This window comes from Anaerosporobacter faecicola, assembly GCF_012070565.1.
Taxonomy (GTDB): Bacteria; Bacillota; Clostridia; order Lachnospirales; family Lachnospiraceae; genus Anaerosporobacter; species Anaerosporobacter faecicola.
The window spans coordinates 173,015-288,357 of record NZ_JAAQRO010000030.1; the positions used below are offsets into that span (position 1 = coordinate 173,015).

Genomic DNA, 115,343 nt, shown 5'->3' on the forward strand with positions numbered 1-115,343 from the left:
GAAATCAGAATACGGTCGTTGTTATTGAGAAGCAGGTGCAAGGAACCAATAAGATTCAAGAAACGATATCAAGTATTGAAGCAATTGCTGATTCGACGAATTTGCTTGCGTTAAACGCGGCGATCGAAGCGGCAAGAGCGGGAGATGCGGGGAAAGGATTTGCAGTTGTTGCAAATGAAATAGGACAATTGTCAAAGAGTACGCAGAACCTATTAAAGGAAATTCAGGATGTACTACAAGAACTAAATAAAGATACACAGGAAACACAAAATCAGGTAGGAAAAAGTAAAGAGCAGATTATGCAGCAAAGTGAGGTACTAACTACTACGGTGCAATCAATCTGGAATATGCTTGAAGTTGTAAAAACATCTACGAATAATATCAACTCAATTCAAGAATTGATTAGTAGACAAGAAGCTCTTTTACATAGAAATACTGAAAACAACAATGAGCTTCTTGAACAGATCCAAACACAAAATGCACAGTTCCATCAAATAGCATTAACGATACTGGATAATACACAGACGATTAATGATATCAACAAACAAATGGAGGGTGTTGGAAATATCACAGTGCAATTAAGTGACTTGTTAAATGAATCTTGATACGGAGATAGGAATTCGCTATGCTTTTGAATGAAGGATACTACATAATCGAAGAACAAAAAGGAGTTTTGCGATAAGATTCCAGTGAATTGCAGAAGAAGTTAAAACCAAAAACAAGCCATTTAATGGCTTGTTTTTTTAGTACTGAAATAAAAAGTAAAGCGAATTATTTTCGTTTTGGTAATAAATTATTGCGAATTAAATGTTAGAAATAGGATATAATTTTGGTAAATAAGGTGAAATTACACCTTGTTTATTATATAATATTAAACATATTAAACAATGCAAACTTCGCACTTGCAGTTTTTAGCAAGCATCTACTCTAGATATAATTTTGAAATTGCGATGTTTGCAAAATAAAAATAAGACTTGGGAGTGAGGATGCTATTATGAATAAATATGTGTTTTCCAAGTTTCAGATTGTAGTGGGGCTACTAATATCCTTTGCTGTTCTGTTAAGTGGATGTGGGAATAGACAAGTTGGCTATGACACTGGTATAGAGGGACCAGGGGATAACAACGAGTTAGTTGTCTATACATCTCACAAGGAAGAAGTTTATGAACCAATTATTAAAGAGTTTGAAGAACGTACAGGAATATGGGTTACTGTCATAGCAGGGGGGACGAATGAGTTGTTGGAGCAAATTGCTCTGGAAGGAGATTCTCCGGTATGTGATATTATGTTTGGTGGTGGTGTTGAGAATCTGGAAGCATACAAAGATTATTTTCTGCCATATACCTGTTCAGAAGGGAAAGATATTGCGAAAGACTATCTATCTGCCGATGGTTGTTGGACACCATTTTCTTCGTTACCCATTGTATTTGTTTATAATAATAAATTGATTTATGAGTCAGCGGAACCAACAGGATGGAAGGATCTGCTTGGAGATAGGTGGAAAGGGAAGATTGCATTTGCTGATCCGAATACATCCGGTTCTAGTTATACAGCGTTAGCAACTTTGCTTCAAATCTTAAATCAAGATCAGGAAAAGACGCTAAGAACGTTTGTGGATGCCTTAGATGGGAATGTATTAAGTGGCTCGGGTGATGTAATCGAGACAGTGGTGAATGGAACAAGGTTAGTTGGAATTACACTAGAAGAAACGGCAATGAAGCAAATTGCGGCTGGAGCGGATATTACTATGGTATATCCTAGGGAAGGAACAAGCGCTGTTCCAGATGGTTGTGCAATTATTAAGAATGCGAGGAATGAAGATAACGCAAAACAATTTATAGAATTTATTATCAGTAAAGACGTGCAACAGTACATAGTGGACAAATTTAACAGAAGGTCCGTAAGGGGTGACATCAAAGATTCCAAGGAGCCATTTAAGAATTTGAATGTAATTGACTTTGATATATCGAAAGCAAGCATTATTCAGAATGAAGTTTTGAAACAGTGGTCTGCGCTTATAGCAAACCGATAAAGAAAAGAGGGTGGTTTCTTTGTTTAAGGGTATTCGAACCTCATTTAAAAGCGAGTTATTGATCTGTTTTTTCGTGGTTTCGTTATTACCATTATTAATATGTAGTGCATTTATGGTTCGTTCTTTTCAAATTAAGCTACGTAAGGATTACAAAGAGGAAGCAACTATAAAATTGAAAAATATGGAAGAAAATCTAACGACGATTTTTAACAAGATTGATACCATTAGTGCAGAGTTAAGCGTGAATGAGAATATTGTTAAAACACTGTATGTAAAGGATATACAAAAGAAAAAGAGTATGTATTTAGAGCTCTATAATAATACAACAGAGATTCGGGAATATGCAGACTTTAGTCTATATTCCATCGGAGGTATTTGTAAGTATACGACCAATAATGCAATTGCCATTGGTAGTGAATTACCTACTTACTGGGGAATATTAAGAGCAGCAAGGAAGGAGCCCACCAAGTTACAGATACAGAGAGTGGAGAAGACTACGAGTACTAGAGAAGGAGTACTATTACAGGCTTCACGTGCGATAACAGACAGCAACGGTAATTGTATTGGTTTTATTGTGATTGACATGGATACCAATGATTTTGCAAAGTTGTTTCAAGGGACGTTCTCCTTTAATACCAATCTTATGCTAGTAGATTCTTATTGGCACAGTATCTATAGTACAGAGAGCGCATCGGAACGTTCCATTGTCCCGACTATTCGCAAATGTATATTGGATAAGAAGAATTTTATGGCTGTGAAAAAAGACTGTCGAATCTATATGAGACAAATCGATAACACAGGATTGTCCATTGTGTTAGAACAAGGAGAAGCATTTACGTCTAGTATTACAAGATCGATGTATGGAATTAGTATACTTATGGCAGCGTTGTGTTTTCTATTGTGTGTTGCTGTTTCCCTTACATTAAGTCGTAATTTAGCGAAACCGATGCATACGTTAACAAAAGCAATGAAAGAGGTGGAGAGTGGAGACTTAAACGTACAGATTGAAGTGGAACGTAGGGACGAAATTGGACATCTGGCGATGCATTTTAATCGAATGATAAAAGAATTGCAGTATTATATGATAAAGCAAATACGTCAACAAAAAGAGTTAAATAATGCAAGTATTGCTATGATGCAGGCACAATTAAACCCCCATTTCCTATATAATACGTTAGATACAATGAAATGGGTCGCTAAGGCGAATCATATTCCGGAGATAGCAGTATTATCTTCAAGTCTGGCAAAGATTTTACGCAATAGTATCTCTTCCGAAGCTTTTGTAACCGTGAAAGAGGAGATGGAATTTGTGAAATGTTATATAGATATTCAACAAATTCGATTTGCAGATCGGTTTGATTATGAAGTTCTTTTACCAGAAGAATTAGAGCACTATAAGATCCCAAAGCTGATTGTGCAACCTATTGTTGAAAATGCAATCATTCATGGACTTGCGGATCGTGATAGTGGTAATATACGGGTAGATATTGCATGTGAGGATGACACGCTATTCATCAATGTATTAGATGATGGTTGCGGGATGGCAAAAGAAGTGATGGAACATCTCAATAGTAGAAACAGAGATAATCTGGAGGGACATCTTGGATTTTATAATGTGGATACGATTATACGATTATATTATGGGCATGAATATGGATTAAATGCCAGTGATATAGAAAGCGGAGGTACAAAAGTAACGATTACATTACCCTTACGAAAGGAGGTATTTGATGCTTAAAGTACTTGTAATTGATGATGAAGCATTACTTAGAAAGGGAATTGTACTAGAGATTGACTGGCTTTCTATTGGCTGTATGGTAGTTGCGCAAGCAGCCAATGGAATGGAAGGCATTGAAGCAACACATAAATATCAACCGGACTTAATTATTACAGATATCCGTATGCCCAAGATGGATGGGATACAGATGGTGAAACAGTTACGTGAAGAGGGCAATGAGGTTAGTGTGATATTCTTAACGGCATATAGTGACTTTTCCTACGCGCAGAGTGCGATAAAATTATATGTAGCAGATTACCTTTTAAAGCCCTTTGAAGATGGGGAATTGGAAGCAGCGGTATTGCAAGTAATTAAAAAGTTGGAAGAGAAACAACAAAAAGAGGCGAGTACGGATAAAGATCTAGGATTATTGTTAAAAAAGGGGGATAAGAGTAAGTATGTGATGGAGGCGATTGATTATATTGCCAAGCATTATAGTGATGAACATCTATGCATAGCTACAGTAGCACAGTCCCTTGGTGTAAGTGAAGGGCATCTCAGTCATATATTTAAGAAGGAAACAGAGTTTACCATAATGTCTTATATCACACAGTATCGAATGCATATTGCTATGAAACTTTTAAGTGATTGTAGATATAAGGTGTATGAAGTTACGGAACTAGTAGGATATCATGATTGTGCTTATTTTAGTAGCACTTTTAAGAAAGTGGTGGGAGTTAGCCCATCCGAGTATCAGGATCGTAGCATAAGGTAGGATAATTAAAGTAAGCAGAGTACAGAAAAGAGTCGGTTGTGCAATATGCATAGCCGACTCTTTCTACTATATGCAAATACATACAATATATATGATAAAATAATTAGGAGATAAAGAAAATAATAATTAATATACAATAAAATATGTACATAATAAATAATTATATGCAATATGTCAGTATTTTAAAAGAAATAACAGTTATGTCATCTATTGTTTTTTGCTTCTCTCTTTTATAATAAAACTATCAACAAGAGTAGATATCCTTAAGGATAATTACATTGATGGGTAAGAAATAATAGGAGGATGATTGTATGAAAAAGATGAAACGTATGGTATCTCTAGTAGTAATTCTTAGTATGTTGGTACTTGCTTTGGGTGGATGTAAATCTAGCTCAGACAAAGGTTCAAAAGATGGCGATGGAAAATCATCTAGTAACAGTGAGATTGACAAGATTATTAAAGAAGCAGAGTCTATGACACTAGAAGAATTGGCAAAGAAAGCAATCGAAGAATCCAACGGAAAGACCTTCTATGGTGTTGGAAATTCCAGCCGTGGAAAGACTGCTTTACCTTTATTTATTGAGTATCTACAAACGATTGATTCATCTTATTCGATGGAATATGAATGGCAACAACCAAAAAACAATAAGATTTTTGATCAATTGACATCCGATGCACTTAAATCAACAGGTACATTCGCAATGACATTAATTCAAGATGGTAATCAGATCGAAAGCAAGATGGTACAGACCAAAACATTAAAGACATTCATTCCTCAAGAATGGGCAAAGGCGAATGGAGTGAAAGCAGATGAATACGATGGATTTCTTCCTCTTCAAACCTTGAACAAAGTTTTCATGTTCAATAACACCGGAAGTGCAACGTATGACAATTGCTGGGACTTTGTAGCGGAGAACACACATGCTCTTTATATGGATATTGATTCTGAGATAGTTGGTAAGAATTTTCTATATATGTTAACAAAGGATGAATATGCAGGTTGGCTAAAAGAAGCTTTTGAAGCACTTGACAGTACAGAACAAGCATATTTGACACCTACAATCAGTGCGATGGAATCAGAGGCAAAAGACCTTGGTCTTGGTGAAAATGGCAAGTATGCCTTAGCATGGATAAAATTATGGGTTGAGAACTATAATGCGCAAACCGATGATGGTCCAATCTGTAATACATTAGTATCCGCTTCCGCTACAGACCAAAGTGGTTTATTAGTATATTCAAAACTTCGTTCTGTTGAAGAATCCGATTCGGTATCGAAGAAGAATGTAACAGTAGCAGCGTATAATGATGGTTACAAAGGCATAGGTGGATTTGGGTATTGCCATTACCTTTTTGTAACAGACAACAGCCCGCTTCCTTGGACTGCATGTGCATTCATTGCATATTTAACTTGTACAGAAGATGGTTTCAGTGCTTGGGGAAAAGATATGGGCGGTTATTCTTCTAACCCAGAAGTTGCAACTGCAATTGAGGCAACCTATAACCATAGTGAGGGTGGTTACGTAGATGGTCAAAACACATTTGAATGTTGTAATGACCGTGGTTATGACTGGTGGACAACAAATGGAAAATTAGTATTAGAAGATCCAGAATATTGTTCTTCTGTAGCATTTACCGTTGGTAGTTGGATCGAGTTATTAACAAAATACAGTGCAGAGTAGTTTTATATAGTGTAGCGATTATTACTATTAGAAGGCGCTTAGATTTTAGTACAACGGTATAAATAGTAGAATCTAAGCGTCCTTATTTTATTATGAGGTGACTAGTATGAATCAAACAAGGAGTCGTAATCCCAATAGACATGTGATTCTTAAGAATAAATTAAAGACATTTTTTTCAAAACCACAGAATTTGATTCTATTGTTATTCGGTATCGTACTTACTTTTACAACCTTCGCCCCTGTGGTAGCTATTATTAAAGATACATTCTCCATTCACCCAGGTACGATTGATGCATATCTTTCGAATAAAGTAGATGGATATACAGTTGCCAATTATGTTGATTTATTCACAGGAAAATTAGCAAGAACGAATTTATGGATTCCATTGTGGAACACAGTTTTGTTAGCAGTATTTGCATGTTTCATTTCCATATTGTATGGTGGTACATTTGCCTTTTTAGTAACGAGAACAAATCTACGATGTAAGAAATATTTAAGTGCGATATTCATATTTCCATACATTATGCCACAGTGGACATTGGCTGTTGTATGGCAGAATTTATTCAACAGTAATGCAGTTACAGGAACTGCGAACGGCTTGTTAGCCTCCCTATTCGGAATTGAGATGCCGATGTGGTGGTGCCAAGGGTTATTCCCAAGTGCGATTGTTTTAGGACTGCATTATGCGCCATTTGCTTATATTCTTATTGGTGGAATCTTCCGTAATATGGATGCGAACCTTGAGGAAGCAGCTACGATATTGGATACACCTAAGATCAAGACGATGTTTAAAGTTACATTACCTATGGTAAAACCAGCCATACTATCGACAATTCTTTTGGTATTTGGTAGTTCCATGGGAAGTTATCCAGTACCACACTATCTAGGTTTGACTACATTATCCACAAAATACATTTCTCTGAATTCAAAGTATACAGGAGAAGCGAGTATTCTGGCAATTATTATGATGGTCTTTGGTGTGGCAATTCTGATGATGAATCAAGTAAGTCTTAAGAGCCGTAAGTCTTACACGACGGTTACAGGAAAGTCAGGACAGATTTCGAAGATTAACCTTGGTAAAGTGGGAAGAAACGTGATTGCAGGGGTATTTGTTGTACTTACATTCTTTACGAGTATATTCCCAATTATTTCATTTGCATTTGAAACCTTCTTACCAAACCCAGGGGATTATAGTTTCTTATATACAGGTAATATTCATAATTTGACGACAAAGTGGTGGTTGACGAAAGAGAATATTACAGAGAATGGATTGTATGGGCAGCAAGGAATTCTGTTTAATTCTACGATTTGGAACGCATTTAAAGGAACCTTATTCGTTTCCGTTTGCTGTGCATTAATTGCTGGTACAATCGGTACATTAATTGGTTATGCAGTAGCCAAAAACAGAAGAAGCAAATGGGCAAATTATGTTAATTCCGTTGCCTTCTTACCGTATCTAATGCCTTCCATAGCAGTAGGTGTTGCGTATTTTATCTTGTTTTCTAATGAAAAGATTAACCTGTTTAATACGTATGCATTGTTAATTATAGCTGGTACCGTGAAGTATATTCCGTTTGCGAGTCGAAGTTCTTTAAACTCAATGTTACAACTAAGTGGTGAGATTGAGGAGGCAGCCATTATACAGAATCTACCATGGCATAAGAGAATGTTTCGGATCATTATACCAATCCAGAAATCCTCTATAATCAGCGGCTATTTGTTACCATTTATGACATGTTTAAGAGAATTATCTCTATTCATGCTATTATGTGTACAAGGCTTTATCGTCGCTACTACATTGGATTATTTTGATGAAATGGGATTATATGCATTCTCAAGTGCAATTAATTTAATCTTGGTTGTCACGATTTTAATCTGTAATGCCTTAGTAAATAAATTGACCGGTGCAAGTCTCGATAAAGGAATTGGCGGAAACTAGTAGAAGGGAGTTGTTGCGATTATGCCAGAAATTAAGTTAACGAATGTAACGAAAAGATGGGGAAAGTTTTATGCAGTAGATCATTTGGATCTTGCTATAGAGGACAATTCCTTTATCACACTATTAGGACCTTCTGGTTGTGGTAAGACTACAACCCTCAGAATGATAGCGGGTCTAGAGACTCCAACTAGTGGAAGAATAACAATTGGAGATCGTGTAGTGTTTGATAGTGAACTTGGTATTAATGTACCTGCTAATAAGAGAAAGGTTGGTTTCCTGTTTCAAAACTATGCATTATGGCCTAATATGACCGTATATCAAAACATTGCATTTGGTCTTAGCAACGTAAAAGAGGAAATGCCTACATATGACTTTGATGCTAAGAATATATCCGTATTGCTACATATACTTAAAAACCCCAACGATATAATAAAATTAACGAGAGAGTGTAAAGATAAGAATGGAAAGATTGATGAGAGTAAAGTCTATCTAATCTTTATTGATACGTATAAAATCTCTCTATATACAGCCAAGAAGTTATATGGATATAAATTACATGAAGCCACGAATGTAGCTTCACAAGTGGAGTCCATAGTAACGAATCTTAATAAAAAATACAAACAGATTCTTGATGCACATAAAGCAAAGGGAATAGAGCTTAATGCAGAATTTGCACTTGTGAAGAATGGTCAGGTTGTTACTACAGAGAGAAAACTTACGAAAGAAGAAGTAGATTTGGCTGTAAGAAGAGTTTCTCGTATTGTCAAGATTGGAATGTTTATGGATCGCTATCCAGCTGAATTATCCGGAGGACAACAACAACGTGTAGCTATTGCGAGAACATTAGCGCCAGAACCAACAGTACTCTTTATGGATGAGCCATTATCAAATCTTGATGCAAAACTTCGATTAGAGATGCGTTATGAGTTACAGCGTCTACATGTGGAAACAGGAAGTACATTTGTCTATGTAACACACGACCAAATGGAAGCCATGACATTAGCAACGAAGATCTGTCTAATTAACAATGGTGTTTTACAACAATATGCTGCACCACTAGAAGTATACAATTATCCAAATAATACATTTGTAGCGGATTTTGTTGGAAACCCATCGATTAATTTCATTGAAGCAAAAGGAAAGCAAACGGCTGACGGTGACATTACAGTATCCCTATTCGATGGAATAGAGGCAAGTTTCCAGCCGAATAGAGTGCAAGCGGAAGGAAAGACACTATCACTAAAAGATTGGTTTGCGAATCGAGATAAAGAAGCAAGAGACGTAGAACAAGTAAAGCAGAATAATCTGAAAGATAAGAAATATGTAGAGAAAGGAAACAAGGATGAAGTATTCCAATATCATATTGCTAAGGTACATGAGGAAGAATTCATCGAGAAAGAAGAACCAGTAATTACAGAGGAAGACTTTGTAATCGGTGTACGACCTGAATTCGTAAGAATGAGCGATTCCGGAAAAGTAGAAGGCGTAATCTATGGTGCGATGCCAACGGGTATGGAATCTACGGTTAAGATACGAGTCGGAGATTTCTTATTAACCGGCGTAATCTTTGGTGGAGTAAGTTATGTAATAGGCGCAAAGGTGACGTTCGATTTTAGTGGTGAAAACATTATGCTGTTTGATCGGAAATCTGGAAGATACATAACTTCTGGTACGTTAGCAATTACAAAGTAAGGGAGACTTACTAGATCTGTTGTGCATTACGTATTCTATTGTGTTATCAATTATAACAAAATACAGGAATACAACGAGTATCGAATTACACCGTTGTATGTCATCTAGGGGAAGAGAACTTCAACTATGGCATACAGCGGTGTAATTTTTTGGTTATAAGATTTTAGCATGTTGTTTCTTGTGGTGTTTCAAAACAGAGAAACATGCCATCAGTTTTCCTGGTTAGGTGACACAGATTGCATGAGAGCGAAGAACTGTTTTGGGTCACCAGTACGAAAGTATTCATACCAAGATTCCAGTGCATCTGGATGAAAGACACCTAAATGCGCAATAATTTGTTTCGTCCATAATAAAGCGCCGGTACAAGCAGCAGTTATTAGATTGCCATCAGCTACCGATGGTTCGTCTATATAGTAATTTTGTCCTTTATAGCTTGGGGAAATCATTTCAAGAAATCCAGGTCCATTGCTGGTATGAGGACGATGATCCAATAGTCCAAAGTTGGCAAGTGCAGCAGTAGCCCCACAGATTGCGCATACGGTAGCACCTATAGCGAGAAATTCACTTGCTTTTTCTAGGATAGCGCCATGCTTTGGGTCGTTCCATGTATCTGCGCCCGGTAAGAGCAACATGCTTGTTTCATTCACAACAATGTCATCAATTAAACAATTGGGCACGATTGTCATTCCACCCATTGTATGAATGGGGTCTTTCGAATAACTAACTGTTTTAAACGATACACGCTCTGCGCCCTTTTTGAAGAATCGACCAGAATTCAATTCTGCAGTAACATGCCCTATTTCCCAGTCAGCTAACGTATCAAGAACATAAATATAGATTGTAAACATATACATTTCCTCCTTTTATCATAGCTAGTAATTTGCTTTGTTTCTTTTTGTATTCATTATACCCTCTAATTGTTGACAACACTATGGCAACAATCTATAATAATAAAAAGAAATTATTTGAGGTGACAATTAGTGAAAGTAGACAGGCTTGTTAGTATTATTATGATACTTCTTGATAAAAAGCGTATAGGTGCGCAGGAATTAGCGGATATGTTTGAAGTCTCACCACGCACAATCTACCGTGACATAGACGCAATCAATATGGCGGGGATTCCTGTATGCTCGATACCGGGAGTTGGTGGTGGCTTTGAAATCATGCAGAATTATAAGATTGATAAAAAGGTTTTTTCGACTGCTGAGCTTTCTACGATCTTGATGGGAATCTCTAGCCTTTCTAACATGATACGAGGGGATGAACTTGTGAATGCTCTTGCGAAAGTCAAAAGTTTTATCCCTGCAGATCGAGCGAAAGATATTGAATTAAAAGCTAATCAAATCTATATCGATTTAACTCCCTGGTTGGGTAACAGGAACATTCAACCATATTTAGATAGGATCAAAACAGCGATACAGGAAAGTAAGCTGCTTTCTTATGAATATATAAATCGACACGGGAATAAAACCACAAGAACCGCCGAGCCGTATCAGCTTGTATTGAAAAATAGCCATTGGTACATGCAAGGGTATTGCTATAAAAGAAATGATTTTCGTTTATTCAAACTATCTCGCATGTCAAACCTACAGATAGTAGAGAAATCTTTTACGCCTCGAGATTATCAAAAACCGCAGTTAGAATTTACTGATATTTTATCAACAATGCAAACAAGAATCAAAATTCGTATTCATAAATCTGTCATGGATAGGGTACTTGATTATTGCAATTATGAACAATTTATCCCAGACGGTGAGGAACATTACATTGTAAGTTTTCCTTTCATAGAGAATGAATACTACTACAATATGCTTTTCAGTTTTGGGGATAAATGTGAGTGTTTGGAGCCGTTACATATCCGCACAGAAGTGAAGCGTAGAATACATGATATTGCTATCCTATACGAAAACTAGAAGAAAATTTCCTGATTTTTCTACAGAAATCGGATTTGTGAGGAGTATGAAACTTGAAGAAGCAGTTATTCATATAGGCTTAGGTTTTGATATGATAAAAAGAAAGAAGGAGAAATCAACATGAATACAGAAAGTAGTCAGAAAAAGAATTATGGTGATATTATTTATCTGAGTGGTCTTACAAGTACAGGTAAATCATCAATGATTAAGGAGTTAACTTCACGTAAAAAGCAGATGTTTTTTGTCCTAGGTTTTGATATGTTTGAAGAAACCATACCAGAGTGGGCTTATACACAGGAGTATTATTCGAATGCTATTATTGCAATGTATCATGCTGCACGTAGTCTGTCAGAACAGGGGCATGATGTCATAATTGATGGTTTAATTATGAAGATGAAAGGATTAGAACATCATTATGAGGAACTGACAAAGATATTTGAAGGGTATCCATTAAAGATAATTAATGTACACTGCTCTTTTGAGGTATTACGCCAGAGAAATATTGCTCGTGGGGATCGGAGAGAGAACCAATCAATGGAACAAAGCAAATTCGTAGAAGAGAATATTCCGTACTACTATAGTATTGATTCAGAAAGAAATACGATTGCTCAATGTGTCGATTTGTTGCTAAGTAAGATTACGAAATCTTAGTATTTCACATAACCATGCTTCTGTACATATAGTATTACTAGTAATGATTAGGAGGCGACCAATGCGCGATTATGTAGCTACCTCATTAGAATTGCATCTGTTCTTTGCAAGAATAATGAAAGAACATGCTTTTTTTATGGAGATTGGGTTTACCAAAGCAGATGTGTTTTGTACGGAAGATGCAAGAAAATTCAAGGAAGCGTTTGAAAGCTTGTTGCTGAAGGTTGTAGAAAGTAGCGAAGGTATTGTAGATCGTGATGTGTTGAAGTCGGGAGAAATCCTTACAGAGTATACATTTGATTCTGAGAAAAAAACGGAGGAATTAACGGGTGCTTGTATTAACCAGAAGATTACCAAATTAGAAAATGATTTAGTACAAAACTGTTTAAAGGAAAGAAGGACTGTTGATCAATGTACTCTAAACAATGTAAGAGATCTGAATCAGTGGGCACTAGAGTTAGTATCGGAATTTATAGACTTTAAAAAATGGGTGTTAAAGCAAGTGCTTAGCTGTAATATGTATACAGCGAACTATCCGTTATTATTAGAGCATATCATACGAGAGGCAGAATTATATGAGCAATACATAAAAGATTTGGAATCTGGATGTGTGAAAGAGCAGGAAAGTATACAAAAGGTTGAGTTGTTCTGGAACCAGATTATGATGGAACATGCACTTTTTATTCGAGGATTACTAGACCCAACCGAGAATGAACTGATTGGTACCGCAGATGATTTTGCTAGTGAGTATGCTAGATTAATAATGGATGCTAGGAATATGAATCAAAGAACAATTGATTCCGTAACGAATGCAATTAAAGAAGAGACCGTAAAATACCGTGATTTTAAAGAAGCTGGTACGAAAGGAATTAATGAATGTAAGATTCGCTCCCTAATTGTGCCATTGTTGGCGGATCACGTGCTTAGAGAAGCAAACCATTATTTAAGATTGTTATCACATGAATAATAGGAAGATATATGAGAATAGAATGATTAGTTGGAAAAGGAATGAATTAGGTATAACAAGAAACGAAGGGGCTGTAAAAAACAGTCCCTTTTCCTTTGCTCAGCCATGAATAAACAGTAGTAATCTTATCGCATGATAACAATCTTTCCAGTCCAACATTTAACAACCTTTACCGGATCCTTTACTTTCAGATGTTTATAGTGGTGCCCTGGAACAATCGTGCTTATTCTCACATGCATCAGACTTTTGTGTATATCCTCAAAATAAACGTTATAGTTGTAACCTCTATATTGTCCTGCACGTTCTGCGTTCTTAGCCGAGATACGCCCATATCGGATCCCTTTCGGTTTACCTGCATAATAGATCCACCATGGAGCAGATGCTAGAGATACATACAGAATCACCGTCGCTATCACGCATTTGAAAAATGATAGTTGATACGTTGTTGCTATTTCATTTGCTAACATGAAGGATAAAGGAGAACATATTCCACCAAATAACAAACAGAATCGCATACGTCTTTTACTATACAATGAAAATTGCATTCGATCTTCTTTGCTGATTTGATTAAAATCAATATCTGACACTTTTGCTTTTATATTAATCGCACCTCGATTCATTAAGTACTTCTGTAAAACACCTGCAATCATTCATATAATTAGGGCAGATGTTCCATCTTAAATTTCCCTATTTATTATAGCACAGTTTCTTACAATAGTGATACTTTCTGGCAGAAGAGCACTTTAATAATTGTGATATGGGCCTCAAATAGCAGAGCATATTAGGAGGCGCGCAGATGGATTGCGTATTAAAGAAGGAAAATCTTAGAATTGTACGAGATATAATTTTGTGATAGGATATGACAAAAGAGAAACAATTTCAGAAATTAGATGAGATTGTAGTATTAACAAAAAAGAGAGATTGTAACGTTGAGTAACATCTTAGAATATAAGCATTATACAAGCTAGGAGGAGGTACATATGGATTACTATCATTTAGTTACGAGAATTCCAATGGAAAAGGGGCAGATTATTGACTTTGAAAATGGGAATACAAACCGATTATATGATTTTTGGATGAAACGGGAAGCAAGGACAGAAGATGGCAAAGATATCTTTGATGTGCTCACTGCCAATAAACTACAGGAGGAAATCGGAATTGCATATGATTACGTATTTAATCAGGCGAGAGCAGTTCGAGAAACAATTATGGAACTGGTACGTGTTCAGTTATATCCAGAACGACCTTCTAGATTTTCCTGTCTGTATGTTAGTGAATCCTTAGAGAATATAGGAAAATGGAAAGAGAACTTTGAAAGTTATAATCGTGAAGTATTGCAGTTGGTAAAGCTTCGATCGAATATTGAGGCATTTACAGGAGACGCCAGTTTATTACCAGAGATCAATGGGGATAGTTTTGATAAAAAGATACAGCAGGCAAAACGTTATTGGTCGGGTGAACGACATGGAGAATTGGAAGAAACGCTTCTTGGAGGCAGGATCGAAGTTGTAGAGATTGTTAAGGAGTATAGCAAATAATTTCACCTCCCCTCAAATTGATGTGACCCTAAAAGATAGACTAAATCGAACTACTTTGGGGTTCCGTACAATAGGAGGGGGGGCTGATATAGTATTGCTATTTATATATTCAACAGATTTTATGTTTCATCATCAAATCTACTTAACGCCTGTGTTAATTGATGTGCAGTACGCAGTTCGATACGCCATAGAATTACTTCTAGAATGCCGTCAATCACAACAATACCAAAAAATATGGCAACGGCTTCCCTCCAATTTTTGATGACTCCCATTGCATAGGAAAAGCCAAGAATCAACGCGATCAATACACATAAGTGAATGAGTTTTTTCACAATGGTCTGACGCATCGTATATTCCTTCTTCGAATAGCCAAAGATGTCAGGTAGTATTCCAATGACGGCATAGATCAGCGGAGACAGTAATATATCATAGCCGTATTTTGCATCGGGTTCTAGTATGTTTCCTGCCAACCAGATAAACAGTACAAGAAAGGTTACTAGCATAAAATAGGTAGGAATTACTTTTTGTAACAAATATTCTTTATACTTCATTTTTCTGTCCTCCTAAGAGAGTTTTTTTTAGCTGTTTTACATACTGCCTAGATACGATTAGCTGTTCTCCATTCTTCAGGTGTGCCGTAAATCTGGCATTTAAGGCAGGAGTTATAGTTTGTATTTTACGAAGATTCACTACAATCGACTTGGATATTCGAAGAAAGTATATGTCCTGGTAGCGTTCTTCCACTTCGTATAGTCTACTTCTGATCTCATACACTTGATCTTTGGTATATGCAAAGACATGCTCATCGAGTGCTTCAAAATAAAATATATCAGAGAGCAGCAGTTGTGTATACGTTCCATCAAGCATTCCCGTAATCTCGTGACCCTTCGATTGTATAAATACAAGAATTTCGCGTACATCCTCGGTAAGTTCAACACATTCTATGGTCACTTTCTCATCTTTTTTTTCTTTTACTCTATGTACTTCTGTCTTCATTTCCTACCAGCCTCCCGGATTTTCGTACTTTATGCAGGTTATATCCAGTAGTCTGGTAGTATGAAAACTTTACGAAAATATCTACGCAAAGTGCGAAGTGAAAGACATTTATTTTAAGTCATACACATCTTGAATCTCCAGTACCGTATCACCCTTGATATAATAATTAAACCACTGGAGAGCAATGCTGTCAATTTGCTTGATACATTCCTTGGCATCACAGGTTCCATTCCCTAACATGTTTGCTAAGAATGGGGAGAACATTGGTAAATCAGTAAAATTCATATGTCCAGTTCCAAGGATCGTTACTGCTTGCCCAACGGATGCAATGGAAAGGGTATGGTTATTGACATACTCATTAGCGGAATGCTGAATGGATTCGTTGTGATCCTCTGCTCGCATATCAAGAACTGGTACAGTAAGAGGTTCATTATTATAAACCCACTCACCATTTTCATCAAGAGTTCGTTCTCCAAGATGCGTTCCATCGAGGACAACGACAGCACCAATGTTGTCTCTTTCTCTAGCGATTTCTACAGCTGTAGCCCCACCAAGAGAATGTCCAATCAGCCCTATGCTGTCAATATTCATATGTGCAAATGCTGCATCGGTTGTATTTTCATTTACCATCTGTTCAATGGTATCCAATACAAAGTTCATATCACCAGTACGGATGGCCATCCATTTATCTTCCAATTTCTTTTCTTCTTCATTTTCATATAACTCATTTGTTGCATCAACTGCTTCCTGCATAAAGTTCATATTAACTAATTTTATACTTCCGTTGGTTTCTTTTGTGAAAAATGCGTGGTACGTATGGCTAATGCTACAGACAATATACCCATTGGAGGCAAGTTCTTGATACAAAGAATAATTGCTTTCAATAAAACCAAATGCTCCATGCGAGAATACGATCAATGGAAATGTTTCTTCGGTTCCAAGTTCCGTACCATCTTTGTATTGCGATGGATAATAAAATTTTACGGTTACATTTCTTCCTTCCTGTTTTTTTGAAAGTGTTTCCGTTCTACTTTCATCCGTCCAGGTATAGGTAGCTGTTTTACTTTCATATTGTCCGGTTGTTTCTAGTTGTTTATATTGTGGAAAGATAAGTAGGGGTACTACTGAAAATCCGATTAATCCAATCATTTGAATCGTATGATGAATCGTTCTACCTTTCTTATAATCTTTTCCTTTCAAGATTCCTTTTGTGTGTTTCATTAATACGACTACCGAGTATACAGTTAGTAGTAATAACGTGAGATACAGACCTTTAACACGGAAGGTCCACTCAATAATTCCTGTTATTACTGCCAGCACTGCCACTCCGAAAGCCCCAATTCTTATTGCGGCACGTTCTATTTTGATATTCTTCTTTTGTAATATGGAATATACCATCATCCCAACCTCAACTACTACAATTAATGCGAATATAATCCAACCCATCATATACATGTTCCTTTCTTATTCTTGTCCTATGAAGCCAGGTTTTTCTTTTTCCCTGGGCTCTTGTTTTTTGTTGAATTCAGCGTACCATCTTTTTTCTTTTCGAACAATACATGGCTGGATGAGTTGCAACTTGTAGTGGATGAGATGCATTTAGATTGCTTGTTTCATTTATTTTCTTACAATAGGATACCACAATTCAATGTATCCACTTTCTGGTGTACCACCATAGATTTCAAAGTTCGGTCCATCTGCTCGATTGTAATCTGCGGTAGGTAGCCATTCTGTATAGAATCTTTTTTGCAATGTAGTAAGAACAGTATGAAAATCTTCATCCCAGTGAAATGTTTCAGAAGGGAAGATCGCATATGTTTGAGCAGGTATATGAGCAATCTGATATCCCTTTGTCTTACTATCTTTGGAACAGAAGGCACAGAGCATATAAGCAAATGTATTGTCGTCAGTAGTCCGATAATTCTCAACACCATGAATCTTACATAAATTCTTCGCTACATAGTCAGGTAATTTACCAGAATTCGCGTATAACCGTTCATATTCCCCGTTTTGTTGACACTGTTTCCATAATTGAGCGGGGGTCAATCGACCTTCTTCATTGGTTAGGGAACAAATCGTTTCGATTCCAAAAACATCAAATGCCTCTTTTGTTTCAATTCTGTAGTTCATTTCTTGATCTCCTTTAATTGATATTTGAAAAGAAATCTTAGGATAGGCCTTTAATATTACTCCTTCTTGCCTTGCTTCTGTAGGAGTTAACCCGTGAAGTGTTTTAAAAGCTCTTGTAAATGAAGTTGCAGAATCATATCCGTATTTGATTGCAACATCAATAACTTTTTGATCCGTATTTTGTAATTCTAATGCTGCTTGCGTTAATCGTCTTCGTCGTATGTATTCAGCAAGTGGTATATCGGTTATGAATGAAAACATTCGCTGAAAATTATAGGAAGAGCACCCAGCATTCATTGCAACGATATCAAAATGAATATCCTCGGTAAGATGGGTTTCGATATAATCAATTGCAGCATTCATTTTTGTTAGCCATTCCATTCTAATCCTTCCTTTCAATAAAAGAATAACAAATGATGAATTGTCAAACGCAACTTTCTGTGCACAATATGATCGTATTGAAGGAGGTTATAGATTAAGACCATTATAAAGCACATACTCGTTCAAATCATGCAAGTGGGAATTTTATGTAACTAATACAAACTTTGCAGTTCAATTGCTGCCAAAAACCTATCATATAGAGGCGTTTTCAGCAATTAATATACCGAAACGCCTATGGAAATGTGCATATTTTTTTTATGTCGAGTTTTCTGGCTTTCATCAAAAAAGTGCAACTGTTTGACGAGCTTGCGAGGAGTTTTGCACTTTTTTGATGGCTTTTTGCTAGAAAAGTCGATATTAGAAAAATAGCACATTGGAATCGAAGTGGAGATATATTAATTGCTGAAAATGCCTTAGGATAACAGGGCAGCAATTAAACTGCGAAGTTTGAGTAACTAAGTTTAGTTTATATGACTATTGGTTAGAAAGCAATGAAACCCGAAACAAAATGCTTCTTTATTTACATTAAAGCATGTAAATACTATAATGAAAGAATATATGACGAATAGCGTGAAACACATTGCACAAGCAGTATGCCAGTTTTATTGAGAAGGATGGAGCGTGAGTATATGGAAACAATGTTAATGTTACATGGAATGGGTGGTCCGAATCCATTGAATCTGCTTGAAGAAGATGTGAAGCAGTATATGGAAGTTATAAAACCAGTTATGCCTGGATTTCGTGAGGAAGACCCGATCATCGAGTATTGTGATGAGGATTATGTGGAATATATTGAAGAAATCAGAAAGAGTAAGGGGATTGAGCAGATGGTTGTTCTCGGTTATTCCATGGGTGGAAGAACGGCACTGAATTATACGCTTACCTATCCCAATCGGGTAAAACAGCTGATTCTAGTGGATAGTGCAGGCGTTGAATATCTGTTACCCCCACTTCGTTTTTCTTGGGGAAAACCAGTACTAAAATGGATCTTGCCAAGCCTACTGAGATTTGGTTGCATACAAGAGATGCTAGGAAAACCGGATTTTGTTAATACCAAATCTGCCATCTATCAGTTGGGGAAACAGTGGGTTGCCGATATGATGAAGTCGAAGACGATGCGAAAGAATTTCGTAGAAATATTAACATCAATAGGAAAACCGATACCGAATTTAAAAGAGCAATTGAATCAATTGCATGTCCCTGTTCTTATTCTGTGGGCGGGTGATGACAAGACCGCAAAAGTCAGTGCTGCATATTGGCTAGAGAAAGAAAGCAAGGAGAAGGAATTGTACATACTTCCAGGATATCGCCATATGGCACCGCTAGAGAAACCGGATTTCTATACCCAACATATTCGAGAATTCGTTACGCATCGTAGGGAGGGTGTATGAAGAAGATTATAATTTTTTTCCCAGGCATAGGTTATGGAGTCAACTGTCCATTATTTTATTATGCAGATTTTATAGCAGAAACGAAGGGATATGAACGTTTTTCTGTTGATTATGGGAACTTACTATCCGATCAATCCAAACCATTGGAACATAGACTAGATGAATTAAGAAATTATGAATTGAAACAGCTACGTGAGATCCCATTTAATGAATATGAAAAGATCATATTCCTATCCAAAAGTATTGGAACAGTAGAAGCTGGTTGGATTTCAAATCGTTTAAATCTTCCTGTCACTCAGGTATTTCTGACACCAATTAAGGAAACATTGCCTTATTGTACGTCAGATTGTAAAATCGTAATTGGAACAAAAGACAAGTGCTATCCAATGTATAAAGAGCATAGTGAATATAATAATGTGAATATATTGTGTGTGAACGGTGCAAACCATTTGCTTGAAATTGAAAAGGAACCCTATAAGAGTATGAATATAGTAAAACAGGTTATGGAATTTATAATGAAAAATGTTTAAACCAACAAATGTTTGCCTTTTGTATTCAGACAACATCCTTTGAGCCTAAAAAAGTGGCTGGCGCAAGAAGTAAAGCGCCAGCCACTTTTTTACATATATTCAATATTAGCAACCAAAACAAGCTTTAATCATTGCTAATAAATCAGAACAGTTGAAATTAAAACACATAATATTATCCTCCTTAACGTTACATTGTGAATCGGGTTACTTGATGTTTTCTAATAATTAGCAACCAAAGCAAGCTTTAATCATTGCTAATAAATCAGAACAATTTAAAAAATTAAAACACATAGTATATCCTCCTTAACAACTTTTGTTTTCTTGGAACATTTTAAATTGTAACACTTTTGTAACAATTACGCAATATGTAGTTAATAATTAATGACTGGAAAACATGGTATATATTGCAAGAGGTGAATTGTGTTGTTGTAAAGAAGGCAAAGCAAAAAGGAATACTCCGTCATGAAGCTTGACGGAGTATTCCTTTTTGCGAGTTCGTATGTTTCCTTTTAAATCAAATTCATAATCATGTTAGAAGCTTGCTACATGATGCATTAAGTTTCAGGAAGTGACTGTATTAATTTCGTAAATAAAGCAAGAAACGCACTTTGTTCTGAATCAGAAAGTGGCTGTAGCATCTGCTCAAACAGTAATTCCTCTTGTTTGAAATGCTCCTGTATGGAGCACTTTCCATGTGCTGTTAACTCCAATCCAAAAGATCGAAGATCTGTTTTATCTATGGTTCGTATTAGAAATTCCTTTTTTTCTAGTCGGTTGATCATGTTTGTTAATGTGCTGTTTGGAATTGCTAAGCATTTCAGATAGTCTTTGAGTTTATATTCTGGATGAAGATAACAGAGTTTTAATAGTTTCATATCGGGAATACCTAGTCCCTTCAATTCTTCAGTACAGATCTCTATGGATTGATTGAGTAGAAGAGTATTCCAAATATTGCATAGTGTTTGTGCATGTTGGTTCATTCCAATTCTTCCTTCATCGCTATTCCAAGGGACGTTATGCCCGATGAATGCGTTTTTTATTTGATAGAAGAATTTTAGCACCAAAACAGATGCATGGCAATAGAAAGATAACAGGTGTCATGACACATTTTATAGATGTAAGTAGACTTGTACTATGGGCAAGGTTGATATGCTTATGCCCATAATCCAAAATCAAGATTGCTGTTAGAAGAATTTCAATGAACTGGATGAAGGAGAGCAAGAGAGGCAGGAATGTTAGTAGGGTTATTGTATGGCAGTTTTGCGTGATTTTAGAGGATATCCGGTACTGTAATCCAACTAGGAATGCAGAATACAGTATAATCATGGCAAAGTCAGCAATTAGAATAAGTAGATGGGATTGTCTTCCAGAGGATCCGATTGATTCCAACAGTGAGAATGCATGGGTGGATGAATATCCAAATGTCTGTGTTAGATATGTAAACTCACACTGAAAAAAAGTATTACACAGACAGCAAAGGAGGAGAAACATACCAAATGTGAGACAGAGTGATTTGGTAGAGGATAAACGGGTTACGAAAGCTTTCATAAAACATTACTCCTTTCAATTAATTGTTTATATTACCATATAGGGATATTACCATATGTGAAATAAAATGTAAAGTAGGAATGTAATGTTTGGGCAAATTAACGAAAGAAAGTTTTACTGTCTTGCTAACCCAATATATATTTCATATAATAAATATGTCGAATTGTAGAGAATAAAAACGATTCCCCATCCATTTGGAGAGGGATAATGACAAGGAGAGGGACATATGTATTGTAAGAATTGTGGAACACAGAACATGGAAGGCAATAATTTTTGCCGCAACTGTGGTACGAGATTAACAGAACCTACAGTAGATACGCAAACGCAACCGATGAACGAGGGGGTATACAACTATACCCAACCAGAGGCTGAGATAGTAGAACAAGCTGTCCAACCAGAGACTGAGATAGTAGATCAAGCGATCCAACAAGAAACAGAGGTAGTAGATCAAACACTCCAACCAGATACGGAGCGGCTGGATAACACTACCCAATCAACGACTGAGGGGTATTATAGCAATTCCCAACCGAATGAAGGAATAGCTCCTAGCTACCAACAGAATTACAATATGGCACCTGAGAACATTGCTCAGGGAGCAAATAATCCGAATTTACAAATGAATATGGGAAAAAGTAAGCGTGTACCAAAGAAACTTTGGTTTGGACTTGGAGCTGTAGCAATCGCATTGGCTGCTTTCCTTATCTTTTGGGTAAACAAAAAACCTACCATTGACCTAAACAAATACATCATCATTACTTGCGAAGGATATGATGGGTATGGGAAAGCCGATATCAGCATAGATTGGGATGCAATTGAAGAGAAATATGGTGATAAAGTCAAGTTTACAAAAAAGGCTAAGACAGAATATGGCGAGTTCGTTCGATTAGTAAGACCTTTAGAAATATTACATGATTATGTTGATATCGATCTAGAAAACACGTCAAATCTATCCAATGGAGATCGTATTGCTTACACTTGGGATATTGATGCCAATGATATTAGTAAATATATAGGTTGTAAGGTTAAATTCTCCAATGGAAAATACAAAGTTTCAGGATTAACTGCAATTGGGGAATTTGATCCATTTGAAGGAGTTGAGATTACATTTAGAGGTGTTGCTCCAGACGGTCAAGCAGAGATTCTTTATAATGGTGAAATTATGAGTGCCTATGACTTCTATTGTGATAATACAACAGGATTAAGCAATGGGGATACAATAACGGTATATATCGACAGCTATGATATGGAGTATTATGCGGAGACATATGGGAAAGTACCTACTGTAACGGAGAAAAAGTATACGGTTAGTGGACTGAGTGGCTATGTAAGTAGTATTTCTGATCTGAATGAAGATATTAAAAAGAATCTTCAGAGTCAATCAGAAGATATCATAGCGGATTATACATCAGCTTGGTCATCAGAAGCATTTGTAGATTCCGTTACCTATATGGGAGATTACATGCAAACGCCAAAAACAAACTATTCAGGTGCCTATAACTTGTATAGCCTTGTATATAAGATTAGTTCACACGTACGGGCTTCTTCCTCGTATCCAGCGGTGAAAGTGGTGCAATACTATGAAGTAAAATTCCCAAATATCATTGCAAATGCAGATGGATCTTATGATGTAGACTTCGAGTATTACTATACGCCATTGGATACATTTACGAAGGACGCCTATTATGGAGAGGAATCCTATAGTTATGATCGTTACTATTACTATGGTTATGAGACTTTAGCAGATCTTAAGCAGGCATGCGAATACTATTATGGGGACGAATATAATTTTGAGTGGAATGTAGAAGATGTGAAAGAAGCAAGCAATTCAGATGATTTTGATGACGCAATTGCGTATACAGAAGGAATCCATACATACGACGTATTCATGGGTGATATGACATGGGAAGAGGCAAATCAAGCCTGTATGGATGCAGGTGGACATTTGGTAACATTTGAAACGAATGAAGAATACGAATATGTATTATCTTCCTTAGAACTCAATCAGTCCAATTATTATTATGTCGGTGGAAAATGTGTAGATGACCAATACTATTGGCTATCTCCAGGGGAGTGGCATACAGAGGAAGCCCTTGAAGGACGAGAAGAATGGATGAAGGGGGAACCAAGTTATAACGATGGAGATACAGTAGAAGATCGTATGGGTATCTTCTATTACAAAAAAGAAAAAAGATGGGTATGGAATGATGTTGCAAATGATTTATTAGATAAGGCAAGTAATTTTTCTGGAAAATTGGGGTATATATGTGAATATGAATAAAAAATATTTAAAAATATGTCTAGGTATGTTCCTTATGTTAAGCCTTGTGGGGTGTAATTTTTCTAAGAAGCCTGCAAATGTGAATGTTGACAAGAATACGAATGGATCTAGTGAACAGCGAGAAAATGCAGGAAATGATTTTGTAGAAGAGGATACCGATCTACAAGGTGATAAAGAAGGAGATACAGAGGGCGATGCGTTGAATTCAGGTGCAGAGGCTGATGGAAAGAAGGCTGAGAATCCTACTTCACAAGAAAAGGATACCGCACAATTAGGTGACGGGAAAATAGAGCAGCAGATCGAGGAGTGGATTGCAACTCATTCCATTCAGGAAAAGGTTGCACAAATGTTTATGATTACGCCAGAGGCATTGACAGGATATGCACAAGTTACGACAGCGGAAACGGCCACGAAAGATAATATTGATAAGTATCCTGTTGGAGGAATTATTTATTTCAAACAGAATTTAATAGATCCTGAGCAGACAACAACGATGCTGAACCAAACAAAGAAGTATTATCAAGCAGCTGGTTATGCAACGCCATTCCTTATGGTAGATGAAGAAGGTGGCTTAGTAGCAAGAATCGCCAGTAATCCGAATTTTGGAGTGAATAATTTTCCACCAATGAGTGAAATCGGAGCAACAAAGGATGCCAGTAAGGCAAGTGAAGTGGGGTCTACAATCGGAGCGTATCTGTCTGCATTAGGTTTCAATATGAACAGTGCTCCTGATGCGGATGTTCTAAGCAATGCTTCGAATACCGTTATTGGTAACCGCTCTTTTGGAAGTGATGAAACGTTGGTATCAGAAATGATACTTGCAGAGTCCAATGCTTTACAAAAGGAAGGTGTGATCTCTATTATTAAGCATTTCCCTGGTCATGGAGCAACCGTAGGAGATTCCCATGAGGGATATGCCTACACGGATAAAACAATAGACGAATTACTTGATTGTGAGCTAATACCATTCATAGATGCGATTGAAGATGGAATTCAAGTGATTATGGTGGGACATATATCAGTACCGAATGTAACGGGAGATGATCTACCAAGCAGCTTATCAAAACATATGATTACAGAGGTGTTAAGAGGGCAGTTGCAGTATGATGGGCTTATTATGACCGATGCTATGAACATGGGGGCAATAACAGAAAAGTACAGTGCATCCACAGCAGCAGTGATGGCAATTGATGCAGGAAATGATATTGTACTTATGCCTTCTAATTTTCAAACAGCTTATGCCGGTGTTCTTGATGCGGTAGCTTCTGGAAATTTATCAGAAGAGCGTATTAATGAATCGGTTCGAAGAATATTACGTGTAAAGTTTGGTATGGACGAAGGTCTATAATAAGCGAAATATCGTTTATTGATATTTACTCAAACAATTAATCGAGGAATTATAGAGGGGGAGAACGAATGAGAAAATATTATATCGATAACTTACGAATTTTATGTATCTTTTTATTGATACCATTCCATACTACTATGATCTACAATACATTAGGTGAAACATTTTATGTGAATGGTACACCAAAAGAAAGTTTGACGTTTGTTAATCTAGGAGTATATCCGTGGTGGATGACGGGGTTATTTGTCTTGGCGGGAATGTCAACGATGTATGCTTTTGAACGTCGAACAGGAAAACAGTATCTACAAGAACGAATTCGAAAACTTTTGGTTCCCTTGTTATCCTGTCTTGTCTTCGTAGTACCAATGCAGACGTACATAGCAGATCGGTTTCACAATGGATACCAAGGAAATTACTTTGAACATTTGAAGATCTTTTTAACAATTACTGATTGGAGCGGATATGATGGACATTTTACACCAGCACACACATGGTTTATCTTATATCTGTTTCTGATCTCCTCTGTTACTTTGCCACTTTTACTATGGTATCGAAACAAAAAGAAGAAACTAGATGGTACAAAAATTAATATGGCCATACTAATCTGTCTGGGGATTCCTGTTGTTGTGTTAGAGGATGTCCTTAACGTTGGAGGAAAAAGTTTTGCACAGTTTGGAGCTTGCTTCTTAATCGGTTATTTTGTCCTAAGTGATGAGCATGTTTTGGAACGTTTACAGAAATACAGCACACCATTAGGTATTACATGGGTAGCATTAATAGGAACAAGATGTTTCCTTCATGCAAAGGGCTATGAAGATAGTATATATTTCATTATTTTGTATTCTTTGTTGGAATGGATTGGTATTCTTGCAATGCTTGGACTTGGCAGAAGGTTTTTGAATCATAATTGGAAATTCACGAGGCATTTTGTTAAGGCTGAGTTTTCCCTATATCTTTTCCACCAAACGATTGTCATTATGGTAGGATATTGGCTCATACCATATATTAAGGGCGTTTATGCACAATATGTGCTGATTATTATTCTATCCTTTATCATATCGTATCTGTTATATCAAATCTGTAGAAGATTTAATGTGACAAGATTTCTTTTTGCAATTAAAAAATGATTTAAAATCTTACAATGGCTCTGTAACAGAATAATATCTTCCATTTGGTTAATGCTAACATATAAAATTAGATTATGGAGGAAACCATTTTGTGTACAGCATTAACACTTAAAACAAAGGATGGGTATCACTTATTTGGAAGAAATATGGATTTATCCTATTCCTTTAATCAAGCAGTTACCGTAGTGCCTAGAAATTATGAATTTAAGGATCGGTTTACAGGAGAAAAGAGAAAAAGCAAATATGCAATAATTGGTATGGCTTCGCTGATTGATGAATATCCAGCATTTGCTGATGCAATGAATGAAAAAGGATTAGGTTGTGCAGGCCTGAATTTCCCTGGATATTGTTATACGGAAGAGAAATCGGTACCTAGTAAATATAATTTACCACCATATGAGTTGATCATATGGATTTTGTCAAACTTTGAAACCGTAGAAGAGGTTGCAAAAGAGATTAAAAATGTGGAATTAGTTGCAGTTCCAATTAACGAGAATACACCACTGCCAACGCTTCATTGGATTGTTGCAGATAAGAAGGGAAAATCCATTGTAATCGAAAAGACAAAAGAAAGATTTGCTGTGTATGAGAATCCACTGGGGGTATTAACCAATTCACCGACATTTGATTGGCATTTGACAAATCTAAATGAATATATGAAAACGACGCCGATTCAACCGGAATCGGTTACTTGGGTAGAGAAAGAATTAAAACCCTTAGGGGTAGGTGTTGGAACCAATGGATTACCTGGTGGATTTGCAGGAGTGGATCGTTTTGTCCGAATTGCATATCTAAAATCCAACTGTATGGAAACGGAAGATTGGAAGCAGGGAATAAGCCAGTTCTTCCATATGTTGAATAATGTAGCAATGCCAGCTGGGTCAGTTACAGCCGATCGTCTTCAGGATATCACCTTATATACCTCCTGTATGTGTCAGGAAACAGGGATCTACTATTATTCTACGTACAAAGGATATGGTATTCATGCAATTGACATGAACAACGTGAATCTAGATGGAAATGAGATTATACGATTTGCTTATATGGAAGAGTTACAGTATGATAAACAGAATTAGCTAAGGAAGGCTTTTTTATGTTTTGACTGGATTACAGAGTCGAAAAATAACACTTATGATATAAAATTATGGTTTGGCTCTTGACATCTTTTCAGGAAAAGGGTAATGTAGAATCAAATATAAATGCAAACTTCGTACATGAAATAATGTCTACTCGCTAGAATATTGTAAGTGCGAAGTTTGCGTAAGTAAAAGTAATGAGTAGAAGTAGTAGAAGTCGTTTTCAGTCACAGAGAGTTATCGGTTGGTGGAAGATAATCTGGAAAGCTTTGAACTCGTCTATGAACTCCGAAGTTGAACATGAAGTAGGCTTTGGCGGGCATTCCCGTTATAGAATTCAAGTGCAGGAGTAAGTCCTGAATTAGAGTGGTACCGCGGTAGGTAGTGATCCTTTCGTCTCTTTTGTATATAGAGATGGAAGGATTTTTTTATATAATAGGAAAGTCCTCCGACTTTCCTATTATATAAACCCTCCGGGGGATGCGCACTCGCACATAAGGTAGATGTCAGCTAAAGCATCAGGCTTTTGATAGCCAAACCAAAATTTTATTAAGAAATGGAGTAAAACAATGACACAATTATATAATCCAGCAGTGATTGAGAAAAAGTGGCAAAAATACTGGGAAGAACATCAAACATTCAAGACGGATGTTTGGGATTTCTCGAAACCAAAATACTACGTACTTGATATGTTCCCTTATCCATCAGGAGTAGGTCTTCATGCAGGACATCCAGAAGGGTATACAGCAACCGATATCGTTTCTCGTATGAAACGTATGCAAGGATATAACGTATTGCATCCAATGGGATATGATTCCTTTGGTTTACCTGCAGAACAATATGCAGTTAGTACAGGAAATCATCCAAATGGTTTCACACAAGAAAACATTAAAACATTCTCCAATCAGTTAAGAGAACTTGGTTTCGATTATGACTGGTCAAAAATGATTGCAACAAGCGATCCAAAATTCTATAAATGGACACAATGGATCTTCAAACAATTATATCTTGATGGATATGCAAAATACGTGGATATGCCAGTTAACTGGTGTGAAGAACTTGGTACAGTTTTATCCAACGATGAAGTGATCGATGGTAAATCCGAACGTGGTGGATATCCAGTTATTCGTAAGAATATGAAACAATGGGTAATCAACCAACCAGCATTTGCAGAAAAATTATTAGAAGGTTTGGACGAGATTGATTGGCCAGAATCAACGAAAGATATGCAACGTCACTGGATAGGAAAATCCGAGGGTGTTGAAGTTGATTTTGATATTGTAGGCGGTGGAAAATTCTCCATCTACACTACTTGTATTGAGACAATCTATGGTATTACGTTCATGGTACTTGCACCAGAAAGTGATCTTGTTAAGGAATTAATGCCAAGAGTTGAAAATCCAGAGGAAGTACAAGCTTATATTAATGAAACTCTTAAGAAAAATGATATGGACCGTACACAACTTAACAAAACAAAATCTGGTTGTATGTTAAAAGGATTATATGCGATCAACCCAGTAAACGGCAAAGAAGTACCTTTATTCATCGGTGATTTCGTTTTAGCTAGTTATGGTACGGGAGCAGTTATGGCAGTTCCAACACATGACCAAAGAGACTTTGAATATGCACAAGTTCATAAGATTGATATGATTCAAGTAATCGATGGTGCAGACGTGAGCGAACATGCATTTGAAAAGCAAGATTACCTTGGAAAAGGCTGTAAACTGATCAATTCGGAAGAGTTTACAGGACTTACTGTTGAAGAAGCAAAAGAAGCAATTACAGATAAATTAGTAAAGAAAGGCGTTGCACGTAAAACGGTTAATTACCATTTCCGTGAATGGATCTTCGCTAGACAAAGATACTGGGGAGAACCAGTTCCTGTAGTCTATACAGAAGGGGATAACATTCATGTAATAGATGATGAAGAATTACCATTGATCTTACCAGTCCTTGAGGATTACAAAGGCAAGAATGGGAAAGCTCCTCTTGAGAATGCAACAGAGTGGAAACAATACGATCATAATGGAATCAAAGGAAGACGTGAAACATCAACTATGCCAGGTAGTGCTGGTTCTAGCTGGTATTATATGCGCTATATTGATCCAGATAATGAAAAGGAATTCGCAAACCAGGAATTATTAAAACACTGGTTACCAGTTGACTTATATATTGGTGGACCAGAGCATGCAGTAGGTCACTTAATGTATGCAAGAATCTGGAATCGCTATCTATATGATAAGGGCTTATCTCCAGTAAGAGAACCATTTAAGAAATTAGTACATCAAGGTATGATTCTTGGTTCTAATGGTATTAAGATGGGAAAACGTTTCCCTGAATTCGTTGTTAACCCAAGTGATATCGTAAGAGACTTTGGTGCCGACACATTAAGACTTTATGAAATGTTCATGGGACCTCTTGAAGTATCGAAACCTTGGAGTGATTCCGGAGTAGAAGGCGCAAGAAAGTTCATTAACCGTGTATGGAACTTCTTCACCAATCCAGAGAATATCACAGAAGAAAATGATGATACATTAACAAAGGTATATCATCAAACAGTGAAAAAGGTTACTAGTGACTTTGAACAGTTAGGATTCAACACGGCAATTAGCCAGATGATGATCTTCGTAAATGCAGCGTATAAAGCAGGTACTTGTCCAAAAGTTTATGCAGAAGGATTCATTAAGATGCTTTCTTGTATCTGTCCACACGTTGGAGAAGAGATGTGGAGTATGTTCGGTCATGACACAACCATTGCTTATGAAAACTGGCCAACATACGATGAAGCAGCGATCAAAGAAGATACCGTTACCATTGGTGTTCAGATTAATGGTAAAGTAAAAGGTACAGTTGAAGTTGCAGTAGATGAAGATAATGTATCAGCAATCGCGAAAGCGAAGGAAGTACCTTCTGTTATGAAGGCGTTGGAAGGCTTGAACATTGTGAAAGAAATCTATGTAAAAGGTAAGATCATTAATATCGTTGCGAAATAATGGTAAGATACCAGGTTGTTCTACGATGGCTTATTATTATCATGCATGAAAACTTGCAGATTGCTAATATTGACATTTGTTAGGTAACCCATATATTGAATAAAGAAAAGAGAGTCCCTATAGATTGCTATACTCCATGTCCTGTAGACAGGGGGATATCAAGACATATGGGACCCTCTTTTTTTTCGGTATTCTCCAGGGGTAAGGCCGGTTGCCCGTTTGAAGGTTTTGATCATATGACTGGAATCAGAGAAACCTAATTCTTGGCTTATATATGTAATATCAAAGTTAGTAAAGGTTAGATAATCTTTAACCTTGTGAATTCGTATTTTTTCTATATACGATTTACAACTTTCTTGATATAGAAGATAAAAGTTTTTTGCAAAATACGAATAACTCATCTTGCATTTGGCAGCAATGTCGGTAACCAATAGATTAGAAGTCATATTTTCATCAATATATTCTGTAATTGTGTATATATCGTATTTTTGATCTTCCTCGTACATCTCATTTTCAATTACAAATCCTTCCTTTTGCCAGAGACGTATAATTTCGATTAATAGCTTATAAAGTTCGGTTTGGATGAGTACATCATAACTATATTTCTGTTTTTGGCTTTCTTCTATACAATATAGAAAAATATCCTTTGCTTTAATCGTATTCGTTTGCGTTGTATTAAATATTGTGTGAAGTTTTCTTTTCTCCGCAAAACGAAAGATGCTTCTTAACTTTGGGGAATAGGCGGAGGTCATAGTCATTCTACTAATATCTAGTTTTATTCCAATTAAATCTAGCGGTTTTCCGTCTGCAGAAAATATAGAATGGATCACCTTTGGATGGAATAATATCTACAAAAATGCTATACTTTGATGTAAAGATCTGAGTTATTATGTAATCCATACGAATAGATGAATTGGTTTGTTACATATTTTTTTACAAAAGGCTTTTGTCATATGATTATAAAAATCTATAAGAAAGATGAGGAAATAAGAGATGATTGATGTAAAAGGAAAATGGGCACTTATTACAGGTGCAAGTAGAGGAATTGGTTATCTTACAGCTAAATATATGGGGGAACAGGGGTGTAATCTTATCCTGCATAGTAGAAGTTTGGAGAATACGAAAAAAGTTCTAGAAGAGGTTCAGGCAATGGGCGTTCAGGCCTATGCTGTTTGTGCGGAATTATCAGATTTGGAAGCAGTTGAAAGAATGTTGAAAGAGATTGATTCGTTACAAGTGGATGTTAGTATTGTTATGAATAATGCCGGAGTACAGATTGCGTATAGAGAAGAATATTATGAAACGCCAGTGGCTGATTATATGGAGAGTTTTAAGATTAATACAATTGCACCTGCAATGATTTGCTATCATTTCATGCCAAAGATGATAGCGAATGGATTTGGAAGAATACTGAATACAACAAGTGGTATTGCACTCGAACCACAACAAGCAGGATATTCTGCCAGCAAAGCAGCTTTGGATAAAATAACGATTGACTTAGGTTCCACAGTGGAAGGTACAGATGTGTGCATTAATCTAACCGATCCAGGATGGTGCAGAACGGATCTGGGTGGGGGACAAGCACCTAATGCACCAGAAAGTGCAATTCCTGGAATTGTCGTTGGTGTGTTTGTTAATGATAAAAAATCAGGACGTTATCTGGGTGCACAGAATTTTACAGGAATGTCCCTTGAGGAAGCAGTGGTTAAAGCAGAGAAAGAGTTTGATAGTCCATATAGAAAATAGATAAGGGAATTACCAGGAGGTGCAGTATGAAACAAAACCAAGCAGGCGATGCAAATCGTATAACAAGAGAATATTTTGATTCTTTATTATTGGAGTCACGATATATAGATTCCGATCTACCATCGACGCAGCTACAATTATATGGTGAAACATTTCAGACACCAATTATGACGGCTGCATTATCACATTTGCATGGAATTTGCGATAATGCAATGGTAGAGATCGCAAAAGGAGCATTAGAAGCGAAAGCAGTTCATTGGGTTGGAATGGGAGAAGAAGATGAATTTGAGCAGATTACAGAAACGGGTGCTAGAACAATTAAGATTATCAAGCCCCATAAGGATAGCAATGTGATCTATAAGAAAATGGATCATGCCATAGAGCATAATGCATTCGCTGTTGGAATGGATATTGACCATGCATTTTCTGGAAATGGTAAGTATGATGTTGTATGTGGTCTTCCAATGCATGCGAAGTCATTTGAAGAAATTAAGGAATATGTAGAGCGGTCTTCTGTTCCGTTTATTATTAAAGGTGTATTAAGTGTCCAGGATGCGGAGAAAAGTGTGAAAGCTGGAGCAAAAGGAATTGTTGTTTCTCATCATCATGGAATTATGCAATATGCAATACCACCGTTGATGATTCTACCAGAAATCGTAAAAGCAGTAGATGGACAGATACCAATATTTGTAGATTGTGGTATAGAAAGTGGAATGGACGTATTTAAGGCGCTAGCGTTAGGAGCAACTGCAGTTTGCGTGGGTAGAGAATTAATGGAGCCACTAAAGGATGGAAAAGATGCAGTAGCGAAACGAATAAATGAGATGAATCTTGAATTGATGAGCATCATGGCAAGGACCGGTGCAAAGACTTTAGCAGAGATTGATCCTTCGGTTATTCATTTTAAGACATTTTAGGGGGGATTGAATATGATACTTGGAGTAGCAACTTCGTTCACACATAAATCGCCAAAAGAATGGGCAAAAAAACATAAGGAACTTGGATGTAAAGCAGTAGTATTTCCAGTGAATTGTGAGGCATCGCCTGCTCTGATTGATGACTACTGTAACGCAGCAAAAGAAGAGAATCTACTGATAGCGGAAGTAGGTGTTTGGAAGAATACGTTGGCAGCAGATGTGCAGGAACGAAAGAAAAATATAACGTATGCTGTGGAACAATTACGACTTGCTGATCGAATTGGCGCAAATTGTTGTGTGAATATTGTTGGAACACCTCATGGTCCTATTTGGGATGGTGCGTATGCTGGGAATTATTCGAAAGAAACTTGGCAGATGATTGTCCAATCAATTCAAACAATCATTGATGAAGCAGCACCAACACATACTAAATATACGATAGAACCTATGCCTTGGATGATTCCATCAGGTCCAGATGAGTATCTACGTTTAATTGAGGATGTTCAACGAGATAATTTTGGCGTGCATCTAGATTTCGTTAATATGATTCAATCGCCCAAAAGATATCTTTTCGCAGAAGAATTCATGGAGGAATGTTTCGAAAAACTGCATGGACAGATCTGTAGTTGCCATCTGAAAGATGTATTGTTATTAAAGGAATTTACATTCCAACTACGGGAATGTGCTTGTGGAAAAGGAACTTTGAATCTAGAAAGGTATGCAGAGTTAGCAACAAAGGAAAGAAAAGATATGCCAATGATTATTGAACATTTAGATTCAGAGGCGGAATACATAGAAAGCCTACAGTATGTGAAAGAAAGATTAAAAGAGGTTAACCATTAACTGGTTAACCTCTTCTCTATAACACATGAGACTGTCTTCGGTAGTCAGAGGGAGAAATCCCAACTTGCTCTTTGAATGCTTTTGTGAATTTCCCTTGGCTTTCATAGCCTATGCTGGAGGCAATAACAGCAATAGAAGCATCACTTTCCCTTAACATAGTGGCAGCAGCATCAATCCGGTATTTCTTCATATAGGTTGCAATTGGAAGACCGTAGATATTCTTAAATGTAGTTTTTAGCGTTGTAGCATTTATTAGATATTCTGAAGATAATTCCTCAATGGTATATCTTTGATTTAAATTACAAATTAATTTATTGTGTATCTGTTTGATGATCTCCACCTGGTCTGATTGATAGGGACTTAAGGATTGCTCATCCTTTGGCTCAAGAAGACATAAGAATAAAATTAATTCTAATACCTTCAATTTCATATAGGGAATTTTGAATTCCGTTGGTACTTGATATAACTCGCAAAAGATATGTTCGATTCGGTGGTTGGCTGGAAGTGCAAAAGGTTTTCCTTCTTCACAGAATTTTACTTGTAGTATGGTTCCAGCATTGAATTCACTTGGGAAAAAAGAAGGAGGATTGTGAATTAATCGTTCCAGATCAATGGTGATCATGATACCTTCATAAAATCCCAAGGGAAGGGTAATCTCTGCATCCGCACAACAGTCCATTGGTTGCAAAGCCATATCCCCTTCTCCTAGGAATACTTTCTGATTTTTATTCATGTGCATTCCAATCCGGCCTTGATGGCAATGATTGATCTCTAGAGAGGAGTGTAGGGAATCATGATGAAAATCAATTACATTTCCTAAAAAGTATTGATAGAACAAGGTTATTCCAGGAAAAATCAGATACTCATCGATTAATCCCTTTCCCAAATTGGGGTGTTTGGTGGTATAGGATTCTGTGCGACCAATCGTTTCTGTTGTATCTGTTTTATGAATGGTATAGGTGCCATTGATCACATCGTTTAGTCGATTTTCTAAATCCATAAGAGAGGCATCTTTCATAATAGGCTCCCTTCTATTCAATCGGACAATGAATGGACATCATGATTTCAATCATATGATGTAATTCTTTGCTTGTTTCTGAGTCTGATGCTCTATAGTACACTTCTTTCCCTTCTCGTCGGCTTACAATAAGACCATTGCTTTTTAAGATACGAAGGTGATGTGAAACGGCAGGACTACTCATCGAAACCATTGCTGAGATATTGATCACACATTCTTCGCAGTGACATAATAGCCAATAGATCTGTAAACGACTGCTGTCACTCAATTGCTTAAAGATATCTGAAACCGTCTGAAAATCCGTATGTTTCAAAATCTGATCATATTCCTCTTGAGAATAATTTCCGTGATCATGTGGTAAATGGGTATGTTCCATAAAATTCCTCCTTTGGTCCAATTAGACGTAGTTTTTGCCCATTTAGAAGCATTCGGGCAAAACCTATTGCAATAATAGTTGTATGTGGTAAAGTATAGACATAAACAATTAAACAATCTTTTAATTGATAAATATTGTACCACTTGAAAGGAGTAATAGCAATGAAGAAAAATTATAAAATTGAAGTAGACTGTGCAAATTGTGCAAACCTAATGGAGGATGCAGCAAAGAAAACGGCGGGAGTGAAGGATGCATCTGTAAACTTTATGACACAAAAGATGTCCGTCGAATTTGAAGAAGGTCAAGACGTAAAAACAGTTATGCAAGCGGTTTTGAAGAATTGTAAGAAAGTTGAAGAAGACTGTGAGATTTTTATCTAGCTTGATTTATACAAGAAGAGATACACCAAGACCAGGATTGGAGGTTTGGGAAGATGAATAAAAAACAGAAAAAGTTACTAACAAGAATACTGATTGCTACAGCACTCATGATTCTCCTAGCATTTATCCCAGTAGAGGGTATAGTGAGATTTGCATGTTATTTGGTTCCATATGTTGTTATTGGACATGACATTATTAAGAAAGCTTTACATGGAATCAAGAATGGTAAGATGTTTGATGAGAATTTCCTAATGACGGTTGCAACGGTAGGGGCGATTATCATCGCATTACTGGGAAAAGGTGATTACGTAGACGCAGTCGCTGTTATGCTCTTTTATCAGGTAGGAGAACTGTTTCAGAGTTATGCAGTTGGAAAGAGTCGTAAAAACATTAGTGAGTTGATGGATATCAGACCAGATTATGCAAATATTGAAGTGGATGGAAAACTTGAAAAAGTAGATCCTGATGAAATTGAAGTAGGAAGTATCATTGTTGTTCAGCCAGGTGAAAAAATCCCTATTGATGGAACAATCATAGAAGGGGTATCCAGCTTGAATACCAGTGCATTAACAGGTGAGAGTATTCCAAAGGATGTGAAAGCTGGAGAAGAAGTAATCAGTGGCTGTATTAACTTAACAGGGGTAATAAAGATTGAGACAACAAAAGAATTTGGAGAGTCTACCGTATCAAAGGTACTGGAGTTGGTGGAGAATGCAAGTTCAAGAAAATCAAAGTCAGAGGATTTTATATCAAAATTTGCGAAAGTGTATACACCATTAGTATGTTATGCAGCATTAGCATTAGCGATACTTCCACCACTTGTAAAGATGATCTTTCTTGGACAGTCAGCAGATTGGATGACATGGATCTACCGAGCACTTACGTTCCTTGTAATCAGTTGTCCATGTGCGCTTGTGGTAAGTATCCCACTTAGTTTCTTTGCAGGTATTGGTGGAGCAAGTCGGGAAGGAATTTTGATCAAAGGTTCGAATTACTTAGAGACACTTTCCAAAACAAAGTATGTTGTATTCGATAAGACGGGAACTTTGACACAAGGGGTATTCGAGGTAAATGACGTACATCATAATGAAATGGAAAAGGAAAAACTGCTTGAGTATGCAGCTCTTGCAGAAAGTGCATCTTCTCATCCAATAAGTAAAAGCCTTCAGAGAGCTTACGGAAAAGAATTAGACCGGAGCAGAGTTCATGATATTCAGGAGATCAGTGGCAACGGAATTATTGCAAAAGTAGATAATGATACGGTAGCAGCAGGTAATGATAAATTAATGAAACGCTTAAATATAGAATACAATAATTGCCACAGTGTAGGAACGATTATTCATATGGCCATTAACGGAATATATGCAGGTCATATCGTAATTGCAGATGTGGTAAAACCTCAATCGAAAGATGCAATCCGACGATTAAAACGTACAGGTGTTGTTAAAACAGTTATGCTTACAGGAGATGCAAAGAAAGTAGCCGAACAAGTAGGAAGGGATTTGGGTTTGGATGAGGTGTACAGTGAGTTACTACCAGCCGATAAAGTAACCCAGGTGGAACGTCTCTTAGAACAAAAACCTGCCAAAGGTAAGCTTGCATTCGTTGGAGATGGAATTAATGATGCACCGGTACTTTCTAGAGCAGATATTGGTATCGCAATGGGTACAATGGGATCCGATGCCGCTATTGAAGCAGCAGATATTGTTCTTATGGATGATGATCCAAGCAAGATTGCAAAGGCAATTGCAATCTCAAGAAAATGTCTTCGTATTGTCTATGAGAACATAACATTTGCAATAGCAATTAAATTAATTTGCTTGTTGCTTGGAGCAGTAGGAATTGCAAACATGTGGTATGCAATCTTTGCAGATGTTGGTGTAACGGTTCTTGCAGTATTGAATGCCATTCGTGCACTATTCGTTAAGAAAATCTAATTTATGTTCCTTTTTTGACAGAAAAGAGAAAGCTACTATAAAACATGAAATTGCATATTACCATTCTTGCAGAGGTGTTCGTAAAAATTACGTTGATAAAAGGAATCGTTCAAGTTCCGTATGAGGCTTTGTTTGATTACTATGATAGATTCCAATGGACTGGTCATCACAGCTTCGATCACGAAACATTGGATAGAGGAAACCAAAGGTAGGAGTACCTGGCTCATATTCTCCGATAAGTGGGCAGATGGCACAGATTAGATACTCATATACTTCCTCTGATTCCCCAAGTCGTACTTTATCGGCAGCTTTTACGGGAACATCATACCGGTCATGGAATACAAAGATGCAATAATCCCCGTCATTCTGGTAATGTTCTGCAACTAATTCATAGAAGGTTTCCATGAGTGCATCGTTCTTCAATCCACAGGATTTCATAGCTTTTAATAATTGAACAATATTTTGATTCCCTTTGGTTACCATAGTAAATGGATGATCTTTTAGATTTTCATTGGTATCACTAAAGGGAATTGTTTTTGCTATTTCAAGGTTTTTCTGCTTATCTTTTACGGATAGATTTAGAAAGTTGGTATTAAAGGTACCATCAATAAATCCATCAGAATCCATATAGCTTCCAGCTATTCGTGTAAAGGATGTACGACTAACGGTCATCCTTCTTGTAAGTTCTAACATATCTTCTCGATTGATCATATATCCATCCTCCATTATTTGTTTCTGATTATAACAGAATTATGTTTGGATTCCTAGTATACTTTACAAATAAGAGGTATTGTTCTGTTAATATGTGGAATGCTATGAATGTTAATGGTTTCGTTGAGACCACGCAATTATAGTAGGAGAAATGGAGAACAGAATGAATAAAAAGATAATAAAGGTAGGAGCTGTTTCGATTGTCGCAGCCGGAGCTGGTCTTGTATTTGCGAAAAAGAAAAAGGGAAAATTACAGGCAGAAAAGAAATGGAGAAGTAAAGAGCATTCCACCTATCGAAATACTGAACGTGGAAAACAGGAAAAGAACAGCAAAGGAATCTATTATACCAGTGGAAACTATGAAGCATTTGCTCGTCCAGAGAAACCGGCTGGAGTTGACGAGAAATCTGCTTATATCGTTGGAAGTGGTTTAGGTGCATTAGCAGCAGCTTGTTTTCTTGTAAGAGATGGGAAGATGAAAGGAGAGAAGATACACATACTAGAGGCGATGGAGGTTGCAGGTGGAGCCTGTGATGGAATCAACGATCCCACAAGAGGCTACGTGATGCGTGGTGGTAGAGAGATGGAGAACCATTTTGAATGTTTATGGGATTTGTTTCATAGCATTCCTTCTTTGGAAAAACCAGGTGCTTCTGTATTAGATGAATTCTACCAATTAAATAAGAAAGACCCGAACTATTCGTTGTGCCGTGCAACGAAGAATAGAGGAGAAGATGCCCATACAAATGGTAAATTTGGATTAAGCCAGAAGGGGTGTATGGAGATTCTTAAATTATTCTTGACAAATGACGAAGATCTATATGACAAGACCATTGAAGATGTATTTGATCGAGAAGTATTTGACTCCACATTCTGGCTCTATTGGAGAACAATGTTTGCTTTTGAAAATTGGCACAGTGCATTAGAGATGAAATTATATTTCCAGCGGTTTATACATCATATTGCTGGGTTGCCAGATTTTTCAGCATTAAAGTTCACCAAATATAATCAGTATGAATCCCTCATCTTACCAATGCAAAAATACCTAGAAGCAGCGGGGGTACATTTTTATTTTGGTACAGAGGTTACGAATGTTATATTTGAGTTTTCAGGTGAAAAGAAGATCGCAAGAACAATACAATGTACGGTTCATGGAGAAAAGCAAGAAATCGTTCTTACCGAAAATGATCTTGTATTTGTTACAAATGGTAGCTGCACCGAAGGAACCATATACGGAGATCAAGACCATGCACCTGTAGGAGAAGCAGAAATTCGTACAAGTGGATGTTGGAGTTTATGGAAGAATATCGCAGCACAAGATAAGTCATTTGGTCATCCAGAAAAATTCTGTTCCGATACGGAGAAGACAAATTGGGAGTCAGCAACAATAACCACGTCGGATGATACCATTCTTTCCTATGTTGAAAAAATCTGTAAGAGAGATCCAAGAAGTGGACGGGTTGTAACAGGTGGTATCGTAAGTTGTCAGGATTCCAGTTGGTTATTAAGTTGGACGATCAATCGGCAAGGACAATTTAAAAAACAGAAAAAGGAAGAAGTCTGTATCTGGGTATATAGTTTATTTACCGATGTAACTGGAGATTATATTGATAAACCAATGCGAGAATGTACGGGAAAAGAGATTACTGCAGAATGGTTGTATCATATAGGTGTGCCTCTGGAAGATATTGATGAATTGGCGGAGAACCATGCGGTTTGTGTACCAACGATGATGCCTTATATTACTGCATTTTTCATGCCTCGAACAAAAGGGGATAGACCAGATGTAATTCCTGATGGGTGTGTCAACTTTGCCTTCTTGGGACAATTTGCCGAAACACCAAGAGATACAGTATTCACAACGGAATATTCTGTACGTACTGCTATGGAAGCAGTGTATGGTTTATTGGGAGTTGACCGTGGCGTTCCAGAGGTATGGGGCAGTGTATATGATATTAGAGAGTTGCTAGATAGTAGTGTAAAATTAATGGATGGTAAGTCTCCGTTAGAGATGGAACTTCCTGGTCCACTTAATCTTTTGAAGAAACCATTACTAAAGAAGATCAAAGGAACGGTGATCGAGAAAATCTTACGTGATCACCAGATCATACGGGACGGAATGCTTTAGTTTGACTTTCCTCTCGATTCTATTTCACCAATGGTGAGCATAAAGTAGAGTAGGACATCTTATAAGGAGGGAAGAATATGGGAGATAAGAATCCTGCGGCAAGGAAAAAGAAAGCCGCTCAAAAGTTAGCTACACTGGAACGAGCTAAGAAATTAGCCCAAGGGAATGAAAAAAATGCGGCAAAGAAAAAGGCGAATCGTGCAAAGTGAATGTAACCTTTGATTTATTAAGAAAGGGAAGTAAAACATGTAGGAGTAAGGCATAACTGCCTTCTTCCATGATTTACTTCCCTTTTTGTTTTGGGGTGGAAATTTTGATATGTGTTTCCAACACTATGTATTTTGAAGTTTTATACTATAGATATTGCTCCAATTCACCAGAGGTTTCAACAAGTTCCTTTATTAACTCTTGTGTACGTTCTGTACGTTCTCCATTTTCATTGGTAATGGATTTGGTTTCTGTTACGGTAGCCATGGTATCTGTTGCAACGGTATAGATATTTTTTATATTTTGTACAATTGCGTCATTGCTATATAAGATAGTACTAATCCGTTGCGAAATCTCTGTAATATTGTGGTGTAATATACCCAATTGATCAATGGACTGATGGAAGATTGTTTCCATCTGATGAATCAGAGAGTTTTGCTGTCCGTTGACCTCACTAAGAGTAGTAACTTCATGTATACAGGAGGTTACGGTTTGGTGTAAGTCTGCAATAATCGTGTGAATCGTACTAGCAGATTCTGCACTTTGAGAAGCAAGGTTACGAATTTCATTGGCAACAACAGCAAAACCACGTCCTGCCTCGCCTGCACGAGCACTTTCTATGGAGGCATTCAGCGATAGAAGATTGGTTTGGTTGGTGATCGAACTGATGGCATCGGTAATTGCTTCAATTCGCTGCATGTGTTCCCGAAGCTGATTCATAGAGTGGGAGACACTTTGATTGCTATTGTCGACGATGGAAGTATAGTTACTTAAGTCTTGCACAATGGAAACACCTTCATTCATGGCACGTAGTGTATCCTGAGAAATTTGGTCCACCACATTAGCGGATTCTTTGGTATCGGAGATCATCGTATGTATTTCATCGGTTAAGGTATTTTCATTTTCTATGTTGTCTACAGCAAGCTTCATATGGTCAGCGATATTCATAACATTGTCTGTAACGGTTTCGGTGGAGGTATTTAGTATGTCAATAATGTTATTCACTTCGGTACAGTTATTTTTTAATATGCTTGCTGTTTTCAAAACTGATTCTAAGATTTGTGATTGCTTATGTTCTCTCTCTGCAATGGCATCAATCTTTTGTTGATTCATTCGATTCGAGATTCTACTAGAGAGGTAGATTAAGATATAGATTAAAGCTACGGAAGAGACTTCAACCATATAATCGATGATTGTATACATATCACGTTTTCCACGAAAAGTTACCATTAGAAAGACACGTATGATATTGATGGAAAGATTGATAATATTGCAGTAATGGATCAAACGAAGATCAAAGTAGAGAAAACTAATCAGTAATAAAGGAATCGTAACAACATAGATTCCAATTCTAGTATCTACAAACATGGCTGCTATGTATGGAATAAAGAAAAATGAAATTGCAAAATACATGTATTTGTTACTGTAAGGGTCATGACGATAAACTAGGATGGATGCGATAAATGACATTCCACATAAAGCGAATAATGTAAAAAGAAAAGCCGGTGGTAGCGATTTGTCGATGAAATGATAACAGTATCCAATGCATAGAGAGCTATATAGAATCCCTGCAGTAAATAAAGTGATCTTGTTAATTTGTTTTTGGTTCGAATTCAATCGTGTTCACTCCTTTGTGTATAAGTATTTAGTATCAATTAGTTGACAAACATTTTTTATTTTACTACTCATTTGGATATTTGTCTATGTTCCGTTTTGAATTTATTATATTTATTTCCTTTTGGAGCGAGGCAGGTGGAGATATAGAATGCCAAGGAAAAAGAAATAAGGAAGGAGAGCGAACGCAGTATAGTAATATAGAAAAATATGGTATAATGGTACAAGGGGATTGTAATATAAGACAAGTAAGGAATAAATTAAGAAAGAAATAAATTAAGAAAGAAATAAATTAAGAAGGGAATAATCTAAGAAAGGAAGTTGGTATATGGAGCAAGGTAACATAGAGGTAATTCAGCTACAACAAGAAATTACGGTTGTAGGCTTAAACCTACAGAATTCAGGATTGCCAATATCATTTGACAGTTTAGGAATTCTGTGGGAACGGTTTGGAAAAGAAGGAAAGGATATCATCAAGAATCGCAAAGAAGATGGAGCAGAGTTTGGCATCAGTATGAACAAAAAACCCGATTATCTAGTGGGTGTGGAAGTAACCAACGCAGAGCTTTTGGAGGGACAGGCATGTTATGTCATTCCAAAGGGTACCTATGTCAAAGCAATGATCTGTGCCAAAGATCATGAGACTCTTGTTGGAGAAAAATTGCAAGTAATGATGAAGAAAGCTGTGAATTGGGCTAAGAAGAATACGTCGGATTTTAAGAATGAGTATGTAATCGAGGGATACCCAGGAACTATTGACAAAGATGGTAATTTAGAGATGTTCCTGTTAATACCGGTTAAACAATAGCGTTACCATGCACAAATTGACAAGCAAAGTCGTGAAAATTAGTTTGTGATCCAGTAAACTTATTATGTTTCGCGTGTCAAGAAGTTATGTATGTTCATGCAAGCAGGAAACACATGGCTTCTTGATCATTGTATGGTTCATGTATATAAGTTGGATAGGAGAGAGCAGACGATGGAAAAGAAAGAAGTTTTATATCGAAAGATCGTAATGGAAGGTAGTGCATATGAGGTAGGAAAACAATTAGCAGAGCATCTGAAGACAGATGAGGGGTTAATTCATTTTATGACATCACCATTTATGGGAGGCGATCCCATACCCAAAGAACGGTTGAACAAAGTAAAATTGTTACTTGATCAGTATTGCCCAGGTGCAAATGAAGAGATACAAGGATTTGCGGATGCTTTAGGTGTAGAACAAGATTGTGTCATCTATTATTATGCATATCTATTCCCACAAGCATGTAACTGTAGCCAGTTAGCGGTAACACCAGAGACGAGCGAAGAGAATCATACATTTCTCGTAAGAAATTATGAGTTCAGCTGGAATGATACGCCAATCATAATGGAAACTGCTATAGAAGGACAGTATCGTCAGATCGGTTTTGCATGCCAGTTGTTTGGGCGTTTTGATGGTATGAATGAACATGGTCTATGCGTAGCAACTTCAGCTGGGGTAATTCAAGCACCTTATTGGGAAGAAGGTTTTGTATTCCCAATAGCAGTACGAGCTATCCTGAACCAATGTAAAACAGTACAAGAGGCAATTGAATTGTTCAAGAAACTTCCTTTTGCCGACTATCGGAACATCTGTTTAGCCGATCGGTTTGGAAATATTGCTAGAATTCAGGCAGCAGCTTCAATGCACACAGTAGATCGATCAGACAATGAAGAAAATTACAAGTATCTAATCGCGACCAACCATTATGTAGCCGATCAACTAAAAGCAAAGAGATTCTATACACCAAGTCATTCCATCACCCGGCAAGAAACGATGGAGCATTGTCTAGCTGCCTATGAAAAAGCAGGGAAAAAGATTAGCGAAGAAGCAATGAAAAAGTTATTGGAACAACCGATGCCAGAGGGGGTATGCTGTCACTACTATGGAGATGGCATGGGAACCATGTGGTCGGAGGTGTTTGATGCAACAGAAAAAAGTATCCAGGTATGCTTTGGATCACCAGATGATCACCAATGGAGGAAAATAGACTTTCATAGTGAGCCGGGGATGAAAGAATATAGAGAAACATTGAAATCTGTGACACCACCAGAAGGCTTTTGGGAAGATACCAATAAATAAATAGCCCAGAGGAAAGAGAGGAAGTTGTATATGGAATGGTTGAAGGCGATGCAGGAGGCAATCAATTATATGGAGGAACACCTTTTAGAAAACATCAATTATGTGGATGCAGCGAAAAGTGTATTTATGTCCAGTTACAATTTTCATAAGATCTTTACCTTGATGGCAGGTATGACGGCGAATGAGTACATTCGAAACAGGCGCTTATCATTGGCAGGACAGGAATTACAGATAGGCGATTCTTCGGTGCTTGATGTGGCGCTGAAATACGGGTATGAATCGCCGGATAGTTTTACTAGGGCGTTTTCCAAATTCCATGGGGTAACACCAAAGCAAGCGAAGAACAGAGGGGTATCCCTTCGATTATTTAATCCATTGGTCATTAAAGTCTCCTTAGAAGGGGGAGCAACGATGGAATATCGCTTGGAAAGAAAAGAAAGCCAGCGTTTTCTTGTATTGGCACGTTCCTTTTCCAGTGAGATGCTTCAAGCAGCAGGTCAGGATTCGGTACCAGATTTTTGGAAGGAATGTCATGACAAGAATCTTGTGGAACCAATCCGGAATTTGAGACCAAGTGGGAAGCGTGATCTGTATGGAATAAATTGTCCTTCTAAGCAGGAAACCAATTCCTATCTGTATGGAATTGGGATTGTGGTTGATGAGAACACCAAACCATTTAGCCAAGAGGAATTGCTCAAACAGGGCTTTTCTCTATGGGAAACGAAACCGATGGACTATATTGTGTTAAAAAGTTATGGAGATAATGGGGCTTCTATTCGAGATATGTGGAGCCGCTTCTTTAAAGAGTTCGTACCACAAACAAATTTTGAGTACATAGAAGAAATTGATTATGAAGTATACTTTGAACATAGGGAAGATGGATTGTTCTGTGAAATCTGGATACCAGTAATAAAAAAGAAAAATTAATTGAAAAAAGTATTGACCTTGCCCTTGGGGCAAGGTTTATTTTATATATATAGAAAAGTTCTAGACTTTCCTATAAATCTTCCGGGGGGAGGCGCACTCGCGCGTAAGGGAGATATCAGCTGAAGCTGACAGTACTCGGCGCAGAGAACAAAGTGTACGAAGTACACTTTGTTCTAATAGAAAGAGAAATAGAAAAAGAAATAGAAGAGAAATAGAGGAAGAAATAGAGGAAGAAATAGAAGAGAAATATAGGAGAAATAGAGGAAGAAATAGAAGAAATGGAAGGAGAAATGCAGATGAAACAGGAATTCTATACAATGGGGGAACTAGCCAAATTAACATCAGTTTCGTATAAGACAATTCGACATTACTATGAAAAGGGTCTTTTACAACCAGAGAAACAGACGGATAGTGGTTACAAATTATTTGCACAGAAATCAGTCGAAGAATTGCAACGAATCTTAATGCTCAAATATCTGGATTTTTCATTGGATGAAATAAAGGATATGTTACATAACCAAGAAGCAAAAGATAATTTTAAGAAACAGGAGAAGTTACTTCGGGCTCAAAAAGAACACTTAGAACAAGTGCTTCAGGCAGTAGAGAAGATTCAAAAAGTTAAGGAGGACGAACGTTGGGAACAGTTACTGAATATTATCCAGATGACCCAGCACAAAGAGGAACTGGTGAAACAATACAAGGAAGAAAGTAACCTCCAAAAACGTATCAATATACATGCTTATAGCACATCAAAAACCAATTGGTATCAATGGATCTTAGATGGATTACAGTTGCAGGAAGGAATGAAGATTCTCGAAGTTGGATGCGGCAATGGAGCACTATGGATCTGTATGCGTGACAGATTACCAAATAATCTTCATATCATCATGACAGACAATTCGGAAGAAATGTTACAGAAAGCAAAAGAAGAAACGGAGAAATACGCTTCGGAATTTCAAGAAAAGAAGATTACATTTACTTTTTACCAAAGAAATGCAGAGCAGTTTCAGATAGAGGAAACGCAATTTGATCGCATCATAGCCAATCATATGCTCTATCACGTATCCAATGATCATAGACCACAATTGCTGCAGACCTGCAACAATCTATTGAAGGACGATGGACTGTTCTTTGCCTCTACCATTGGAAAAGATCACATGGGGGAATTGTTCCGCTTGATTAAGGAGTTTGACAGTACAATTGTGATACCAACTTGGATGTCAGCGGACTTTGAATTAGAGAATGGAGAGGAGCAATTACGCAAGGTATTTGCGAATGTAACAAAAAAAGTACAGCGTAATGATTTGTTAGTACCAGATCCACTTGCAATCTACGATTATGTGGAATCCTTACCAGGCAATGCAAAAGAGATTTTATCCCAAAAGAAAGAGGCTTGTGTGGCATTTTTGAAAGAAAGAGTATCGGAAAAGAAGCCATTCTTTATACACAAAGCAACAGGAGCATTTTTGTGTAGGAAGTAGGTACAAAACAATTTCTTATTTTAAGAAATCTTTAAGATTCCATTATGCGTTATTTTAGGTTCAGCCCTTATAGTAAGACTATCACAAGAAGGAGGAACCGAAGATGGAAGGAAAACCGATCAATAAGAAAAAGAGGAAGAGCGGATTACAGAATAAATCATTGTGGAAGAAGCCATTGCGAAAGAATGCTATATTAAAGAAAGCGTTGCTTTTAGGACTTAGTATGGTTACGGTAATGATGAACACAAAAGTCTACGCCACAGAAGAAAACGAGATGTCGACGCAAAACCTGGAAGAACAGGTGGAGGCATTTTTTGATGAGAAAATGCAGGAATACAAGATTCCAGGTGCAGCAGTGGTTGTGGTAGATCATGGAGAAGTGGTGCTTGAAAAAGTGTATCCAACAATGTATGAACCAAAGGGTCAAAATATCATACAAAAAAAACCGTAGGGCAATTGAAAAATCAATTGCACCTACGGTTTTTTCAAAGAACTAAGCTACACAAACGTTAACAGCCTGTTCTCCTCTATTTCCTTGGATCGTGTCAAATGTAACTTTTTGACCTTCTTCTAATGTTTTAAAACCATCTGTAGTGATTCCTGAGAAATGAACGAAAACGTCTTCGTTTGTAGTTTCATTTGTAATAAATCCAAATCCTTTTGTTGAGTTAAACCATTTTACTGTACCTTTATTCATGATAAGATACCTCCATAATAATATTATTTGTATGTTATGATACTACGTATTACTTTGCACAATGTGCTCACATAATACGAAACCATTGGAAGCTGTCCCTTTGGGGCTACTTTCACTAGTTTGCAGGTTCGAACGTTATGTTTATTCATGTGAGTATGAAACGAATAACGCTGGTTCCCTTGTATCACATAATGATAAAAAAAATCACATATTTTTGTAAGTTATCATATGGATAATGACTTACAAAAATATGTGAATCAAATTAAACATTATAAATACAGTTATTATAATAACATGATATATTTCATATGTCAAGTAAAATTTTGAATTATTTGTAAATGGAGTTGCGGTTGTTCTGATTCCATTGTTGAATTACTGCTTCATACCCTTTTCTTTTTACAAATGGTTTTATTCCAAGCTCAAATATGAATTTGTGTAATATATGCTGTAGAGGGTGTTTTCGCCTCTTTACAATATCATGATATAACTTGTTGCTTTTCTTTAATAGTTGCTTTCTAAAAGCTTTTCGAGTTGTTGGATTTGCATTGAATTCGGATTTTGAGATAATGGTTCCACTTATTTTGGCGCCAGAAAACAGCAATAGGTTATTTATTATTTTGGAGGTGGACTTACCACCATAATTTTCGTATGTTGCAACACTCATGGCATATTTGTTATCTAGCAATTGTTCCATTATAAAGTGCCCTCGGTCAAACAAGAGCTTCAACTGTGCAGAGACGTTACTTGCGTAGGTAGGTGAACCAATAATAAGTCCATCTGCATGAGCTATTCGTTGTGATAAGGATTCGATTTCATCAGAATAGATACACGTTCCCGTCTTGTAGCATGCGCAGCATCCCATACAAAAATGTAGAGATAGATCGGAGATATGTATGATTTCAGCATCAACATTGGGCTGGTTGATTAGATTTTTGTATAGTTCATTTAAAATGGTAGCTGTAGCACCTTTTTTTCGAGGACTTCCATTTATAAGTAGTATTTTCATTGCATAAGTTCTCCTTCCAACTATCGATTTTCTTAGGTCTGTGCTTCACAAACCTAGACTGGACGTTCAGCACGAAACATTCATATTTACACAATGAATATAACTTGTTAATATTAAAAAGTACAGTATGCACTTTTTTGTAAGATACGAACCAAAAGGAGAGTGTTGAGTTGAAATCAGAAACATGCTATCTAAAGGAGTTTGGTTATGAGAAATTTGAAGTAGTAGTTGGAATGATTGGTGGGAAGTGGAAACTGCGCATAATATATATGTTGGCGTTTCATGGTGTTTTGCGATATGGGGAGTTAAAGCGTTTACTTTCTCCTATAACGCATAAAATGTTAACGGCGCAGTTAAAAGAATTGGAAAAGGATGGACTTGTAGAGCGGAAGGAATACCATCAAGTTCCACCGAAAGTTGAATATTCGATGACGGATATGGGGGAAAGCTTACAACCCGTTGTCAGAGAGATGTACAACTGGATTCAAAAATATGACATATAGACAATAAGGTGGGACAATGAACTATCGAAAAGAATTTGAAATATGTTTTGCATATGTGGAACAGCATTTAAAAGAGCCATTTACAGTGAATGACCTTGCAGCTTCTATGGGATATTCTCTATTCCATTTTTGTCGGATCTTCTATGCATATCAGGGAATGACCCCAAAGGAATATGTGTTGGAACGAAGATTGCAGGCAGCGCTTGTTGATTTAAAACAAGGGGATAAGATTATTGATGTAGCATGTACATATTGTTTTGAAACTGCCAGTGGATTTGCAAAATCCTTTCGGAAACGATATGGGATTAGTCCGAAAGAGATGAAAAAGAAGATTGATCTAGAATGGAGTACGTTACAGGAAAGAAAGAGTCCAAGTCATATTCGGTACCAAGAGATTGATGCATTTATAATCAGTGGTTATTGTCATACCTTTGATTATAACGATCATACCTTTGAGAAAGATATGGTGGCGTATTGGGAGCAATTTGAAGAGGAGAATGTGGAAGAACGATTATATCATACATTAAATCCGTCCAAACATGGGGAGATTGGAATTGTTATACGAAAAGGAGAGAATACAACCTGCCATGAGTATTTGCTAGGAGTAGTAGCAGAGAATAGGGAAAAATCTCAGCCATGGCATAATTACCAAATTGCAGGGGGGCAGTATGCGGTGTTTACAACATTTCCAATTGATATGACAAAGGAGGAGAGTTCCTTTGCAAGACAGATCAGAGAAACTTGGCGCTATATCTTTATGGATTGGTTTGAAACTGTTGCATATACATACGATGATTCGAGAGAGGCGTTTGAGTATTATGATGAACGCTGCCATTATGGGGAAGACGCGGTAATGGATATCTACATACCAATTAAGGAAGAAAAATAGCAATTCAGGAACAGATTTGTGAATCCTACTATCGTATGATAGGGTAGAAAGGTTTGAGAGAGAAACCTTGCCGTACAAGTAAATCTACGAATTAGAGAGGAGTATAAATCATGGATATTATTTCATATGATACAATGGATCAAGAGAAAGTAATTGCAATTGCATATACAAAATATTTGGAGGAGTATACATATGCCAAATGGCTTCCACTGTGTTCAGAAGAAGAATTTATGATGCAAATGAAGGAGAACATGGGTGACGTAAAAGGGTATGTGTGTATAGAAAAGGGAGAGATTTTAGGATATCTACTCTACTCCCGATTTCAAGGAGATTCTGGAGTAACGTGGTGTATGTCACCTGTTTGGGGATATGGTGCGATAGGAGAACGTAAAGAGCAGATTCTGAGCAGACTATTTGAGCAGATTGCTGGAGAGGAATGTACAAAGAATAAAGTGCACTTCGAAATCAAACTTTATGCGCATGATGAGAAGGCAATTCGTCTTTTTTCCTATCTGCAGTTTGGTATGCAATGTGAAGAAGGAATTCGTTCCACCAATCAGACGATACCAGTAGAAGGTAAAGTTACTGTCTGTGAATTAACAAAACAGGAGATAAAAAGCCGTTGGCAGGAAATCTGGGAGCTGGTTGACGTATTGATTAACCATTTACGCAAAAGCCCCGTATTCTATCCTGGCGAGGAATTCACAGAAGAGTTGTATAAAGACTTTTTCTTGAATAATACGACCCATGTATATGCGGCGAAGAATAAAGAAAGCCTGCTTGGCTTAATCGAAGTGAATGAAGAAGAAAGCAGACTATTCGGAGTTGGTAAGAAGGGGGTTAATGTGGGAGATATCATCGTAAAAGAAGAATATAGGGGAACAAGTGTTGCGAAACAGCTATTAGAAACTGTGAATGTACAATTGAGAGAGCAGAAGATTGCCTATATGTGGGTAGAACATGGGACAGCGAATCCAAACGCCAGAGGATTTTGGGACAAGTACTTCCATACCTATTGTTATGCAATGATTCGAGACATTGACCCGGTATAAGCCAAACAGATATGGTGGCAGATCGCTGGAGGATGGATAAAGGATAGGAGAAAATATAGCAATAATGGTCATTACGAAAGTTAGGATAAGAAACCATACAAGGAGGAGTTTGAGATGTGTAAACGACCAATAACAACCTTATATATGTTAAGTTCCGTTGATGGAAAAATCAGTACGGGTAACACAAGTGAATTAGATGTTGATCAGGATTTTCCTAATATAGATGGCGTGAAAGAAGGTTTGCATCAATATTATGATATAGAGAAGACCACCGATCTTTGGTCTTTGAATTCTGGCTTTGTACAAGCTAAAATAGGAGTAAACGAAGACGAATACCCAGAGAAAACACCCGTATCGTTTGTTGTGATTGATAATAAGAATTTAACAGAACATGGTGTGATGTATTTTAGTAAACTGGCGAAAACATTTGTCCTCGTTACAACGAACAAGAATCACCCAGCATTTTCAATACAGGAAGACAATGTACATATTCTATACCAGGAGAAATTAGATCTAAAAGCAATGTTAGAAGAGCTATATGAGCAGTTTCACTGTGAACGGATTACGATTCAAACAGGTGGAACATTAAATGGATTATTCCTTCGGGAGAAGTTATTTGATTTTGTTGATCTGGTTTATGCACCAATCCTGATTGGTGGGAAAGATACACCTACGTTAGTCGATGGCGAAGCAATCAGCAAGAAGGAAGCGTTAAAGCAGTTAGGGGTGTTGCATTTAGAACATTGTGATATCCTGAAGGATTCTTATATACGACTAAGATATCGTGTAATTAGTTAATGATATTGCCAGATGTGATAGTTGATACATAAAAGTAAGGTGACACGAAGCATAAAAAGCATTCCAAATACACGACAATAGAAAAAACAAACAATGATTGACAAATAATAGAATACGTCTTATAATGAATAAAACTCTTTGCACTGCATTACATTTCTTTAAAAAGAGATGCGAGATCAACAGTACGAACTGAGCAGGCGATGCTATAAGCATAAGGCCGGGCCACGAGGTAAGTGGCAACAGAATGTCTAATAAGCATATCTGTGGGACAGTAGTATGTTCCATAGGTATGCTATTTTTATACCCATTTATGGAACAACCGATTATATGTGGAGTGCCTTAAGAGAGCAAACGTTACGATTATTGAAAACGGGAGGTTCTTTTATGACAAACAAAATCAATATGGCAGGATTAACGACTGCCCAAGTGGAAGAATTGCAGAAGAAGTATGGGAAAAACGAATTAACCCCACAGAAGAAGGAGAGTTTTGTAAAGAAACTTTTTCATATTATCTGTGAACCAATGTTTTTGCTATTACTGGTAGCTGCAATTATTTATTTTATTCTTGGAGAACCAAGGGATGGTGCCATTATGCTAATCTTTGTGGTAGGGATCATTAGCATTGATGTGATCCAAGAATGGAAAACGGATAAGACATTACATGCGTTGAAAGATCTATCAGCACCTAGTATTACGGTTATTCGAGAAGGAAAAGAACAAAGAATCGCCAGTGTAGAATTAGTTCCTGGCGATCTGATGATGGTTTGTGAGGGCGTTAAGATTCCAGCAGATGGAGTGGTTCTTCGCTGTGCTGACTTATGTGTAGATGAATCGACATTGACCGGAGAAGCAGAGGGCGTGTGGAAAGTTACACAGGACGATGTGGAAGAGACGCAGGATTACTGGAGAAAAGATTACTGCTATGCAGGAACATTAGTAACGCAAGGGACGGCTACTATTCAGGTAGATCGAATTGGACCAGAAACGGAATATGGGAAGATTGGTACCAAAGTTGCAGTGGCACCCAATGATTCAGCTCCGTTACAAAAACAGACGAATCGATTAGTACGGACTTGTGCAACAATTGCGGGGATTCTGTTTGTACTAGTGGCAATCATAACATGGATCAATATAGCGGATCATAAATTTGGAGCACGTTTGATTGAAAGTATTCTTTCTGGTGTTACCTTAGCGATGGCGATGATACCAGAAGAATTCCCTGTTATTTTAACCGTATTTCTTTCTATGGGCGCTTGGAGATTAGCTAAGAAACATTCGTTGGTACATAAGTTATCCAGTGTGGAGACCTTGGGCGCTGTTTCAGTTCTATGTGTCGACAAAACAGGTACGATTACGATGAATCAGATGACGGTACAGAAAACCTGGTTAGCAGTAGAATCAAGTGAAGCAGAATATACGTTAATCGAGACAATGGGTCTTGGCTGTGAATCAGAAGTATATGATCCGATGGAAAAAGCAATGTTAGCGTATTGTGAACAGAATAATGTGAAGAAGGAAGATTTGTTTAGCAATGAATTCTTGACGGAATATGCGTTTACCAATGAACTAAAGATGATGGGGCATGTTTGGCAGAAGCAAGATGATATCATTATTGCGGTAAAAGGAAGTCCAGAACGTGTTCTTTCCATCTGTGAACTTACCGAAGCGGAATTGGTGCTAGCGCAGCAGCAGGTGGAAGCATTTTCGAAAGAAGGCTTGCGTGTGATTGCTATTGCAAGGCAATGCCCAGAAAGAAAAGAAGAAATCCCAACAAAGATTACAGACTGTAAGTTGATGTTACTTGGTTTGGTCGGTCTGGCAGACCCACCGAGAGAAAGTGTGATGAATGATATTGCAATCTGTAACAAAGCAGGTATTCGTGTTGTTATGATTACAGGAGATAATGGAATTACAGCATCTGCCATAGCGAGTAAGATTGGTATAAAAGGAAATTTGAAAAGCATTACGGGAGAGATGCTAGAACATATGACAGACGAAGAATTACAAGAAGCGGTTAAGAAGGTTTGTATATTCTCAAGAGTAATACCAGAGCATAAGATGCGAATTGTAAAGGCATTTCGTGACAATGGTGAGATCGTTGCAATGACAGGGGATGGAGTGAATGATGCACCAGCGCTGAAATATGCGGATATTGGTATTGCTATGGGAAAACGAGGAAGTGAAGTATCCCGGGAAGCAGCCGATCTAATTTTGATGGATGATAATTTTACCACAATCGTTGAGACAGTTCGTGACGGGCGTCGAATCTACGACAATATTCGGAAAGCTGTGGGATATGTATTCACCATTCACATACCAATTGCCTTTGCTTCCTTATTGGCACCATTTTTAGGAATTAACCCAGCTTCCTTATTGTTACTCCCACTTCATGTCGTATTGTTAGAAGTTATGATCGATCCTACCTGTTCCATCGTATTGGAACGACAGCCAGCAGAGAATGATATAATGGAACGTTCCCCAAGAAATCCAAAAGAGAAGCTCCTGACAGGAAAATTGCTGTGTAAAAGTGTATTACAAGGAATAGTGATTTTTGCAGCTTCTTTTGGTACATATTACTGGAATTTGACTAAGAATGCAGAACAAGCACCAGTCGCACGTACTATGGGATTGGCAATCATTATGTTGGCAAATCTATTCCTTGTTCAGGTCAATAGCTCGGATCATGAATTTGTTTTTCAATCAGCAAAACGTTTGATTAAGGATAAAGTAATGTGGCTGATTAATATCGGTACAATAGTTTTCCTTGGATTGATTATGTATACTTCACTTGCAGATGTACTAAAACTTGCTCCATTATCCAGCTTGCAACTCATACAAGTAATTTTCTATGCGGGAATTTCTGTGTTTTGGTATGAACTGGTGAAGGTTTTTAAGAAATGTCGGAAAGATAATGTTTAAAAATGACAATATGCTTCATTTTCAAAATTTCATCTTGGCAGTCTGATTTTAAAGGAATATAATGGATAATGTTGAATATTGATGAATCAAGATGAAAGAGGTAATGATAATGGAAGAGCAACAAAAAACTGCACAATATATAAAAATGGTGGAAACACCAGTACCGAAATTGATCATAACGCTAGGCATTCCTACCATTATCAGTATGTTAGTTACGAATATATATAATATGGCGGATACCTTTTATGTTGGAAAACTTGGAACGAGTGCCAGTGGAGCAGTGGGAATCGTATTTGGGTTAATGGCTGTTTTACAGGCATTTGGGTTTATGTTTGGACACGGAGCGGGAAGTATTATTTCGCGTAAACTAGGGCAGCAGGATACGAAAAGTGCCAGTCGTTTTGCATCGACGTCCTTCTTCTTGTCATTAACAGTAGGGTTGCTCATTGAAGTTATGGGGTTGCTGTTTTTAGAACCATTTATGCTTCTATTAGGTAGTACAGAAACCATCCTACCATATGCGAAGCAATATGGAATGTTTATCCTGCTTGCAGCCCCATTTTTAACGAGTAGTTGTGTACTGAACAATATTTTACGATACGAGGGAAGAGCAGCTTATGCCATGGTTGGTCTTACGCTTGGAGCGATATTGAATATCGTTTTAGATCCCATCTTTATGTTTGTTTTACATATGGGCGCTTTAGGTGCGGGCTTATCTACAGCGGTGTCCCAATTGATCAGTTTTATTGTTTTGTTAGGGATGTTCTTATCGGGAAAAACGGAGAGTAAATTATCCATTCATCTTATTACAAAGGATTTACATGAAGTGATCATGATCTTATGTGTTGGCTTTCCGAGTATGGTACGACAAGGACTCAGTAGTATATCAACCATGGTTCTCAATGCACAGGCAGCCGTTTATGGAGATGCAGCAGTAGCGGCTATGAGTATTGTTAACAGAATAAGTATGTTTATCTTTTCGGTTGGTTTGGGAATGGGACAAGGATTTCAACCTGTAGCGGCCTTTAATTATGGCGCTGGTAAGTACGAGCGAGTAAAAAAAGGATTTTGGTTTACCGCTTGTTTTGGAGAAATTCTTTTAGGAACATTTGCAATGGTGGGATTTGTGTTATCTGGTACGGTTATTGGTTGGTTTCGTGATGACCCAGCAGTTATCAAAATAGGGATAACTGCGCTTCGTTTTCAATGTATTGCATGTTTCTTCCAACCATTAACGGTATGTACGAATATGATGTTTCAAAGTGTTGGAAAGAGTGGAAGAGCTAGTCTTTTATCTTCTCTTAGGGGCGGTGTATGTTTTTTGCCTTGCATACTGATTCTTCCACATTTCTTTGGCATTACAGGAGTGCAAATCGCACAAACAATAGCAGATGTTGTGACATTCTTGATTACTTTGCCCCTTCTTTTGCAATTCCTTAAGACATTATCAAAAGATAAATTACATAGCGAGGTGTGAAATTCTTTTTTACGCTAAGATAGAAAAAAGTCTGCTTAAACATATATTGCTATATGCCATAAGCAGACTTTTCATTATAAAACCTTACAGGCTGATAAGACGAGGCGATTTATTCGATCTTTTGATCGTCCTATCAGCCTAACCTGTCAATTGGCTCATCTCCAGCATCAATGCCTTCTGCAGCCTCCGAAGATTGAATGTCTGGGTAACTAAGATTATTCATCATTGCTTCCTCCTACATTCAGTTTGGTTTTACCTTTATAGTATGTCTCCGATATTTTTTATTATTCATTGAAATGATAAAATTTTAAATAATCTTAATCTACTTTTACCTTTCATTGGAACGAATCTTATTAAATGCTAAGACCATGAGTACGCTGCATAAGAAAACAATGATTCCAATTATGAAGCGAATCGGTGTAATAATTGTTATTATAAGTAAGACAGTTGGTAATAGAAATGCTATTCGATACTGCCGAATATAACAAAGGATAAACTCAGGTATCAGCAAAACAAAACAAACGATTAAAATTGGTATCATGAAAATCCTCCCCATCATATGTAGTTTGGTTTATTATAATTTTGTGTTAAAATACAAACCAATGAAATAAGTATAGCATAATTTTCCTTATTACAAAACAAAATAATTATTTGTTTGAAAGGAGGATGTATTCGTGCTATGCTTGTGTTATATATACTACATGTAAAAGGTAAGGAAAATAGAGAATGAATGGAGAATGGGATGAAGATTACAGATAATATGATTTCACAAGATTTACGGTTAATGGGAATCCTGTATCGCTTTTTTGTACCTAAAATCACGAAGAAGAAAAATGATAAAAGTTTTAAGGGAAATAAAAATTATTTTTTAGGAAATAAAAAAAAGCATGTTCCATTCTACTCAAAACGAATGACCTACCATTTTGTTAAGCGATCAGATGGGACAAGGATGCGAGTACTTGTCTTCAAACCATTTAAGAAAAAGGAAAAAGTTCCAGGTGTGCTGTGGCTTCATGGTGGGGGATACGCAGTAGGTACACCCGAGATGGCATTCCTGTCGATGGCACATATCCTGAATAAACAAGGCAATGCGGTGATTGTTTCGCCTGCCTATACCTTATCATCAACGAAGCCATATCCGGCTGCTTTGATGGATTCTTATCAAACAATATTGTGGATGAAGAAACATGCCGAAGAATTAAGTATACGTGATGACCAGATCTTCGTTGGTGGAGAAAGTGCAGGAGGCGGTTTGGCTGTTGCCTTATGTCTCTATGCCAGGGATAAAGGAGAAGTAAAGATTGCATTTCAGATGCCCCTATATCCGATGCTAGATGACAGAATGAAAACAGAATCTATGCGCGAAAATGATGCCCCTGTTTGGAATGAAGTACAGAATGCATCTGCTTGGAAACGCTATCTTCATGGTATGAATCCAGACCGAATTCCCAAGTATGCATCACCTGCACGTGAAACAGATTATAGGAATTTACCACCTGCTGTAACATTTGTTGGAAGTATCGAACCATTTCGTGATGAAACGGTGGAATATGTGAAACAGCTTAAGCAAGCCAATGTACATGCGGTATGTAAAGTATTTCCTGGAGCGTACCATGCATTTGATATGCTTGTTCCTTGGTCAAAATCAGCCAAGGAAGCAAGAAAATATATCATGAAACAGTATAGGTATGCAAGCAAACATTATACTGCACCTCAAAAGGAACGAGAGTAGTGTTTTCAAGTGATTTTGTATTGAAAGTTCTGGGGGAGGAAGGTATAGTAAAAGTAAAATCATTTATATTAATAGATATTGGAGAAGTTGCATGTACGAATTAATTGGACCAAATTCATATTGCGTATATTATGAAGAATTAGAGTATATATTTATTGCGTTAAGGAATTTAACATCATTTCCTAAGAAAAAATATCTGAATAAGATTTACAAAAATATGGAGCAACAAAAAATAGAAGGAAAATATCGGCCACTATATGAAATTATGCAAAGTATTTGTGAAGATTTTTGTTTGGGCTTTTTAGAATTCCTTATCGAATTTGATATGGAAAAATTCTCACTTGATCGATATGAAGCGTATCTTATCTCCTTACCAAAAGAAGAGTTCTTAACGACGTATTTTTGTGGAATCCCCAAAGAAGAAATAGTGGAAGCAATTGAAGGAGAAGAAGGAAAGCAGAAGTTTTTTGAAAAATATGCAGATACCTTTTCACAATATCTTTCATTTGAAATGTTTTTTGATCATACACAAACGTGGATTGCCCAATTTTTCTCTTATGTGAAATCATTAATGAACGAACAAACGAAGCAGTGTTTGGAACGGAAACAGGCGGACGTGTTGCAACAAAAAGAAATGTTAAGAGAAAAGTTGAAAGAAAAAGAGCCATTTGCATATTCGGAAGAACTCATGGGAAAGAACTGTTATTATCGTGGTCCCTATCAAACATTTTATTTTATGCCATCGGTTTATTTTCCGGGGTTATATGTACGTATCTTTAGAAAAGACCAATTTCTAATATTCGACTACAATGGAATCGAAGAAAAGAGGGCAAATGTACCGGAACAATTGAAAGCATTAGCGGATCAAACGAGATATGGAATCTTGTTATTACTGAAAAAGGAAGAACATTTAACAGGAGTAGAGGTTGCGAAGAAAATGAAATTAGCTACATCTACCGTATCTCATCATATGAATATATTAAGAGATAGCGGCTTAGTACATGAGGAACCAGTTGGAAGTACAAAGTATTATAGTATATCATTACGTTCTTTGCAAAATTGTATCAAAGTTTTGCAAGATACATTTCTATAGATTTTATAGGTAAGAAAAGGGAATTTGCGGGGCATTAGGGTACTACTTTTGCCCTTGTATCTTAGTATGCGTAAACAGAATAGGGTAGTGAGCATAGAACTTTTAGTTAAGAGCTGTTGAAAACAACAGGTTTTAGCTAAAAGTTTTTTTTATACTAGGGTTTGGGTGTCAATTTGAGAAACAAATCGATTGACAATTTAATGATGTTCGATTATCATAGTATTCGATATGCATCGAATACTATGAGCATGGCAAAGGAGGTCACTATGATGAAAGTAGTGGAGGTAAAGGAATTACAACGAGATTTTGATAAAAAGACAGGTATTCTACGTAAGAAAAAAGAACGGATTACTGCTGTAAAGGGTTTATCCTTTTCTGTGAACAAGGGAGAGATTTTCGGTTTATTAGGTCAAAATGGTGCAGGCAAAACAACAACAATAAAAATGCTTATAACATTATTGGCTCCCACATCTGGAACCTGTAAGGTACTAGGAAAAGATGTTTACAAAGATGCGAATGATATCCGTAAGAAGATTAATTTTATCTTTGGTGGTGAGCTAGGTGTTTATCGTCGATTATCCGCAAGAGATAATTTGCTTTACTTTGCAGGTTTGTATAAACTGCCTGATTCTGTTGCGGAGACAAAAGTGCAGGAACTATTAGAATTAGTTAATCTATCAAAAGATGCGGATCGTTTAGTTGAGACGTACTCAAAAGGAATGATTCAACGATTGCAGATTGCAAGGGGACTAATCAATGATCCAGAAATCATTTTCATGGATGAACCAACGATTGGACTTGATCCAATTGGAGCCCAGATGCTACATAACATTATCTTAGGGTTGAAAGAAAAAGGGTGTACCGTATTGCTTACGACACATTATATGTATGAAGCCGATGAGTTGTGTGACCGAGTTGCGATCATGAATCACGGAGAGTTGATTGCCTTAGATACACCTGCGAATATGAAAAGTAAATATTCTCTTAACAAAGACCAATCACTAGAAGAGGTGTACATTCAGCTAATCCAATATAACGAATCCAATCGAGAAGGAAAAGGAGGAGAAGGGGTATGAAGATTTTATTGAAAACAATCCAATTACAAATAAAAAATTCCTGGATACGACCAATGTTTCGTTTCTGTTTAATTGTAAATCCAATCATGAATGCATTCTTTTTATACCATATGTTTTTGCAGTCGGGACAACCAAATTTCTTATCATACGTAGTGTTGAATGCAGGATTAATGGCACTTTGGGGTTGTATCTGTTTTTCATCAATTGGTGACATTGAAAGAGAACGCTATATGGGGACGTTACCATTAATTTATGCCACACCAACAAGTTTTGGATTAGTGATCCTTGGCAAGATCATTGGGAATACCTTTCTTTCGATGTCAAGTATTCTTATATCCTATCTTACCGTCAAGTTAATTTGTTTTGAGCGTATTCATATAGGGAGTCCAATCTATCTTTTCCTTTCCTTCCTATTGTTGATCATAAGTTTTTCGTCTGTTGCGCTTTGCATTGCGTATTTGCTTATGTTATCTAGAAAGACCTCCCTTTATATGAATCTTTTGGAACTACCGATCATCCTCTTTTGCGGGTTTGCATTTCCAATTGAAGAGTTACCCGTATGGGCACAAACAATTTCAAAATGCATTCCAATTACCTGGGTGGTCAAGTTATTAAGAATGAGTATTGATGGTGTAAGTAATACAGAAGCTTTCAATAGAAGTTTCGGAATTTGTATGCTTACAACAGGAATATGTATGGTATTCATTTGGGTCATTTACAAAGTGATTGACATGCAAATTCGAGTGAACGCAACATTGGAGGTGAGCTAATTATGAAACAATTTATTAAAATGAGTTTTGTTGATTTTAAAGGACATTTAGGCCCTTTTCGTTTGGAGGAATTTTTAACACTTAATATACTAAATCCCTTTTTAACGTTAGTGTTTTATTGTTTGCTGGCTGGTTATACATACAAAACAAGTGATTTGACGAGTTGGGTAATTGGAAATTCATTTTTACTTTGTACTTCGGTGTGTATCTTTTCTTTAGGTATTGTATTTACGAGAGAAAAGCAGTGTGGTCGAATTCGTTCGATAATCTGTTCACCTTTATCCAAGTTACAGATCATGCTCCAAAAAGGCTTCTTCCCATGTTTGGTATGTATTCTCACTACGTTAGTCGGCTTTTTGTTAGGAGGCGTTTTCTTTCATGTGCCGCTAGGAAAAATTCATTGGGGATTATATGGTTGTATCTTAGGTGTTGCAATGGTAGGTGCTTGTAGTTTTGGATTGGCAATAGGAGCAATTGGGCTATTAACAGATCAGATGCATCTGATTCTAAATACGGTAAGTGCTGTTATGTTGATCTTTACGGGGACGAACTTTCCAGTAGCACAACTCCCTTTCTGGGGGAGAGGTATCGCAAAAGTTTTACCACTTACACGAAGTGTGGAAGCTGCGAAGCTACTGTGTGATGATTTTACGATGGAACAGATTATGAGATTACTTTTGGGGGAAGTACTACTCAGTGTTTGTTATCTAATCATAGCAAGATTGATCCTAGTCTATGCAGAACATAAGGCAATCAAGGAAGGAACATTGGAATTATTCTAGAGGGGGAGACACAAGAATCTGGCATAGGGTATTGAAAATTCACGGAGAGGAAGGTATAGTTAAAGAAAAATCAGAAAGTCGTTAGACGAGCATCAGGGGAGGGCATTTCTATGGGATTCATGGATCGGTTCAAGAAAAAGAACGTAACGGAAGAGAGAGTAGCAGAGGAGAGAGCAACAGAAGAGAGAATAACCAAAGAGAGAGTAGCCGAAGAGAGGATAGCAGAGGAGGGAACAACAGAAGATCGAACGAATAAAACGAAGAGTATTCATACTGCTGAGAAAGAACAAGAGGGTAGGACAGGAAATCGTACGCTTGATGAATCAGAAGAGCAACAGATCACCTGTTACGATGCGTATGGAAGGAAAATGTTGATTACCAAGTCTCAATGGGTAGAGAAGGTTTTACCAGATCAATTACAGAAACATTGGGAGATGCCTACCAATTTGTATAATGATATCTTGTATGCCGTTAATGATGGTTTGACGGAGTATGTTGTAGAAGCTGCACAACACTTGCAGAAGATTGATACGATAAAAGAACGTGGATATGTAATCCTGGCAATTGTGTATATGAAGGTAAAACGAAACGCAGAGGCCCAGGAGATTTTAGAAGAGTACATAGAGAAGTATGGAAAGACAGGTACCGTACTGACGAATTTGGCAAAGACGTTAGAAGAACAGGGGAGACATGAAGAGTGCCTTGCTACCCTTTGGGAGGGATTACAACTTGATCCAAACCAAGATAATGGGTTAGCTTGGTTTTTGGCAATAAAAAAAGAAGAAGGCGGAATGGCAGCTTATGTGCAGGCATTGCAAGAGATCAGTAAAATTCCAGGAAGTTATCGTGCAAGTTTATACATTGCAAGGAATTATGGGAACAATAAGGATCATAAGACGGCTCTAATGATTTATCAGCAATTAGTGAAAGAATATGGGGATAAAGAGGATGTGCTCTTCCAAATATCTGGTGACATGGGGCAGGCAGGACTTGTAAAAGAGATGATCGATCTTATTGAACCGTTGTATGACTATACGAAGAATGATGAACGGATTGGTATGAATCTGTTGCAAGCATATCTTATGACACATAATGTACAGAAGGGGAAAGAATTGCTTTCTTCATTAATGAAAACGAATAGAGTAGATTTACGACAGTATCTAATGCAGCTATCCAGTAAGTTTGAAGCTTTGGAAGAACAATTACAGGACCAAAAAGAAGACAATATGCAGACAATGCCGAAGATGGAGACCTGTGGATTGGAGAAACCAATCTGGCAATACAATCTGGGAGATCTACGCATGCTAGGAAGCGTTGACCAAGAGCATGCCACAGAACGAATCGGAGTCATTGTATATTCCAATGCGGAGGAAGGAAAAGAAAAAGTCGCACATTCCGAAAAGGAGACCAATCTCGGAAGATTGACGAGAAGCTTACCACTTTTCTTAAATGAATTATTCTACTATTATACAGAATATAAGACAATCACCTTAGTACCAGTATTCCCTGGAATTGGTCCGGTATTAAGTGGTGGGGAATGGAGTAAGGAAGTCTTACTTTCTATGGCAAAGTCCAATGGATTGATCTGGTTGCTTACAGGTAATATATCTGCTGATGAGGAGTATCTCTACATAAAAACAGCGATTGTGAATGCCGCGAAAGAGGAAGTGGAGAAGATAACAAAACAGATCCATCTCAAGGAAATGGGAAATTCCCTTATGGAACATGTAGAAGAAGTATTTGCCTATATCACCAAACAAAGATTATGTGACCAATCCGATTCACGGTATGAAGTACCAAAGAACGAGAATCTGATGGAATACTTAAGTAGTCTTGGTCAATCTTTGATGCAGACTCTTATTGTGAATGAAATTGTACCATTTAATAAGATGTATGGGGAACGCAACATATTAAATGATTATATAATGGATTGTCTTCATATGCCTTCCCTTCCACAAGTCCCTTTGTTACTCGCATCCGGATTATCCAAATCAAAACTATATGGTTCAACGGTTTATATGGAGTTTAAACAACAAGCAATAACTGCAATTAGGGAGTTTGCAAAAGAAAAACCACAATATGAGGAAGTACTTACATTCATAGAGCGATTATAAGTGATTACCAAAAAGTGTTTGACAAACCTAAAAATGGGTTCTATAATGAGCCCTAGAGAACGAAAGGTAGGTGAACAATATATGAGAAAATTAGAAAACAGAATGCTTGAAATCAGAAATACTCGGTATTGTTCACATACACGTGCGGTTAGTTATTCATAGATCGATTAATTGAGCCCATGAACAGAAAGAAATGGTGATAACGCTGTTAGACTAACGGGAGCTATGACGTTTTTTTTGATGCGGGTGCAATCTTTATATGTGAATATGAATATTGAATTTGTGAAGGTACTTCTGATGACATGCAGAGGTACCTTTTTTATATACTAGGAAAGTCCTCCGACTTTCCTAGTAAATAAACCCTCCGGGGAATACGTACTCGCATGTTGCGATTTCCTATATAGGAATATCTTTGCTAAGAATAGCATTCTAGGAGATTGGAAAATGTCACAAAGAGGTGTGACATTACAGACATTTGAAAGGATATGGTGGTTCTTATTTTAAAACTAAAGAATTTGATTGAAAATGATAACGTAGCACAACAGTTAATCGAGCATTATGCATTTGAAAAAGTGGAGTTTGGTTTCCTACGATCTTCCTCGAATGTGATCTATTGGGTAAAAGCAGATGGCAAAGTGTATTTCCTTCGCTATACCACGGAAGATGAGAGAAACATCGAGAGCATACAGGGGGAAATTGCTTACATTCTGTATCTAAGGGAACAAGGAATACAAGCGAATCAGCCAGTAATGACGAAAGAAGGAAACTATGTGATACAAGAGAACGGCTTCCTCGGCGTATTGTTTGCTTGTGTAGATGGAGAACCTTTGGAAGAACTGGATATTACCCCTAAGGTTGCAAGGGAATGGGGAAGCCAGTTAGGAAAATTACATAAACTGTCTAGTACGAAACGATTAGAGAAAAAGGGAGTTGCTTGTCAACGAGCGGATTTCAAGGAAGCATTTGCTTGGATTCATACGATTCTTACCAATGCGAAAGAGCAGGAGCTTCAAGAGATAGCCACACAGTTGGAGCAGTCTTTTCAAACAATCGAAAAGACAGAGAGTAATTATGGTTTATGCCATTATGATCTTGAGTTAGACAATGTTTTTTGGGATGAGGAAAAGGAAGAGATGAGTATCATTGATTTTGATGACTCCATGTATCATTTTTATGCCATCGATCTTGTTCAGATTTTTATGAACATTGAAGAAGACATACCAGAGGATAGACAGTCCCTGGTAAAAGAAGAAGTTATGAAGGGCTATATGGAAGATATGCCTGCACCAACTGAACAAGAATTGAATCTGGCAAAACAGTTTGTTATTCTATTGGGATATTGTAAGTTAGCCTATTGCTTGGCATATCCACCAGAGCTCAGTCCTGATTGGATGAAACCGTTGGTGGATAAATTACAGAATGCCAAGAAGATGAAATATCAGATTTTAACGGGCAAGGCTCTCGCGGATGCGGGTAGCCATTTCTAAGGATTGGATAGCTTCTTTGATATCAATGATTGGAGTCTCCTGTGCGTGAATTGCATGTAATACATATTGAAGGCTCTTTTCATAACAATTGATTGCAGGTAGGGGCAGATTTTCCTGCTTCTTATCTGTAAACAATTGAAAACGGGTATCTACCTGTGTTTCATAACCATCTTCATGATAACGAACAACAGCATTTTCAAAAATGGCTTCAAAGGACACAACAAATGGAAAACCATACTGCATCATGGAGGAGGCATTAATCTCAGCATAAGCATGTTCATACGTGCAAAGAGCGGATACGGCACATTGTCCTTCCTTTCCAGGTACAAGAGTAGTTTGTATATTCGTTGTTGGTCCTAACAAAGAAGTAACATAGTCAATGTCATGTGACATCAGATCCATTACAATCTTGTCTGGCCCTAAATCACCCCATATAGGTGCGGTATTTCGTTGAATCTGTATCTTACGAAGAGCACCATAACGATGATCTTTGACATAGGAAGCCAGGAGTTCATATGCATATTCAAAGCGAATGAAAAGATCAACCATCAGATGCTTGCCATAAGTCTGTTTTGCTTCTAACATCGCATAAGCATCATCAAGTGTATAGGCGACTGGGGTTTCGCAAAAGACGTGTTTTCCTTGTTTCAGTGCTCGAATGGAATATTCTTTATGTAGTGCGGTTGGTAGGCAAAGATCAATAAGAGTAATTCCATCATTTTGTAAAATCTCTTCTGGATCTGTAACGGTATGAACACCAAATTTCTCCTGTAATTTCTGTAGTTTTTCTGGCTTTCTGCCAAACACATAAATCTCGTCAACCTCTGTCATATGAGAGTAGAGTTCTGCATGATATGCACCAAATCCCGTTCCTAGTATTCCTATGTTCATAATGTTTACACTCCTTTTTTGTAATAGAAAGTGTTGGTTCAACATGTTATTTTGCTAACAATGATTCGTTCATTGAGCCTGTACACGTTTGTTTCGGTATTAAGAACCAAGCACTTATAAGAGGAGTATACATACTAATCACTGACAATAGTATGTCAGTGATACAATTTTTTTGTATCTGTTTTGATTCTTGTATTTATTATGATACCCGTATATAATGAGTAGCATTAAAAGGAATGTTTACATAAAAAATCATTCAGATATACATGAGGGTAATAAGTAGGAGGATAATGATGAATAAAGTTTTGATTATAGATGATGACAAAGAATTATGTGCACTTATGAAAAAATGTATAGAACATGAAGGAATGATAGCTTTGCTTGCTAATGGTGGTATAGAGGGATTGCAGTTGGTAGATAGAAATAAGGAAAAACTTACTCTTGTTATTTTAGATGTAATGATGCCCGATCTGAGTGGATTTCATGTATTGAAAAAAATCAGGGAAGGAAGTAATATTCCTGTACTTATGCTTACTGCAAAAAGTGACGAGGAGGATAAGGTTTCTGGGTTGCAATTAGGTGCAGATGATTATTTGACAAAACCATTTAGTATTAATGAATTAATGGCTCGTGTCAATTCACTTATTCGTCGCTATACTACACTGAATCCTATGGCTGAGACGGATAACGAGAGTGTTGTATTACAAGATATGCTAATTGATAAAGCCAATCGTACAGTGACTGTACATGATAGATTGATAGAGCTGACTGGTAAGGAATTTGATCTACTTTTGTTTTTGGCAAGAAACAAAGGGCGTGTATATACAAAAAAGCAGATCTATACACAAGTATGGGATGATGAATATGCATTTGATGATAGCAATATTATGTCCTTTATTAGTAAGTTGCGTAAGAAAATTGAACCAGATCCTGAACATCCAGTTTATATACAGACGGTGCGAGGTGTAGGCTATCGTTTTAATAAGGAGGTATGAAAATGGAAGTGAATCCCTTTCTTTTATTACTGCTCCTTCTTTCGATCCTCATTATTCTTTGGCTTGTGTTAAAACTTCATCGTGTTCATGAACAGCTTGTAGTGATAAAAGCTGCACTAGAAGATATTAATACTGGAAACCTTAACCGCCGTGTTCTTGCAAGAAAAGGCGATATGACGAAACAAATCTGCTATGATATCAATGAGATTGCGATGAATAGTCAGGCTAGACTTATTCAGCATAGGCAAGCAGAGCAGGCATACAAACGTCTCATGACAAGTCTTTCACATGATGTTAAGACTCCGCTTGCTTCTCTTGTTGGTTATCTAGATGCAATAGAACATGGTTTGGTAGATGGGAAGGAAAGAGATGAATATATCCATGTTGCTTCTGAGAAAGCGTATCGACTGAAAGACTTTGTCACAGCCCTGTTTGAATGGGTAAAACTAGATGCAGGAGAACAGATTTTTCATTATGAATTAATTGATCTTAACGAATTATCCAGAAACATTATGGCAGATTGGATTCCAATCTTAGAAAATGCTGGTTTGAATTATGATATTGAAATACCTGAAATGGAATGCATCATACGAGTTGATCCCAATGCATATACACGTATTCTGAATAATCTGTTGCAGAATGTCATAATTCACAGCAATGCCACCCATGTAAAGTTGTGTATTACTGTGGAGGAGCAACAGGTAGGTATATCAATAACAGACGATGGCAACGGAATATCCACAGAGGAGCTTCCTCATATCTTTGAACGAATGTATCAGTGTGATCATTCTCGATCTGCGAAAGGGAATGGTCTTGGTCTTTCCATTGTCAAAGAGCTTGTTAGCGCCCATAAGGGAACCGTTTCCGTAGAAAGCGCCCTTGGTTTTAAAACTACATTTACAATTTTATTGCCAAAAGCCCTGCCATAGCGCAGGGTTTTTGTGTTCTACTTGAAAAACAAGATAAAAGCAAGGTCTTGACAAGGTTTTGGCAAGGTTCAAGTATTATACTTCTAATTGTAATCGATGTTGTTGGTATATTCGCAAGCGTATTACAAAAGAAAATCGATAGAAGGTGAGGAAACGTTATATGAGTAATTTTCTGATAGAGACCAAACAATTGACTAAAATCTATGGTGACCAAACAACGGTTAATGCAGTTAGTATCCATGTTGGAAAAGGCCGTATATATGGACTTCTTGGACGCAATGGAGCTGGAAAAACAACAATCATGAAGATGATCTTAGGACTGACGCCAATTACCTCTGGCGAAGTGAAGGTATTTGGACAGAATATGAAAGGAGGAGAAAAACGAATATATCCCCGTATTGGAGCAATCATTGAAACACCAGGTTTTTATCCCAATCTGACAGGGACAGAGAACTTGGAGATTTTCGCGAAGCTGCGTGGTACGGCCGCTCCCAATGCAGTTAAGAATTCATTAGAAGTTGTTGGTCTTCCCTATAAAGATAAAAAGTTATTCAGTAAATATTCACTTGGTATGAAACAGCGACTTGGTATTGCAAACGCAATTCTTCATGATCCTGAGCTGTTAATATTAGATGAACCAACCAATGGACTTGACCCTATTGGCATAGCAGAAATGAGAAAATTTATTAAAAAATTAAGCGTTGAATATGGAAAGACCATTCTTATATCCAGTCATATTCTTTCAGAAATTGCCTTATTGGCGGATGATATTGGTATCATTGACCAAGGGATTTTGTTGGAAGAGAGTAGTATGGAGGAGTTAAGACAGAAAAATGGAAGATATATTCAAGTGCAAGTTTCGGATTTACCTAAAGCTACACTCATACTGGAGCGGCAATTTGGAGTAAAAGAGTATTCGGTACAGGACGATCATACGCTACGACTTTATAATACCACATTGGATATGGCAGCAATCAATAAAGCTCTTGTGATGCAAGATGTGGCAGTGATTAGTTCGGCTTTTTGTAATGATACCTTAGAGGATTATTTCAAAAAGATAACAGGAGGTGAGGGGATTGCTTAACCTAATTCAGACAGAATTCTTAAAATTACGTCGTAGGAAATTTGTTTGGTTCATGCTGTCAACTTCTCTTATTATGCCATTTCTGGCGCTTTTATACTTTAATTATTTTGGAAAAAAAGATATTGAACCAATGCAATTTTATAAAATGTCTGCGTATGGATTTACTCTTTTTATTATTCTACCGATCGTATTGGGGATGCTTTGTACAATGCTTATGCGTGAAGAAAATCAATATGATATGTTGAAGCAACTTTGGATTGTGCCTGTTAGCAAAATGGGATATTTATTAAGTAAATTTTTTGTTGTATTCGTTTACTCCATTTGTTTTATGTTGATTACAGCTGTAGCTTCGGTGATATTCAGTGTAATTCCCGGATATGTTGCATTGGAATGGGGAAGCATTCTCAATTTGTTGGAAAAATGTATTATAATAGGTGTTCTCTCTGCTTTTGTAATGTTACCCATATTAGCAATCGCCGCATCACAAAAAGGATACATTCTTCCTGCTTGTGTTACATTGGTATATGCTTTTTCTGGATTCATCTTAATGTCAATAAATGCATATTTACATCCAATATCAAGTATGGCACTTATTGTTATTTGCAATAATGACATTCCAGGGGTTGTATTGAAACAGGAGATGAATATACCATTCGCATTTCTTTGTATTGGAATTTGGGATATTGTAGCTTTATTACTTTCGAATATTGCATTGAAAAGAAGAAAGTGAGGTGTGGAGCATGCGTATATTACTTTGGGCGGAATGCCAAAAGATTCGCCGTTCAAAGATTGTTTGGATCACGATTTTTGCAACCCTTATGTTAGCTTCCATTGTTTTTATAGGCGGGTTAGACCAGTATAAAGGACCTGAGGTGCATTATGGGTTAAAGACAGTTTGTGATGGAGCGCGGTATATAGACAATGCGGGGTGGTATATGGATGAAGCCCAACCATGGGCAACATTCTTTGTCCTTCCATCGGTTATTGCACTTTTGGGGAGCTATATGATCTGCCGTGAAGAAGAGGAAGACACACTTAAATCCTTACGTCTCATTCCTATCAATGAGGGAAAGCTAACCTTAGCAAAAATGATTATTACGTTCGTGTTCAGTATCTTACTGTACTTATTGCTTTTTAGTATAACATTTTTAACAGAAGTAATTTTACATAGTACGAATTTATCGGCAGAATTGGTTATAAGCGCATTGAAGGAATATTTACTAGACGGTGTAGGTGTATTCCTTGCAATCTCACCCATTATTGCATTCACATCCCGACTAAAAAAATATTGGCTTGCATTAGTAGTGACGGAGATCTATTGTGTTGCCGGAATGTTTGCGGCTATGTCAAATGTCTTAAAAAAACTATATCCCATTACAGCCGTATTCAATCTATCTGGCTATCATATAACAACGATTAGAAACAGAATGGGAAGTATCCTAATCCTGTTATTGTGCAGTTGTCTAGCTGCCCTAATATTAAACGGACTTAATCATAACAAAAAGAAGAAAAATAGAGTACGATAATTAGAGAGGTGTTACGAGTGAAAAAAAGATTATATCGAATCAATCAAGGGAAAAAACTTACTGGGGTTTGTGGAGGTATTGCTAAATACTGTGGAATTGATCCTAAGATTATACGCTTAATCTGGGTAATATGTTTTTTCACATATGGAAGTGGACTTGTAGCTTATATACTATGCTCCATCATTATACCGAAAGAAAGAGAATAAAATAGCAGTGACTTAACCGTTTCATTCGTGTACACTAGTATTAGAAAGCTAGGCATGAAAGAAGGTTGATATGTATGAGAATGCATCGTCTGATTAATATATTATTGACATTAGAAGATAAGAAGAAGATTACGGCAAAAGAGATGGCAGAGCGCTTGGAAGTTTCCATTCGGACAGTCTATCGGGATATTGATACCTTATGCGAAGCAGGAATTCCGATCTGTACGGAGGCAGGACCAGGAGGCGGAATATCTTTTATGGAAGGATACCATACGCAGGTGAAACATCTTGATCAGGAAGATTTAATATACTTGTATCTGAATAATCTGGGTATAAAGGTCGAACGAAGTAGTTATTTGGCAAGAAAATCTGACACCACATTACGGAAATTAGAGAGGGATTTGCCTGAATCAGAAATGAAGAATCTACATAGTTTGCAGGAACGATTCATTGTAGACAATGAGCCTTGGTGGGGGGAAAAACATCGTTTGCCTCAGATGGATCAGATTGTTCAAGCAATTTGGCAGCTCCACAAATTGCGTGTGGTTTATGAGAAGGTGGACCAAACAAGAACGGATCGGATCATTCGCCCATATGGAATTGTGGTGAAAGATAATGTCTGGTATTTGGTTGGATATTGTGAACGTTCCAATGCAATTCGAATCTTTCGTTGTGAGAGGATTACTAGTTGTACTCTTTTGAATGAAAGTTTTCTATATCCAGAAGACTTTCATTTGAAAACGTATTTTGCAGTGTCCTTAAAAGAATTCAAGGGAAATTGCAACTTGCAGGAACAATATGCTGTAAGCTTAGTTGCTACAGAGAACATCTTCCCACAGCTGAAAGATCTGGAGTATACGGTAAAGAAAGCAATAAAAAGTGCTTCTTATGAGATTTGTGTGAATCTGTTTGGCTTTGAAAATGCCCTTCGCGATTACTGGAACATACTGATTCAAGCCGAAATCCTAGAGCCAGTGGAATTACGAAATGCAGTACAGCAAATGTTAGTAGAAGCAGAAAGAAGATATAACAACCATGACATAAATGGTTAGTACAGAGTAATTTGTGATTTTCGATATTTGGCAGGAGTATATCCTGTCATTTTTTTAAATTGTCGGTAGAAATGTACTTCGTTTGTATATCCACAGAGTTCTGCAATCTGCTCCTGTGTTAAATCCGTGGTAGTAAGAATGTATTTGGCATGTTCAATTCGTAATTGAATCAAATCTTGCTGAAAGGATATACCAAAAAAATCACGGTAGATATGTTGAAAGTAGGAAGAACTGATGCCTAAACGCTTCGCATACTTTTCAATGGTGGGCAGCTCGGAAAAATCATTTTGCATATCTAATCGAAGTGCCTGTAGCTGCTCATGAAAAAGATTGCCTAACTTCTTGTGTTCTCTTGAACGATAGGATGAAATTAGATGATTGAAGAGAACATGCGTCAATGCATGGATATTCTCCTTGCCTAATTCGGAAGTTTCATAGGATTTTTCCCATAAGATCTGTTTGATCAAAAGAGTAAAGATATCCATATTCGTAATGGGAAAGGGACGATTCATAGGAAGGGTCGGATATTGGTACAAGAGGGAATCTTCTGCTTGAAAATGAAGCCAGTCATCCATATAGATTCCATCAGGATTATTGTAGGAATATGGTGTGTGAGGGGTCAGAATGATGGCATGACCTGGAGTAACGCAGTAGTGCTGGTTATTAATGCAGAATGCACCAGCTGTACGTACGATTAATATCACATAGTTTGGTAATCCTTCTGGGCGAACCATACGGAAGGAACTCGGATGTTTTGTGGCGCAACCACCATTTAATACAGTAATCATATACACCTCGATTTAGCAGGATATGTTAGTTTTTTTACATTATAGGATATTAAAAAAATCTTGTCAATGTTGTAACATGATAAAAAGAGCAAAATGTCATACGTACGGTTTTTAGAAGGGAGGAGAAAGAATGCAGGAAAAGGATTGGGCAAGACAGGTTTCTAATCAGATCAAAGAGAAGATGGAAAAGGTGGCGAACCGAACACAGCATAAGATACCATATACCACACAAAATGGAGTATATGATGACTGGTCAGACCGGATCTGTTGGTGGACGAATGGATTCTTTGGTGGTATGATGTGGCAACTTTATCATGCGACCAAACTTCCTTTATACAAGCAGATTGCATTGGAAAATGAAGTAAAATTGGATCAGAATTTAATGGATTCTCAGGGAATGGATCATGACAGCGGGTTCAAATGGCTTCCTACAGCAGTTGCAAATTATCGCTTATCAGGAAAGAAGGAAGCCAGAAATCGAGGAATCTTGGCAGCAGACAATCTTGCAGGTCGCTATAATCTGGTCGGAAGATTCATACGGGCATGGAATGATGATGGAGATGGGAGCAAGGCTGGCTGGGCAATCATTGACTGTATGATGAACCTTCCTTTACTATACTGGGCATATGAAGAGACCAACGATCCACGCTATCTTCATGTGGCAGTAAATCATGCAAGAACAGTGGAACAGCATTTCTTCCGAGAAGATGGTTCGGTCAATCACATTGTAGAGTTTGATCCGAAAACCGGTGATTTTGTCCGCGCCTATGGAGGACAGGGGTATAAGGAAGGTTCTTCATGGACACGGGGGCAGGCTTGGTGCATCTATGGATTTACCTTAAGTTATCTGCATACGAAGAATACGGAATTTTTAGAGTATGCTAGAAAAACAGCGGATTATTTCATTGCACATATCCCTGCTAGTGGTTTGATTCCTGTGGACTTTGTGCAACCGGTGGATTGTACATGGGAGGATTCTACAGCAGCAGTTATTGCGGCGTGTGGAATGCTTGAGATTGCAAAAGCACTAGAACCAGAGGAAGGAGTGTCGTACAGAGAGGCAGCTCTTCGATTGTTACATGCCATTGTAGAAAATAGATGCAATTGGTCAGACGACTGTGATAACATAGTAGAAAGATGTACAGCCGCCTATCATGACAAGGAGCATGAATTCTCCATCATATATGGTGACTACTTCTTTATTGAGGCAATATGGAAGCTAACGGGAGAAGAACTTTTTATCTGGTAAATATTTTGTAAGACATTACCGAGGTAAGTTCCTATTAGAAAGTATAATAAAATTCAAAAAAGAAGATTCTATAAAACAATTGAAAAAGTAAATGCAGAAAGATAATTCAGAATAATAAAGAAAACAGATTCGTGGAACTATAGGAGGAAGAAGAATGAGTTTTAAACCAAAAACATTGGATTTTGGAAAAAGTCCATATACAGGATTAACTAGAGAAAGCTGGATTGAAGCAGCAGAATATTTGGTAGAAGGAATCTTTCAGAATATCAAGGACTTTAATGATCCAGTGATTATGCCAAGACAAGATACCAAGATTACATATCCACATTTGAATCAACCAAAAGAGATACAGGCAGTGGAGTATCAAGCGGAGATCTTTGAAGGACTAGCTCGTTCTTTATTTGTAGCAGCACCATTAATTCATGATGATCCAAAACGAAAAATATGTGGGTATGATCTAAGAGAATATTATAAAAATCAAATTCTTCGTTGTTGTACAAAAGGTGATGCCAACTATGTTGGAGACTATGAATCGTTACAGGAAGGCACAGGACATAAGGATCCATTTCGTGCATTTCAACAAACAGTAGAGACTTGTGCACTTGTCATCTGTCTTTGGGAATCGAAGGAAGAAATTTGGGATACCTATACGAAAGAGGAGAAAGACCGCATTGCTATCTTTTTATCTGACTTTGCACATGCCAATACCGTTCCACAAAATTGGCGTTTGTTCAATATGTTAGATCTTGCATTCTTGCATATGGAGGGATATGAGGTTGATAAAGAAATCATGTTGGATCATGCACAGGCAATCCTTCAATACTATGCAGGGGACGGCTGGTACCGTGATGGTCATTCCTTTGATTACTACTCTGCATGGGCATTCAATGTATATGCACCACTTTGGAACATCTGGTATGGATATGAGAATGAACCATTTATTGCGAAGCAATTTGAAGAAAACTCCAATAAATTAATGGAAACATACGCTGATTACTTTGATAGAGACGGCTTTACGAACATGTGGGGTAGAAGTAATATATATCGAAATGCTGCGACTAGTGCATTTGGTGCCAATCTATATCTGAACAATTCCAAGGTAGATCCTGGTGTTGCTAGACGTGTATGCTCTGGTTCTTTATTGCAGTTTATGACAAGAGATGATTTCTTGTATGAAGGAATTCCAACCTTAGGATTTTATGGTCAATTCTCACCACTGGTTCAGGGATATTCTTGTGCAGAATCTCCTTTCTGGCTTGGAAAAGCGTTTCTATGTCTTCATTTACCAGCAGAGCATCCATTCTGGACAGCAACAGAGAAGAATGGAACGTGGGATACCTTAAAACCAAAGGAAGTAAAACAAACGGTATTAGATGGACCAGCATTATGTTTCTCTAATCATGAAGCCAACGGAGAAACCATTCTTCGTACAGGTAAGATCGTTAAGACAAAAGAAGATAAGCATGGTATGTGGAACTATTCCAAACTGTCCTTCAATACCAAGTATCCTTGGGAAGCAGAACCAGTGTTTACGAAGGAGGATGGAAAGCTTGTAAGTGGTGAATTGGATTCCCAACAGTACGTATTAAAAGATACTACTAGTGGAGAGATTCAAAGAGCTAACGTGACATTCTGGAGCGGGGAAAAAGATGATGTACTGTATCGTAGACAATTCTTTAATTACAATTTGGAAACAGAATGTCATTGGATGCAGGCATTGAATTTGGCTGACTTTACCGTACCTTATGGTATTATGCGTGTGGATAAGATTCGTCTGTTCAAACGTCCGATATCCCTATCACTTGGTGCATATGGTTTCCCTGATAATGGTACGAAAATCAACGTTGTAGAGCAAGGCAATGCAAAGGCAATTATACTAAAAGGAACGGATCACACAGGAAAAGAACGTCAGTTAGCAATGACCATCTATGATGGCTGGAGTGAACTTAATTATGTGAGAAGTACAGGAACGAATCCGGATTCACAGAATTCAATCATTGTATATGCTTATACAGAACGCACGAAACAATATGGTGGGAATGAACCTTATATTCTAATTTCACAAGTTATTACAAAAGAAAGCCATGAAGATTTCACTGATGACGAAATCTTCCCAATCAAAGAGGTTATATATGAAGATACCAACAAGGTTGGAGCATATGGAACGACCATCATTACGATGAAAGATGGCAGTAGCAAAAAGATCAATTATGAACAAATGGAAGCAAAGATGATGCTATAGGCAGAAACGTTGTTTTTATATCGCATAGAGGAATATCCCTAAGGGGGTAGGAAACTATGCGATATTTTTTTATGTAAGTTACATTTATTCAGTATGTTTGTTCCATATGGTATAATCGAATTAAAAAGGGCAGGAATACCATTTATCAAATAGAAGGGAGATTTAGTAATTATGAAAATGAGATCGGAGTATACATGTCCATTAGAAATGACACATGATATCATTCGTGGAAAATGGAAACCAATCATTATGTGGCAATTGAGTAAGGATAAACAATCTTTATCTGGATTAAAGCGGGAAATCAAGGGAATTAGTCAGAAGATGCTGCTTCAAAATTTGGGGGAGCTGATGGAATATGGGATTGTTGAAAAACATTCTTTTGAAGGATATCCCTTACACGTGGAGTATTATTTGACAGAGCGAGGAAAGGAACTATTTGAGGCGGTTACAATCATGCAGAATGTTGGAATAGCAATCATGAAGGAAGACCAAGGATCATAGTTACAAAAAAGTGGGTAATGGTCGAAATGATTAAGTAGGTGTACACTTGAACTAAGAAAGAGAGGTGGAAGTTATGCGTGACAAAGAAAAAACAGTAGGAAATCTGATCGACAAACAGAGTGTAGCGTATATCAGCTCAGTAGATGAAGAAGGGTTCCCTAATACAAAAGCCATGTTAGCGCCAAGAAAAAGAGAAGGATTACATACTTTTTATTTCACTACCAATACTTCGTCCATGAGAGTAGCTCAATACCAGGACAATAACAAAGCTTGTATCTATTTTTGTGACAAGCGTTTCTTTCGTGGAGTAATGCTTGTTGGTACAATGGAAGTCCTTCAAGATCAAGAAAGTAAAGAGTTGATCTGGCAGGAAGGAGATACGATGTATTATCCAAAAGGGGTAACGGACCCGGATTACTGTGTTTTACGTTTTACTGCGGTAAAAGGACGGTTTTATAGTAATTTTAAGTCGGAGAGTTTTGAAGTAGACATCAAGTAGTTTGTTGGAACCTCCTTCTACCCATAGTCGTCTAATTAGTAGTACAATAAATGATAGGGAATAAGGAGGTATTTCTATGAAACGAACAAGGGAGCAACAGGATCAAAAAAATAAAGCGCGTTGTAAGTCTATGAAAGAAGTCCGCTATAAAATGGCAGCAGAATTAGGAATAAAGATGGAACAGAGAGAATGTCCTTACGAGGGATTCTGTACGGGAACTTGTCCAGCATGCCAGAAAGAAGAAGAGATGCTTAATGAAGCAATTAAGAAACAGAGACGTGTGGCAAATCAATGGAAAAAGAAAACCGCTTTAGCAGGTATATTAGCGGCTTCCACTATCACCATGACGTCTTGTAATTGGTTTGAGAACAAGGATATTGGAGGAAAACCAAACGAAAATATTGAAGACATCAGTGGAAATATGGAGTGGTATGGTGATGAGGAAGAACCAACCCCAACGAATTCAGATATGGAAGATGACACGGACGAGTTAAATTCCGATAAGGAAAGTGAGGCAAATGAAACGACATCAAATGATGGTAACTAACTAGATAAATGATATAACAACAAATTTGGTGATGAAACTAGGCAAATGAACAATACTAAATTTGGTGATGAAACTACTAGATAAACGAGCGACACCAAATATTGGTAATGAAACTAGGCCAATGAAACAACAACATATATTGAGGAGGAAACGGAGACTGAGATAAGTCAAAGTGAGTGCATCTTCAAAGGGAAATTAGGTGAGGTTATGAAAATCTGTGGAATAAACCGTCATCGGAAGGATACGGATGGCGTTGGAATTACATCTTTGGTTGCGTTGCCAGGTTGTCCACTGTCCTGTAAGTATTGTATAAACAAAGAGTTATTGACACAAACGGATCGGATCATTACGATGCAAGAGGAAGAGTTGGTGGAGAAGTTATCCATCGATCATAGTTATTTTGTGTATACCAATGGAGGGATTACCTTTGGTGGTGGAGAACCACTTTTACAATGGGAGAGTTTAGCTCGATTTGCGAAACTTTGTCCAAAAGAGTGGAATTTGACAATTGAAACGTCACTTAATGTTCCTGAGGAATATCTGCGTCCTTTGCTACAGTTTCCATTTTCCTTTATTGTTGATACGAAATCCATGGATTCCAAAGTTTATGAAAGCTATACAGGAGAAACGAATCGAACAGTACATAAAAATCTACAATTGATCAAAGAACTGGTTTCGCCAGAATGCTATGCCATTAAAGTACCAATCATCCCAGAATATGCGGATGAGATATCGCAACAATATTCTATTGAGCAATTGGTGTTAATGGGGTTTGATCGAGAGACGATCGTTCCATTTACGTATTTGCAACTGTAGGGTGAAGTGAGTAGGTTTACAGAAGCGGATAAGATGTCACATATTCGATTGTTTGAAAGATGGGTATTAAAAAAAGTACAACATAAAAGAAAATCCCCTTGACAAAGAAAAAAGCAAGTGCTATACTTCAAAAAAATTGATGAAAAGGCTAGGAAGAGAAGAGTACTCTTATGGAATGTTCAAAGAGAGCTTGCATTTGGTGAAAGCAAGTAACAGAAGTAAGAAGAAACAAGGCTTGGAGCCGCATACGGATCATTGTTACTTGGTACAATGTGATGCTATGACGTTTGTCCCCGTTACCGGACTAGAGTATGAACCAATTTTGGGAGTACTTAATGAGACTTTCTCAGTGATGGGAAAGTGAAATAGGGTGGTACCGCGATGATAGTCGCCCCTTGGAATAACTATTATTTCAGGGGGTGTTTTTTTATGTTCTCAAAGAAGATTATGCCAGGAGAACGACCATGTTTTCCTAAGAAAGCTGTGATTACTGCAGGAATGCCATATGGCAATAAAAAACTACATTTTGGTCATGTAGGTGGAATGTTCGTGCATGCGGATATATTTGCACGTTTTTTACGAGACCGAATTGGAAAAGACAATGTGATTTTTGTGTCAGGTACCGATTGTTACGGTTCTCCAATCCTAGAGAGCTATCGGAAATTAAAAGAAGCTGGGTATGAAGGCACAATTGAAGAGTATGTGCAACAAAATCATGAAAGCCAGAAGGAAACATTGAAACAATATGAGATTAGTCCAAATCTATTCGGTGCATCAGCGCTTGGGCGAACTGGAGAGATTCATCAAGAGGTTTCTTCTACAGTCTTTAAGAAATTATACGATCATGGTTATATAAAGCAATATTCTACACCACAATTCTATGACGAAGAATTGGGCGTCTATCTCAATGGACGTCAGGTAGTAGGAAAATGTCCAATCGCTGGGTGTACATCGGAACATGCATATGCCGATGAATGCTCCCTTGGCCATCAATATATGCCAAATGAACTGATCAATCCGATATCCGTATTGTCTGGGAAAAAGCCAGCATTTCGTGATGTTACAAATTGGTATTTTGTCTTGGAAGACTGTATCGACGAATTGAAGGAACAGGTAGTATTCTTAAAGAAGAATACCAATACTCGTAAATACGAACTAAATATCATTGAGGAATTCTTAAAAAAACCGTTAGTCCATGTTCCGAAAAAATACATTGAAGATCTCCCTTCATTAGAATCAAAATTACCAGCTCATGAGACAACGGATGAGGAGAAGAAAAAGTCAGTAACCTTTGCATTCGATTCTCTAGAGCTACGAGATGAAGCAAAGAAAGTATTAGAAGAGATGGGAATCCATTATACGGCTGGCAAGACATTGGTACCATTCCGTTTATCTGGCAATGTAGAATGGGGCGTTAAGGTGCCTGATATGGAAGAGGTAACCGATCTTACTTTCTGGGTATGGCCAGAATCCTTGTGGGCACCAATTTCCTTTACCCAGGCTTATCTGGAATCCATAGGTCATGATCGGGCTGAGTGGAAAGACTGGTGGAATGGAGACGATTCCTTAGTATATCAGTTTATCGGAGAAGATAATATCTATTTCTATGCGATTGCAGAGATGGGGTTATTCGGTGGGCTACGCGATGAACAATGCGATATGAAATATCCACATATTATTGCAAACCGTCATATTCTATTTATGGATACCAAAGCAAGTAGCAGTTCAGAGATTAAGCCACCAATGGCAGATGAATTGTTGGAATTCTATACACCGGAACAACTTCGTATGCATTTTATGAGTCTGGGGCTTTCTTCTAAGAGTACGGGCTTCAAACCACAAGTATATATGAAAGAAGAGGAGAGAGTTGGAGTGGATATGGTCTTAAAAGATGGAAATCTGTTGACCAATGTATTCAATCGACTGATCCGTTCGTGCTTCTATACGACCCAATCGTATTATGATGGCATCATTCCTACTGGGGAAGTGAGCGAAAAGATTCAAGATTTGGTGAAGGAAAAAGTTCTGGAATATGAAAGACAGATGTATAATCATGAATTCCATCGAATCTCTTATGTGCTAGATGAGTATATTCGTGAAATTAATAAATATTGGGTAAATCAAATCCGTGTAGCAGATCAGGAGAACAACGATGAAATCCGAAAACAAGTTCTTGTTGATTGTTTCTATGCTTGTAAGGTTATGGCAATTCTAGTTCATCCAATTGCACCAACAGGATGTGAATTGTTCCGGGAATACCTGAATGTTGGGGAAGAGCTGTGGAATTGGGAGTATATCTTTGAACCACTTGCATACTATACCGGGGATTTATCAAAGCATACGATGAAATTCCTAGAACCACGTGTTGATTTCTTTGCGAAGTTGGAAAGTCAATTTAAATAAAATGACGGCTGTATGAAGTAAGAAAATCCAATCATAAAGTATGTAATTAAGCAACTCAAGTAACAGTTGAGACAATCTCAATTGCTACTTGCTAGTAACTTCTGTGATTTTTGCTATTCTATAGATGTAAAAACGATTGGTTTTCTAGAAACGTTCGGAATAATTACATTACTTGTAAAGGAAAGAGGTTGATTGGAATGTTTAACACGCAATATACCGCAATGAAACTAAAAGAGAAGAGAGTACAAAAGAATCTTACACAGATGCAAGTAGCAGATTATATGGGGGTAAGTTATCAGGCTGTATCCAATTGGGAACGTGGTAATTCTATGCCTGACATAGCAAAGTTAGATGAGTTATGTCAGTATCTAGATTGTACGCTGCAAGAATTATTAGGAAGTAGTAAAGAAACGGAACTGGTTGAACAATTCATGGAGCATAAGGAAACTTTGAATATGGAAAAGATAGCAATTCGTGATGTGATTGCTATCCTACCCCTTATAAAGCCAGAGACATTGACCACATATCTAGAGAATAGACCACAACAAGAAGAGATAACAATAGATGAATATAAGCAGTTGGCACCGTTTATCTCCCGAACACTTGCCAATCAGTTTTCGCAGCGTATTAAGCAAATTGATCGTATTAATCAGTTAATAGCAGTTGCACCGTTTATTGATCGGGAGTATTTGGACCGCTTGGTTGATCCGATCTTATCACAAGAGATAGAGAAAGACTGGGAGCAATTATATCCGTTCTTGACAAAAGAGAAAATAGCAAAGATAGCGGAGAAGGTTGTTGAGACAAAAGATTTACGGAAGATTTCAAGAGTTGTACCATTTTTATAGGAGTAAGCAGTGGTGTATAAAGTATTTGTAATATACATCGGAAAAAGCGTTGTGTAAGGAGAATATCATAACTCCTTCACAACGCTTTTTCTTTATGTGCCCTTGCAGCGCACCTTTCCAATGGATGAAAGTGTCGAATCCGCCCGGTAGTAGGAAGATTATAGAAAAAGGCAAGGGGCGCTGTGGAATTGTTCCATTTTATAATCAATATATTATCAGAATAAGTATGCAATTATAATGAAATTTGTCTCGTTATTGGAAAAAAATTGTTATTTTTGAAGATTTGGATTGAATTATTTAGGTACATATGGTACTATTTTTGTATAAGAAAGATAAGTATAACTCAAATAATGATTCATCTAAATGAAACAACTATACTTGACACAAAGGAGGTTTATTCTTTAACAACGGTTAACTCACAACTCATGATCGCATAGCAGCTCTCTTTTTACAGGTAAGGGCATACATGTACATATTAAATTTGGTAAGATTAATAGTTGCAGATGTTTTTTATTATTAATCTAGTTACATATTGTATTAAAATACATAACAATTTTTATTACGAGGGGAAAATTAAGAATATATCTAGGAGAACTTGAAACTATATAACCAAATATTTTTTTAAGAAATCTATTATTTAAAAGTACATACTAAATATTAGAGCGTGATCAAGGGTTGAAAGAAAAGGTGATTAATAATCAAGAATGAAAGGGGTAACGTGTAATGACACAAATGAATATAGCAATGAAAAAACACACAAAAAGGCTATTAGCAACCATACTTGCAGTTGCATTAATTCTCGTTTCTATAGGAGATATTTCAGTAATTAAGGTAAAGGCTTCAACAGTAGAACTACCTTCTGGTTATACAAATGACGACGTTGAAGGGGCAAAAATGTGTTATAGTCTGTTTAACAGTGGAAATATTGATATTAAAGGAATATTTAATAATAACTGGCTTCAAGCAACTTATGGCAATAGTGGATTTTTTACTGCACTAAAAGTTGGAGATACTACTTATCAAGCAAAAGAAATAGACGAAAATAATATAGTAACAAAGTATGATAAATATGAGAACGGGGAAAATTGTAATAATGATATTGATTATTTGCAATTGTCAATAAATCCTCAGGTAAGTGCTGATGGATTGTTTGTAGAGTTTCATTACAGTGTACAGAATGCTTCAGGGAGTGCAATTACGTATTCTCTAGCAAGTGCAACGGATGTACAAATAGGAAACGATGATAATGCTCCAATTAGTTTGGTTAAAAATAAGAACAATACAAAAGATATAGGATTTTGTATGACTTCATCATCTGATGGAGATGAAGGCAATAGACCTTCTTTAATGCTATTTGCAGGTGAAGTGGCAGGTGTAACAGATGTTGATAAATTCTGGTTTGGACACTATTATAGTATTTATCCAGACAATGCGGGTGCTCCATTTTGCCTTGAACAAACAACTGACAATCTAACAGGTACGGATTCAGGCTGTAGTTTTGAATGGACGGATCGAACGATAAATCCAGGGGAAACCAATGAGTATTGTGTCAAAATTGGTATTGGTAATGCGGATGAACTTTTGAAAGCAGCGAATGCGGAAGCGGATGCAACTTCTACACAAATTACAGTTAATGATGTAAAAGAGGATACGTTATACAGTCTTTGGACAATTACTGGTGAAGGTGAAACTGTAACGTATGAAAAAGTGAGAGACTGGGTTGGAAGTGAAGTCGCAGTTGATGGAAAGATTGTATTTACCGATTTAACACCAGATACGAAATATATTGTAAAGACTGTCTTAAAAGATAATAAACCGGAAGGTGAAGAACCAGATTCCGCTGCTATTGAGGAAACAGAAGTAACGACAAATATTGATCCATTTAAACCAACAGAAGAGGGTGGCCCAAAACCAACATATGAGGCTGTAAAGGATACGATTGTTATCACGAACCCTAATACGAATTATACATATAGTTTGGTAGATGCAAAAGGAAATATAGCAAAAGATGCTGATGGAAATGAAATAACCCCTATAGCAGGAAGCGATGCTACTGATGGAAAGATTACTTTTAAAGGCTTAGCTTCGAATACAACTTACTATATTTCAGTAAAATCAGATACAAATCCAAATTCAGACCCATTAAATACGTTAACCGAGTTACAAATTGGTGGAGGAATAACAGAAAACAATACCGGTAATACATTAGATAAATTAGATAACGTACCGGACGGGATAGACGGAGCAAATCTTGATACATGGTCAATATCAGATAACGCTATAAGTGAGGAAGATAAAGGAAAGATAGAAAAGGTTACAAGTTCTAATAAAGTATCAGCAGTTGATTTTGTTGAGTTGGATTTACAACTTACAGCAGCTGGAGTTGTAGAAGGACATGCAAACACATCAAATACACCTATCGAAATAGAACTTATCGTACCAAATCCTATTGAGGGAAGATCTTATAAGGTAGTACAGATGAATAGTGATGGTAGTGTAGGTGATCCAGTCGGAGAGTATGATGAAGAAACAAAGAAAATAACGTTCTCAACGCAGACATTTGGGAAAGCAGCAATTGTTGTAGATGCAAATGCTTTTGTAGATAATACGATTTCAGGTGGAACAGGAAGTATTCGTGGAGAAGTATATTCAGACAAAGATCTTCCAGCCGTTCGTGTAGCGGATATGTCTAGTCAAGCGTTGTTAGAAACTGGAAAGACAGAAGCCGCTGAGTTGGATGCAAATTATAGAGTTTATCTAGATATCACGTCAAATACAACGATTACGGATGATGATAAAGAGAAGATAGTCACTGTATTTCCAGAGAAAGTTAAGGATGACAAAGTAAAATACTTAGATATCAATTTGCATTTATTAATAAATAACACTGTAGATAGTCTTATTACGGAAGCCCAATCAGAATATGAGATTACAATGGGTATACCAGCTGATATAAAAAATACGAGCAGTAGAATAAAACGAGACTATTATGTAGTGAGACTCCACAACGGTATTGCAGAAGATTTGAATGCAACGAACAATGGGGATGGTACAATTACTTTCAAATCAAGTAAATTCTCAGAGTATGCAATAGGATATGTGGATACAATTGTTGCTGGTGATATTGTTGACGTTACAGGTATAACTAGTCAAACGGATAAGATAACGCTCACAAAAGTTGGAGACACTGTGTCAATTGCAGTTACAATTACACCAGCAAATGCAACTAATAAGAACTTAATTTACAAATCAAGTGATGAAAAGGTTGCAACTGTAGATGCAACCGGTAAGGTTACAGCAGTAGGCGATGGAAAAGCAACGATCATTGTTACAACAGTAGATGGTAATAAGGTAGTAACAATTGATGTTATAGTAGATACGAGTGCTGAGACAGCAAAAATAGTCGCAGAGAACTTTAAGAAGCAATATAAAGCGATTCTTCAAAAGAATAGGAAAGATATCACAAAGGCTGATTTAGCTACAATTGAAAAAGCATTAGCTGATTATGATCAGTTAAGTGAGAGTGCAAAAGCACTTCTTCAAGCGGAGAAAGCAGACCTTGATGCGAAGAAAAAAGCTGCGGAACAAACAGATAGTAAGAATAACGTAAAAGATCAATCGAAACTAACTGGTAATGAAATTGCTCAATTAAAACTTCCTGTATTTATTGCAACAGGTAAGGCAAAGAATAAGACTGATATTGTAATTACATGGAGTAAACAAGCAAAAGCAACCGGTTATGATATATACTGGTCGTACTGTGATGGAAAGAAAAATTTCAAGAAACTTGCTACTGTAAAAGCAGGTAAGAGCTTATCTTATACAGTTAAGAACCTGAAATCAAGTACTGGTACAAAATACTTTGTTGTAGCTTATAAGATGGTAGATGGAAAGAAGATTTATATCTCAAAGACACCACAAATTCATGTGGCTACAAAGGGAAATAAATATACTAACGCAAAGAGTATTAAAGTAAATAATTCTTCTGTAGTATTAAAGGTAAAGAAGACCTTTACCATCAAAGCATCAATCGTAAAGGAAGATGCTAAGAAGAAGTTACTTACACATGCATCAAATCTTCGTTTCTATACAAGCAACAAGAAAGTTGCAACCGTTGATAAGAACGGTACTATTAAAGCAGTTGCTAAGGGTACTTGTACAATCTACGTAATTGCCAATAATGGTGTATCAAAGAAAATCACTGTTACAGTGAAGTAATAAAGATTAAATACATAATTTATTACAGGGTAGGAAGTAATTAGCTTCATACCCTGTATTTTTGTTACAAAGTAGCAAAATAAACCACCAGCTTCACTAAGCTGGTGGTCTTGACTTAATCGTAATTTCTCAAATCAGTAGAATAACAGTCGTATACCGATCCCCGAATGATTATTCGTACTGAACGGTGAATCCATTCGCTTTTGCATATTTTTCCGCATAGGAACCTTTTTCACAGATGATTACCACATCTGGATAGCCTCCTTCTTCACGGGCAACTTGCTACAATTTCTGAACGTTCCATAATTAATGGTAGTAATACTAGAAGGAATGGTAATTGTTGTAATACCACTGTTTTCAAAAGCACTAATGCCAAGTTCTTTTAAGGAAGCAGGTAATGTTACACTACCTAAAGAAGTACAATTAGAGAATGCTTCAAAACCAATTGTTTTTAATTTGCTTGAGGCAGCGAATGTAACTTTACTTAATTTCTTACAGTTTTGAAAAGCACTACCAGCAATTTCTGTTACAGAGTCTGGAATAGTAATAGACTTTAATTTGCTACAACCATAAAAGGTAGAGGCTTCAATCTTCTTTATTTTAGAAGAAAGTGTAACAGAAGTTAATTTGGTACAGTTCGCAAATGCACGTTCACCAACAGCTTTTACAGAAGAGCTGAGTGTAATCTTTGTAATCTTGCTGCTTGCAAATGCTTCGTCTGCGATATATTTAATGGTAGATGGTAAAGTGAGCGATGTCGCTTTTCCATTATACTTGATTAATACCCCATTACCCACTTTAACATAAGTTGCCTTTTGTTTCTTTACCCACGAAGTATTTTGAAATGCACCAGAACCAACACTCGTTACCGTTTTTGGTATGGTTATGGTCGTTAATTTGGTACATCCACTGAATGCATAATCGTTAATTGTAGTAACACCAGATTTCATCGTTACTTTTTTCAGCTTGGTACAACCACTAAAAGCAGATTCACCAACTGTTTTAACGGTCTTAGGAATCGTAACTGTTTGTACGTATTTGTTGTTGCTGAAAGCGAAAGAGCCGATTTCCGTGACAGTAGATGGTATGGTAACCGTTGAAGATTTACCTGTATAAGACAGTAAAACACCATTTTCAATCTTAAAAGCAGAACTTTTGGCTTCTAATTTTTGTGGAAAGCTTGTTAGCAAGAGTGCTAGCAGTAAACATATTGATAGGACAACATGTTTTTTTGTACGTATGTAACTCATAGATTTCTCTCCTTTTTTAGGGCAAAGATGAATAACTTTGCTGTAATAATCTAGTAGTATATTGACAAAATGTGTCAGAAAGACGTCAATAATATGGCATAAAGGGAATTGACAGAATAATACTTCGGTTGTAGAATTAAATTACTTCGAGGAACGAAATATGTACTAGGGATTCATCGTATCGCATAGAGATATGCTTGAAAAAGAGATATGCTTGAAAAAGAGATATGCTTGAAAAAGAGATATGCTAAAAAAAGAAATATCTTTAAAAGAGATATCCGCATATTTAACATCCATTTCTCAATTATGGAGATTCCAAATGAAACCACGGGTTGTAGCTAAAAAATGTATTACCGATGAAAAACAATTTAAACTTGAATATGAGAAATATATCACTCTATTACAAGGAAGTAAGAAAAAATAGTATTAGTGGGATTACCGATTATGCAACTAGCACAATTTCCATTGGAAGAAATAGAGAAGAGAAATACGATTATAAAAGAATTAGCAATCCAATATAAGATTCCATTCATTGATTCTTATGCACTACAGGATCACATTTGGGTCCATCGGGAGCAAAATAATTCTTGGAAACATAAGAATTTAGTACGAGTATTGGATGCTATCATAATGTTATTTTTTCCATTTTGTAAAGATGCATTATCAAGGAAACGAAGATTAGATCTAACTGTAGATGGGGTGCACTATAATTCCATTTCAGCAAAGAAAATCGCAGCATACATTGATGATGCAATAAAGAATTTACAATAAGAAACGCAAACTTCCAAGTTCCAATTGCTACCATAAAGTGGTATCCTAAGGCATTTTCAACAATTAATATATTGCTACTTCGATTCCAATGTGCTATTTTTCTAATATCGACTTTTCTGGTAAAAGCCATTAAAAAAGTGCAAGCAATTGAACTGCGAAGTTTGAGTAAGAAGGATAATAAGCGAGTAAACATAGATAGGTAAACAACGAATCAGTAAAAAGAAAGGTGACAATAATGAGAATAACTCCGAATTTTAATTTTGATGGACAATGTGAAGAAGCACTGAATCTATACCAGAAAGCATTTCATGGAAACATAACTTGTCTGTTACGCTATGAGGATGCGAAGAAGGAAGATTGGAGTAGGGAACTAACGGAAGAACAGAAAAGATACATATATCATGCGGAGTTGCTTGTGGGAGAACAGAGAATTATGATGTGTGATAACCTAGATGTGGATTTTGTCACAAGTTTAGCATTATCTCTTACTCTTACATTCGATACGAAAGAGGAAGTAATACAGGCGTATGAAGTAATGAAAGAAGGAAGTAAAACAATTTATCCAATTCAGGAAACTACCTACAGTTCTTGTATGGTTGTATTTGTTGACCGTTTCGGTTTTCGCTGGGGATTAATGACCGAAAATTAATCGTAAAAAAGAATCGCGTAGGGCGCTTTTAAGGATGTTGCAGCAACGCAATCGACAATCGTATGTCCTTACAGGAACCTTTCAAAAGGGTAAGGTAAGTGTTAGCTACTTCGATGGTTGACGAAATAGGGACATGGTATAGTTATCTCATCAAAGAAAACAACAAGTACTTAGGAGGAGATAACATGAAGACAACATTCGATTCAATCGTATTAGGAATTCACAATTTTCCATATTTTGCAATCCTATTTACCTTACCTATATTCGCAATAACGACAATCAAACATAAATCATTTAATTTGGTAAGAGTTCTTTTACAATATGCTTTGTTACTATATTCCTTATGCCTTGTTGCAGTGGTCTTGTTTCCACTTCCAACGCTGGCTCAAGCAGCAACTTTGCATACACATGACCTACAGATCATTCCATTTCATTTTGTTGTAGATATTGTGAAAGAATCACCTTTGGTAATCAATGAACCAGCTACATATGTGAAGACAATCTGTAATCGTGCAGTCCTTCAAGTTGTATTCAATATTTTAATGACAATTCCATTTGGAATGTTCTTACGTTACTATTTTGGTTATGATAAAAAGAAGGTAGTTGTAGCATCTATGCTTTTAAGTTTGGCAATTGAGGTAACACAATTAACAGGAATTTTTGGAATCTATCATGGGTCGTATCGTTTATGTGATATTGATGACCTTATGATGAATACATTGGGTGGATTTGTTGGATATCGTTTTATAGTTGCAGTTGAAACATATATTCCTTCCATTTATGCATTTGATCGAAGAAGAAAGACAGTTAAGAAGGGTTATGTTAAAGCATAATTAAGGGAAAATAATTTATGACTCTTACATCTGGGAAAATGGTAATTAATAGTTGACAAATTATTTTTCCATATGGTATGATGGCAATACGAAAAAACGAAATCACTCGTGAGGGAGTAGTTAGCACGAACGTGTGGCAAGTCAACATCCTGATGAATTCCATCTGGCTTGTCTTAAAAAACGAGACTCATGTGTAGCAGTATGCTATGCCTGGGCTCTATATAAAGTAATTTTCGGGTATAGTGAATGCTATACCCGTTTTTTTGTACATTTTTCGCATTGTGAATACGCAAAGTACATAGCAATTCGAAATACACAGAGGTCAAAATAATTAATAGTGACCACAACAACATAACATAAGGGGGAATTATATGAAAGAATTAATCGTATTTGAAGATGTTGTGAAGGAGTATGGAACGAAGGAAAGTAAACAGATTGCTGTAAACCATGTGAATTTTACCATTGAAGAAGGTGAATTCGTTGTGGTACTGGGGCAATCAGGAGCTGGAAAATCAACCGTACTGAATATGCTTGGAGGTATGGATCAGCCAACCAGTGGTAGCATACGGATCAATGGGGCGGAAATCAGTCGGTTGAATGATAACCAGATGTCGAACTATCGAGCAGAGAATATTGGATTTATCTTTCAATTCTATAATCTGCTACCAAGCCTCACTGCATACGAGAATGTTGCATTAACCAGAGAAATAGTAAAAGATGTGATTGATCCATTGGAATTACTTGAAGCGGTGGGCTTAAAAGAACATCGGAACAAATTTCCTTCCCAATTGTCTGGTGGAGAACAACAGAGAGTATCCATTGCGCGGGCTTTGAGCAAAAATCCTAAGATTATTCTAGGGGATGAACCAACGGGTGCATTGGATGCAGAAACAGGGGTAGCTGTATTGGAGTTGCTACAAAAAATGTGTAAGGAACGTAAAAAAACAGTTATCATCGTAACTCATAATGCTGCTTTTGCGCAATGCGCGGATAAAGTAATTCGTATGCGTAGCGGGAAGATCAGGGAGATCACATTGAATGAGTCTCCAGTTCCGGTAAGTGAGGTGAATTGGTAATGTTATTACGTAAGATGTTTCGTGATATGAAATGGAACAAAATGCAGTTCCTATCAATCTTTCTCTTGGCATTCTTAGGTGTATTCGTCTATGCTGGAGTTGGAGGAGAAGTAGCAGGTATACGAAAGGTCCGCAATGCTTATAACAAAGAAACCAATTTAGCAGATGCTTGGATCTATGGAGAAGACTTTACGAAGGAAGATCTACAAGCAATCAAGGACCTTAGCGATATTACACAGGCACAACGCCGTTTATACCTTACGGCAGTAGGAGAAGGTGAGAAGAAACCGTTAATCCATTTTTATTTCCAAGAGGACAATGAGATAAGCAAACCCAAAGTGGTGAAAGGAGATCCCTTTGATCCTACTGATGGGAATCGCGTTTGGTTAGACGAGAGATTTGCAGAAAGTAATCAACTGAACATTGGAGATGATTATACCTTTGATATTGAAGGAAATACATTCACTTTAGAAATTGGGGGATTATTCTATTCTTCTGAATATACATATTATACCAATGATGATGCCATGATACCAGATTTCTCGAAGGTTGGTATCGCGTATGCATCATATATGGCATTCCCTATCCAATCCTTTGCGTCTTCTATGGGAATGGATATGACAGATGGACTGGAACAATCGAAAGAGCAGGTTGAGACGCTTCTTCCATTTACACAGATTGTTATTACTACGGAAGTATCGGATGTCGATACACTTGAAAAGCAAGTGGATGATGTACTAGATGGTGGATATAGTTATTTTATTACAAGGGAGAGTGTTCCTGGAGTAAATCAATTACGGGATGAGATGAAGCAACATGAATCTATGATGATTATCTTCTCTGTTGCGTTTGTTGGGATAGCCATCCTTGCAATTATCACAACTATGAATCGAATGGTGAATAACCAAAGAACACAAATTGGTACGATGAAAGCCTTGGGAATGAAGAAAAGGAAAATCGTCTGGCATTATCTCTCTTATGGATTATGGTTATCAGCAGGTGGTGCAGCTCTTGGTCTGATTATTGGACCAATTTCTCTTCCAAGACTTTTCATTCCATCTATGAGTTCTGGTTATACATTACCAGAATGGAGAGGGGGATACAGTGTTGATTTCTTTGTTGTGGCAGCTGTGGCAGTTGTTGCATGTACAGTCACTACATATTTTAGTTGTAGAAAAGTCTTGGCTGTTAATCCAGCAGAAACATTACGACCTGCAGCACCAAAGACGGGAAAACGATGCATCTTTGAAAAACTACCATTTTGGAATAAACTTAGTTTTTCTGTACAGTACAACTTAAGAGATTTATCCAGGGGAAAGATTCGCTGTTTAATGGGGTTTGCAGGAACACTTTGTTGTATGGCATTATTGGTATGTTCCGCCTCTATGTATGATTCTTTTGCTCATATGCAAAACTGGTTGTATACGGATATACAGAATTTTGATAATCGCGTAGAAATAAAAAAGGAAGCAAATAGAGAAGATGTAGAAGCTTTATGTACAGAACTGAATGGAGAAATGATCATGGAGGATTCTGTGATTATTAAAGTAAAAGATCAGAAAAAAACACTTGCATTTACGGCAACAGAAGGGAAAAATCTATATCGGCTTACGGATAAGCAATTAAAGGTTCAACAAATTGGAGGTTCGGATTTTGCCCTAACAATGAAAACAGCTAAAGCAATGGGCATTGAGGAAGGTGACGAGATTCAATGGCATTTGATTGATGGAGAAGTGTGGAAAACGGCTACTGTTACAATTATAAACCGAATGCCAATTGGTACGGGAATCACTACAACAAGAGACGTAGTTGAAGAAGCAGGATATGATTTTAAGCCTAGTTATATTGCAACAGATGCATCGGCATCGTCCATTCAGTCCGATTCTGTGAAGAAAATCTTTACAAAAGATGAAGTTCTTGATGCATGGGATCAGTCAATGGAAGCAATGAATATTCTAGTGGTGATCTTAATCATTGTTGCTGTATTGTTAGCATTATTGATCTTATATAATCTTGGATTACTTGCTTATGCAGAACGGGAAAAGGAATTAGCAACCCTAAAAGTTGTGGGATTCCAAGCAGCAAAATTGAGAAAGATGTTACTTATACAAAATACATGGTTATCGATCTTAGGTATTATAGCTGGAACACCAGCCGGTTTATTAATGGTTCAGTACATGGTGGATATTATGGGAGATTCCTTTGATATGAAGGCCACAATCTCTTTGTCCTCTTTCTTGCTATGTGCAGGAGGAACACTGTTGGTATCCGTTTTTGTAAGTATGCTATTCTCAGGTAAACTAAAAAAATTAGATATGGTGTCTTCTCTAAAAGGCATGGAATAAAATTTACTATAGAGAAAAAATTTTGTATAATAAAACTATAGATATGTTTTGGTGCAAAACCCTTGAAAACATACCTTGGCAATGGAATCATAACAACAAAAGTGAATATGATGAGAATTAAAACCATCATAATAAGTAAGGGGGACTGGTTGTGAAGAAATTGATCATGGTTAACGGAACTATGGGAGTAGGAAAATCTACAGTATGTAACCAATTACTAAAGATGTTACCAAGAAGCGTCTATTTAGATGGAGACTGGTGTTGGAATATGAATCCATTTGTTGTGTCAGAAGAAACAAAAGAAATGGTGATGGATAATATCACACATCTGTTACGAAACTATCTGCAATGTTCCGAATATGACTATGTTATATTTTGTTGGGTGATGCAGGAAGAACGTATCATAGAGGAAGTTCTTCGTCGACTAGAAGGCATAGAGTTAGAAGTACATAAGATTACATTAATGATCACAGAAAAGGCACTACGAGATCGCTTGAACAAAGATATTGTGAGAAAAATCCGAACATATGATGTGATTAGGAGAAGCGTTGAGAGGCTGTCACTTTATGAAAACATGGATACAATCAAAATCGATGTAAGCTTGAAAATTCCAAAACAAATCGCAAAAGAGATTATATACCATGTAAATAAAGTTACGTAAGTTTGGTAATTTATCCTTAGGAGGAAAGTAAAGAAGCGACGTTATAATTTTGTGAGAACCGTTCATACTAGTATGGTATTCGTAGTAGTGTTCAGATTGAATACAGGAAGGAATGAGCGTATGGCAAAAGCAGGAATGAGACGTCCAGACCCTAAAGATCCGCATGGGACAGAAAGCAATCATAAAACACATATGCCCAAGAATCCAGTGGAACCTGTTCCAGAGATTCAAGGCAAAGCCAAATGTGGGAATAAGAAAGCGGGTCCAATGTAGCGATTATTGATGAACACAAGTGTGGGAGTTTCAGAGCGTGTCCGATTTGGAAACTACTCTGAATCATCCCAAAGAAAACCATGTACTTGCAAAGCATGGTCTGCATTTTCTAAAAAGCGTACACAGATGCAGGAGACAACAAAGAAATTATTGGAGCGTCTCAATTATACAGAAAAAACTATACATAATAGGAATCTGTTCGAAGCAAAGTAGGAGCACTTTATCGAAAATGCCAGAGAAAAAGTCACCATGAAAAGATGAAGAACGTATCCAATGGTTATGCATTATTTAAGAATGATAGTCTTGTCAAAAGAGAAAGAGGTGTGGTTATGGAGATAACGAAATTATCCGATTTACCTAACATCGGAAAAGAAGTAGAGAGACAGTTACAGGAAGTGGGAATCACTACCTATGAACAACTAAAAGAATTAGGTGCTATTCAAGCTTGGCAAAAGATTAAAGAAATGGATTCTTCCGCCTGTATTCATCGATTACTTGCATTAGAAGGGGCCATTCAAGGGATTAAGAAGAGTGAACTTAGTGAGGATCGAAAGGCGGAATTGCGAGAATTTTATAAATGGCAGAAGCAGGACCAGAAGTAATGTAAGGCTTCTAGATAAGCTTTTTTTCAGAATGTTGGTAATAAGGAAAAAGGGCGTATAATAAAATATTTTGTTGCAAGATTGGAAGAAAGGGTGTATGATATAGGACATCAGAGCAGACGTTATGCGTAAAGTGTTAGAGAATGGGAGTAGAGTCTCTAAACGAAAAGCCTTGGGCTTGCGGTTTGACGTTCCATCCACTGTTGTTTTTATACCCTTTAGGTGAGAAAGACTGAATAGAATCTATTGGAGAAATTAATAAGAATGACTGCACATTTTCCTCTGCTCAGAAAGAAGGGGATTTTTTTATGCGAAAAAATAAGACAAAAGTGATTACGATTACAGCAATGATGATTACGATTGCAATGGTACTGCGTTATCTTGGAATTATGATTCCAATTGGCGGAGTTGGTGGTATGCGAATTAGTTTTAGTGGTTTCTTTACAAAGATTCCTGCTGTTTTATTTGGAGGAATCATTGGAGGTATGGCCAATGGGATTATGGATATTCTAGGTTGTATCATTAAACCAGAAGGTGCATATATTCCGTTATTAACTGTTACGGCTATTACTGGAGGTGTACTGGTAGGTGTCCTATGGAAAGTACTAAAACAAGTTTCAGCAAAAACATTTCGTATATTCTTTCGAGTTGTAACAGTCGTTATGATTCTGTTAGTAATCTTTACTTGCTTGGGTACAACCTTGTTGAAAGATTCCAGTTACGGACAATTTCTGCAGGCATTGAGTGAAAAAAGATATCAGCTAATTACAATTGGAGCAGGTATAGCATGCTTGTTATGTGTAATCGTATGTGTATTGGATTTTCTACTTGTTAAGAAGCAGCCGAAGCTTGCAGAAGATTTTATGCGATTATTATTTGTATTATTCTGTGCGAACATTACAGTAACGACGTTGAATACATTTGTATTGCGCTTGTTTATCCCAGCTTTGAATAATCTTGCTTTTATGGTATTCTATCTTCCAAGACTGATTGAGGAGATCATTATGACAGTGATTCAATGCTATGGAATGGTATTCCTTCTTAGTTTATTAAGAAAGATGAAAATCTATGGAATAACAGAGTAATTCTTTAAAAAAGTACTTGACCTTCACGTTACGTAATACTTTATCATAATGGTATCGTAACAAAGGAGGTATGAATAATGAAAATAGAAGCAATTCGTTCAGGAGAGATTTACGATAAAATCAGAACATCAATAGACTCCAATAAGGAGAATATCTATCGTTATGAATTAATGAAACCGTTTGAAAAGAAATGGGGGTGTTATCAGATTCCAATCTGTGCAAAAACCCCTGGCGGATATGACGTAATCATGGCAAGTGAGATGTTAGGGATTTTACCACCACGGTTCGTAAATGATTCCTATGAAAAAGAGATTGCGTTATTAAAACAAGACCAGATATGGAGAGCATGTGAAACAACCATGGTAGAATCTTTTTCATATTTTGAAAAAAAAGGGATTGAACTGCCTGTAGATACCTATCGTTACTCCATTTTGCTGGCAAATCCAGATAGTGTATATACAAAACTGAGTGATGGATACTGTGGTGATGGTGGAATCCCTGGGTATATCTTTCTTACGGTACTGCCAAATGCCTATACGCTAGACCGACTACCCGCTGCTATGGCACATGAGTGCAATCACAATGTTCGTTTTCAGTTTATCAAATGGAGCAATGATATTACATTAGAAGAAATGATGGTTACCGAAGGACTGGCTGAGAATTTTGCTGTTTCCTTATGTGGTATCGAGCATCTGGGACCATGGGTTAGTAAAATAACCAAAGAGGAACTTATGCAAACATGTTTACCAATCCTAAAAGAAGGACTAGAGGTACAAGGTCTGGATCAAATTACGGCTTATCTGTATGGGGATGAGATTGCGACGGAACAAGGGTACCAACCAGTAGGATTACCATTTTGTGCAGGATATGCATGTGGTTTCTATCTTGTTCAGTATTATCTGGAAAAGACAGGTGTAGATATAGCGGAGGCTACTTTAAAACCTGCGAAGGAAATCCTTGATGAAGTAAGAGAATTCTTTGCGTAATAGAAGGGCAATTGTGCCTCGTAACGAGGTGCGATAAAGAAGGAGTCTGTACCCCATATTGTTTTTTCAATATAAGAATGGTATAGTAAAGGAAGCATTTAGGAGAGGGAGTGGATCTTTTGAGAAAGAAACGAGATAAATACTCAGTACAGTTGCCACAACTGTTAGCCGGTTGTACTGAGGTTATTCTATAGGCTGGCAGATGCAGCTGTACTGCTTTTGATAAATCTATAGATAAGGGGAATGGTTGCCCGTTATCTAGGAAATGTTCACGAAAAATTCCGAAGAATTGGAAAAGAACAATCAAAGAACAATCAAAAGAAAGAAGGAACAGCAATGCAATACAAAAATACATATATCAAAAACATTCAACGAGTAGAATTCACGATCAATAATTCTTGTACAGGTCGATGCAAACATTGTTCAGAAGGAAGTCAACCGGCAACCCATCATTTGAATGGAGAACGGGCAGCAGAAGTATTAAAAGAATTGGCTAAGGATCACAAGATTGATTCCATCATGACGTTTGGTGGTGAGGCGCTAATCTATCCAGAAACAGTGTGCCAGATTCATCAAGTTGCAAAAGAGTGCGAAATTCCAACAAGACAATTGATCACCAATGGATGTTTTTCAAAAAATAGAGAACGGATTCATCAGGTTGCACAGATGTTAGAAGAAAGCGGAGTAAATGATTTGCTCTTATCTGTGGATTGTTTTCATGCAGAATTCTTACCATTAGAGTGGGAAAAAGAATTTGTTGAAGCATTGCGTAGATATTACAAAGGCAGATTCCGTTTACAGCCATCCTGGGTTGGTTCAGAGGAGGAGGATAATCCTTACAATCGAAAGACAAAAGAATGTCTGGCGTATTTTGATGAATTTCATGTGGAACGGAATGAAGGAGATACCATATTTCCAGAAGGCAATGCGTGTATCTATTTAGCAGAGTATTTTGAGAAAAAGCCAATGAATTATGCATTCAAATGTGGAGATGCGTTATATACTACACCATTGGATCGAGTAAATGAATTAGTAATTGATTGTAATGGTGATGTGATTCCTTGTAATTTCCCAATTGGTAATATTTATGAGGAAGACATTGCTACAATGTTAGAACGATATAATCCATATGATAACATTTTTTCAAAAGCTTTATTAGAGGATGGGATTGTTGGTTTGTGCAACGTTGTAAAGGCAAATCGTATTCCAATTGATCCAGAAGATTATTATTCCCCATGTGCTTTTTGCAAAGCGGTGGCTGCTTATGGGAAAAAATAGAAGATAGAAAGTATAGAAAGGTACCATTCCTGTAAAAAAGCAGAGTGGTACCTTTTTTAGGTTCTATTGTGCGAAAATATCCGAAAATAGGATAAAAGATACACTTTAGAAAAAAATCAATACATTTTTTTATGAAAATATGCAAAATTGATGGAAGATTTTTTTGTAGTGTGTTACAATGTGAAATATACACAACATATTTTTTTAATATTTTTGTGTAACAGTGATTTTACATAACTAGGGGGAGATATGTAATATCACAGTTGTATTAATTGCATAATTATCCTATGCTTGAGGAGGCACAAAAAATGAAAAAGGTAGTAAAGGGAAAAGATAAAAACAAGATGAAATTTACACCAGAAAAAGACAGTAGGAAAAATCAGCAGAAGGACAAAGTGGGGAAAGAAAAAGTTATAGCACCATCAAAAAAAGGGAAAAAACAAAGAAAGCTAAGAACTGCTTTATTACTAGCATTTGTTGCACCTGTAGTACTTATTTTTGCCTTGGGTATTTTGTCTTATAATTTAGCTTCTGATGCAATGATCAAAAATTATGAAAGCTCTTCTAGCGATGTATTGCAAGCAAATTCAAAATATATGGAGAGTGTTTTTGATGAAATTCAGACGCATGCGATCAAAACTATTACAGATGAGAATTTCGAAAAGTATTATAATCGAAAGGTAACGAATAAACTAGAAAGTTATCAATACATGAACGACTTAAAGAGTAATGTAATGACAAACGCTGTTTTGATTGATGGAATACGGAATACGTACATAATTAGTGACTCAAAAACGACAATAGCCACTGGTAACTCTGAATTACAAGATAATGCTTATGAATTACTTACAACTTCTGATCTAGCAAAAGATGGAGCGAAGATCAATGGCTGGTATGGGTCCCATGCAATGATGGATAAGACTGAAAAGAAAGGGTATGCACTTAGCTATATCAAAGGAACTGCTAATGAAAAAGTTTATGTTATCACAGATGTAGATCCTTCCTTTGTGCAAGAGATGCTTGCCTTGGTTTGCCAAGAAGATGCAATCACCGCTTTGGTTACGAAAGATGGGGAAGAGATTTATGCAAATAACTCTACAGCTGTTGAAGACAAGATGTTTTCTGGACGAGCTTATTTTGACAAGATTACAGACGATACAGATGAACGTGGATATGAATACGTTAAGCTTGACGGAGTGAATTACTTATTTACATATAATAAAGTTGGTAGTACAGGACTTGTTCTTTGTAATATGATTCCAAAGAGTACGATTTTAAAGAATGCAATTACCATTGGAAGCGCAAGTGTTATCTTTGCAATTGTGTCTGCAGTTATTGCGTTGTTAATCGGTACGTTAATGGCAAGAGGAATTGGTAAAGCCATTGGAGATATGAAGAATACGATGGAAAGTGTAGCACAAGGGGATCTGACAGTACAGTTTAATACAAAACGAAAAGATGAGTTTAAAATCTTAGAAAATAGTTTATCGAATATGATCGGCAACATGCAGCAGTTAGTAAAGGAAGTTGCAGAAGTTAGTGGACGAGTTAACATTTCTGCAGAAGATCTATCCAATACATCTTCCTTAATGTTGGAATCCTCTAAGAATATATCTTCGGCAATTAATGAAGTGGCAACAGGTTCTTCAAAACAGGTTATGGATACGGATTCTTGCTTAAAACAGATGTCAACATTGTCGGATATGGTAAATGAAGTTTATAAAGAAACGAAGGAAATTGATGGTTTGTTTGAGAATACGAAGGGAACCGTTGCGAATGGATTAACCATTGTAGGTAACTTAAATGAAAAGGCGAAAGCAACTTCTCAAATCACAAAAGAAATCTCAACAGGCATGAAGACCTTAGAAGAAAATTCAAGATCCATTGAGAATATTGTTAATGCAATCAATGAGATTTCTGAACAAACGAATCTGTTGTCCTTGAATGCTTCTATAGAAGCAGCACGTGCAGGTGATTCTGGTAGAGGATTTGCTGTAGTTGCAGGAGAGATCCGAAACTTAGCAACAAAATCAATGGAATCTGCAAATCAAATTCAGGAAATAATCAATTCTATACAGTATCAAACAAAAGAGACTGCGAAGACAACACAAAAGGCAGAACAGATTGTATTATCACAAGAGGTTGCATTACAAGAAACAATTGCTGTATTTAGAAATATTAATAACTTAGTTGCTGATCTTGTAAATGGACTTGATAAAGTAAAACAATGTGTAACGGGAATGGAAAGTGCGAAGAATGATACATTAGATTCCATTCAGAACATCTCAGCAGTATCGGAAGAATCTGCAGCAGCCTCTGAAGAGGTTAGTGCAACATCAATCAGCCAGTCAGGTGAGATGGAGCAGTTAGCAAGTGCAGCAGAAGGACTTACAAGAGATGCAAAAGTATTACAAGAATCTATCGGAAAATTCAAGATATAAGTGTCATGTTTAAGAAAAGAGACTGTAATGTGTAAATAGTACATGTTACAGTCTCTTTTGTAGGCAATCGTAGTATTCAAACTATTATATTATAAAGCTTGCATAATAGCATCAATAGAATACTATGAATCGTTCAAAAAGAAACATTCTCAGACAACATGGTGCGTTAAAAATTAAAAATGAACAAACATTAAGTAATGCTTGTTAATGCATCTGATGTAATTGTTGTTTCGTCTCGAAACGAGTACAATAGAGAAAATTGAGGAGTGAAATAAAGCAATAAAATATAAAAAGGAATGGTGATTCGTATGAAAAGTATTTATAAAAGTGAAGAAGGAAAACAGAAAATTCTTGCATTATACGATGAACAATTAACGAGATTATCTTGTACATATAAAGACCGCTATGTTACAACCTCTTATGGAAAAACGCATTTGATTGAAACGGGAGATGATACGAAAAAACCGCTGCTGGTATTTCACGGAGGGAATGCAACAACAGCGTATAATTTATTATATTGTAAATTTCTGTTGGATAAATTTCATATCTATGCGGTAGACACGATTGGCCATCCGGGGAAGAGTGCAGAGACTTGCTTATCACCCAATACATATGATTATGGAAAATGGGCCAGTGAAGTGATTACCGCTTTGAGTTACGATAAGATTCGTTGTTTTGGTGGCTCCTTTGGTGGAGGTATTATCGCAAAACTTATGTGTGTATCGCCAGAAAAGATGGAACGTGTTGTTTTATTGGTTCCTTCTGGAATTAAGAACGCAGCAGCAATAAAATCGGCAAGTATGTTAGGTCCAATGATCCTATACTGGCTTACACATAAGGAAAAATGGTTGATCCAATGTATGATGCCTATGGCAATACGAAAAGAGAATATTACAGATGATATCTACGAAACAGCAAAACGTAGCATACAATATGCCAAGATTAAGAAAGGAATGCCAAGCAATGTGCGACCAGCTGATATGAGAAAATGTTTTGCTCCTACGCTCGTTATGGCAGGAGAGAAGGATTGCTTGTTTCCGGCGAGTAAAGTCATTCCTCAAGCAAAGAAGATGATACCCAATTGTACTACAAAATGCTTAATGAATCGTGGACATATGACAGACCTCTCAAAAGAGGAGGAGCAATTGATTGTTGAATTTTTGCAGGAATCAATTGCGTAAGCGTCTTGAGAGGATAAGTTTAACTATAGTTATTCTATTCATTGTTTTCTGTAGCTTAATAACCTATTCTTAGATTATAATTGTTTTTGAGGATGATACAATAGAAAACGCAGTATGAATTACAGTACATAATACAATATACTTGTATTGTATACTTGAAAAGAGGGAATAACATGAATGAGATACAAAAAAATTGGGATGCAATGGCAAAAGCGTACGAAGAATTTACAGAGGGAAAAGAGTCATACAGTTATCGAATTGAATGGCCTTGTATTCAAAGGATGTTACCAGAACTAAAAGGTAAGAATGTCCTTGATTTAGGTTGTGGAACAGGTCGCTTTTCGTTCTTATTTGAAGATAAAGAACCTAGTGTTGTAGATGGGATTGATTTATCAGAACAGATGCTTACTCTTGCAAAAACAAAATCTTTGGTAAGAAAATCAAAAGTACACTTTATCCAAGGTGATATTACAAACGTATCAGATTATGTAGATAAAACATATGATTTGGTCTTCTCCTCTACAACCTTACATTACATTCAAAATCTACAACAATTCTTTAAGCAATTAAGCCTTGTGATGAATGAGGCTGGAATTGGAATTCTTTCATTGATGCATCCTATATATACATCGCAATATCCAATTGATCAAAATGGAAAATTCCCGCGGGACGAAGAGTGGAACGTGCGATATCTAGACACTTCTTTGCGATCTTATATGCAGCCTTGGATTGAATATAATGATTCAGTAGAGAAATTTCTAAGTAGTAGTTATCATCATACGTTTAGTGATTATTTTAATGCAATAATAAATACAGGTTTTCAAATATTACAAGTAGAGGAACCGAAACCACCAATTGAATGGAAAGAACGGTATCCAGAACGATATGATTCTTTCATAGAAACACCAAGTTATTTAATCATCAAGATTAAGAAAAGTTCGATTTAAAATTACGGTTTCTGCTTTTTACGGCTGTCACTCAGATCAATCAGGTCAAGTCCATCCCCTTCACTCAGTAATACGATGACGATATATGTAATAAGCAGGTAGATGCCAAAGCTTGCAAAAGACAGATCCGCTAGATAATTTCGTGAGGTATGAAATGTTTTCAATGCAAGTAGAACATATAGAAGAAGAATGGTCAGAGTAAAGAAGTAAAAACTGTATGTTGAACCAACATTCACCCAACCATATACACTCAAAGCGTACAAAAGTCCAAAGACAAATCCACATAACAAACCAGCCCTTTTTTTTGAGTGTACGCGGTCGATACAATAACAGAGCAGTAAACAGAGAAAAAGATAGCATAGGAACGTTATGCAAAGAGTTGTAAGTGATAGAGTATGGTTATTATAGGTATAATAAGCAGATAGGGAAAGTCCCGTAGCAACTTGATTGATACAGGTGCATAGAACGTAGAATTTGGAATTTTTTTTTCTACCGATTATGTGAAAAGATAATGCTACCAACATAAGTACAAATCCAGCAAGAAGACCATACCAATTGGTTAGAACGTTAGTAAATACATATGTCGATAAGGCAACAAGTACCCAACTTAGAATTCCGAAGAAAGCAGTTAATTGCGCTTTTTTACTCATGTTGAAACCTCCTATATATGTTTGTATTCGAACCCCGCCTATTTACCTTAATTAGTGTGGTAAAGCAAATAGGTGCGGGTTATTTTGTTTGCATATATATTTGCAAAGCTATTAGCGTATATATTATATTCGTACTGTTACTATAGCATGCGTTTTTTATTGTGTCCATGAATCGGTGGAAGTTTAAGGAAAACTTAAGAGAAACAACATTTGTAAATCCATGAATTGATTTCTATTTGACCTGTAGTATATAATAAGAGACGAGTAGTACCGTATTGGACAGGCACTAGCCTAGCAATTGATAATAAGCAGAGGAGATGCATAAGAATGATAGAAACAGTTAGATTATTTGATGAGGATGCATATGTAACTGAATTCGACGGAATGGTGATTGCTTGCGAACCGATCGAAAAAGAAGGAAAACAAGTGTATCAAGTTGTTCTTGATCAGACAATGTTCTTTCCAGAAGAAGGTGGACAGACGCCAGACCAAGGAACCATACAGAATATACCGGTACTGGATGTACAGATTAAAAAGGGAATCATCTATCATACATTGGGTGAACCGCTAGAATGTAATACAAAGGTTCATGGCGTAATCAACTGGAATTATCGTTTTAGCAATATGCAGCAACACTCTGGAGAACATATATTTTCAGGGATTGTACATGAAAAGTATGGTTTTGATAATGTTGGTTTTCATCTCAGTGATCAAGTAGTAACGATGGATTTTAATGGTGTATTATCACCAGAAGATGCAGATTCAGTGGAACAAGCGGTGAATGAAGTCATTGCTTTGAATCTTCCTGTAGAGGTAACATATCCAACGAAGAAAGAATTAGAGTTTATGGAATACCGCAGTAAGATTGAGATTGAAGGACAGGTAAGAATCGTTACAATTCCAGGCGTTGACGTTTGCGCTTGCTGTGCACCACATGTCAAACATACTGGTGAAATCGGTATGCTTAAGATTCTAAGCATGCAGAGTTATAAAGGTGGCGTTCGTATTAGTATACTATGTGGATTCCGTGCATTACAAGATTATAGACAGAAGACGAATCTTATTACAGAGTTATCGACGATATTATCTGCAAATCAAGACAATATTGTAGAATCGGTTGTTCGTTTTAAGAATTTGAGTCAATCCTTACGATCGGAACTTATACAATTAAAGAAAGAATTCCTTGAAGCAAAGATTACCAACATTCCAGTAGAACAGGAGAATGTTATCTTATTTGAGAAAGATATAGAAGCACCGGTTATGCGTTCTGTTATTAATGAGTTGGTAAAAAAACATACTGGAATCTGTGGAATATTCACAGCTAAGGATTGTGAAGGGTATCAGTTTATTATTGGAAGTGCGCATCAAGATACACGGGTTGTAATGACACGGCTAAAAGAAAAGTTTTCTGCTAGAGGTGGCGGAAGTGAGGTAATGGTTCAAGGATCCGTTATGGCGACAAGGGAAGCAATCGAAGCTTGTTTGGAAGTTTAATTTTGAGTAATCACCTAGAAAAGAGCGTGGAATACAAGGACCTTTTGTTATTTCATTCATATAATGAAGAGAATAGAATAACAGGATGGTTAGTATGGATAATTTTGATGGTACAGGTTTTGAACAAGATAATTTTCGTGGAGGAAACAGACCACCACAGGGTGGTAGAGATACGATGCGAATTCGAAATGCGGTCATTGAAGATATTCAAAGAGAACGGGATGTGACATTTGTTACCGTCGTTTATCGTGATGAGAGAAGAGACAATTGGGATGGACGCGGAAGAGACAATCGAGGTCAAAGACCGGTAGAGACACTTCGCTTGGTCGTATCCCCACAAACAAGGATTTTTGATATTAATCGAAGAGAGATTCGTGTAGGACGACTAGAAGAAGGAATGGTGATTGATGCGATCATATCTTCTGCAATGACAAGAAGTATCCCTCCACAAGCACGAGCGTTTGAAATCTTTGTTGTGGAGCAGCCACGTAGAAGGCAAGTGACAGAAGGGAGAATTCTTCAAGTTAATCCTAGAAATCAATTCATTACGATTGTTCAGGGAAATAACTGGTCGAGTACGATGCGTTTTGCAATCACGCCTGATACAGATATTTTTGGATTAAATGGTAGGAGAATTTCACTGCGGGAATTATTCCCTGGTTTACGCGTACGTGTGGTACATGGAAATTGGGCATCAACAGGATTCCCTCCTCAGGCAGTAGCATTTGAGATTCGTGTGTTGCGATAAAAGCTAAGAAAGTATCAATAATCAACAAAAGACAAACAACAAAAGACAAATGATAAGTGAAAATAGATAATCAAAAAAGATAATCGAAAAAAGATAAGCCCAAAAAGATAAATGAATAAGATAATCGAAAAAAGATAAGTAAAATAAGATAAGCAAAGAATAGATAAGGAAAAGAATAATGACTACAGAACTAGAAAAACACTATAACAAGTTTTGCGAAGACAAACGACTGACGAGAAGACATGGTCAAGTGGAATATATCACTTCAATGAAATACATTCACGAGTATCTGGGTGATGATAGGACCAAAAAAATTCTTGATGTTGGAGCAGGTACGGGCAGATATTCCGTAGCATTAGCGCAGGAAGGGTATGACGTTACAGCTGTTGAACTTGTAAAATACAATCTTGGTATATTGAAAACAAAGAAAAGTACAGTGAAAGCTTACCAAGGGAACGCGCTAGATTTATCCCGTTTTGCAGATAATAGCTTTGACCTTACGTTGGTATTTGGTCCTATGTATCACCTTTATACGAAAGAAGATAAGCAAACAGCACTTCAAGAAGCAAAAAGGGTGACGAAGACTGGTGGAATCATTTTAGTTGCCTACATTATGAATGAATATAGTGTGATCACCCACGGTTTCAAAGGGAACAATATAAAAGAATGTTTAAAGAATGGGAAATTAAGTGAGACATTTCATAGTATATCAACAGAGGAAGATTTGTATGATTATGTACGAATCGAGGATATTGATGAACTAAATGAACAAGTTGGATTAGAACGGATCAAATTAATTGCAGCTGACGGTGCTGCTAATTATATGCGTCCTGTACTAAATGCAATGGACGAGGAAACCTTCTCTCTTTTTGTGCAGTATCACTTATCTACTTGTGAGAGAAAAGATCTATTAGGAGCAAGTGCGCATACCGTAGACATTTTACGAAAAGGATAGGTCAAGGGTTATAATAACAAAAATATTTACTTTTTTTGTATACTTTTCTTCTTGTTTCATATAGGCATAAGTGCTACAGTTTAGATGGGACCTTGCATTATTTTTCTTGTAAGATTACAAATTCGAACGAAGATAGGAGCATATAATATGAGTGAAGAAAAAGACGTGGAGAAAATTAGAAAACTAACAGAAAAAAGAAAATCCGATAAAGTAGCAAAGTATCTGGATAAAAATGATGTAGAGGTTGTAAAAGCAGCTATTACTGGATTAGGAAGTATTCAGGATGAAACCTCTGTTAATTTACTAAGCAAATTAATAGAGAATGCAAATCCAGAGATCCGTAAAGCAGCATTAGTGGCTTTTGGTAATGGTGGAACAGAATATGCAAAAACATTGATTCAACACCGGGCTGTTGTTGAAAGTGATCTGCAAGTGCAAGAAGTAGCAAAATCCATATTAAGAGATTATAAGTTAAAATAAAAAGTACTTATCAAGGCTCTTTGCCATAAATTTTATAGGATGCAGTGCATCTTATGAGAATTGTCGGCGAAGAGCTTTTTTATATAATAGAGGAAATATTAACGCGAGAGTCATTGTTCTATGGAGCTATAAAACTTAAATTTGGAAAAATTACATTTCATAAAATATCGTATTTCTACGCATACTGTAAAAGTAAAATGAATATGTAAAGGAGATTAAGATGGCTAATTTATCACAATTGGAACTACAGAATTTACGACATTTAATTGGTGCACATTGTACAATCGAAAAGAAATTAAATTTCTATGCACAACAATGTACGGATCCTACAGTGAAGAATCTAATGACAAATGATGCAGCAGCTGCGAAAGAGAGCAAAGACAAGTTAATGAAATATCTAGATTAGGAGGAGACACAATGCAAGAAAAAGAAATGGTTAGCGATTACTTAGCAGGAATCAATGGAAGTTTAGCAGGGTATGCAAGTATCATTGCACAATGTGAAAATCCTGAGCTAAGACAAGAAATTCAGAATATGAGAAACCAAGATGAGATCCGTCAATATACGCTATTTAAATTGGCAAAAGAAAAAGGATACTATATCCCTGCACAACAAGCAACACCAGAGGAAATTGCAAAAGTAAAACAAGAAATGTCTCAAGGTTAGTTGTTTCGTTTTTTTGATTAGTCATTGCATTTGCCAAATAGTATAGAAAAAACCTTCAAAAAGGGAGTGAATCTTTTTGAAGGTTTTTTTAGTTGGAAGGAGTGTCGTTCTGTATAAAACAAGTATAATTATTTGTTACCATTACAGCTGTCGACTCCCTATGGTATACTATCCATTATGATAGCAAATATAGTAAGGAAAAAATGAAAAACGAATGCTGTTATGATTGCGATCATCAAATATGGAATGTAAAGGGGATATGAATGATGAAATATGAATTTCAATATTACAAATCAACGGACTTTTATGAGATTGAGCAATTAATTTTGGCTTCCTATCAATGGGAGAAGCCTGTATGGGGATTAAGTAGACATGAATTCAGTAAAGGACTGCATCCTGCATTTACAGGAAATGTACATGCGTTAGAACATACAGTAGGCGTGTATCGAGAAGGAGATAAGATCGTTGCCTGCGTCATTAACGAAGGGGACTATTCTGGAGAGGTATTCTTTTTGTTTGATTCGCAACAACGTGCAACAGATGAGGAACTGCTGAAAGATATGCTTTATTTTGCAAAGACGAATGCATCAGGGATTAAGGAAGATGGAAGAACTGCCTGTGTGAATCTATTTATTCCAGAATGGAATACGACGCTTGCCAAGTTAGCCTGTGAATCCAAATTTGAAAGACAAGACTGGGGAGAATCAACCTATATCTTACCATTTGGAGAAGAAGAGTTTGAAGTGCAACTACCGGAAGGATATTCCTTTGCAGATGGAACGACAACACCAGATTTTTATTTGTCCAATACCCATCGACATGCATTTGGATATGGAAGAGAAGATCATGCCTGCAAACATGGAGAAGAAGCATTTCACAATCTGCGTCAGATGAAACATTATCGTAAAGAGTATGACTTATGTGTATTGGACCCAGAGAAACGTCCAGTAGCTATGGCAATTATCTGGTATGATGAACAGATGCCTTATTGTGAATTAGAGCCATTAGGTGTTGCTTGGTGGGAAAGAAGGAAAGGCATAGCCAGTGCCTTGTTACACGAGGCAGCTAATCGTGTAAAGAGAGATTATCCAAAATGTCAGGGAATGAAAGGTGGAGACCAACAATTCTATCAAAAGATCGGATATAAAAATCAAGAAGTGATTCCATGTTATCATTGGGAATTAAAGATTTACATATCATGGGAAAAAGAATCCTATGAACGAGACTATGCTCGTGAGATGTAGGGGAATGAAGTGAGACAGTAGAGTTACCAGTTTGGGGAACCTTCATGAAATGCGATTGCAAAAGTCGCATTCATGAAGGCTTTTTGTAGTATGAATCGAATATTTGAGTACACAAACATCGTGTATGCAGGATTTATAGGGGGAATGTTTGCTCTATAGAACAAATTGGATAGCTTATATATTGATATATGACAAATGTAACATTTAATAAATACTATATTGCATAATAGAATAGTATGTGGTAACATATAGCGTAAAGAAAGGATAGCCATATCGCTTGTGTAACAAATATAGTTCATAATCAGGGGAGGATTACAATGAAAGAATTATTGTGGAGTAAGAAAGGAAAGTTTATTCAGTATCTGATTGCTTCCTTTATGTTTATCGTTGACCATTTCGTTCAAATCATAACTTTTTCTTTTATCCTAGGAGCCATTGAGTTAGGTAAAGATGCGGATATGAATAAAATCATTGCAGTGGCTGTGTTTGCTGCATTATATGGTGTCTTAAGTTTTATTATCTCACGATTGTTGCGAATTGGTTTTATGAGAGATATTATACTTGAAGTTCGAAAACGAGCATTTGATAAGATCATGCGGATGTCTTTCAAAGACTTTAGTAAAAAATCAAAGGAAGTTTATCTTTCGAATCTTGTTAATGATATCAATACCTTTGAAGAAAATTTCTTTGTTTGTCTATTGAATTTTCTTATTAATGTGGGTATGTTCCTATTTAGTTTCCTTGTATTGTTGTTTATTGATCCAATCTTATCGATCATTATGTTGGTTTCTTCAGCGATTTTATTTGTTGTGGCCTATTTCTTTTCCAACAAGACGGTAGCATTACAGGAAAAAGTATCAGAAGAAAATGAAATCTTTACCACGAACTGCAACAACACATTCCAAGGACTAGAGATTTTAAAACTCAATCGTATGGAAGAAAAGTTTTTGCAAAAGAGTTTAGATGGATTACGAAAGTTAGAGTTACGCAAATACATATTTAATATCTTTTCAGAGTGTCAAAGAAATCTAATTAACGTACTTGGTTATGTCATATCTTGTTTTATCATGATCTATCTCTGTATGATTTTTGATAAGGGGATTAGTTTAATGTCAGCGGCAATAGCATTTCAATTAGGAACCAGCATGGTCTTCAACCTTATTGAAGCATTTCCACTATGGAATAAGATCAAAGCATCGGTCAGTATATATGAAAAGATAGCAGGAGTAGAAGAGGAAGAAGTAAAGCAGGAGAATGGTGGACAGGAAAAGAAAACTCCATTCCAGTTTGAACATAAGATTGAAGTGAAAGATGTATCCTTCCAATATGATGAGCGACCAATTCTGCGACATGCAAACTTTGCCATAGAAAAAGGGAAAAAATATCTAATCAAAGGAGTCAGTGGTGCTGGAAAATCCACACTAATGAACTTGCTTGCCATGAGTTATGATAATTATGAAGGACAGATTGTAGTAGATGGTGTGGACTATAAGGAAATCAAAGAACGTTCCTTCCATGACCAGGTATCTTTTATCTACCAGAATGTATTCTTGTTTGAAGATACCATTCGTAACAACATTACCTTGTATAAAGATCTGTCACAAGAGATGATTGATCATGCAGTGAAAGCTTGTGATTTAACAGAGTTGATTAATCAGCAGGAAGAAGGTTTGGAACATATCTTGCAGGAAAATGGAAAGAATCTGTCTGGTGGACAGCGACAGAGAATCTCCATTGCTAGAGCAATTGCTAAGAGTGCAGAAATTCTATTTGTTGATGAGGGAACATCTAGTTTGAATGAGGAATTAGGAAGAGAAATTGAGAAAGTATTCTTATCACTTCCACAAACCGTAGTAGCTATTAGCCATCGGTATTATGAAGGTATTTCTGAACAGTATGATTATGTACTAGAGATAAAGAATGGGGAAGTATTACAAAGCAAAGCAGCTGATTATTTTGGGGAGGTGGTTACATGTTAAAACGAGCATTACGTCCGTTTCCACAATTAATTCTTGCTATGGTGTTCTTGGCAGCGGGAGCAATCTTAGAAGGTATGGTTTTGGTAAAGATGATGAGTTTTATCGATTATGCTATGGCTGGAGATATGGAGACTTTGAAACGGGAAATACCATATCTGATCTTGCAGGCAACCGTACTAATACCAATTCAAGTTTTGGCAACGGTAACAAAGAACTGGTATCGTAGAAAAGCTAATCTTAGTATGAAACGATATTATTTGAAACGTGTATTTAAGAAGAATATATCGGAATTTCAGCAAGAGAACACAGCAATCTATCTATCTCGTTTGACCAATGACTGCAATACATTGGATGCGAACTTTATTGAGGGAATCTTTACTGTTTTTTCTGGAATCACAAACTTTGGTGTTGCGGTATGGATTTTATCTACGGTAGGAAAAGGAATGGTTCCATTTGCGCTAGGTATTACCGCACTGACCGCGGGCGTTTCCATTTTGTTATCACGACCAGTATCAAAACAGGTGAAAGAACGTAGTGACCAGTTTGATGGATACACCTCTTATATCAAGGAAGTATTATCGGCTTTTCATATTGTTAAAACGAATAATTTAAACAGTAAAGTAACAAAGGATTATTATGAGAAGAGTGAAAAGATTCAGCAAAAAGGCTATTCCATTGAAAAAACATTTACCTTTGTTAATGCATTACAAAATGGTTCTTTTACCTTGATGCTCTACTTAGGATTGAGTTACCTTGCTTATCTTGGGTCGAAGGGAACAATTACAGCAGCAGGAGCATTAACGGTATCCAATGCAATACAAAGAATTGCTTGGCCACTGATGATGATGAGTGAGGCGTTACCAAAATTGATTGCTTCAAAAGATTTAGGAAAGAAGATCAATGATAGTTTAGTTAACAAGGATACGCATGAGGAGACCATTTCAATACAGTCATTTGCAGATAAGATTGAACTAAAGAAGGTTGGTTTCGCATACAAAGATGCAGAAAATGAGAATAAAATTCTTCACGATGTTTCCATGGAAATTAAGAAGAATGGGAAATACTTAGTCATAGGACCATCAGGTGGTGGTAAGTCAACCTTACTTAAATTGTTGCGTAAATACTATAATGCAGCAGAGGGAGAAATCCTTTTAGATGGGAAACCATTAGCAGACATTAAGAAGGAAGATTATTTCTCCTTATTGGCTAATGTAGAACAGCAAGTATTTATCTTTGAAGATACATTACGTAATAACATTACTTTGTACAAAGATTACTCCGAAGAAGAGATTAATCATGCCATTGAAGTATCGGGATTAACGAATTTTGTTAAGAACCTTCCAGATGGATTGAATACGATGATTTATGATAATGGAAAGAACATCTCTGGTGGAGAAAGAAGTCGTATTGTTATTGCGAGAGCGATGTTAGCAAAAGCAAGCATCTTGATCATGGATGAAGCATTTGCAGCGCTTGATATGGAACGTGCCAAAGAGATTGAGCAGACGATTCTGGATTTAGAGAATATAACGGTGATTAATGTTAGTCATGTTATCTTCAATGACACTAAGAATCAATATGATAAGATCTTTCATGTAAAGGGAACCGTTACAGAAGGATAATAAGAACTTCATGGATTGTAAGCTTTTGAGCAATACAATTCATGAAGTTTTTTACCCTTATTTATTTTGAGGTCCGTCAATTTGCACAATTTAAGTTTGTCTACAGTACCCTCCGTGGGATGCCCACTCGCACATGGATTGACAGCAAAGAAAAATCAAGTTGTAATCAACCAATACAGCGATAAGGTGAAATATGGTGAAAATTATACAAAATGACGTAAGATTGCCATATTTCAGCAGTAACATTACGCTATACTTGGAAATAGGAACCAAGAAGGAGGAAAATAAGATGACGTATTGTATAGAAAAGGGAAGAGGAAAAAGTGGAATCATTTGGTTAATGATTCTGGCTTGTATCATAACGAGCATGGAACTTGTACCAGGAAAAGCGATGGCGGCACAAACCGTTGCACAATATTCCCAAGATGTTGTTGAAGATGGTGGGTACTTGTTCTATAAAACAGGAACGAAAGGATCTACTTATAAATTGGTTTCTCAAAAGGTTGGTACAACAAAGAAAACGACATTAACAACCAATACGATTGATAATTTCTATGTCTTGAACAAATATGTATATTATGTTGTTAAGAATACAAGAACATCAAAGAACAGCATTTACCGTGTGGATCGAAACGGCAAGAACCGTAAATGCCTGGTAACAGCATTTCAAGGAAATATCATTGGTGTAATTGGAAATTATGTATATTATTCGTATTATAAGAGTTACGAGAAGATGATTATAGCGAGAATTAAGGTAACAGGAACAAGGAGTACCAATAAAATTCTCTGCACCACCAAAACAAACCATTATAATTTTAAACCAGTAATAGCAAACAATCGAATCTATTATACGAATAACAAACGTACAATTTTATATTACACAACTTTAGGTGGAAAAGTAACAAAAGAGGTTGCAACAGATAAGAATATGGATCAATTAACAGCTGGAGCAGACGCTCTTTACTATATCTGCAATACCAATGATGGAACAATCAAAAGTTCAGCGTCAGCAGTAAAAAAAGTAGAATATGATGGGTCCATAACAACGTTGGATTACTTTGATCATGATCGAATCAGTTTGTACCGGGTGAATGCTGGTGGAGAAGCAGCGAATGATTACACGGATTTTTCGGTTAATCTTCAATTGGTAACGGAAGATGCTGTATATTATTCTGTGACAGATGGCGATGTAATCTCCTACTTATTTGAAAGAAATACCACTGGGGATAGGGAAGGAACCATTTTATTAGACGAAAAAGATTTCTTTGAAAAAAATCATATTGCATTAGGTGTAATTTCCTACCGTACGGACGGAGAATATCAATTAATCGAATTCGGTAATTATGAAGATCCTTCTCACTTTTTCTATATCAGTGAGGATCAGACTTCTAAATTAAGTGTTGCTCCAAAATCCATTACAATTCATGATGGAAAAGCATATTATAGAATCGTACAATCAAGTAAGATTGTATATAAAGCAACGAAGATTACTTCTCTTTGTACACAATAATAAGAATGGCTCTTTATCCAATGTTTAGAGGAAAGGTGTACAACAACATTGGATAAAGGGCTGTTTTCGTTTACAAACGGTACATTTCATGTTAAGGTTTATTATATTATGTACGATAGAATACGGTGTATAACGTTTGTGTGATAATAGTGATGTAGTAAAGGAGAGTAAAAGTGAAATTAATATCATGGAATGTAAATGGAATACGAGCATGTATGCAAAAGGGATTCTTATCCTATTTTAATGAAATGGATGCGGATATCTTTTGTATTCAAGAAAGTAAAGTACAGGAAAATCAAGTGGAAATTCCCTTAGAAGGATATTATCAATATTGGAATTATGCACAAAAGAAGGGATATTCAGGAACAGCGATCTTTACAAAACAGAAACCAGTATCGGTTTCTTATGGGCTGAATATAGAGGAACATGATCAAGAAGGAAGAGTGATCACTTTAGAATTCCCTACTTTTTATATGGTGACGGTGTATACGCCAAATTCTCAAAATGAGTTGGCTCGTTTACCATATCGAATGGATTGGGAAGATGCATTTCGGATGTATCTGAAGGGATTAGAAGAGACGAAGCCAGTTATCGTTTGTGGGGATTTGAATGTTGCGCATAGAGAAATTGATTTGAAGAATCCAAAAACAAATCAAAAAAGTGCTGGTTTTTCTATCGAAGAGAGAACAAAGTTCCAAGAATTGTTAGATGCAGGATTTACAGATACGTTTCGATATTTTTATCCAGAGCAGGAAGGCATCTATTCCTGGTGGTCATATCGTTTTAAGGCAAGAGAGAAAAATGCAGGATGGCGTATTGATTATTTCTTGACATCAAAATGTTTGAATGGACAATTGGTGGATGCCAAGATTCATACGGAAGTCATGGGTTCTGACCATTGTCCAGTAGAATTAGAGCTTTCCATATAATAAAGGATAAGAGGATACTTGAGGTAGGAGGATAAGGAATGGACCCAAAACATTTTTTAAGTATTATGGAAAAGGCAGAGAAGTTGAAATGCAATACAAGACATTCTTGGACTTCTAATGGAAGACAAGAGAGTGTTGCAGATCATAGTTGGAGACTAGCATTTATGGCACTTATGGTACGGGATGAATTTACTGAACTAGATATGGATAAGGTGATTCGTATGTGTTTAATCCACGATTTAGGGGAAGCAATCACTGGGGATATACCTACATTTGATAAAACAAAGCAGGATGAAGTGTTGGAGGATGAAGTTCTGCATGATTGGATTGCAACTTTTCCAGAGACATATAAGCAAGAATTTGTAACGTTATTCGAAGAAATGAATGCATTGGAAACAGGAGAAGCCAA

The 115,343-nt window shown here is 36.8% G+C and carries 106 protein-coding genes, 2 riboswitches and 2 other annotated features (2 of these 110 running past the window's edge); of the genes, 87 read left to right on the top strand and 19 right to left on the bottom strand.

Features of this window, described 5'->3' with window-relative positions:
• The 7 genes from HBB17_RS13425 to HBB17_RS13455 all read left to right on the top strand — a co-directional run.
• A protein-coding gene (locus tag HBB17_RS13425) for a methyl-accepting chemotaxis protein (RefSeq protein WP_167958007.1) crosses the window boundary here: on the top strand, nucleotides 1–605 show its end. 919 nt of this gene lie to the left of the window's left edge; only the last 605 of its 1,524 coding nucleotides appear in the window; its start codon lies beyond the left edge, outside the window; the stop codon is at nucleotides 603–605.
• A gap of 389 nt (nucleotides 606–994) precedes the next feature.
• Nucleotides 995–2,032 carry an ABC transporter substrate-binding protein gene (locus HBB17_RS13430; protein ID WP_167958008.1) on the top strand — a complete coding sequence of 346 codons (1,038 nt, stop codon included), beginning with the start codon at nucleotides 995–997 and terminating at the stop codon, nucleotides 2,030–2,032.
• A gap of 73 nt (nucleotides 2,033–2,105) precedes the next feature.
• Complete coding sequence (locus tag HBB17_RS13435) at nucleotides 2,106–3,770, top strand: cache domain-containing sensor histidine kinase (RefSeq protein WP_167958009.1); 1,665 nt, start codon at nucleotides 2,106–2,108, stop codon at nucleotides 3,768–3,770.
• Nucleotides 3,763–4,524: a response regulator transcription factor gene (locus HBB17_RS13440; RefSeq protein ID WP_167958010.1), complete on the top strand. Its 762-nt coding sequence runs from the start codon at nucleotides 3,763–3,765 to the stop codon at nucleotides 4,522–4,524. Before HBB17_RS13435 ends, HBB17_RS13440 begins: the two co-directional genes overlap by 8 nt.
• Nucleotides 4,525–4,844: 320 nt before the next feature.
• Nucleotides 4,845–6,203: a hypothetical protein gene (locus HBB17_RS13445; protein WP_167958137.1), complete on the top strand. Its 1,359-nt coding sequence runs from the start codon at nucleotides 4,845–4,847 to the stop codon at nucleotides 6,201–6,203.
• A gap of 106 nt (nucleotides 6,204–6,309) precedes the next feature.
• Nucleotides 6,310–8,142: an ABC transporter permease gene (locus HBB17_RS13450; protein WP_167958011.1), complete on the top strand. Its 1,833-nt coding sequence runs from the start codon at nucleotides 6,310–6,312 to the stop codon at nucleotides 8,140–8,142.
• Nucleotides 8,143–8,163: 21 nt separating this feature from the next.
• Complete coding sequence (locus HBB17_RS13455; RefSeq protein WP_167958012.1) at nucleotides 8,164–9,834, top strand: ABC transporter ATP-binding protein; 1,671 nt, start codon at nucleotides 8,164–8,166, stop codon at nucleotides 9,832–9,834.
• Nucleotides 9,835–10,043: 209 nt separating this feature from the next.
• Here the strand turns inward: HBB17_RS13455 and HBB17_RS13460 are convergent, their stop codons facing one another.
• A complete protein-coding gene (locus tag HBB17_RS13460; protein WP_167958013.1) occupies nucleotides 10,044–10,682 on the bottom strand; it encodes a type 1 glutamine amidotransferase family protein in 639 nt (212 codons plus the stop codon).
• Nucleotides 10,683–10,814: 132 nt separating this feature from the next.
• On the opposite strand from HBB17_RS13460, the gene HBB17_RS13465 reads away from it, so the two are divergent.
• The 3 genes from HBB17_RS13465 to HBB17_RS13475 all read left to right on the top strand — a co-directional run bounded on the left by HBB17_RS13465 (nucleotide 10,815) and on the right by HBB17_RS13475 (nucleotide 13,365).
• The gene (locus HBB17_RS13465; RefSeq protein WP_167958014.1) at nucleotides 10,815–11,747 is read left to right on the top strand and encodes a helix-turn-helix transcriptional regulator; all 933 of its coding nucleotides are present in this window, start codon (nucleotides 10,815–10,817) and stop codon (nucleotides 11,745–11,747) included.
• A 120-nt stretch (nucleotides 11,748–11,867) separates the two neighbouring features.
• Nucleotides 11,868–12,398, top strand: a complete 531-nt coding sequence (locus tag HBB17_RS13470) for a phosphotransferase-like protein (RefSeq protein WP_167958015.1) — start codon at nucleotides 11,868–11,870, stop codon at nucleotides 12,396–12,398.
• 61 nt (nucleotides 12,399–12,459) lie between these two features.
• Nucleotides 12,460–13,365 carry a DUF2935 domain-containing protein gene (locus HBB17_RS13475; protein ID WP_167958016.1) on the top strand — a complete coding sequence of 302 codons (906 nt, stop codon included), beginning with the start codon at nucleotides 12,460–12,462 and terminating at the stop codon, nucleotides 13,363–13,365.
• Nucleotides 13,366–13,490: 125 nt separating this feature from the next.
• On the opposite strand, the gene HBB17_RS13480 is transcribed toward HBB17_RS13475, so the two are convergent.
• A complete protein-coding gene (locus HBB17_RS13480; protein WP_167958017.1) occupies nucleotides 13,491–14,015 on the bottom strand; it encodes a hypothetical protein in 525 nt (174 codons plus the stop codon).
• 330 nt (nucleotides 14,016–14,345) lie between these two features.
• On the opposite strand from HBB17_RS13480, the gene HBB17_RS13485 reads away from it, so the two are divergent.
• Nucleotides 14,346–14,903: a DUF2441 domain-containing protein gene (locus HBB17_RS13485; RefSeq protein WP_167958018.1), complete on the top strand. Its 558-nt coding sequence runs from the start codon at nucleotides 14,346–14,348 to the stop codon at nucleotides 14,901–14,903.
• A gap of 119 nt (nucleotides 14,904–15,022) precedes the next feature.
• Here HBB17_RS13485 and HBB17_RS13490 read toward each other — a convergent pair whose 3' ends face one another.
• From HBB17_RS13490 to HBB17_RS13505, 4 genes are all read right to left on the bottom strand, one after another.
• The gene (locus tag HBB17_RS13490) at nucleotides 15,023–15,454 is read right to left on the bottom strand and encodes a hypothetical protein (protein WP_167958019.1); all 432 of its coding nucleotides are present in this window, start codon (nucleotides 15,452–15,454) and stop codon (nucleotides 15,023–15,025) included.
• Nucleotides 15,444–15,899, bottom strand: coding sequence for a LytTR family DNA-binding domain-containing protein (locus HBB17_RS13495; protein WP_167958020.1), 456 nt, complete (start codon nucleotides 15,897–15,899; stop codon nucleotides 15,444–15,446). The genes HBB17_RS13490 and HBB17_RS13495 overlap by 11 nt, the downstream gene beginning before the upstream one ends.
• Nucleotides 15,900–16,007: 108 nt before the next feature.
• The gene (locus HBB17_RS13500; protein WP_167958021.1) at nucleotides 16,008–17,348 is read right to left on the bottom strand and encodes an alpha/beta hydrolase family protein; all 1,341 of its coding nucleotides are present in this window, start codon (nucleotides 17,346–17,348) and stop codon (nucleotides 16,008–16,010) included.
• Nucleotides 17,349–17,516: 168 nt separating this feature from the next.
• Complete coding sequence (locus HBB17_RS13505; RefSeq protein WP_167958022.1) at nucleotides 17,517–18,410, bottom strand: AraC family transcriptional regulator; 894 nt, start codon at nucleotides 18,408–18,410, stop codon at nucleotides 17,517–17,519.
• Nucleotides 18,411–19,039: 629 nt separating this feature from the next.
• Here HBB17_RS13505 and HBB17_RS13510 point away from each other — a divergent pair.
• Nucleotides 19,040–19,801 carry an alpha/beta fold hydrolase gene (locus HBB17_RS13510; protein WP_167958023.1) on the top strand — a complete coding sequence of 254 codons (762 nt, stop codon included), beginning with the start codon at nucleotides 19,040–19,042 and terminating at the stop codon, nucleotides 19,799–19,801.
• Entirely contained in the window at nucleotides 19,798–20,331 is a 534-nt protein-coding gene (locus HBB17_RS13515) for a hypothetical protein (protein WP_167958024.1), read from the top strand. Before HBB17_RS13510 ends, HBB17_RS13515 begins: the two co-directional genes overlap by 4 nt.
• A 554-nt stretch (nucleotides 20,332–20,885) precedes the next feature.
• On the opposite strand, the gene HBB17_RS13520 is transcribed toward HBB17_RS13515, so the two are convergent.
• On the bottom strand, nucleotides 20,886–21,311 hold the full coding sequence (locus tag HBB17_RS13520) for a MarR family winged helix-turn-helix transcriptional regulator (RefSeq protein WP_167958025.1): 426 nt from the start codon (nucleotides 21,309–21,311) through the stop codon (nucleotides 20,886–20,888).
• Nucleotides 21,312–21,655: 344 nt separating this feature from the next.
• Between HBB17_RS13520 and HBB17_RS20660 the strand changes: the two genes are divergently transcribed.
• From HBB17_RS20660 to leuS, 6 genes are all read left to right on the top strand, one after another.
• The gene (locus HBB17_RS20660) at nucleotides 21,656–21,784 is read left to right on the top strand and encodes a hypothetical protein (RefSeq protein ID WP_274380788.1); all 129 of its coding nucleotides are present in this window, start codon (nucleotides 21,656–21,658) and stop codon (nucleotides 21,782–21,784) included.
• Nucleotides 21,785–22,105: 321 nt separating this feature from the next.
• Nucleotides 22,106–24,157: a lectin-like protein gene (locus HBB17_RS13525; RefSeq protein ID WP_167958138.1), complete on the top strand. Its 2,052-nt coding sequence runs from the start codon at nucleotides 22,106–22,108 to the stop codon at nucleotides 24,155–24,157.
• Nucleotides 24,150–25,505 (top strand): glycoside hydrolase family 3 protein, encoded by a 1,356-nt coding sequence (locus HBB17_RS13530; RefSeq protein WP_167958026.1) that lies wholly within the window; start codon nucleotides 24,150–24,152, stop codon nucleotides 25,503–25,505. The genes HBB17_RS13525 and HBB17_RS13530 overlap by 8 nt, the downstream gene beginning before the upstream one ends.
• A 68-nt stretch (nucleotides 25,506–25,573) precedes the next feature.
• The gene (locus HBB17_RS13535; RefSeq protein WP_167958027.1) at nucleotides 25,574–26,632 is read left to right on the top strand and encodes an acyltransferase family protein; all 1,059 of its coding nucleotides are present in this window, start codon (nucleotides 25,574–25,576) and stop codon (nucleotides 26,630–26,632) included.
• 89 nt (nucleotides 26,633–26,721) lie between these two features.
• The gene (gene bsh, locus HBB17_RS13540) at nucleotides 26,722–27,708 is read left to right on the top strand and encodes a choloylglycine hydrolase (RefSeq protein ID WP_167958028.1); all 987 of its coding nucleotides are present in this window, start codon (nucleotides 26,722–26,724) and stop codon (nucleotides 27,706–27,708) included.
• Nucleotides 27,709–27,896: 188 nt separating this feature from the next.
• Nucleotides 27,897–28,112: a binding site (T-box leader), on the top strand.
• Between the two features lie 165 nt (nucleotides 28,113–28,277).
• Complete coding sequence (gene leuS, locus HBB17_RS13545; protein WP_167958029.1) at nucleotides 28,278–30,701, top strand: leucine--tRNA ligase; 2,424 nt, start codon at nucleotides 28,278–28,280, stop codon at nucleotides 30,699–30,701.
• A gap of 158 nt (nucleotides 30,702–30,859) precedes the next feature.
• On the opposite strand, the gene HBB17_RS13550 is transcribed toward leuS, so the two are convergent.
• Entirely contained in the window at nucleotides 30,860–31,531 is a 672-nt protein-coding gene (locus HBB17_RS13550; RefSeq protein ID WP_167958030.1) for a helix-turn-helix domain-containing protein, read from the bottom strand.
• A 163-nt stretch (nucleotides 31,532–31,694) separates the two neighbouring features.
• Between HBB17_RS13550 and HBB17_RS13555 the strand changes: the two genes are divergently transcribed.
• The 3 genes from HBB17_RS13555 to HBB17_RS13565 are packed head-to-tail and all read left to right on the top strand — an operon-like array spanning nucleotide 31,695 to nucleotide 34,207.
• On the top strand, nucleotides 31,695–32,447 hold the full coding sequence (locus HBB17_RS13555; protein WP_167958031.1) for an SDR family NAD(P)-dependent oxidoreductase: 753 nt from the start codon (nucleotides 31,695–31,697) through the stop codon (nucleotides 32,445–32,447).
• Between the two features lie 26 nt (nucleotides 32,448–32,473).
• The gene (locus tag HBB17_RS13560; protein WP_167958032.1) at nucleotides 32,474–33,364 is read left to right on the top strand and encodes an alpha-hydroxy acid oxidase; all 891 of its coding nucleotides are present in this window, start codon (nucleotides 32,474–32,476) and stop codon (nucleotides 33,362–33,364) included.
• Nucleotides 33,365–33,376: 12 nt separating this feature from the next.
• A complete protein-coding gene (locus HBB17_RS13565; protein ID WP_167958033.1) occupies nucleotides 33,377–34,207 on the top strand; it encodes a sugar phosphate isomerase/epimerase family protein in 831 nt (276 codons plus the stop codon).
• A gap of 16 nt (nucleotides 34,208–34,223) precedes the next feature.
• Here HBB17_RS13565 and HBB17_RS13570 read toward each other — a convergent pair whose 3' ends face one another.
• The gene (locus HBB17_RS13570) at nucleotides 34,224–35,225 is read right to left on the bottom strand and encodes a helix-turn-helix domain-containing protein (RefSeq protein WP_167958034.1); all 1,002 of its coding nucleotides are present in this window, start codon (nucleotides 35,223–35,225) and stop codon (nucleotides 34,224–34,226) included.
• Nucleotides 35,226–35,238: 13 nt separating this feature from the next.
• Nucleotides 35,239–35,601: an ArsR/SmtB family transcription factor gene (locus tag HBB17_RS13575; protein WP_167958035.1), complete on the bottom strand. Its 363-nt coding sequence runs from the start codon at nucleotides 35,599–35,601 to the stop codon at nucleotides 35,239–35,241.
• A 161-nt stretch (nucleotides 35,602–35,762) separates the two neighbouring features.
• Between HBB17_RS13575 and HBB17_RS13580 the strand changes: the two genes are divergently transcribed.
• Together HBB17_RS13580 and HBB17_RS13585 are read left to right on the top strand one after the other, a co-directional pair.
• Nucleotides 35,763–35,981 carry a cation transporter gene (locus HBB17_RS13580; protein ID WP_167958036.1) on the top strand — a complete coding sequence of 73 codons (219 nt, stop codon included), beginning with the start codon at nucleotides 35,763–35,765 and terminating at the stop codon, nucleotides 35,979–35,981.
• 53 nt (nucleotides 35,982–36,034) lie between these two features.
• Nucleotides 36,035–37,918, top strand: coding sequence for a heavy metal translocating P-type ATPase (locus HBB17_RS13585; protein WP_167958037.1), 1,884 nt, complete (start codon nucleotides 36,035–36,037; stop codon nucleotides 37,916–37,918).
• An 87-nt stretch (nucleotides 37,919–38,005) separates the two neighbouring features.
• On the opposite strand, the gene HBB17_RS13590 is transcribed toward HBB17_RS13585, so the two are convergent.
• Nucleotides 38,006–38,629 (bottom strand): DUF4317 family protein, encoded by a 624-nt coding sequence (locus HBB17_RS13590; RefSeq protein ID WP_167958038.1) that lies wholly within the window; start codon nucleotides 38,627–38,629, stop codon nucleotides 38,006–38,008.
• Between the two features lie 163 nt (nucleotides 38,630–38,792).
• On the opposite strand from HBB17_RS13590, the gene HBB17_RS13595 reads away from it, so the two are divergent.
• Both HBB17_RS13595 and HBB17_RS20665 read left to right on the top strand, forming a co-directional pair.
• On the top strand, nucleotides 38,793–40,757 hold the full coding sequence (locus tag HBB17_RS13595) for an oleate hydratase (RefSeq protein ID WP_167958039.1): 1,965 nt from the start codon (nucleotides 38,793–38,795) through the stop codon (nucleotides 40,755–40,757).
• A gap of 77 nt (nucleotides 40,758–40,834) precedes the next feature.
• Nucleotides 40,835–40,966, top strand: coding sequence for a hypothetical protein (locus tag HBB17_RS20665; RefSeq protein WP_274380789.1), 132 nt, complete (start codon nucleotides 40,835–40,837; stop codon nucleotides 40,964–40,966).
• Between the two features lie 145 nt (nucleotides 40,967–41,111).
• Here HBB17_RS20665 and HBB17_RS13600 read toward each other — a convergent pair whose 3' ends face one another.
• Nucleotides 41,112–42,581 (bottom strand): methyl-accepting chemotaxis protein, encoded by a 1,470-nt coding sequence (locus tag HBB17_RS13600; RefSeq protein ID WP_167958040.1) that lies wholly within the window; start codon nucleotides 42,579–42,581, stop codon nucleotides 41,112–41,114.
• A gap of 325 nt (nucleotides 42,582–42,906) precedes the next feature.
• Here HBB17_RS13600 and HBB17_RS13605 point away from each other — a divergent pair, with 325 nt between their 5' ends.
• The 5 genes from HBB17_RS13605 (at nucleotide 42,907) to HBB17_RS13625 (ending at nucleotide 47,541) form a co-directional block, all read left to right on the top strand.
• A complete protein-coding gene (locus HBB17_RS13605; protein ID WP_167958041.1) occupies nucleotides 42,907–43,386 on the top strand; it encodes a GyrI-like domain-containing protein in 480 nt (159 codons plus the stop codon).
• A gap of 171 nt (nucleotides 43,387–43,557) precedes the next feature.
• Nucleotides 43,558–44,682, top strand: a complete 1,125-nt coding sequence (locus HBB17_RS13610) for a C45 family autoproteolytic acyltransferase/hydolase (RefSeq protein ID WP_167958042.1) — start codon at nucleotides 43,558–43,560, stop codon at nucleotides 44,680–44,682.
• A gap of 30 nt (nucleotides 44,683–44,712) precedes the next feature.
• Complete coding sequence (locus HBB17_RS13615) at nucleotides 44,713–45,609, top strand: AraC family transcriptional regulator (protein WP_167958043.1); 897 nt, start codon at nucleotides 44,713–44,715, stop codon at nucleotides 45,607–45,609.
• A 278-nt stretch (nucleotides 45,610–45,887) separates the two neighbouring features.
• Complete coding sequence (locus HBB17_RS13620) at nucleotides 45,888–47,090, top strand: methyltransferase domain-containing protein (protein WP_167958044.1); 1,203 nt, start codon at nucleotides 45,888–45,890, stop codon at nucleotides 47,088–47,090.
• A 103-nt stretch (nucleotides 47,091–47,193) separates the two neighbouring features.
• Entirely contained in the window at nucleotides 47,194–47,541 is a 348-nt protein-coding gene (locus HBB17_RS13625; RefSeq protein ID WP_167958045.1) for a hypothetical protein, read from the top strand.
• 42 nt (nucleotides 47,542–47,583) lie between these two features.
• Here the strand turns inward: HBB17_RS13625 and HBB17_RS13630 are convergent, their stop codons facing one another.
• Nucleotides 47,584–47,787, bottom strand: a complete 204-nt coding sequence (locus HBB17_RS13630) for a cold-shock protein (RefSeq protein ID WP_167958046.1) — start codon at nucleotides 47,785–47,787, stop codon at nucleotides 47,584–47,586.
• A gap of 328 nt (nucleotides 47,788–48,115) precedes the next feature.
• Nucleotides 48,116–48,793, bottom strand: a complete 678-nt coding sequence (locus HBB17_RS13635; protein ID WP_167958047.1) for a flavodoxin family protein — start codon at nucleotides 48,791–48,793, stop codon at nucleotides 48,116–48,118.
• A 170-nt stretch (nucleotides 48,794–48,963) separates the two neighbouring features.
• Between HBB17_RS13635 and HBB17_RS13640 the strand changes: the two genes are divergently transcribed.
• From HBB17_RS13640 to HBB17_RS13665, 6 genes are all read left to right on the top strand, one after another.
• Nucleotides 48,964–49,296, top strand: coding sequence for a winged helix-turn-helix transcriptional regulator (locus HBB17_RS13640; protein ID WP_274380790.1), 333 nt, complete (start codon nucleotides 48,964–48,966; stop codon nucleotides 49,294–49,296).
• A 16-nt stretch (nucleotides 49,297–49,312) separates the two neighbouring features.
• Nucleotides 49,313–50,185 carry an AraC family transcriptional regulator gene (locus HBB17_RS13645; RefSeq protein WP_167958048.1) on the top strand — a complete coding sequence of 291 codons (873 nt, stop codon included), beginning with the start codon at nucleotides 49,313–49,315 and terminating at the stop codon, nucleotides 50,183–50,185.
• Nucleotides 50,186–50,295: 110 nt separating this feature from the next.
• Nucleotides 50,296–51,237, top strand: a complete 942-nt coding sequence (locus tag HBB17_RS13650) for a GNAT family N-acetyltransferase (protein ID WP_167958049.1) — start codon at nucleotides 50,296–50,298, stop codon at nucleotides 51,235–51,237.
• A gap of 114 nt (nucleotides 51,238–51,351) precedes the next feature.
• Nucleotides 51,352–52,035 (top strand): dihydrofolate reductase family protein, encoded by a 684-nt coding sequence (locus tag HBB17_RS13655; protein ID WP_167958050.1) that lies wholly within the window; start codon nucleotides 51,352–51,354, stop codon nucleotides 52,033–52,035.
• A 179-nt stretch (nucleotides 52,036–52,214) separates the two neighbouring features.
• Nucleotides 52,215–52,309, top strand: a riboswitch (NiCo riboswitch).
• 110 nt (nucleotides 52,310–52,419) lie between these two features.
• Nucleotides 52,420–54,954 (top strand): cation-translocating P-type ATPase, encoded by a 2,535-nt coding sequence (locus HBB17_RS13660; RefSeq protein WP_167958051.1) that lies wholly within the window; start codon nucleotides 52,420–52,422, stop codon nucleotides 54,952–54,954.
• 91 nt (nucleotides 54,955–55,045) lie between these two features.
• Nucleotides 55,046–56,431: an MATE family efflux transporter gene (locus HBB17_RS13665; RefSeq protein ID WP_238483752.1), complete on the top strand. Its 1,386-nt coding sequence runs from the start codon at nucleotides 55,046–55,048 to the stop codon at nucleotides 56,429–56,431.
• Between the two features lie 328 nt (nucleotides 56,432–56,759).
• On the opposite strand, the gene HBB17_RS13670 is transcribed toward HBB17_RS13665, so the two are convergent.
• Nucleotides 56,760–56,972, bottom strand: coding sequence for a hypothetical protein (locus HBB17_RS13670; protein WP_167958052.1), 213 nt, complete (start codon nucleotides 56,970–56,972; stop codon nucleotides 56,760–56,762).
• A gap of 189 nt (nucleotides 56,973–57,161) precedes the next feature.
• On the opposite strand from HBB17_RS13670, the gene HBB17_RS13675 reads away from it, so the two are divergent.
• The 7 genes from HBB17_RS13675 (at nucleotide 57,162) to HBB17_RS13705 (ending at nucleotide 65,485) form a co-directional block, all read left to right on the top strand.
• A complete protein-coding gene (locus HBB17_RS13675) occupies nucleotides 57,162–58,163 on the top strand; it encodes an alpha/beta hydrolase (protein ID WP_207717353.1) in 1,002 nt (333 codons plus the stop codon).
• A 91-nt stretch (nucleotides 58,164–58,254) separates the two neighbouring features.
• The gene (locus HBB17_RS13680; protein ID WP_167958053.1) at nucleotides 58,255–59,256 is read left to right on the top strand and encodes an ArsR/SmtB family transcription factor; all 1,002 of its coding nucleotides are present in this window, start codon (nucleotides 58,255–58,257) and stop codon (nucleotides 59,254–59,256) included.
• A 266-nt stretch (nucleotides 59,257–59,522) separates the two neighbouring features.
• Nucleotides 59,523–60,332 carry an ABC transporter ATP-binding protein gene (locus tag HBB17_RS13685; protein WP_207717354.1) on the top strand — a complete coding sequence of 270 codons (810 nt, stop codon included), beginning with the start codon at nucleotides 59,523–59,525 and terminating at the stop codon, nucleotides 60,330–60,332.
• Nucleotides 60,329–61,102 (top strand): ABC transporter permease, encoded by a 774-nt coding sequence (locus HBB17_RS13690; protein ID WP_167958054.1) that lies wholly within the window; start codon nucleotides 60,329–60,331, stop codon nucleotides 61,100–61,102. The genes HBB17_RS13685 and HBB17_RS13690 overlap by 4 nt, the downstream gene beginning before the upstream one ends.
• A gap of 2 nt (nucleotides 61,103–61,104) precedes the next feature.
• Complete coding sequence (locus HBB17_RS13695; protein WP_167958055.1) at nucleotides 61,105–61,884, top strand: ABC transporter permease; 780 nt, start codon at nucleotides 61,105–61,107, stop codon at nucleotides 61,882–61,884.
• A 119-nt stretch (nucleotides 61,885–62,003) separates the two neighbouring features.
• On the top strand, nucleotides 62,004–63,998 hold the full coding sequence (locus HBB17_RS13700) for a tetratricopeptide repeat protein (RefSeq protein ID WP_167958056.1): 1,995 nt from the start codon (nucleotides 62,004–62,006) through the stop codon (nucleotides 63,996–63,998).
• Between the two features lie 485 nt (nucleotides 63,999–64,483).
• Nucleotides 64,484–65,485, top strand: a complete 1,002-nt coding sequence (locus tag HBB17_RS13705) for a phosphotransferase enzyme family protein (protein WP_167958057.1) — start codon at nucleotides 64,484–64,486, stop codon at nucleotides 65,483–65,485.
• Here HBB17_RS13705 and HBB17_RS13710 read toward each other — a convergent pair.
• The gene (locus tag HBB17_RS13710) at nucleotides 65,444–66,376 is read right to left on the bottom strand and encodes a Gfo/Idh/MocA family protein (protein WP_167958058.1); all 933 of its coding nucleotides are present in this window, start codon (nucleotides 66,374–66,376) and stop codon (nucleotides 65,444–65,446) included. The two genes, HBB17_RS13705 and HBB17_RS13710, sit on opposite strands and share 42 nt — an antisense overlap.
• A gap of 293 nt (nucleotides 66,377–66,669) precedes the next feature.
• Here HBB17_RS13710 and HBB17_RS13715 point away from each other — a divergent pair, with 293 nt between their 5' ends.
• From HBB17_RS13715 to HBB17_RS13745, 7 genes are all read left to right on the top strand, one after another.
• Entirely contained in the window at nucleotides 66,670–67,371 is a 702-nt protein-coding gene (locus HBB17_RS13715) for a response regulator transcription factor (RefSeq protein WP_167958143.1), read from the top strand.
• 2 nt (nucleotides 67,372–67,373) lie between these two features.
• Entirely contained in the window at nucleotides 67,374–68,300 is a 927-nt protein-coding gene (locus HBB17_RS13720) for a sensor histidine kinase (RefSeq protein ID WP_167958059.1), read from the top strand.
• A gap of 160 nt (nucleotides 68,301–68,460) precedes the next feature.
• On the top strand, nucleotides 68,461–69,384 hold the full coding sequence (locus HBB17_RS13725) for an ABC transporter ATP-binding protein (protein ID WP_167958060.1): 924 nt from the start codon (nucleotides 68,461–68,463) through the stop codon (nucleotides 69,382–69,384).
• Nucleotides 69,368–70,114 carry an ABC transporter permease gene (locus HBB17_RS13730; protein ID WP_330588230.1) on the top strand — a complete coding sequence of 249 codons (747 nt, stop codon included), beginning with the start codon at nucleotides 69,368–69,370 and terminating at the stop codon, nucleotides 70,112–70,114. Before HBB17_RS13725 ends, HBB17_RS13730 begins: the two co-directional genes overlap by 17 nt.
• Nucleotides 70,115–70,124: 10 nt before the next feature.
• Nucleotides 70,125–70,910: an ABC transporter permease gene (locus HBB17_RS13735; RefSeq protein ID WP_167958062.1), complete on the top strand. Its 786-nt coding sequence runs from the start codon at nucleotides 70,125–70,127 to the stop codon at nucleotides 70,908–70,910.
• Between the two features lie 17 nt (nucleotides 70,911–70,927).
• On the top strand, nucleotides 70,928–71,116 hold the full coding sequence (locus tag HBB17_RS13740) for a PspC domain-containing protein (RefSeq protein ID WP_167958063.1): 189 nt from the start codon (nucleotides 70,928–70,930) through the stop codon (nucleotides 71,114–71,116).
• A 74-nt stretch (nucleotides 71,117–71,190) separates the two neighbouring features.
• Nucleotides 71,191–72,168 (top strand): helix-turn-helix transcriptional regulator, encoded by a 978-nt coding sequence (locus HBB17_RS13745; protein ID WP_167958064.1) that lies wholly within the window; start codon nucleotides 71,191–71,193, stop codon nucleotides 72,166–72,168.
• On the opposite strand, the gene HBB17_RS13750 is transcribed toward HBB17_RS13745, so the two are convergent.
• On the bottom strand, nucleotides 72,165–72,956 hold the full coding sequence (locus HBB17_RS13750) for an AraC family transcriptional regulator (protein WP_167958065.1): 792 nt from the start codon (nucleotides 72,954–72,956) through the stop codon (nucleotides 72,165–72,167). The two genes, HBB17_RS13745 and HBB17_RS13750, sit on opposite strands and share 4 nt — an antisense overlap.
• Nucleotides 72,957–73,086: 130 nt before the next feature.
• On the opposite strand from HBB17_RS13750, the gene HBB17_RS13755 reads away from it, so the two are divergent.
• The 9 genes from HBB17_RS13755 (at nucleotide 73,087) to HBB17_RS13795 (ending at nucleotide 86,279) form a co-directional block, all read left to right on the top strand.
• Entirely contained in the window at nucleotides 73,087–74,205 is a 1,119-nt protein-coding gene (locus HBB17_RS13755; protein WP_167958066.1) for a glycoside hydrolase family 88 protein, read from the top strand.
• A gap of 154 nt (nucleotides 74,206–74,359) precedes the next feature.
• Nucleotides 74,360–76,447, top strand: coding sequence for a DUF2264 domain-containing protein (locus tag HBB17_RS13760; RefSeq protein ID WP_167958067.1), 2,088 nt, complete (start codon nucleotides 74,360–74,362; stop codon nucleotides 76,445–76,447).
• Between the two features lie 171 nt (nucleotides 76,448–76,618).
• The gene (locus HBB17_RS13765; protein WP_167958068.1) at nucleotides 76,619–76,948 is read left to right on the top strand and encodes a winged helix-turn-helix transcriptional regulator; all 330 of its coding nucleotides are present in this window, start codon (nucleotides 76,619–76,621) and stop codon (nucleotides 76,946–76,948) included.
• 73 nt (nucleotides 76,949–77,021) lie between these two features.
• The gene (locus HBB17_RS13770; protein ID WP_167958069.1) at nucleotides 77,022–77,447 is read left to right on the top strand and encodes a pyridoxamine 5'-phosphate oxidase family protein; all 426 of its coding nucleotides are present in this window, start codon (nucleotides 77,022–77,024) and stop codon (nucleotides 77,445–77,447) included.
• A 76-nt stretch (nucleotides 77,448–77,523) separates the two neighbouring features.
• Entirely contained in the window at nucleotides 77,524–77,994 is a 471-nt protein-coding gene (locus HBB17_RS13775) for a hypothetical protein (RefSeq protein WP_167958070.1), read from the top strand.
• 207 nt (nucleotides 77,995–78,201) lie between these two features.
• Nucleotides 78,202–78,810 carry a radical SAM protein gene (locus HBB17_RS13780; RefSeq protein WP_167958071.1) on the top strand — a complete coding sequence of 203 codons (609 nt, stop codon included), beginning with the start codon at nucleotides 78,202–78,204 and terminating at the stop codon, nucleotides 78,808–78,810.
• 141 nt (nucleotides 78,811–78,951) lie between these two features.
• Nucleotides 78,952–79,209, top strand: a binding site (T-box leader).
• Nucleotides 79,210–79,239: 30 nt separating this feature from the next.
• Complete coding sequence (locus HBB17_RS13785; RefSeq protein ID WP_167958072.1) at nucleotides 79,240–81,213, top strand: methionine--tRNA ligase; 1,974 nt, start codon at nucleotides 79,240–79,242, stop codon at nucleotides 81,211–81,213.
• A 197-nt stretch (nucleotides 81,214–81,410) separates the two neighbouring features.
• Nucleotides 81,411–82,061 carry a helix-turn-helix domain-containing protein gene (locus HBB17_RS13790; RefSeq protein ID WP_167958073.1) on the top strand — a complete coding sequence of 217 codons (651 nt, stop codon included), beginning with the start codon at nucleotides 81,411–81,413 and terminating at the stop codon, nucleotides 82,059–82,061.
• A 723-nt stretch (nucleotides 82,062–82,784) separates the two neighbouring features.
• On the top strand, nucleotides 82,785–86,279 hold the full coding sequence (locus HBB17_RS13795) for an Ig-like domain-containing protein (protein WP_167958074.1): 3,495 nt from the start codon (nucleotides 82,785–82,787) through the stop codon (nucleotides 86,277–86,279).
• A 242-nt stretch (nucleotides 86,280–86,521) separates the two neighbouring features.
• Here HBB17_RS13795 and HBB17_RS13800 read toward each other — a convergent pair whose 3' ends face one another.
• Nucleotides 86,522–87,529, bottom strand: a complete 1,008-nt coding sequence (locus tag HBB17_RS13800; protein WP_167958075.1) for a leucine-rich repeat domain-containing protein — start codon at nucleotides 87,527–87,529, stop codon at nucleotides 86,522–86,524.
• 444 nt (nucleotides 87,530–87,973) lie between these two features.
• On the opposite strand from HBB17_RS13800, the gene HBB17_RS13805 reads away from it, so the two are divergent.
• From HBB17_RS13805 to HBB17_RS13875, 15 genes are all read left to right on the top strand, one after another.
• Nucleotides 87,974–88,300 (top strand): hypothetical protein, encoded by a 327-nt coding sequence (locus tag HBB17_RS13805; RefSeq protein ID WP_167958076.1) that lies wholly within the window; start codon nucleotides 87,974–87,976, stop codon nucleotides 88,298–88,300.
• A gap of 235 nt (nucleotides 88,301–88,535) precedes the next feature.
• The gene (locus HBB17_RS13810; protein ID WP_238483753.1) at nucleotides 88,536–88,949 is read left to right on the top strand and encodes a VOC family protein; all 414 of its coding nucleotides are present in this window, start codon (nucleotides 88,536–88,538) and stop codon (nucleotides 88,947–88,949) included.
• A 185-nt stretch (nucleotides 88,950–89,134) separates the two neighbouring features.
• Nucleotides 89,135–89,782, top strand: a complete 648-nt coding sequence (locus HBB17_RS13815; protein WP_167958077.1) for a VanZ family protein — start codon at nucleotides 89,135–89,137, stop codon at nucleotides 89,780–89,782.
• A 371-nt stretch (nucleotides 89,783–90,153) separates the two neighbouring features.
• Nucleotides 90,154–90,858 (top strand): ABC transporter ATP-binding protein, encoded by a 705-nt coding sequence (locus tag HBB17_RS13820; RefSeq protein WP_167958078.1) that lies wholly within the window; start codon nucleotides 90,154–90,156, stop codon nucleotides 90,856–90,858.
• A gap of 26 nt (nucleotides 90,859–90,884) precedes the next feature.
• On the top strand, nucleotides 90,885–93,203 hold the full coding sequence (locus HBB17_RS13825) for an ABC transporter permease (protein WP_167958079.1): 2,319 nt from the start codon (nucleotides 90,885–90,887) through the stop codon (nucleotides 93,201–93,203).
• 151 nt (nucleotides 93,204–93,354) lie between these two features.
• The gene (locus HBB17_RS13830) at nucleotides 93,355–93,864 is read left to right on the top strand and encodes an AAA family ATPase (protein WP_167958080.1); all 510 of its coding nucleotides are present in this window, start codon (nucleotides 93,355–93,357) and stop codon (nucleotides 93,862–93,864) included.
• Between the two features lie 120 nt (nucleotides 93,865–93,984).
• Nucleotides 93,985–94,137: a hypothetical protein gene (locus HBB17_RS13835; RefSeq protein ID WP_167958081.1), complete on the top strand. Its 153-nt coding sequence runs from the start codon at nucleotides 93,985–93,987 to the stop codon at nucleotides 94,135–94,137.
• Between the two features lie 9 nt (nucleotides 94,138–94,146).
• Nucleotides 94,147–94,350: a hypothetical protein gene (locus HBB17_RS13840; protein ID WP_167958082.1), complete on the top strand. Its 204-nt coding sequence runs from the start codon at nucleotides 94,147–94,149 to the stop codon at nucleotides 94,348–94,350.
• Between the two features lie 116 nt (nucleotides 94,351–94,466).
• Nucleotides 94,467–94,739, top strand: coding sequence for a TfoX/Sxy family protein (locus HBB17_RS13845; protein ID WP_330588231.1), 273 nt, complete (start codon nucleotides 94,467–94,469; stop codon nucleotides 94,737–94,739).
• A 109-nt stretch (nucleotides 94,740–94,848) separates the two neighbouring features.
• A riboswitch (THF riboswitch) is annotated at nucleotides 94,849–94,944 on the top strand.
• Nucleotides 94,945–95,047: 103 nt separating this feature from the next.
• Entirely contained in the window at nucleotides 95,048–95,824 is a 777-nt protein-coding gene (locus tag HBB17_RS13850; protein WP_167958083.1) for an ECF transporter S component, read from the top strand.
• Between the two features lie 77 nt (nucleotides 95,825–95,901).
• Entirely contained in the window at nucleotides 95,902–96,810 is a 909-nt protein-coding gene (locus HBB17_RS13855; RefSeq protein ID WP_167958084.1) for a DUF2268 domain-containing protein, read from the top strand.
• A gap of 243 nt (nucleotides 96,811–97,053) precedes the next feature.
• Entirely contained in the window at nucleotides 97,054–98,088 is a 1,035-nt protein-coding gene (locus tag HBB17_RS13860) for a radical SAM/SPASM domain-containing protein (RefSeq protein ID WP_167958085.1), read from the top strand.
• A 308-nt stretch (nucleotides 98,089–98,396) separates the two neighbouring features.
• Nucleotides 98,397–100,529 (top strand): methyl-accepting chemotaxis protein, encoded by a 2,133-nt coding sequence (locus HBB17_RS13865; RefSeq protein ID WP_167958086.1) that lies wholly within the window; start codon nucleotides 98,397–98,399, stop codon nucleotides 100,527–100,529.
• 308 nt (nucleotides 100,530–100,837) lie between these two features.
• Complete coding sequence (locus HBB17_RS13870; RefSeq protein WP_167958087.1) at nucleotides 100,838–101,710, top strand: alpha/beta fold hydrolase; 873 nt, start codon at nucleotides 100,838–100,840, stop codon at nucleotides 101,708–101,710.
• A gap of 173 nt (nucleotides 101,711–101,883) precedes the next feature.
• A complete protein-coding gene (locus HBB17_RS13875) occupies nucleotides 101,884–102,657 on the top strand; it encodes a class I SAM-dependent DNA methyltransferase (protein WP_167958088.1) in 774 nt (257 codons plus the stop codon).
• A 2-nt stretch (nucleotides 102,658–102,659) separates the two neighbouring features.
• Here the strand turns inward: HBB17_RS13875 and HBB17_RS13880 are convergent, their stop codons facing one another.
• Nucleotides 102,660–103,307 (bottom strand): hypothetical protein, encoded by a 648-nt coding sequence (locus HBB17_RS13880; protein ID WP_167958089.1) that lies wholly within the window; start codon nucleotides 103,305–103,307, stop codon nucleotides 102,660–102,662.
• Between the two features lie 327 nt (nucleotides 103,308–103,634).
• Here HBB17_RS13880 and HBB17_RS13885 point away from each other — a divergent pair, with 327 nt between their 5' ends.
• From HBB17_RS13885 to HBB17_RS13940, 12 genes are all read left to right on the top strand, one after another.
• Entirely contained in the window at nucleotides 103,635–104,801 is a 1,167-nt protein-coding gene (locus tag HBB17_RS13885; protein WP_167958090.1) for an alanyl-tRNA editing protein, read from the top strand.
• Between the two features lie 94 nt (nucleotides 104,802–104,895).
• Nucleotides 104,896–105,549: a hypothetical protein gene (locus HBB17_RS13890; RefSeq protein ID WP_167958091.1), complete on the top strand. Its 654-nt coding sequence runs from the start codon at nucleotides 104,896–104,898 to the stop codon at nucleotides 105,547–105,549.
• 178 nt (nucleotides 105,550–105,727) lie between these two features.
• Nucleotides 105,728–106,504, top strand: a complete 777-nt coding sequence (locus HBB17_RS13895) for a class I SAM-dependent methyltransferase (protein ID WP_167958092.1) — start codon at nucleotides 105,728–105,730, stop codon at nucleotides 106,502–106,504.
• 147 nt (nucleotides 106,505–106,651) lie between these two features.
• Nucleotides 106,652–106,984 carry a HEAT repeat domain-containing protein gene (locus HBB17_RS13900; protein ID WP_167958093.1) on the top strand — a complete coding sequence of 111 codons (333 nt, stop codon included), beginning with the start codon at nucleotides 106,652–106,654 and terminating at the stop codon, nucleotides 106,982–106,984.
• Nucleotides 106,985–107,204: 220 nt separating this feature from the next.
• Nucleotides 107,205–107,390, top strand: a complete 186-nt coding sequence (locus HBB17_RS13905) for a hypothetical protein (protein WP_167958094.1) — start codon at nucleotides 107,205–107,207, stop codon at nucleotides 107,388–107,390.
• A gap of 11 nt (nucleotides 107,391–107,401) precedes the next feature.
• Nucleotides 107,402–107,650, top strand: a complete 249-nt coding sequence (locus tag HBB17_RS13910; RefSeq protein ID WP_167958095.1) for a spore coat protein — start codon at nucleotides 107,402–107,404, stop codon at nucleotides 107,648–107,650.
• Nucleotides 107,651–107,913: 263 nt separating this feature from the next.
• A complete protein-coding gene (locus HBB17_RS13915) occupies nucleotides 107,914–108,894 on the top strand; it encodes a GNAT family N-acetyltransferase (RefSeq protein WP_167958096.1) in 981 nt (326 codons plus the stop codon).
• Between the two features lie 317 nt (nucleotides 108,895–109,211).
• Nucleotides 109,212–110,873, top strand: a complete 1,662-nt coding sequence (locus HBB17_RS13920) for an ABC transporter ATP-binding protein (protein WP_167958097.1) — start codon at nucleotides 109,212–109,214, stop codon at nucleotides 110,871–110,873.
• Complete coding sequence (locus HBB17_RS13925; RefSeq protein ID WP_167958098.1) at nucleotides 110,867–112,495, top strand: ABC transporter ATP-binding protein; 1,629 nt, start codon at nucleotides 110,867–110,869, stop codon at nucleotides 112,493–112,495. The genes HBB17_RS13920 and HBB17_RS13925 overlap by 7 nt, the downstream gene beginning before the upstream one ends.
• 289 nt (nucleotides 112,496–112,784) lie before the next feature.
• Entirely contained in the window at nucleotides 112,785–114,005 is a 1,221-nt protein-coding gene (locus HBB17_RS13930; RefSeq protein ID WP_167958099.1) for a DUF5050 domain-containing protein, read from the top strand.
• A gap of 173 nt (nucleotides 114,006–114,178) precedes the next feature.
• The gene (locus HBB17_RS13935; protein WP_167958100.1) at nucleotides 114,179–114,934 is read left to right on the top strand and encodes an exodeoxyribonuclease III; all 756 of its coding nucleotides are present in this window, start codon (nucleotides 114,179–114,181) and stop codon (nucleotides 114,932–114,934) included.
• A gap of 38 nt (nucleotides 114,935–114,972) precedes the next feature.
• Nucleotides 114,973–115,343, top strand: partial view of an HD domain-containing protein gene (locus tag HBB17_RS13940; protein ID WP_167958101.1) — the 5' portion only. The gene runs 190 nt beyond the window's last position; 371 of the gene's 561 nt are visible here — the first part of the coding sequence; the start codon lies at nucleotides 114,973–114,975; its stop codon lies beyond the right edge, outside the window.

Coding starts and splice junctions, on each gene's coding strand:
- HBB17_RS13430 (WP_167958008.1), top strand. CDS start 995: ATGAATAAATATGTGTTTTCCAAGTTTCAGATTGTAGTGGGGCTACTA.
- HBB17_RS13440 (WP_167958010.1), top strand. CDS start 3,763: ATGCTTAAAGTACTTGTAATTGATGATGAAGCATTACTTAGAAAGGGA.
- HBB17_RS13445 (WP_167958137.1), top strand. CDS start 4,845: ATGAAACGTATGGTATCTCTAGTAGTAATTCTTAGTATGTTGGTACTT.
- HBB17_RS13450 (WP_167958011.1), top strand. CDS start 6,310: ATGAATCAAACAAGGAGTCGTAATCCCAATAGACATGTGATTCTTAAG.
- HBB17_RS13455 (WP_167958012.1), top strand. CDS start 8,164: ATGCCAGAAATTAAGTTAACGAATGTAACGAAAAGATGGGGAAAGTTT.
- HBB17_RS13460 (WP_167958013.1), bottom strand. CDS start 10,682: ATGTTTACAATCTATATTTATGTTCTTGATACGTTAGCTGACTGGGAA.
- HBB17_RS13470 (WP_167958015.1), top strand. CDS start 11,868: ATGAATACAGAAAGTAGTCAGAAAAAGAATTATGGTGATATTATTTAT.
- HBB17_RS13475 (WP_167958016.1), top strand. CDS start 12,460: ATGCGCGATTATGTAGCTACCTCATTAGAATTGCATCTGTTCTTTGCA.
- HBB17_RS13480 (WP_167958017.1), bottom strand. CDS start 14,015: ATGATTGCAGGTGTTTTACAGAAGTACTTAATGAATCGAGGTGCGATT.
- HBB17_RS13485 (WP_167958018.1), top strand. CDS start 14,346: ATGGATTACTATCATTTAGTTACGAGAATTCCAATGGAAAAGGGGCAG.
- HBB17_RS13490 (WP_167958019.1), bottom strand. CDS start 15,454: ATGAAGTATAAAGAATATTTGTTACAAAAAGTAATTCCTACCTATTTT.
- HBB17_RS13495 (WP_167958020.1), bottom strand. CDS start 15,899: ATGAAGACAGAAGTACATAGAGTAAAAGAAAAAAAAGATGAGAAAGTG.
- HBB17_RS13500 (WP_167958021.1), bottom strand. CDS start 17,348: ATGATGGGTTGGATTATATTCGCATTAATTGTAGTAGTTGAGGTTGGG.
- HBB17_RS13505 (WP_167958022.1), bottom strand. CDS start 18,410: ATGGAATGGCTAACAAAAATGAATGCTGCAATTGATTATATCGAAACC.
- HBB17_RS13510 (WP_167958023.1), top strand. CDS start 19,040: ATGGAAACAATGTTAATGTTACATGGAATGGGTGGTCCGAATCCATTG.
- HBB17_RS13515 (WP_167958024.1), top strand. CDS start 19,798: ATGAAGAAGATTATAATTTTTTTCCCAGGCATAGGTTATGGAGTCAAC.
- HBB17_RS13520 (WP_167958025.1), bottom strand. CDS start 21,311: ATGAACCAACATGCACAAACACTATGCAATATTTGGAATACTCTTCTA.
- HBB17_RS20660 (WP_274380788.1), top strand. CDS start 21,656: ATGGCAAAGTCAGCAATTAGAATAAGTAGATGGGATTGTCTTCCAGAG.
- HBB17_RS13525 (WP_167958138.1), top strand. CDS start 22,106: ATGTATTGTAAGAATTGTGGAACACAGAACATGGAAGGCAATAATTTT.
- HBB17_RS13530 (WP_167958026.1), top strand. CDS start 24,150: ATGAATAAAAAATATTTAAAAATATGTCTAGGTATGTTCCTTATGTTA.
- HBB17_RS13535 (WP_167958027.1), top strand. CDS start 25,574: ATGAGAAAATATTATATCGATAACTTACGAATTTTATGTATCTTTTTA.
- leuS (WP_167958029.1), top strand. CDS start 28,278: ATGACACAATTATATAATCCAGCAGTGATTGAGAAAAAGTGGCAAAAA.
- HBB17_RS13555 (WP_167958031.1), top strand. CDS start 31,695: ATGATTGATGTAAAAGGAAAATGGGCACTTATTACAGGTGCAAGTAGA.
- HBB17_RS13560 (WP_167958032.1), top strand. CDS start 32,474: ATGAAACAAAACCAAGCAGGCGATGCAAATCGTATAACAAGAGAATAT.
- HBB17_RS13565 (WP_167958033.1), top strand. CDS start 33,377: ATGATACTTGGAGTAGCAACTTCGTTCACACATAAATCGCCAAAAGAA.
- HBB17_RS13570 (WP_167958034.1), bottom strand. CDS start 35,225: ATGAAAGATGCCTCTCTTATGGATTTAGAAAATCGACTAAACGATGTG.
- HBB17_RS13575 (WP_167958035.1), bottom strand. CDS start 35,601: ATGGAACATACCCATTTACCACATGATCACGGAAATTATTCTCAAGAG.
- HBB17_RS13580 (WP_167958036.1), top strand. CDS start 35,763: ATGAAGAAAAATTATAAAATTGAAGTAGACTGTGCAAATTGTGCAAAC.
- HBB17_RS13585 (WP_167958037.1), top strand. CDS start 36,035: ATGAATAAAAAACAGAAAAAGTTACTAACAAGAATACTGATTGCTACA.
- HBB17_RS13590 (WP_167958038.1), bottom strand. CDS start 38,629: ATGATCAATCGAGAAGATATGTTAGAACTTACAAGAAGGATGACCGTT.
- HBB17_RS13595 (WP_167958039.1), top strand. CDS start 38,793: ATGAATAAAAAGATAATAAAGGTAGGAGCTGTTTCGATTGTCGCAGCC.
- HBB17_RS20665 (WP_274380789.1), top strand. CDS start 40,835: ATGGGAGATAAGAATCCTGCGGCAAGGAAAAAGAAAGCCGCTCAAAAG.
- HBB17_RS13605 (WP_167958041.1), top strand. CDS start 42,907: ATGGAGCAAGGTAACATAGAGGTAATTCAGCTACAACAAGAAATTACG.
- HBB17_RS13610 (WP_167958042.1), top strand. CDS start 43,558: ATGGAAAAGAAAGAAGTTTTATATCGAAAGATCGTAATGGAAGGTAGT.
- HBB17_RS13615 (WP_167958043.1), top strand. CDS start 44,713: ATGGAATGGTTGAAGGCGATGCAGGAGGCAATCAATTATATGGAGGAA.
- HBB17_RS13620 (WP_167958044.1), top strand. CDS start 45,888: ATGGAAGGAGAAATGCAGATGAAACAGGAATTCTATACAATGGGGGAA.
- HBB17_RS13625 (WP_167958045.1), top strand. CDS start 47,194: ATGGAAGGAAAACCGATCAATAAGAAAAAGAGGAAGAGCGGATTACAG.
- HBB17_RS13630 (WP_167958046.1), bottom strand. CDS start 47,787: ATGAATAAAGGTACAGTAAAATGGTTTAACTCAACAAAAGGATTTGGA.
- HBB17_RS13635 (WP_167958047.1), bottom strand. CDS start 48,793: ATGAAAATACTACTTATAAATGGAAGTCCTCGAAAAAAAGGTGCTACA.
- HBB17_RS13645 (WP_167958048.1), top strand. CDS start 49,313: ATGAACTATCGAAAAGAATTTGAAATATGTTTTGCATATGTGGAACAG.
- HBB17_RS13650 (WP_167958049.1), top strand. CDS start 50,296: ATGGATATTATTTCATATGATACAATGGATCAAGAGAAAGTAATTGCA.
- HBB17_RS13655 (WP_167958050.1), top strand. CDS start 51,352: ATGTGTAAACGACCAATAACAACCTTATATATGTTAAGTTCCGTTGAT.
- HBB17_RS13660 (WP_167958051.1), top strand. CDS start 52,420: ATGACAAACAAAATCAATATGGCAGGATTAACGACTGCCCAAGTGGAA.
- HBB17_RS13665 (WP_238483752.1), top strand. CDS start 55,046: ATGAAAGAGGTAATGATAATGGAAGAGCAACAAAAAACTGCACAATAT.
- HBB17_RS13670 (WP_167958052.1), bottom strand. CDS start 56,972: ATGATACCAATTTTAATCGTTTGTTTTGTTTTGCTGATACCTGAGTTT.
- HBB17_RS13675 (WP_207717353.1), top strand. CDS start 57,162: ATGGAGAATGGGATGAAGATTACAGATAATATGATTTCACAAGATTTA.
- HBB17_RS13680 (WP_167958053.1), top strand. CDS start 58,255: ATGTACGAATTAATTGGACCAAATTCATATTGCGTATATTATGAAGAA.
- HBB17_RS13685 (WP_207717354.1), top strand. CDS start 59,523: ATGATGAAAGTAGTGGAGGTAAAGGAATTACAACGAGATTTTGATAAA.
- HBB17_RS13690 (WP_167958054.1), top strand. CDS start 60,329: ATGAAGATTTTATTGAAAACAATCCAATTACAAATAAAAAATTCCTGG.
- HBB17_RS13695 (WP_167958055.1), top strand. CDS start 61,105: ATGAAACAATTTATTAAAATGAGTTTTGTTGATTTTAAAGGACATTTA.
- HBB17_RS13700 (WP_167958056.1), top strand. CDS start 62,004: ATGGATCGGTTCAAGAAAAAGAACGTAACGGAAGAGAGAGTAGCAGAG.
- HBB17_RS13705 (WP_167958057.1), top strand. CDS start 64,484: ATGGTGGTTCTTATTTTAAAACTAAAGAATTTGATTGAAAATGATAAC.
- HBB17_RS13710 (WP_167958058.1), bottom strand. CDS start 66,376: ATGAACATAGGAATACTAGGAACGGGATTTGGTGCATATCATGCAGAA.
- HBB17_RS13715 (WP_167958143.1), top strand. CDS start 66,670: ATGAATAAAGTTTTGATTATAGATGATGACAAAGAATTATGTGCACTT.
- HBB17_RS13720 (WP_167958059.1), top strand. CDS start 67,374: ATGGAAGTGAATCCCTTTCTTTTATTACTGCTCCTTCTTTCGATCCTC.
- HBB17_RS13725 (WP_167958060.1), top strand. CDS start 68,461: ATGAGTAATTTTCTGATAGAGACCAAACAATTGACTAAAATCTATGGT.
- HBB17_RS13735 (WP_167958062.1), top strand. CDS start 70,125: ATGCGTATATTACTTTGGGCGGAATGCCAAAAGATTCGCCGTTCAAAG.
- HBB17_RS13745 (WP_167958064.1), top strand. CDS start 71,191: ATGAGAATGCATCGTCTGATTAATATATTATTGACATTAGAAGATAAG.
- HBB17_RS13750 (WP_167958065.1), bottom strand. CDS start 72,956: ATGATTACTGTATTAAATGGTGGTTGCGCCACAAAACATCCGAGTTCC.
- HBB17_RS13755 (WP_167958066.1), top strand. CDS start 73,087: ATGCAGGAAAAGGATTGGGCAAGACAGGTTTCTAATCAGATCAAAGAG.
- HBB17_RS13760 (WP_167958067.1), top strand. CDS start 74,360: ATGAGTTTTAAACCAAAAACATTGGATTTTGGAAAAAGTCCATATACA.
- HBB17_RS13765 (WP_167958068.1), top strand. CDS start 76,619: ATGAAAATGAGATCGGAGTATACATGTCCATTAGAAATGACACATGAT.
- HBB17_RS13770 (WP_167958069.1), top strand. CDS start 77,022: ATGCGTGACAAAGAAAAAACAGTAGGAAATCTGATCGACAAACAGAGT.
- HBB17_RS13775 (WP_167958070.1), top strand. CDS start 77,524: ATGAAACGAACAAGGGAGCAACAGGATCAAAAAAATAAAGCGCGTTGT.
- HBB17_RS13780 (WP_167958071.1), top strand. CDS start 78,202: ATGAAAATCTGTGGAATAAACCGTCATCGGAAGGATACGGATGGCGTT.
- HBB17_RS13785 (WP_167958072.1), top strand. CDS start 79,240: ATGTTCTCAAAGAAGATTATGCCAGGAGAACGACCATGTTTTCCTAAG.
- HBB17_RS13790 (WP_167958073.1), top strand. CDS start 81,411: ATGTTTAACACGCAATATACCGCAATGAAACTAAAAGAGAAGAGAGTA.
- HBB17_RS13795 (WP_167958074.1), top strand. CDS start 82,785: ATGACACAAATGAATATAGCAATGAAAAAACACACAAAAAGGCTATTA.
- HBB17_RS13800 (WP_167958075.1), bottom strand. CDS start 87,529: ATGAGTTACATACGTACAAAAAAACATGTTGTCCTATCAATATGTTTA.
- HBB17_RS13805 (WP_167958076.1), top strand. CDS start 87,974: ATGCAACTAGCACAATTTCCATTGGAAGAAATAGAGAAGAGAAATACG.
- HBB17_RS13810 (WP_238483753.1), top strand. CDS start 88,536: ATGAGAATAACTCCGAATTTTAATTTTGATGGACAATGTGAAGAAGCA.
- HBB17_RS13815 (WP_167958077.1), top strand. CDS start 89,135: ATGAAGACAACATTCGATTCAATCGTATTAGGAATTCACAATTTTCCA.
- HBB17_RS13820 (WP_167958078.1), top strand. CDS start 90,154: ATGAAAGAATTAATCGTATTTGAAGATGTTGTGAAGGAGTATGGAACG.
- HBB17_RS13825 (WP_167958079.1), top strand. CDS start 90,885: ATGAAATGGAACAAAATGCAGTTCCTATCAATCTTTCTCTTGGCATTC.
- HBB17_RS13835 (WP_167958081.1), top strand. CDS start 93,985: ATGGCAAAAGCAGGAATGAGACGTCCAGACCCTAAAGATCCGCATGGG.
- HBB17_RS13840 (WP_167958082.1), top strand. CDS start 94,147: ATGAACACAAGTGTGGGAGTTTCAGAGCGTGTCCGATTTGGAAACTAC.
- HBB17_RS13845 (WP_330588231.1), top strand. CDS start 94,467: ATGGAGATAACGAAATTATCCGATTTACCTAACATCGGAAAAGAAGTA.
- HBB17_RS13850 (WP_167958083.1), top strand. CDS start 95,048: ATGCGAAAAAATAAGACAAAAGTGATTACGATTACAGCAATGATGATT.
- HBB17_RS13855 (WP_167958084.1), top strand. CDS start 95,902: ATGAAAATAGAAGCAATTCGTTCAGGAGAGATTTACGATAAAATCAGA.
- HBB17_RS13860 (WP_167958085.1), top strand. CDS start 97,054: ATGGTTGCCCGTTATCTAGGAAATGTTCACGAAAAATTCCGAAGAATT.
- HBB17_RS13865 (WP_167958086.1), top strand. CDS start 98,397: ATGAAAAAGGTAGTAAAGGGAAAAGATAAAAACAAGATGAAATTTACA.
- HBB17_RS13870 (WP_167958087.1), top strand. CDS start 100,838: ATGAAAAGTATTTATAAAAGTGAAGAAGGAAAACAGAAAATTCTTGCA.
- HBB17_RS13875 (WP_167958088.1), top strand. CDS start 101,884: ATGAATGAGATACAAAAAAATTGGGATGCAATGGCAAAAGCGTACGAA.
- HBB17_RS13880 (WP_167958089.1), bottom strand. CDS start 103,307: ATGAGTAAAAAAGCGCAATTAACTGCTTTCTTCGGAATTCTAAGTTGG.
- HBB17_RS13885 (WP_167958090.1), top strand. CDS start 103,635: ATGATAGAAACAGTTAGATTATTTGATGAGGATGCATATGTAACTGAA.
- HBB17_RS13890 (WP_167958091.1), top strand. CDS start 104,896: ATGGATAATTTTGATGGTACAGGTTTTGAACAAGATAATTTTCGTGGA.
- HBB17_RS13895 (WP_167958092.1), top strand. CDS start 105,728: ATGACTACAGAACTAGAAAAACACTATAACAAGTTTTGCGAAGACAAA.
- HBB17_RS13900 (WP_167958093.1), top strand. CDS start 106,652: ATGAGTGAAGAAAAAGACGTGGAGAAAATTAGAAAACTAACAGAAAAA.
- HBB17_RS13905 (WP_167958094.1), top strand. CDS start 107,205: ATGGCTAATTTATCACAATTGGAACTACAGAATTTACGACATTTAATT.
- HBB17_RS13910 (WP_167958095.1), top strand. CDS start 107,402: ATGCAAGAAAAAGAAATGGTTAGCGATTACTTAGCAGGAATCAATGGA.
- HBB17_RS13915 (WP_167958096.1), top strand. CDS start 107,914: ATGATGAAATATGAATTTCAATATTACAAATCAACGGACTTTTATGAG.
- HBB17_RS13920 (WP_167958097.1), top strand. CDS start 109,212: ATGAAAGAATTATTGTGGAGTAAGAAAGGAAAGTTTATTCAGTATCTG.
- HBB17_RS13925 (WP_167958098.1), top strand. CDS start 110,867: ATGTTAAAACGAGCATTACGTCCGTTTCCACAATTAATTCTTGCTATG.
- HBB17_RS13930 (WP_167958099.1), top strand. CDS start 112,785: ATGACGTATTGTATAGAAAAGGGAAGAGGAAAAAGTGGAATCATTTGG.